This window comes from Massilibacteroides vaginae (assembly GCF_900178525.1).
In the GTDB taxonomy this organism is placed as follows: Bacteria; Bacteroidota; Bacteroidia; order Bacteroidales; family Tannerellaceae; genus Massilibacteroides; species Massilibacteroides vaginae.
The window spans coordinates 5,001-120,343 of sequence record NZ_FXDJ01000008.1; the positions used below are offsets into that span (position 1 = coordinate 5,001).

Here is a 115,343-nt window from a genome sequence, read left to right on the forward strand (position 1 = left end):
GAAGGAATCACAGTGCACCCTCGTCCGGACGAACGACATATTCGTTATGCGGATGTTTACAGTTTAAAACCGGTTGTTAAAACTGAATTTAACATAGAGGGCTATCCATCTCCAAGTTTTATAGATTTAGTGACGAAAGTAAAACCGACACAAGTTACGCTGGTTCCTGATGGTCCTGACGCGATCACCTCGAATGCAGGGTGGGATGTGATTACACATTTTCAGGAGTTGTCCGAATTGGTTGAACTGTTTACAAGCAAAGGAATACGTTCCTCGATTTTTGTCGGAACTGATTTAGAAAACATTGAGGCTGCGGTTAAAACAGGAACAGACCGGATTGAACTCTACACCGAACCCTATGCAACAATGTACGCAAGTAATAAAGAGCAAGCCGTTGCTCCATTTATTAAAGCTGCTGAATTTGCCAGGAAACAAGGACTCGAGGTTAATGCAGGCCATGATCTAAGTCTTGAGAACCTGGCGTGGTTTAAGCGTAATATACCTTTTTTGGAAGAAGTTTCGATTGGGCACGCATTAATTTGTGATGCTCTTTATTTTGGATTGAAAGAAACAATATCCCTTTATAAGGCATGTTTGAAATAGAATAAATAATAACCGAATAATACAAAAACAAATGAGTATTTTGCTTTCTCTACAAGCTGCTGCACAAGCAACAGAAACAATGCCGGACTTAACGGCCGAAATCATGCCAACCGAGGCGCAGATTAATGTGATTGACCTTGCTTTTAAAGGAGGGTGGATTATGGCTGTATTGCTTGTCTTATCGATTATAGCAGGCTATTTTATTATTCAGCGATCAATTATTATCAGACGTGCGGGAAAGGTAGATACTACATTTATGAATCGCATAAAAGATTATGTACACGATGGCAAGATCGAATCTGCGATAAAATTATGTCAGACAACGAATACCCCTTCTGCCCGTATGATCGAAAAAGGGCTATCCCGTTTAGGGCGTCCGATGAATGACGTACAGGTTGCTATTGAAAACGTGGGTAATCTGGAAGTAGCCAAACTTGAAAAGAGTTTTCCGATGATCGCTACCATTTCCGCAGGTGCACCGATGATCGGTTTCCTGGGTACCGTAACCGGGATGATCCGTTCATTCTTTGACATGGCAAACGCAGGCAGCAATGTCGATATTATGGTGTTGTCCGGAGGTATATATGAAGCTTTGGTTAGTACTGTAGGAGGATTAGTGGTTGGTATTATTACTTTGTTTGCTTACAACTATTTGGTTTCTCAGGTAGACGAAGTGGTAAATAAAATGGAAGCCAGCACAATGGAATTTATGGACTTGCTGAATGAACCGGCAAACTAATAAAACAAAAGATGGGATTAAAACGAAGATCAAAAGCGGATTCATCCTTTAGTATGGCGTCTATGACGGATATCATCTTTTTATTGCTGATATTCTTCATGCTTTCGTCTACTGTGGTGATTCCAAATGCAATCAAGGTAACACTTCCTCAATCGAAGAAACAGACCTCGGCTAAGCCGATTACGCGTCTGACCATTGATGCTAACTTAAATTATTATGTAGCAGCGGGAAAAGACAGGGAAAAGCAAGTAACCTTTGACGAGATTACTCCTTTCCTTCAAAACAGCTACGTGCAAGAACCGGAAATGTTTGTAATGCTATATGCGGATGAATCAGTTCCATATAAAGAAATTGTGAAAATTCTGAACGTCGCGAATGAGAATAAATTCAAGATAGCACTTGCCACTCGTCCGCAACAGAGGAGATAGCGCTTATGAAGTTTAATAAAGATAACATATACAGTATTGCCGGTACGATTGCTTTTCATCTGGTGATTCTTATTATTCTTTGGTTTTCTGTGTTAAAATCCGTTATGCCGGATTTTGATGGAGGGGTATTGGTGAATTTCGGGAATATGGAGGCAGCTGCCGGTACATTTGAACCGAAATACAGTGGGAGTGATCTTCCACAGCAACAAACACCACCACCACCGGTAAGTCAGCCGGAGGCAAAAACGGAAGATCTGCTTACACAGGATATGGACGAAACTGTCTCGGTTGATGCGGAAAAGAAAAAAGCATTAGAAGAGAAAGCGCGAAAAGAATTAGCTGAAAAAGAACGCCTACAACGTGAAGAGGCCGAACGTAAACGAGTGGAAGAGGAACGAAAGAAAAAAGAACAAGCCATAAGTAACAGGGTGGCCGGTGCTTTCGGAATCGGACATGCCGACGGAGGAAGCCAGGGTAATGCTGCTTCAGGAGAAGGTAATCAGGGGAGTCCGTTTGGAAACTCGGATCAAGGGGAAAATGAAGGCGTTGGCGGATACGGCTCGTTTAATTTGAATGGACGTTCTATTGGAGCCGGAGGTTTACCTCGTCCGGCCTATACGATACAGGAAGAAGGACGTATTGTTGTTAACATTACCGTAGATCCGAAAGGGAATGTGGTATTTGCTGATATTGGTCGTGGAACTAATATTGACAATTCATCCATGCGTAACAGTGCTCTTGAGGCTGCTAAACGAGCAAAATTTAATAGTATACCCGGAGCAAACAATCAAAGTGGAACAATCACTTACAGATACTCATTAAAATAAAATCGTATGAAAAAAGCATTCGTATTTCTCGCAACAGGCTTTGAAGAAACAGAAGCCATTGGAACTGTGGACGTATTGCGCCGCGGAGGTATTGAAGCCGTTACGGTTTCTATAACAGGGGATAAAAAAGTGAGTGGAGCTCATGGAATTGATGTAGTTGCTGATGTGTTGTTTGCAGATGCAGACTTTTCTGATGCAGACGCGTTGGTGTTGCCGGGAGGTATGCCGGGTAGCAGTAACCTGAATGCTTTCGAGCCACTTAAAGAACTTTTGTTAGATCAATATAGAAAAGAAAAAACAGTAGCGGCTATATGCGCGGCTCCTCTTGTTTTAGGGGGATTGGGCTTACTTAAAAACAGAAAAGCAACTTGCTATCCGAGTTTTGAGCCTAAACTGATCGGTGCAACAGTAGTAAACGAAAACTCCGTTACCGATGGTCACGTAATCACCGGTAAAGGTCCCGGTTTAGTCTTTGATTTTGCTTTGGCAATTGTAACGGCTCTTAAAGGAGAAGCCGTTGCCGAAGAGGTTTCGGCCGGATTATTGTTATAATTAGAAGTTTATAAAAAAAAGATAGGGGGCGGTCAATACTTTTGATCGCCCCCTTTGTTGTATATAGTGAGGGATTAAAGTACTTTTGTAATTCATTAAATGTAATAGAAATGGAAAAAATAACAAGACAAAAACGGGTTGCTGCCGTACATGATATTTCAGGGTTCGGTAAATGTTCACTAACTGTAGCCCTTCCTATACTTTCGGCTGCCGGAATTGAAGCGGCAGCTTTGCCTACAGCCGTATTATCAACCCATACAGGTGGTATTAGCGGTTTTACTTACCGTGATCTGACCGCAGATATTCGTCCTTTTACGGAACACTGGAATTCGCTGGGTTTGCACTTTGATGCTCTTTACAGTGGTTTCTTAGGTTCATTCGAGCAGTTAGACCTTGTTGGCGAGTTTTTCGATACATTTAAAACAGATGATAACATCATTCTGGTTGATCCGGTAATGGCGGATAACGGTGAATTGTATAAGATCTTTACACCCGAATTTGCTGCCGGAATGGCTAAGCTATGCGAAAAAGCAGATATTCTTGTACCAAATATAACAGAAGCTTCGTTTTTATTAGGGGAAGCTTATCAGGAAGGTCCCTATACAAAAACGTTTATTGAGGATCTTTTGAAGAAACTAACCCGATTAGGAGCTGATAAAATAGTTCTTACCGGTGTGTTCTTTGATGAAAATGAACTTGGTGCAGCCACTTATGATAAAACAACCGGAACTATTGATTACCTGTTGGCTCCACGTATTCCCGGTTATTTTCATGGAACGGGAGATGTGTTTGGCAGTGCTTTACTCTCAGGATTGCTGAATGGCTTTAGCCTGTCGGAATCTGCCGGAATTGCCGTGAGATATACAACCGAAAGTATCCGAAGAACCTTCGAGGCGAAAACCGATATTAGATTTGGCGTTGACTTTGAGCGGAGTATTCCTAATTTTCTTAAAGACTTAAAACTACTATAATGGCTGTGAAAATTGCAGTATCCGGAATAGGAGCGGTCGGTGGATACTATGGTGGATTGTTGGCACATCAGTATCAGAATTCACCGGAAGTGGAGGTGTATTTTATCTCACGGGGAGAAAATATGAAAGTGATCCAAAACAAAGGATTGGAAATCAGCATGCCTGATAGTTCTTTTGTGGTACGTCCTAAATTAATTACAGACCAACCCGAAGATATCGGGGAAGTGGATTTCCTGCTTTGCTGCACTAAAAGCTATGATTTGAAAGATAACTTATTGCATCTGGCTCCGGTTATTGGCAAAAAAACGGTTGTGATTCCTTTCCTGAATGGTGCCAATATTACTGAACAGATAAAAACGCTATTGCCTGACCAAGAAATTTGGCAAGGCTGTGTATATATCGGCGCACGGCTTCTTGAACCCGGGGTTGTTAGTAAATATTCGGTTAAAGAAAGACTGTTTTTCGGAAGTGAGCAAGGAAGCAAAGTAAAACAGGAACAATTGCTTACTATTCTTGTGAAAGCCGGAATTAATGCCTTTAATCCACAGGACATAACTACACGCATCTGGAAGAAGTTTTTTATGATTTCTACCGCCGCAACCATTACTTCGTATTACAACAAACCTATCGACGAAGTGGTTAGGGATTACTATGATAGCTTTAAGGCGCTTTGTACAGAGTTGAAGCAGGTGGCTTCGGCAAAAGGTGTTCTGCTGGATGATGATATAATTGAAACAACGCTGGAAACCCAAAAGATGATGCCTCCCGGATCGATCACCTCCATGCACCACGATTTCAAACAAGGGAAAAATACCGAGTTGGAAAATCTCACCGGCTTTGTGGTAAACGAAGCACGAAAACTAAACATTGCCACTCCCTTTTACGATAAAATGTATGCCGCTTTATCTCATTAAATATTTCGCAAAAAAGAGGAGCTTTTTTTCAACATCCTTTATCTTTTAAAACATATCCTTTATTTTTCCAAAAATAACCTTTATGTTTGGAAAAATAAAGGATGTTTTTATATGGTTGATTTTTAAGGGATTACAAACGTGTTTTTTGCAGACGTTGAAAAGGCTTTTAATACCAGTCTTTTTTGCGGAGGAAGAGCCAGGTAATCAGGGCGGTAACGATCATAATCGCCCAGGCAATGAGGTAACCATAGCGCCAGCTAAGTTCAGGCATGTTTTTAAAGTTCATTCCCCAGATACCGGCCAGAAAGGTAAGGGGGATGAAGAGGGTGGAAACAATCGTAAGTCGTTTCATTATGGCATTCATACGAAGGTCGTTGTTCGAAATATATAAGTCGACCAACGACGAGATAATCTCACGGCAACCTTCTATGGTTTGGTTTACATAAAGCAATTGATCTGCAATATCTGTAAAGGCCGGGAGTGAATCGGGGTTTATTAGGATTTTGTCGGATTTGCTTAACTTACCAAGTTGTTCGCGTAGCGGCTGACTGTTTTTCCGGATCACCATATATTCACGTCTGCGTTGTTGAATCAGCGAACCTACACTGCGCTGATCGGTCGAAATATTCAATAAGGTATCTTCAATATCTTCAAGCAATTCCTCAACGCGCAAAGAGGCTTCAACAAGACTTGCCACAACGGCATTGAGCAGAAAAGCAAGCAGCAAACTACTGTCTTTCGCTCGCAAACTAAGCACATCGTCCTGAATGGCTTTCATAACCGGGGCAAACAGATCGTGGTTGTTCTCAACCAAAGTTACAATCGTATTTCCTGCCAACAAGATAGCAATATGTTCTGTATGAATCTGGTTGGATTCGTCGTAATGGCAGGTGTTTAAGATAATAAAAACCTTGTCTTTATATTCCTCAACTTTAACGATGTGTTGTGATGTCAGGATATCTTTGGCATCAAGAGCATCCAGTCCGAAATCCGTAGCAATGTTTGTTATTAATTCAGCATCAGCCAGTCCGCTCACTTGCAGCCAGTTTACCTTGTTACTGTCGGGAAGCTTGTGAAAATGTAAGTGATCGGTTTTGATCTCATGCGTTTGTACTCCGGCTGCATTATAGTTGATAAGACGGATACTTGTTGGCGTGGTGTTATCGCCCGTATAAACGTATTGTTCCGATAGATGGCGGTTGGCCGAACGTTTACGCTTTCCTGTATTTTCTTTTCTTTTCATGCCGGATATTATTATAGAATTACTCAAACTCCACAACTGTAATGCCTGAACCACCCAACTGTACGTGCTCGTCACGAAAATGCTCTACTCCCGGAGTGCTTCTCAGGTATTCACGTATAAGTTGACGTAATGCACCTGTGCCCGTACCGTGAAGAATTCGAACACGTGTCGAACCTACCAGAATGGCATCGTCGATAAAGTAAGTAACAGCCTGCAACGCTTCGTCTCCACGCATACCTCTCACATCGATTTCCTGCTTAAAGTTAAGCTTTTTATCATGCATATCATCTCTTGTTTGCGCGCTAACGAAGGTGCTTTTCTTTATTTCTTGCTTTAGTTGATTTTTGCTTACTTTCTCCAGCCTGTCTAATTTAACGGTACTCTTGATCATGCCAAATGCAACCGTAGCTTGCACTCCCTGCAACTCCATTACCGTTCCGGCAGAAGTCTGCCCTTTAAGGCGTACAGCATCGCCTACTTCAATCACATCACGATTAAAAACGGGTTGTTTTACGGGTTGCTTAGCTGTTTTTTTCTCTTTACGTTCTTTTAATTTAGCCATTTTCCGGGCTATCTTATCGTCCGAAACAGCCGCATCATTTATGGACGACTTAAATTCTTCCATAGATTTGCGGATCAACTTGGTTTGCTCTTTCTCGGCTTGCGCTTCCTTGATTTCCCGAATCGTATTCTCTATCTTGGCATTAGCTTCCGATATAATACGTTGCGCTTCTGCTTTTGCCTCCCGAATGATTTCCTTTTGTTGTTTGTTTACGGCTTCAAGATCGGTTTCATATCGGGCGATTGTATCTTCCAGTTTCTTCTCGCGCTGACGAATATTCTGCCTTTTGCTTTCCCAATACCGCTTGTCTCGCACAATATCTTGCAGGTACTTATCCATATCAATATAGTCAGACCCTACCTTGTTGGAAGCATCAGCAATTACATCCTCGGGCAAACCGATTTTGCGCGCGATCTCTACCGCAAATGAACTTCCCGGATTGCCGATAGACAATTTAAACAACGGTTGCATCAGGTGCCGGTCATACAACATGGCTCCGTTTACAAGCCCTTCTGTGTCTTCGGCCAGATGCTTTAGGTTCTGATAGTGAGTCGTTACTACACCATAACTTCCGCTGCGGTTAAACCGGTCAAGCAGGGCTTCGGCTATTGCTCCACCTATCTGTGGCTCGGTACCGCTACCGAATTCATCAATCAGTATAATGGATTTTTCATTACAGTTCTTTACAAAGTACTTCATATTTGTTAGGTGTGAACTGTATGTGCTTAAATCATTTTCTATACTTTGTTCGTCGCCAATATCAATAAAAATACTTTCAAAAATCCCTGTTCGCGAACTTTCATGAACCGGAACAGGCAATCCGCATTGCAGCATGTATTGGATCAATCCGACTGTTTTTAAACAAACAGACTTACCGCCCGCATTTGGTCCCGAAATTACCAGAAGGCGTTTGTTTTCCTTCAATTCGATATCTAAAGGAACAACCTCTTTGCCTTGTTTCTTGAGTGATAAATAGAGCAGGGGGTGGGTTGCGCGCGCCCAGTCAATCTGTTGCTTATTCTCAAGTACAGGTTTGATGGCATTGATTTGTTCTGCAAAGAGCGCTTTTGCATGTATAAAATCTATCTCGGCCAGGAATTCATAGGAACACAGAATTTCCGGAACCAGTGGACGCACCGTATTGGTGAATACCGTGAGAATACGAATAATTTCTCTGCGTTCTTCGCTTTCCAGTTCACGCACACGGTTATTTGCCTCTACAACAACCTCGGGTTCAATAAAAACAGTCTTTCCGGTAGCCGATTCGTCATGCACAATTCCTCTTATTTTCCGTTTGAAAGCCGGGGCAACAGGAATCATCAATCGACCATCACGCATAGTAGGAGCTACATCTTTATCGACTACACCTTCGGATTGGGCCGATCGCAGTATCGCTTGTAAACTACGGGAGATGCTGCCGGTAGTGGAGGCTATCTCTTTTCGTATGCGGGCTAAGTCGGAAGAGGCATTATCCTTAACTCGTCCGAATTTATCAAGTATTCCGTCTATCTGTGTGATTAGTTGGGGAAATGCCATAATATCGCCGGCAAGAGCGGTTAACGCCGGATAAAGGATTTCGTCTTCTTCCGGCGAACGGAAAAACCGAATAATATCGTGAATGGTTTGAAGCGAGCGTTTTATATCAAACAGTTCTTTTTCATCCAAATAGGTTCCTTCCGGACGAATTCGTTTTAATGAATAGCGTACATCATAAAAATAGTTGGCCGGAAACTCTTTATCGCCATGTAGAATACGAATAAATTCGTCTGTTTGTTCCAGCTTTTGTGTGACCTCCAAGAAGTCTGAAGAAAAAGACATGGCTGCCGTACGCTCTTCTCCCAGCGTACTTAAACATTTTTCGGAAATAATAAGACGGACCTTATCAAAGCCCGTCTTAAATTCAAAATTTTGTGGATATATCACGTTTTTTTACTCAAATAAAAAAGTTATTCAATTGTAACAGATAGCTCTGTCCGAATAGTCGGACGGATCACTATCTCTGATGCTGTTTTTCCTCTGCGTGTATTAAAAGTAAAGGCGTTTGTTCCTGAACTATTAATGTAAGGCGCATAGTAAAACAAATAAGAAAATGCCGCTATATCTTTTGCCTTTTTTACTGCGTCTGCTACCTTGGTATATTTAAATCTGTCCCAGTACATGCAGCGTGTAAAGCCATTGGCATCGGTAAAACGAGTGCTCGGATCGCGAAATTTCATAGTTGATGTAATGAAACTCTTATAAGCCGAGGTTGCTTCTTCGGCAGTTACATTTACCGAATTACCTTCGATTCTTTCGATTATATCATTTGTACGGATTCCGGCTAATGCGGCAGGAGAGTTAGGATCAACTTTCGCCACTAACTCCAATCGATTAATGTCATAACTCAATCCGGTATAGTTGTAAGTTCTTTGACTAACCCTGTATTGTACGTTGCGGGTATATTTTACGAAAGGATATTGCATACACATCAAAGGGATATGGATGCGGGCATAATCTTCAATTTTATAGTTTTCTTCTAAAAGTTCATTTGCTTCACATTCCCACAACACTCGTCCGGGAAGATAGATGTTATCAACTAATTTGAAGCCAAACTGAAGTAAAAACTCTGATTCCGACTCAGCGGATGAACCCGTGATAAACGGAACCTTAACCATTTCGCTTCTGGTGAAATCGTAACGGTAGTTTTGTTCCTTATCAACAACAATTTTGTTTACACCGCGAAAGTTCGGATTCTTGTCAAAGAAGTAATAAGTACTGATCAGGATGTCTGGTCCGTAACTGTCATAAGCAAGACCTTTCGCGGTAAGTTCTTTCTTAATGGCTTCATTGATCTGATTTTCCAATTGTTTGTTGTTTTCATCAATCTCGGCAAAGCCAAATGTGCGGAATTGTTGAAACCCTACGGAATTAGGAGTAACTGTCGTTTTAAAAGGACAGATGAACTTGCGTTCGGAAGTATTCTCAAGACTAAGCATTGAAAAGGCAGTTGCCAACTGATCTTCAGTGATAGCGTTTCTTCTTTTACATTCCTTACTAACCAGAATCGAATGATCTGTTTTAGAAAGATTCGATATGTTTAAAACGATTTCCTGTTTATCCGACGGATTTAATAATTGTTGTATTTCTTCCAACGAAAGTCCTAAAAGATCTACTCCGTCAATTTTATCAATAATATCGTGTTGTTTCAACCCGGCCAACTCTGCTGAAGAGTAGGGCGATACTTCGGTTACAACCGGAAGCCCCGCTCCCCAATTTATGTTTTTACTTACTTCAAACGAAAATCCTGAGCGACAAATGATATTCCCTCCGCTTTGAGCAAAGCCAACAAAACAAATAAAAGATAATACTGTTGCTATTAAACACTTTTTCATACCTATTTATATCTTATATCACGTGATTAAAATGTATAGACAAAGGTATAGATTATTTTTTTATCTATATAGTAGACTTGGCAGCATATTTGCTATACATCTGATGGATACTGCACACTTTAGACTTTGGAATATCAATGATTTAGATTGCCATAACAGGTCTTTAGTGCGTTAATCGTATGATAATTAAGGAACAATATATAGATTTATGATGGATATGGAGCATAATGAAACTAATAAATCCCAGGGAACAACAAATCCCGAGGGTATCGATGAAGTGACAAATTTACAGAACGAACAGACAGAACAGGTAGAAGAAACAGTTCAATCTGACATTATGACTGATGATATTGACGCCCTGAAAACAAAATATGATGAATTAAACAACTCACATCTGCGGTTGATGGCCGAGTTTGACAACTATCGTAAGCGTACATTGCGAGAAAAAGCCGATCTGATTAAGAACGGTGGTGAGTCTGCTTTAACAGCTATTCTTCCCGTGATTGATGATTTCGAAAGAGCCTTGCAAAATGTTCGTATGGCAGAAGATGTGCAAGCCGTTGCTGAAGGCGTTGAGTTGATTTATACAAAGTTCATGGCTTATCTGTCTCAGCAAGGGGTAAAGCCTATCGAGGCTACCGGATTGCAGTTTGATACCGAATTGTTTGATGCGGTAGCTACGATTCCGGCTCCGGAAGAAAAACAGAAAGGGAAAGTAATTGATTGTGTGCAGACTGGTTATACCTTATTTGATAAGGTGATTCGTCACGCCAAAGTAGTCGTAGGAGAATAATAACAGATACGAAAGATGGCTAAAAGAGATTATTATGAAGTGTTGGGTGTTGAAAAAAACGCATCAGCCGACGATATAAAGAAAGCATATAGAAAGAAAGCGATTCAGTTTCATCCGGACAAAAATCCGGGAGATAAAGAAGCCGAAGAAAAGTTTAAAGAGGCAGCTGAAGCTTATGATGTTCTAAGTGATGCCCAGAAACGTCAGCGTTATGATCAGTTTGGTCATGCCGGTGTAGGAGGTGCTTCTCAACAAGGCGGAGGCTTTGGAGGAGGTATGTCTATGGATGATATATTCTCTCAATTTGGAGATATATTCGGTGGTCATTTTGGCGGCTTCGGTGGATTCGGCGGTTTTGGCGGTTCATCCAGAGGCCAGCGTGTGAACAGAGGGTCTGATCTTCGCGTCAAAGTTAAGCTCAATCTGAAAGATGTAGCCAACGGTGTAGAGAAAAAGATAAAAGTAAAGAAAGACGTTCAATGCAAAACCTGCAACGGAAGCGGAGCTGAAGGTAGTGATGGCTTAAAAAACTGTGATACTTGTCGTGGCTCCGGTTATGTAACCAGAGTTGCCAACACAATCTTAGGACAAATGCAAACGCAATCTACCTGCCCCACCTGCCATGGTGAAGGAAAGGTAGTAGTCAATAAATGTAAAGCATGTCATGGTGAAGGTGTAGTAAAAGACGAAGAGATTATTACATTAAATATCCCGGCCGGAGTAGCAGATGGAATGCAGCTTTCAATGAGTGGCAGAGGTAATGCTGCCCGTCATGGAGGTGTAAACGGAGATCTTTTGATTCTAATAGAAGAAGAACAACATCCCGAATTGATACGTGATGAAAATGATTTACTTTACAATCTATTACTTACAGTTCCTCAGGCAGCTTTAGGTACTACGGTTGATGTTCCAACTGTTGATGGAAAAGCAAAAGTGAAAATCGATCCGGGAACACAGCCCGGTAAAGTGCTTCGTTTACGAAATAAAGGTCTACCTTCCATTAATCGCTATGGAACAGGAGATTTATTAGTAAATGTAAGTGTATACATACCCGAAAGTCTTTCTGCATCAGAGAAAGAAGTATTGACAGGAATGGATAATTCGCCAAATTTTCAACCAAATAAAAGTGTAAAAGAAAAGATATTTACCCGATTTAGGAACATGTTTGATTAAATAATGTTAATACGATGCAAATATATGCCGGATAGTAGTGTTTTATAACATAAAAGCAATATATTTGCATTGTGTTTTTCATGGTATTAGATTTAAGGTTAACAATGAAGATTGGTTGTCGTGATGACAACCTTTTTTTGTTTATATACATAGGGATGTTTGTTATCCCTACCAAAACAAAAAAGGCGTCCTTTTATAGGAGGGCGCCTTTTTTTGATATTTATTTTGTTTAATCAAGCTTTATAAAAGCCGAGGTCTTCAACGCTGAATTCGTTGATGTAGGATTCTATTTTTTTGATTTCTGCGTGTCCGTAGTTGATGTAAACTTCGGCGGAACGGCGGAAACTATCGTCTGCATTCGCATCTTGTAGCAGCAAGTAGCCGAATACGCAATGGGTAGCGCTTTCAACCAAGCGACGAGCGTGGAAATCCAGGTGTTCGCCGTCTTTTGTTTCTGTGATTGTAGCAACTAACTTTTCGTATGCGTTTGTCATCGCAATTAGTTTCTTTTTCAGGTACTCTAACTCCGGTTTGTAGGTCATTGCTTCGTATTCGCGTACTCTGTTCAGGTAAGTGCCTGTGGTGACGTGGCGAATTGCAGCTACAACTTGCAACTGGGTGGTTCCTTCGTAGATGTTGGTGATGCGGGCATCACGATACAGGCGTTCGCAGGCATAGTCTTTCATAAAACCTGAGCCACCGTGTATCTGAATGGCATCGTACGCATTCTGATTCGCATACTCCGTTGTGATACCTTTACCCATTGGGGTGAATGCATCGGCCAACTTACCGTAATATTTCATTTCGGTACGTTCTTCCGGAGTCAGTTTGCGTTCTTTTGAAATATCATCGAGTGCTTTGTACATGTCTACGAAACGTGCTGTTTCATATAGCATGGAGCGGGAAGCGTCTGCTTTCGCACGCATTAGTGCTAACATTTCGTATACGGCGGGAAATTCGATGATCGCTTTTCCGAACTGCTTGCGTTCACGGGCATAAGCCAGTCCTTCTCTGCAAGCGGCTTCACTGATACCGACTGCCTGAGCCATGATCCCCAGACGAGCACCATTCATTAGTCCCATTACATACTTGATCAAGCCTAATTTACGATCTCCGCATAATTCTGCTTTTGCGTTTTTGTAAACCAACTCACAAGTAGGAGAGCCCTTGATACCCATTTTATTTTCTATACGGCGAACGTTTACGCCTCCGTCACGCTTGTCGTAAACAAACATGGACAAACCGCGAGCGTCTTTTGTTCCTTCTTCCGAACGGGCCAATACTAAGTGAATGTCTGCATCTCCGTTTGTAATGAAGCGTTTTACACCGTTCAAATACCAGCATCCGTCTTTTTCACTGTAAGTTGCTTTCAGCATAACCGCCTGAAGGTCTGAGCCTGCATCCGGTTCGGTTAAGTCCATAGACATGGTTTCACCTGCGCAAACACGAGGGATGAAACGTTTATGTTGGTCTTCGTTTCCGAATTCATATAGTGTTTCGGCACAGTCTTGTAATCCCCAAAGGTTCTCGAAACCTGCGTCAGCACGAGCCACAAGATCAGCAGCCATAATATAAGGTACGATAGGGAAGTTTAGTCCGTTATAGCGGCGAGGCATAGCGATACCCATCAGCCCTGCTTTACGAACAGCTTCCAGATTTTGTTGCGTACCCTTCGCGTAAGTTACACGCCCATTTTCAACCGTAGGACCATCGTGGTCAACACTTTCCGCATTAGGCCAGATTATATCACCACAAATTTCACCTACGATCTCTAACACTTTATCGTAGCTATCCATCGCGTCTTCAAAATCCACCGGTGCATAGTCGAAGTTGTCTTTGTCCGCATAATTACGCTCCTTCAGCTCCACTATGCGTTTCATCAGGGGATGCTGCAAGTGGTGCTTTAAACTGGGGTTATCTAAATAAAAATTAGCCATATCTTGTTTACTTCGTATTCTGTTTGTAATATTTAATCATCTTCGGGATTACTTCTTCAACTGTACCGGTGATTACATAATCAGCGATTGTGTTGATGGGAGCAGCCGGATCGTTATTTACGGAAATAATGATCGAGCTTTCCTGCATACCCGCGATGTGTTGAATTTGCCCGGAGATACCGCAGGCAATGTAGAGTTTCGGACGTACGGTTACTCCCGTTTGTCCGATCTGACGGTCGTGCTCGCAGAATCCGGCATCCACAGCCGCGCGCGAAGCACCTACTTCACCACCGATAACAGCAGCCAGATCATGGAGTAATTTGAAGTTTTCTTTTGAACCTACACCATAGCCTCCTCCAATAATAATTGGTGAACCTTTAATGTTTGTTTTGCTTTTTTCGATGTGTCGCTCTATTACTTTTACGACAAAATCCGTGTCGTTTACAAACTTAGAAACATCGTATGTTTTTGTTTCTCCTTTATAAGCCGGATCAACAATTTCTTTCTTCATCACACCTTCACGAACCGTGGCCATTTGCGGACGACAATCCGGGTTAATAATTGTTGCTACAATATTACCTCCGAAGGCAGGACGTATTTGATAAAGCAGATTTTCGTATATTTTATTTTCTTTTCTTTCTTCGTGATTACCGATCTCAAGAGAGGTGCAATCGGCCGTCAGACCGCTACCCAAAGCAGAAGATACACGAGGCCCCAGGTCACGACCAATGCTGGTTGCTCCCATAAAGGCAATCTGAGGTTGCTCTTCCTTAAACAAGTTGACAAGCACCGATGTGTGCGGAAGAGAGGTGTAAGGAAACAAACGGGCATCATCAAAAACATGAAGTACATCTACTCCGTAAGGAAATACCTGTTTACCTACGCTTTCCAACTTATGGCCTGCGGCAACAGCTTCAAGTTTGCATCCCAACGTGTTTGCCAGAGAGCGGCCTTTGGTTAATAATTCAAGACTGACATCAGCTACAATACCGTCTTCAATTTCACAATATACAAATATGTTATTCATAATTTTTCGTACTTAATGATTAGTAGTCTCCGGTGTTTATCCGATGGTGTGATTAGCGATAAGTTCTTTCATCAACTCATCAATTGCTCCGTCTGTAGGCAGTAAAGTTTTGCTTTCTTTTGCCTGGAATATCACATTCTCAATACGTTTAACCTTCGTAGGAGAACCTGAAAGACCACATTGTTTTACGTCTGCGTTTACATCCGCTACGCTCCATTCCTGTAAATTAAGGTAGGGGCGGGTACTGAATAGTTCCAGATAATCGGCAGTGGCTTCCTGCTTTTCCGTAACCGTTTTCGCATGTTTATATTTTTGAACCAGTTTGGCATTTCTCGGGCGACAATCAGGTGCAGAACCATTTACCGTAACTACAATCGGCAGCGGTGCTTCAACTATTTCGATACCCCTTTCCAAACGTCTTTTTACCGTTACTTTACCATCTTTCACATTGAAGATGTCTTCTGCATAGGTTACCTGATTCAAACCCAGTTTTTCTGCAACCTGAGGTCCTACCTGAGCCGTATCCCCATCAATAGCCTGACGGCCGCAAAGTATAATATCATACTCCTTTATCTTACGGATGGCCATGGATAACGCATAAGAAGTAGCCAACGTGTCGGCTCCAGCAAAGGCGCGGTCGGTCAATAAAAAACCGCCGTCGGCACCACGATATAAACCTTCGCGGATGATTTCGGCGGCACGTCCCGGTCCCATGGTTAGTAAAGTTACTGTTGCGCCCGGGTGAGCGTCTTTTAGCCGGAGAGCCTGCTCCAAAGCATTCAGATCTTCCGGGTTAAAGATAGCGGGAAGTGCTGCACGGTTAACTGTACCGTCGGCTTTCATCGCGTCTTTTCCTACATTCCGAGTGTCCGGAACTTGTTTCGCTAAAACAATAATTCTTAAACTCATATAACTGTGATATTAGATTTTATCCATTTAAAATGGTGTCTATAATTCATAAACTGCAAATGTAATCAAACATTCAATAAGTCGAGTACTTTTAATGTGGAAACCTGCACATTCTACCCATTAATGAGCAGGCTTCGTTTTGTCCATATTTCTTGTTTAGAATCAGAGAGAAAGAGGAAAATCAAGCAGAAAATCAGGTTGAATTAAATTGGAGAACAAATAAATTAACAATTCAAATTTACCCCTAAAGCAGAGGCGTTTTTTTATAATACTATCTTTTTAAAAAGATATCCTTTATTTTTCAGAATATAAAGGATATTTTCGGCAAAATAACCTTTATGTTTTTCGGTGTATCTAATGAGTTGATTGTCAGCGGTGTATTGGAATCTTCAAAAACGGAAGATTTCCCCCTGTTTTTAACTTAAAAAATGAAAAACCGTTGTTGCTAACCGCCTATTCCGTTCAATGCTGAAACACCGATATTTTTCGCGTAAAAAAAGCCGTTACTGTATAGTTGCAAACAGTAACGGCTGTAAAAAAGATTTCCCTTAACTTATTTGTTTCCTATGGAACGGGCAATACCCATTTCCAGTCCTCTTAGTTCGGCTAATCCGCGTAGGCGACCGATGCAGGAATAGCCCGGATTGGTTTTTTTCTTTAAATCATCAATCATCTGATGCCCGTGATCCGGACGGATAGCGATGGATTTTCCACGCCTTTGTTGAAGTTCGAACAACGCTTTCATTACGCCGTATATATCAACATCACCTTCCAGATGGTTTGCTTCAAAGAAGTTTCCTTCTTCATCGCGCTGCGTGCTGCGTAAATGTACAAAGTCAACGCGGTCTCCGAATCGTTCCATCATACCTGCCAGATCGTTGTCGCTACGAACGCCAAACGATCCTGTGCAAAGACACAAACCGTTGCTTTCGTTCGGTATTTCCTTAATCAAATTAATGAAATCCTGTTCGGTGCTTAATATTCTTGGAAGTCCGAGGATGGGGTAGGGAGGGTCGTCCGGATGGATCACCATTCTTACACCCGCTTGGTCTGCTACCGGAGCAATTTCACGAAGGAAATAAATGAGATTGGCGCGAAGCTTCTCTTTATCAATATCTTTATATCGTTCTAATTCGGCACGAAACTGATCAATCGTAAAGCTTTCTTCAGAACCCGGTAGTCCGGCAATCATATTGCGGGTGAGGGTGTGCTTTTCTTCATCGCTCATGGCTTCAAAACGAGCTTTTGCTTTTGCTTTATCTGCCGCTGAATATTCTTGTTCGGCAGCCGGGCGTTGCAATATATAAAGATCAAATGCCATAAATGCCGCGCGCTCAAAACGCAATGCTTTAGAACCATCGGGCAAGGTATACGCCAGATCGGTACGCGTCCAGTCTAATACGGGCATGAAATTATAGGTTACAATATTGATTCCCAACGCGCCCAGATTACGAATAGATTGCTTATAGTTTTCGATATATTTCTGGAAATTTCCGGTTTGCGTTTTAATGTGTTCGTGTACGGGTACACTCTCTACCACACTCCATTTTAAACCTACAGCTTCGATCATTTCTTTTCTTTTCTCGATCTCATCCAGGGGCCATACTTCACCGTTTGGAATGTGGTGAAGTGCCGTTACAATACCGGTTGCTCCCGCCTGGCGGACATCCCATAGGCTGACAGGGTCGTTCGGACCATACCATCGCCATGTTTGCTCACATAAATACATAGTCTCCGATTTTTAAAAGTTCATATTTAGATTGAAAAGGCGTCAAATCCACCGTCAACAGGAATAACTGTACCTGTAACAAATGCAGACGCATCGCTGGCTAACCATTGCAGAGTTCCTAACAGTTCATCCGGTTTACCCAGTCTGCCAAAGGGCGTATGTGCCATTACTGTCTGACATCTTGGTGATGGTGTTCCGTCGGGATTAGTCATCAAAGCGCGGTTTTGTTCCGTAAGGAAGAAACCCGGAGCCATGGCATTAACCCGTAAGCCTTCGCCGAATTTAAGTGCCAGCTCACCAGCCATATATTGCGTAAAATTGCTCACTGCCGCTTTCGCACAACCATATCCTACTACTCTTGTTAACGGTCTCAGTGCTGATTCGGACGATATATTGATGATACTTCCTTTCTTTTGCTTAACCATTACTTCAGAGAATACAACGGTAGGCAGAACTGTGCCAAACAAGTTCAGATCTACTACCGAGCGGAAAGCGTCGATATCCAGATCGAATATTGTTTTATCGGGAGGAATTGTTGCTCCTGCCTGATTACCTCCGGCTAAGTTTACCAACACATCTATCCGTCCATAAGCTTTTAAGATGTCGGTTTTGTTTGCTTCTAAAATCTCTTTTTTAAGTACGTCTGTTAATAGGAATAATGCTTTTCCTCCTTCGCCTGTGATTTCTTCCACCAAGGCTTTACCTTTATTCGGATCGCGGTCAAGAATTACCACAATAGCCCCTTCTTTGGCCAGATGCTTAGTCATGCAGGCACCTAAGATTCCACATCCGCCGGTTAACAAGATTACTTTTTCTTCTACACTAAATAGTTGATTCATGATATTAAATATAATTATTATAGTATTGTATATTTTCTTTCATCAAAATATCAATAGGCATATAGTTAATCGGTTCGTTCTTTTCTTTTAATACCAAATGACGGAAAAGCGCTTTAATACAATTAACGCCTTGCACTTCCGGTCGTTGAGCGATGAGGTGTGTAATACGCCCGTCTTTCAGGTATTGTATGTTGCCTTCAATGGCATCATAGCCAACTAATTTGAAATCTTCCCTCGCGTCATTATCACTCAAATAATTTCCTATCATGTAGGCTTTGGAATTAAATATAATGCCTTTGTTTATTTGCGGATGATTGTGCAAGAACTCATGAATGAGCTCTTTGTTTTTATCGTCATCACCGGCTTGAATAGCAAGTGAATAGATTCGTCCTTTGTAATCTTTCTCGGAGAGGTATTTACGGAAGCCTTCTTCGCGAATCTGCCCTTGTGTACTTGCCTGATTCCCTTTGCGTGAGACTTTGAAAATAACAAGATCTTCGTCATTTCTTATCTGATTAAAAATAAGTCTGCCGGCAATATACCCCGAATCAAACGACGGTGTACCATAGTAAGAAATTGCTTGTGTGTTTTCGATGTAGGCATCAATAAGCACATAGGGTACTTCTTTTTTATCCAGCATTTTTGTAAGGCTCAGAACGCTTTCCTTAAATAAGGTGGCGATCACCACACCCTGACAGTCCGTGTTCTCTATCTGCGGAATGAGCTGGTCAAAACTATCCTTATCATACTGGTCAAAATATAAACGCTTTACCTTTACATTGTAACTGAATAAGTCATTTTCAGCAGCTTCAATACCCACACATAGCTGATCCCAATAACTACCGGCATGAACAATGGGGGTAACAGTGATCAGATGATATTGTTTTTTTAGCGCGAGCGAACGTGCGATCAGGTTCGGATGATAGTCAATTTCTTTAAGTACTTTCTCTACTTTTTCCCTGGCTTCGATAGAAACTTTTCCGCGTTTATGTAAGATGCGATCTACTGTTCCTGTCGAAACTCCTGATAGCTCCGCTATATCCTTTATTCTGTAATTCTTATTCATATTGCGTTTATGATTTTCTCTATGTGTTCGAGCACAAAAACAAATATATAGTAAATTAATCAGTAGTCAACTATTTGAAGAGAAATATTTAACAACTCAATACGCTAAAATACAATCAGAAGGAGAGAAGACCAAGAAAACTTTATTTCTTTTTTAATGGAAGACGCGGAAACAGTTTTCTTAAACGCACAATATATGTTTCCAGATGAGCTGCTGCTACAACGAAAGTTACTGCTAGGATAATAAGTATTATCCCTGCAATAAGTCTTGGCGTAAGTACTTCTCCAAAAATTGCGATACCGAAAAAGATAGCTGTTACAGGCTCCAAAGCACCGAGAATAGCTGTAGGAGTTGAACCAATACTATTAATGGCGCTGGTTGTGCACAGAAATGATATAACCGTGGGAAATATGGCGAGCGCCAGCAGATTAGCCCATAAATACCAATATTGAGGAACAATAAGGCTTTGGCCGAAATCAGTACGTACAAGGAAAAGCGACAGCCCGAAAAGTAAAACGTAGAATGTAATTTTTAACGTTGCTATCTGCCTAAGGATCGATTTGTTGATTAGCACCATGTAAAGTGCGTAGGAAGTTGCCGATACCAACACCAAAAGGCAACCCCAAATGCTAAGCGTTGAGCCGTCGCTACCTTTATATAATAGTCCTATCCCTAATATAACCAACAAGAGGCATAGCATGGTTTGCCAAGTCATTTTCTCTTTAAAGCCGATCATCATGATCAGTGCCACCATAAGGGGATAAACAAATAACAAAGTAGAGGCAATGCTTACATCCATATAGTTATAGCTTTGGAATAACGTAAGCGAAGATACGGCAACTAAGAGGCCGGTAGCAATAAGTAGCAATAACTCCCGCTTTTTAAGTTTGAAATTACGCCCTCTTTCCTTATGCATGATGCCCAGAATTGGTATAGCAAGCATATAACGAAAGAACAATACAGAGTCCGGATCCATACCGGCCTGATATAGGGGGAGTGCAAACAATGGATTCATTCCATAAGTAGCTGCTGCGATAACCGCCAAGATATAACCTTTAACCTTTGTATTCATTTATGAAAATTTCGGCAAAAGTAAAAAAACAAATAATCCGGAAACTCAAGAGCCCCCGGATTATTTGTTTTTTTATTCAAATTATATTATTGTTCCTCTATAACTTCGTTTTGAATGTTGACCGGCGAGTTAAGCACGCGATATACGATCAGGTACATGGTATAAATAACCGGAACGGCAACAAATATACCTACGCCTAATAGAAGCATTCCAATAATTGAAATCAGAATCATGACAAGGGATAACAGAAATAAAGGTAATTCCTGTCCTTTTGTTATTTCCCAACTGCGTTTTAGCGATTCAATAGCGCCACAATCTTCATCAACGATAAATGCTGAATAAAATTGAAGACGAATGCCTAAATATATACCGGGAATGATCAGTAATATTATTCCAATTGTAACAATGATCGAATAGACTATGGAGGAGGCAATGTATTTTAATAGCTTACGACTTTCTTGTCCGTAAGCGGAAAACTGAGGTTCTTCCCCATCAAGTGCCTGAAAAAGATTTCTTAAATAGCCCAGACCGAACAATCCTCCAATGATTAAGGAGAAAACAGCCGAAACGATATTGAATGTTAATGATCTTCCGGAAAGTATGGTCAATGTAAAAGAGATAATTGAATAGCCGATAATCAGTCCGACTAATACCCAAATGTTTGCTTTAACAACTTTCCATGCTTTAGAAAAAGTTTCGCTAATAGTGAAAGTGGGATTCATAAATTACTAATTTTTTATGTTATAACACAAACATACAATATTTCTAAACAAATACGTATTAAAATGTGATCTTTCTCAGATATACAATTGAAATAAATAGACTTGTTTTGTGTGTTGATACGTCTTGGTGTACCTTAATTATCTGAGGATGTAAAAAAAACAGGAGCTGACTTCGAAAAGCCGGCTCCTGCTAAAACTATTTACGTACTTAAAATTAAAGTACGTTGATTTCTTTCAATACTGCATTCGTAGCGCGAACTGCATCCGCGCTCTTTGCGAACAATTCTTTTTCAGCGCTGTTCAGCTCCAGATCAACGATGCTTTCGATACCGTTTTTACCAACGATAACTGGAACACCGATACAGATGTCTGACTGACCATATTCACCGTCCAAAGCAACCGAACATGGGATAAGTTTCTTTTGGTTGTGAATAATTGCTTCAGTAACATAAGCTCCTGCTGCTCCCGGTGCATACCATGCAGAAGTACCTAAAAGACCTGTCAATGTAGCACCACCAACCATTGTTGCTTTTACTACTTCTTCAATCTTTTCAGCGCTTAACAAGCTTGTTACAGGCACACCTTTGTATGTTGCCAAACGAGCCAAAGGAATCATTGTGGTGTCACCGTGTCCACCAATTACCAAACCTTCTACTTCGTTAGCGTTGCAGCCTAAAGCCTGAGATAAATAATATTTGAAACGAGAGCTGTCTAATGCACCACCCATACCGATAATACGGTTCTTTGGTAAACCTAAAGATTTAAGTGCAAGATAAGTCATTGTATCCATTGGGTTAGAAATAACAACAAGGATAGCGTTTGGCGAATATTTCAATGCGTTTTCAGCTACTGTTTTAACAATGCCTGCGTTCACACCGATTAATTCTTCGCGAGTCATACCCGGCTTACGAGGAATACCTGAGGTGATAACAATTACATCAGAATCTGCTGTTTTTGCATAGTCGTTTGTACAACCTACAAGTGTAGAGTCAAAACCAAGCAATTGAGCAGTCTGCATCATATCCATAGCTTTACCTTCGGATACGCCTTCCTTAACGTCAAGCATTACTACTTCATCAGCCACTTCATTAAACGCAAGAACATTTGCGCATGTAGCACCCACATTACCGGCGCCAACAACTGTTACTTTAGACATAATAATTTGAATTTTTATATGTTATTTACTAATACAACTTCTATAATTAATCATGACAAAGGTACAATCCTATCATGTAATAAAGAAATTTTTCCGTATATAAAAAGAGTCTATATCGATGCTAAATTAGTTAAACTTTCTTTTCTCTAACTATTCAACAAACAAGACCAGCCCTTTCAGGTACTCTCCTTCGGGATGGTAGATGTTGACCGGATGATCTGCCGGTTGCGTTAACTGATGTAGAATCCGTACGTTACGACCTGATTGGGCAGCTGCACTGAATACGGCCAGCCGAAAGTTTTCCTTGCTTACAACCTGCGAACAGGAGAAGGTGAATAAGATTCCTCCCGGTTTGATTTTCTCAAAGGCGATAGCGTTTAATTTGCGGTATCCCTGTAATGCATTACGCAAAACATTCCTGTGTTTGGCAAAGGCCGGTGGATCCAGAATGATCAAGTCGTAATTCTCACCCATTTTATCTAAGTACTTGAAGGCATCTTCGGCATAAGCTTCATGCCGTGTGTCTTCCGGAAAATTCAGTTCGATATTTTGTTTCGTCTGCGAAATAGCCTTGGCGGAACTGTCAACCGAATGAACTAATTTTGCATTTCCACGCATAGCGTAGAAGGAAAATCCGCCGGTATAGCAGAACATATTCAGTACCGAGCGTCCTGTAGCGTAAAATTCCAATAGAGAACGGTTTTCCCGTTGGTCAACAAAGAAGCCTGTCTTTTGCCCTTTTACCCAATCTACATTGAACTTAAGTCCGTATTCCAACGCTGTTTCAATGTTTGTTCCTCCATATAAATAACCATCTTCATTATTCAGATTCGCTTTAAACGGGAGTGTAGCATCAGACTTATAATAAATATTGTCGATCTCTGTGATAATAGAATGGATAGCATCGGCAACCTGATTGCGCGAATGATGCATTCCAACGGAATGAGCCTGTATAACCGCCGTGTTTGCATATACATCTACGATCAATCCCGGCAGGCTGTCTCCTTCTCCGTGTATCAGGCGATAGGTATTGTTGTTGTCTCCACCGGTCAATTTCAACGTGCGCCTTAGCTCGTAAGCGATGCGAATACGTTCTTCCCAGAAATCCTTGTCGATGTTAATTTGTTTGAAAGAAAGTATTCTCACAGCAATACTTCCAATCTGATAGTGACCTACGGCCAGAAAGCTTCCATTTGCTCCATATACATTTACCAGATCGCCCTCCTCCGGTTCTCCTTCTATTTTCTGAATTGCACCGGAAAACACCCAGGGATGAAACCGTAATAGGGATTCCTCCTTCTTTGGTTTTAGAAATACTCTGTAATTGCTCATTTATCCTTGTTTCAAATGGTTATATATTTTCAGGCAAGCCCACGCATCTAATGCCGCGTATTTTTGCTGAGATTCGGTCAGTGTGTCGGCTTCCCAATTTGTTAGCCGCTGTCCTTTAGATATTTTCTTGTCAAATAATATCGCATATATCTTTTGCAGACTAGCCTCTTTAATGTCATATTTCCCTACGAAATTTTGCAGATCAACGAAGTTAGCAGGTTCAATATCCGTGCGCTTTCTCATGGCACCGAAGTCATCCCTTAACGAAAGTCCGATCTTCAAAGTCGTGTCGCTCATTAGAAATTCATTCAACATAGGGGGGATGCCTACCTTATTTAATCGAATAAGAAAGCATACTTCTTCTGTTGCTAACTGCATCAGGGCTACCTTGTAATTTTGTCCTTTTTTAAAGCTCGGACGTGTTTCCGTGTCAAATCCAACCCGTTTAAAATTCAGCAAATATTTTACAGCCTTAGCTACGTCTTCTTCCGTATCTATTACAATAATACGGCTTGTGTATTCTTCGACAGGTAGTGCGGATATCTGATCTTTGGTAATAGTTTGCATGTACTGCATTATTCTTCTTCCTCTTCATTTTCGTCTGAGTCAAAGCTTGCTTCGAATCTTACCGTATGCAAAGCTTTCAATGCGTTTAACAATGATTGTCCCCAGAATTCTATAAAATTAATACGGCATACAGCAATTGCTTCCTGCATTATTTCTTCATTTCCCAGCCTGAAAAGAGCAACAAAGTCGCCCGTTTCCTGATAAACATCTGCCAGATTCTCGGAAATAAAAGCTGCGATTGGCGCATCGCTATATTTCATGTCGGGATGAAAAGTTTCCAGATAAGTATCGTATTTACCTAAAAGACCCGAAATCATTTCTCTAACCGATTCATACATGCCTTCTGTAACGGTCGGTTCCAGATCTACATCATCGTCTTGCTCTACATCGGGTAATAACGTGGCTTTCAAATACAATAAAGGTAACAGCTTCGTGGCTTTGTCTACAAAATCCAAAAACGTTATGTCTTTAGTGTTTTCAATGAAAGTACAGTATTCTAAAGCTACTGTAACAAACTCCAGCGTGTTACGTTCATATATCGGATTGTTCTCTTTCATACCAATTGAAATGTGTACTGTTTTCAATTGGCAAAAGTAGCAATATATTGCGATTTATCGAAAAGAAGTACTTATTATTAGTAAGTATAAAACTCTCCTGTAAAAGGATGCTTTTTGTTTTATATACTATATTTCTCTTTTTCCATATATATAGAAAAAGCTTTCTACAGATATGGTAAAGTTTTTCTACATATATGGAAAATATGTTCGATATATGTGGAGAAAGGAAAATGTACTTTGTAAATGAAAATAAATACCGAACGTTTTCATACTATATCCTTTACTCCGTGTTTCCTTTTCTCCACATAGTAGGCAAACCCTGTGCCAAAAAGGTAACTCGTTGATAATATTGGATATAAGAAAAATTGATAATGTTCGATAACGAACAGTCTGTTCACTTTCAGAAAATACATTTATCTTTACATCCCAATAACTTAATTAAGTAGTATGTCAATTATTACAGATTTTGATCTTCATATTGAGCAAGCCCGTGAGCGTATTCGGGAAGCTGTTCAAAAAACCCCATTACAATACAACAAACGTATTTCTACACGGTATGACGCGAATGTTTATTTGAAAAGAGAAGATTTGCAAGTTGTTCGTTCCTACAAATTGCGTGGAGCGTATAATATGATAAAGAGTATGGAGCCGGACCTGCTGGCAAAAGGAGTGGTTTGCGCAAGCGCCGGCAATCATGCGCAGGGATTTGCATTCAGTTGCAGTGCCATGGAAATCAGAGGTGTGATTTTTATGCCTCAAACAACACCCAAACAGAAAATCAAACAAACAAAAATGTTTGGAAAAGAGTACGTGGAAGTGATTCTTAAAGGAGATACTTTCGACGATTGTGCCGAAGCTGCGAAGCAATACACAAAGGAACATCAAATGACGTTTATTCCGCCGTTTGATCATCCCCGTATTATTGAAGGGCAGGGAACCATCGCTATTGAGATATTGGAAGAACTTAAAAACGTGGATTATCTTTTTATCCCTGTTGGCGGCGGCGGACTATGTGCCGGTGTGGGTGCTTATATGAAAGAACATTCACCGAACACAAAGATAATCGCGGTTGAACCGGCTGGTGCTGCTTCTATGAAGGCTGCTTTTGAAGCCGGTGCTCCGGTTACGTTAAAAAAAATCGACAAATTTGTAGATGGAGCGGCTGTGAAACGGGCGGGTGATATTACCTATTCCATTTGTAAAGAAGTTGTAGATGATATCTGCCTGATACCCGAAGGTGAGGTGTGTTCTGCTATTCTGCGTATATATAATGAAGATGCTATTGTGATAGAGCCTGCCGGTGCTTTGGCCGCGGCGGCAATTAAGCATTATGCCGGAGAAATTAAGGGTAAAAACGTGGTTTCGATTATCAGCGGTAGTAATAACGATATCGATCGTATGCAGGAAATCAAAGAACGTTCTCTTTTGTTTGAAGGATTGAAGCATTATTTTATAATTCGTTTTACACAGCGCCCAAGTGCGTTGAAAGACTTTGTGAATAAGGTGTTAGGTCCGCATGATGATATTGTGCGTTTTGAATACATGAAGAAAAACGAGAAGGAAAGCGGCCCCGCCCTTGTTGGAATAGAACTGAACTGTCGGGAAGATTATGATGCGCTGATCGCTCGTATGTATGAATACGAATATGACTTTACGGTGTTAAATAAAGATAGCGATTTGTTCGGTTATTTGGTCTAAATGACCATGTGTATGTGTGTTTTTTATATCTTCGCATTTATAACTTGATGAGATTTATTCCGTGTTGGGTTATCACAAATATAATTAAGAAAAAGATGAAGAAAGTAATTTTGTTTGCCGGTTCTGCTATCCTATTAGCAGCTTGCAGTGAAAAGCCGGGTTATCAGATATCCGGAACAGTGGCTGACGCTGAACTAAATGGTCAGTATGTTTATCTTTATCCGTATGGAGACCGTGAAGCTGCTCCGCTGGATAGTGCTCTTGTAACTAACGGAGCTTTCTCTTTAAAAGGAGAGCAGGCAAGCCCGGCTCTTCGCACACTTCGCTTTAGTACCGACGTGGTTGAACCGGTACGTGCCTCTGCCGGTTTAAATTCTCCTTTTTCGGCAACATTCACGTTGGAAAATGCCAAAATCAATGCGGTTTTAGATTCTGTGTCGGCAGTAACCGGTACGTTGGAAAATGACGCTTTTACCGCTTTCCAGAAAGAATTAATTGTCATTAACGAGGAAATGCAACAAATCTATGCGGAAGCGAAGAGTGAAGATCAGGCTGTTGCAGAAGCGGCGGAAGCTAAATATGAAAAAGCATCTGAAAAATTGTCGGCCAAAGCAAAAGCCTATCTTTCATCGAATGCAAATAAATTGTTAGCAGGAAAAACAATCGTTGATTTTCGTTACAACCTGAACGAAGCAGACCAAGCTGAGCTGATTGCCAAAGCGGATTCTGTATTTAAAAGCGCTCCGGGTGTTGATAAATTAATTGCCCACCTTGATGTGCTTAAGAAAGTAGCGGTAGGTCAAAAAATGACCGACTTTGAGATGGCCGATGTAAAAGGAGAGGTTAAGAAATTGTCTGATTTTATTGGAAAGAACAACTATGTTTTGGTTGATTTCTGGGCATCATGGTGCCCTCCGTGTAGAAAAGAAATGCCAAACTTAGTGGCTTTACATAAAAAATACAAGGCTAAAGGATTCGATATCGTAGGTGTATCTTTAGACAGCGATAAAGCAGCCTGGGAAAAAGGAATCAAGGATTTGGGAATCACCTGGCCTCAATTGTCCGACCTGAAAGGCTGGCAGAATGAAGGTGCGGCATTGTATGGTGTAAACTCAATACCTCATGTGTTACTGATCGATAAAGAAGGAACGATTATCGCGAAACAATTACATGGCGATAAACTAAATCAAAAATTAGAAGAATTATTTAAATAATCAGGTCATGAATAAGAAGTTAATCACGCGTATCTTACTTGCACTTATTGTACTTACAATTGTTGCGACAGTAATACTTTATTTTGTTTATCAGAACGAAAAACCTATGATGGCATTCTATCTGGCTTGCAGTGGGGGACTATTCGTGATTAACTTTTCGATCACCTTGTTTTTTATCCGTAAGAATTTTAAATAACTTCTAACACCAAACTAAATATATTATAATGAAGAAAAAGCATTTTATCGTTGCGGCGGCTTTAGCTGTTTTTTCAGTGGCGGAAACAATGGCTTGTACCAGTTTCCTGATCGGGAAAAAAGCATCTGCCGATGGGTCGGTTATGATTAGTTACGCGGCAGATTCGCATGGTTTGTATGGAGAGTTATACCGTTGGCCGGCGGCAGTATGGCCTAAAGGGAGTATGCTCGAAATCCGTGAATGGGATACCAATAAACCGTTGGGCCGGATTCCACAAGTAGAACGTACCTATTCTGTTGTAGGGAATATGAACGAACATCAGGTAGCAATTACGGAAAGTACATTCGGTGGTCGTCCGGAATTGGTGGATACAACCGGCATTATGGACTACGGAAGCCTGATCTATATTGCGCTGCAACGCTCAAAAACAGCTCGTGAGGCAATAGATGTAATTACCGGACTGGTAGCTGAGCATGGCTACTATAGTAGTGGTGAATCATTCTCTATCGCAGATAAAAATGAGGTATGGATGATGGAGTTGATCGGTAAGGGCGTAGGTAATAAAGGAGCTGTTTGGGTAGCTATCCGTATTCCGGATGATTGCATTGCAGCACATGCCAACCAATCACGCATCCAACAAATTCCGTTTGATGATAAAGAAAACTGTTTGTATTCTCCCGATGTAGTTTCTTTTGCGCGTGAAAAGGGATATTTTAAAGGAAAAGATAAAGATTTCAGTTTTCAGAATGCATATTGCCCATACGACTTTAGCGGTTTGCGTGGTTGCGAAGCTCGTGTATGGTCTTTCTTCCGCAAATATGATAAAACAATGGATAAATATACCGACTTTATCAAAGGCGACGCAAGCAAAGAACCAATGCCTCTTTACATTAAGCCGGATAGAAAACTGTCTGTACAGGACGTGCAAAACGGAATGCGTGATCATTACGAAGGCACAGATCTGGATATGACAAATGACGATGGCGCAGGACCATATAAAGTTCCTTATCGCTGGAGACCGATGAACTTTACCATAGACGGAAAGACCTACGTAAATGAACGTGCTATTGCTACACAACAATCAGGTTTTGTGATTGTTCCGCAAATGCGTAACTGGTTGCCCGATCCGGTTGGGGGTGTACTTTGGTTTGCGGTTGACGATGCGGATATGGCCGTGTTTACACCTGTGTATTGTTCAGTGCAAGCTGCTCCTGAATGTTACCGTGTAGGTAATGGTGATATGATGAACTTCTCCTGGACTTCCGCTTTCTGGATTCATAACTGGGTGGCTAATATGGCATACCACAAATATAGCTTTATGATTGAAGATATCCGTAAAGTACAACAGGAATTAGAGAACGGTTATCAGGATGTTTTGCCGGCAATCGACAAAGCAGCTACCGAACTCTATGCAAAAGACCCGGCAGAAGCTGCAAAATTCCTGACCTGGTTTAGTTCTACCAATTCGGATGAGGCTACGGCACGTTGGAAAAAATTAGGCGAGTATTTGATTGTAAAATATATTGATGGAAATGTAAAGAAGGAAGAAAACGGACGTTTCAAACAAAACGGATATGGATTATCCGCTTATCCTGATTTCCCCGGATATGACGAAACTTACTACCGCAGCATTGTGAAAAGTGCCGGCGATCGTTTACGTGTAACTGAATAATTAGTTTATTTTAAACCGTTTTTATTAAGGTAAAAGTTATGAAAAGAGTGATTATGTTATTGTTGCTTACAGTAATTACAACTGTAGGCTATGCGCAGAAGGGAAAGACTTCTGCCGGTTTTACATTAGGCCATGCTTTTGATACTGAAAATGTAATAGCAGGGATTGATCTTCAGTATAATGTGACAGATGAGGTGCGTTTGGCTCCAAGTTTATCTCACTTTATAAAGAATAATGGATTGAACGCATGGGCGATAGATATAAATGCACATTATGTGTTTACACTGAGTGATGTGTTTGGGTTCTATCCCTTAGGCGGAGTCGGACTTACATTTTGGGATTATAAGTGGCGCCATTCCAGCATGAACCGATTTGGTTTGAATGTTGGTTTAGGAGGCGAGATTTACGCGACAAAAGAAATAACCGTCGGATTAGAAATGAAGTATAATATCATGTCTGACTTAGATCAGGCGATAGCTGGTATCCGCATCGGATACACTTTCTGATAAGAGGAGTTGTTTTTTTAATAATAGAAGAGGGGTTGAGCTGTTGAGGTTCAGCCCCTTTTTGTTATGATTTTGTCCGCTCTTTATAATACGCGTAACGTTTCATAATTTGCGAAACATAATTTGCTGTTTCCGATCCACGAAGATAACCGTGCTTACAGATAGAATCATTATAGTAGGAAGGTTCGCTTTTCAGTCTGATGTATTCGGCTACATTATTGTCCCAGATATATGGGTTTTTGCCGTACTTAACCGCCAGCTTTTGCGCATCATAGATATGTCCGATACCCGCATTATAAGCTGCTAAGGTGAATTTTATCTTCTCCTGTGGTTCGGTAATCTTTTGAAAACCTTTTCGGAATTCGGCTAAACAGCGTACTGCCGTATGGATAGAAATATCCGAATCTTGTAATTCGTGCGGACTTACCCCAAAGCCTCTTGCCGTTCCCGGCATAATTCCCATTAATCCTTGAGCACCCGCCCACGAAACTACTCTTGTGTTGAATCTTGATTCCTGATAAGCGATTGATGCCAGCAATTGCCAGTCCCAACCGAGTGTAGGTGCATGCTTTTTAAATGAAGAGTCGTAGGGCGAAATATGTCCGTTCTTAATATCAGGTATTTCACTTAATTCCGGAATTTTACTAAGCTCAAAATAACGTTTTACGGTAGCCCTGAAAACTCGTTTGCCGGTATTGTTGGATGACCATTCATTGATTGCTGCTGCCAGATCAGGACTTTTCTTATTGACAATCCAGGAAGACCGTTGTGTGAAGCTGATATTCAGATTAACATTGATGTTCCAATGGTAGGTTTTATTCAGACGAGCTAAATTATCATCACTAACCGTATAGCTGATCTCCCCTTTTGAAACCTGTTCAATCAGGTCTTCGGTTGTGACTGAGTCTTCGTGTACTTCCAGAATTCGCAGACCTCCGCCTAATTCTTCATTTAGGTTATGCAGACGTTCGGCGTATTTTGTGTTTGCTTTTACGTGTATGTCTTTGCCAATCAGTTCGGTAACGTTGCCTATTATTGTATCTCCTTTGTTGGAACGTTGTACTAAAACCTGGCTGGTTAGCTCTTCATAACCACAAAAAAGAACATCCTTTTTCAGTTCGTTATTAACAAAGATGGGATAGGCAGCAACGTCCGCTTCACCCGTTTTAATCATTTCTATTAATTCGGGTACGCTTTCGGCAACGAGGATTTTAAGATTCAGATCATTCGAATATGCGAAATCTTTGATCAGGTCGTACTCATAACCCATTTCTTCCATTTTATATTGGAAATAGGAAGTCGAGCCATATAAAGTTACCGCCTTTATCTCACCGGCTTCTTTAATCTGAACCAAATCCTGTATTGTAACCTCAGACTTCTTCGGACTGAAACAACCCGTCAGCAGACTGAAAGAGAAAAAGTATATAAGCCCTTTTCTTAACATAGGTAGAGCATTTCTTTATTTCTTTTCCAATAAGACTACGTTTTCCACATGATGCGTATGGGGGAACATATCGACAGGTCTTACCTTCTTTACGTCGTATTTCACGCTTAGTAGGCTCAGGTCTCTTGCTTGTGTGGCAGGGTTGCAGCTCACATAAACAATCCGTTTAGGTTCCGCGTTGAGAATTGTATTGATTACATCGTCGTGCATTCCGGCACGTGGAGGGTCTGTTATAATAACATCAGGTTGTCCGTTTTCTTTGATGAAACTGTCAACCAGAATATCTTTCATGTCTCCGGCGTAAAAGGAAGTATTTGTAATTCCGTTCAGTTCGGAATTTACTTTCGCGTCTTCTATTGCTTCGGGAACGTATTCGATTCCTACTACTTTCTTTGCCTGACGGGATACGAAATTCGCGATCGTTCCTGTACCGGTATATAAGTCATACACTACCTCGTTTCCGGTTAGTCCGGCAAATTCACGGGTTATTTTATACAGGTTGTAAGCTTGTTCGCTGTTCGTTTGATAAAAAGATTTGGCCCCGACTTTAAATTTCAGACCTTCCATCTCTTCAATCATGTGATCCTTACCGGCGAAAACACATATTTCCTGATCGGTAATCGTGTCGTTGCATTTCTCGTTTATTACGTATAATAACGAAGTGATCTCCGGAAACTGCTCCTGCAAATGACGAAGCAGACTTTCGCGTTTTTCCTTGTCTTCATAATAAAATACGGCAACAACCATCAGATCACCCGTAGAAGACGAGCGTATCATCAATGTACGTACAAAACCTTCCTGATTGCGGAGGTCGAAAAACGGATATCCTTCGTGAGACAGGCAATATGCTTTGACAGCCAACCTGATTTTATTTGAAATGTCGCTTTGTAGCCAGCATTTATTAATATCGAGCACCTTATCAAACATACCCGGAATATGAAAGCCTGCCGCATCCATGCAGTCAAACTTAGCTCCGGATTTAACCTCCTCGTCTGTCAGCCATTTCTTGTTTGAAAAAGTGAATTCGAGTTTATTACGATAAAACACCGTCCGTTCAGATCCTAAAATAGGCAGGATTTCTTCCATTTCTATTTTTCCGATACGGGTTAAGTTATCGATAACTTGCTGATGCTTGTACTTTAATTGTTCATCGTAGGGAAGATGTTGCCATTTGCAGCCACCACAAACGCCAAAATGTTCACAGAATGGCTCTGCGCGTTGTGGGGAATAAGTGTGAAAATAGACAGCGCGCCCTTCGGCATAACTGTTTTTCTTTCTTGTCAACTGGATATCAACCACGTCTCCGGGAGCCACATAAGGTATAAATACCACATAATCGTTTACTTTCGCTATTGCTTTACCTTCAGAGCCAACACCGGTAATCATTACCTTCTCTAAGAGTGGTAATTGCTTCTTTCTCTTTGCCAATTTCTTTACATTTAATTTTTCGCCACACAAATGTACATATTTACTTGATAACTCAATATTAGATGGTTGTAAAACACATATTTTCGCTATTATTCCTTATTACTAATAAACATTAAATAGTATATATTTGTACAAAATGTAAAGTCGAGATTGCAAAACAAATCTAATAATAACTAGCTGGATTATGGAAAAGAAAAGAGTGTACACCTTTGGTAATGGAAAGGCCGAAGGAAAAGCGGATATGAAAAACCTGCTTGGTGGTAAGGGAGCAAACCTTGCTGAAATGAACTTAATTGGCGTTCCGGTTCCTCCGGGATTTACAATTACTACTGAAGTTTGCGCTGAATATTATGACTTAGGACAGGATAAGGTAGTTGAATTATTGACAAAAGAAGTCGAAAAGGCCGTCGCAAATATCGAAGGATTGATGAACTCCAAATTCGGAGATATAGAAAATCCACTATTGCTTTCCGTTCGTTCGGGAGCGCGAGCGTCTATGCCGGGTATGATGGATACCATCCTTAATCTTGGTTTGAATGATGAAGTAGTGGAAGGATTGGTTCGCAAAACCGGAAACGCGCGTTTTGCGTGGGATTCTTATCGTCGTTTCGTTCAGATGTACGGTGATGTGGTTTTGGGTATGAAGCCAACTAATAAAGAAGATATTGATCCGTTTGAAGCAATTATTGAAGAAGTAAAAGAAGAAAAAGGAGTAGCATTAGACAATCAATTAACTGTAGACGATCTGAAAGATCTGGTTAAAAGGTTTAAAGCAGCCGTTAAAAACCAAACAGGAAAAGATTTCCCGACCTGTGCGTACGAACAACTTTGGGGAGCCGTTTGCGCTGTATTTAATTCATGGATGAACGAACGCGCGATCCTTTACCGTAAAATGGAAGGAATTCCCGCTGAGTGGGGAACAGCCGTTACGGTACAGGCAATGGTGTTTGGTAATATGGGTGATACTTCTGCTACCGGAGTTTGTTTCTCGAGAGACGCGGGTAACGGTGAAGACCTGTTTAATGGCGAATACCTGATCAATGCTCAGGGAGAAGACGTAGTGGCCGGAATTCGTACACCTATGCAGATCACAAAAATAGGTTCTCAGCGTTGGGCGGAGCTTGCCGGTGTTTCTGAAGAAAAACGCGCCGGTGAATTTGCTTCTTTAGAAGAAGCTATGCCCGAAATATATAAAGAATTAGACGCTATCCAAACAAAGCTTGAAAATCACTACCGTGATATGCAGGATATGGAATTTACCGTACAAGACGGTAAACTTTGGTTCCTTCAGACCCGTAATGGTAAACGTACCGGTTTTGCGATGGTGAAAATAGCCATGGATTTACTGAAACAAGGGATGATTGATGAGAAAACAGCCTTGAATCGGGTAGAACCTAATAAGTTGGACGAGCTTTTACATCCTGTATTCGATAAAAAAGCCCTGGCTAAAGCAAACGTGTTAGTGAAGGGATTGCCTGCCTCTCCGGGAGCAGCTACCGGACAGATCGTTTTCTTTGCCGATGACGCGACAGTTTGGGCAGACGAAGGTAGAAAAGTAATTTTGGTGCGTATCGAAACATCTCCTGAAGATTTAGCCGGAATGGCCGTGGCAGAAGGGATTTTGACTGCTCGCGGAGGTATGACTTCTCATGCCGCTGTAGTTGCCCGTGGTATGGGTAAATGCTGTGTGTCCGGAGCCGGTGCATTAAACATTGATTATAAGAAAAGAACGATTGAAGTTAATGGTAAACTATTAAAAGAGGGCGATTATCTTTCAATTAACGGAACAACCGGTGAGGTTTATGAAGGTAAGATAGAAACAATCGCGGCAGAAGTTTCCGGTGATTTTGACGATCTGATGAAACTGGCTGATAAATACACCAAACTACAGGTTAGAACAAACGCGGACACGCCACACGATGCTCAGATTGCGCGTGATTTTGGTGCTGTTGGTATTGGCCTTTGCCGTACGGAACACATGTTTTTTGAAGGCGAAAAGATCAAAGCCATGCGTGAAATGATCCTTGCGGAAAATGCAGAAGGTCGTAAAAAAGCATTAGCTAAGATTCTTCCTTATCAACAAGAAGACTTTAAAGGTATCTTTAAAGCGATGAATGGCTTCCCGGTAACGGTACGTTTATTGGATCCTCCTTTGCATGAGTTTGTGCCGCATGATCTGAAAGGTCAGGAAGATATGGCTAAAACGATGGGGGTATCTGTCGAAATAATCAGGCAGCGTGTTCATTCATTAAGTGAGCAGAACCCCATGTTAGGACATCGTGGTTGTCGTTTGGGAAATACTTATCCGGAAATCACGGAAATGCAAACCCGCGCGATATTGGGTGCTGCTCTTGAATTGAAAAAAGAAGGAATAATAGCCAAACCCGAAATCATGGTGCCGCTTACCGGTATTCTTTATGAATTTAAAGAACAGGAAGGCGTGATAAGGAGTGCTGCTGAAAAACTATTTGCAGAAAAAGGAGACCGCATCGACTTTAGTGTAGGTACGATGATCGAAATTCCTCGTGCCGCGTTAACGGCTGATCGTATTGCCTCTTCTGCCGAATTTTTCTCATTCGGAACGAATGACCTGACGCAGCTTACATTCGGCTATTCACGTGATGATATCGCTTCTTTCTTACCTGTATACCTGGAGAAAAAGATTTTGAAAGTAGATCCGTTCCAGGTGTTGGATCAAAAAGGGGTAGGGCAGTTGGTTCGTATGGCCACTGAAAAAGGACGCTCAATCCGTCCGGATCTGAAATGTGGTATTTGCGGCGAGCATGGTGGCGAACCATCTTCCGTGAAGTTCTGTCACCGTGTTGGATTGAATTATGTTTCATGTTCTCCGTTCCGTGTACCTATCGCTCGTTTAGCAGCAGCGCAGGCGGCGATAGAGGAATAATAATGGATAAAAAAGTGAAAAAGGGCGTTCGTAATGAATGCCCTTTTTTTGTGGAAAAAACGGGAAAATCAGACTAAAAAAACCTGTTTCAAAAGTATTTGAAAATCAATGCTTTATAAATGGGAAAAACATAAAGGTTATTTTTTGAAAAATAAAGGATATCTTTTCAAAAATAAAGGATATCTTTTTTTTTATAAAGGATGCGAAAAAATGAAGGTGGTTTCTGTTAGATTTAATCGGTTGAATATTGTAATATTGTATTACCTATTTTTGGGGGATTATATCTTATTGAAAACAAACTTAAAAATCTAATATACCATGCGAAGACGAAACTTTTTTAGGGCCGTTGCGGCCGGAGGGTTGACCACTGCTTTTGCGCCGGTTCTGAAAGCGGCTGCTCCCGAAAAACCTGCCGGGAAAGCCAACGAGAAACCGGAAACGAATATTGCTGATGCTATGGCGGCGCCTCGTACCGAAAATTCAATGCCCGGGTTGTATCCGGGGCGTGTTGTTCGTGCCAATCATCCTTCATGCGTGATCGACGGCTTGCCTTCGGAGAACGCGGCTTATGAAATGTTGAAGTCGGCTATGCTGGGACTAACCGGTGAGCAGTCTTTGGGAAAGGCATGGCTGCAATTTGTAACCCCTCAGGATGTAATCGGACTGAAGGTAAATCCGGTGGCAGGTAAATTACTGACAACTTCTCACGCGGTGACAAAAGCGATTATCCGGCAATTGGAAGAGTCCGGAATACCACGAAAGAATATAGTGATTTGGGACAGACGTGAAATGCAACTGCATGAAACCGGTTATACAGAAGAAAACTATCCGGGTATCCGAATTACAGGAACGGAATGTCAGGATGCCGAAGGGGGCTTTTACGCGGAAAACGGGAAATTATATAGTGACGAAAGAATTGATAAATCCTGCTTTTTTTATGCCAATGTGGAAGGCGAATACGATGCCTACACAATGCCTTTTATGGTAAATGGGGGCGTTAATTCATACTTTACGAAAATCTGTACCGAACAGGTTACAAAAATTATTAATGTGCCCATCCTGAAAAATGCCGGAGCGGCAGTAACACTTTGTATGAAAAATCTGGCTTTTGGTGCGATTTCCAACACAAGCCGTTTGCATCAAAGCCTTTGGCACGAAACCTGTGCTTATGTTTGTGCTTTCCCTCCGTTGCGAGATAAGGTGGTGTTGAACATTGTTGATGGGCTTCGTGGATGTTTTGATGGTGGCCCGGCCGCTAATCCGCAGTTTATCTGTAACTACAACATGATGTTGGTAGGCTCTGATCCCGTAGCGGTAGATAGGATTGGACATGATATCGTGATCAATAAAAGAATAGCTGAGGGTGTACAGAAAGAAGATAAACCTGTTTCGCTTCGCTTTATGCAAATAGCCGAAGAGTTGAAGCTGGGTGTTTCGGATATTAATAAAATTGACTTGAAAACTATTGAAATAGAATAGTATGAATCGTTTGGTGTATTTGCTTATTTTATTCCTTACCCAATCTGCACTCCTTTTTGCCGGACAAATTGAGGTGAAGCGTGAACGGGTGTTTACCGGAACCGGCTTGTACGGATTTATGAATGGTGGCGCGGATTTGTTTTTGGAATACGGCGTTCGGAAGTTAACAACCCGTGATATTCTTTATGCCGGAGAAGAATATACGTTGGATATTTATGAAATGCCAACGCCCGAGGATGCCTATGGTATCTATTCTGTTCACACTTTTAAATGCGACCAGGCGGATACCGACGGAGGTATCAACTGTCTTTCCACTTATCAGTTGCAAAGTGTGGTTGGGAATTGTTATGTGTCGTTAGTTTTCACTTCGGGTTCTGAAAAAGCAAGATCGCAAGCGGATGTAGTGTTGAAGCATTATACCTCTGCTCTAAAGAGGGCTGATATTCTTTTTCCGGAACAACTTACCATTTCTCCTCCTTATTCCGGTGTGCTGAAGTTTATGCGGGGAACTATCGCGCTTTCAGCGGCTCAGTTGTCTTTGTCGAACCTGCTGAAAGACTGTGCCTATACGGGTGTCTGGCTTTATCCTTCGGCGAACGACGACGAAAAACTGGCGTTTATCTCCTTTGAAACAAAAGAAGACGCGCTGTCCTTGTTTGAAAAAGCAGGGGAAGAGGCTGTTTTAAATAGCGGTGAAAATTGGATTTTGCTCAAAAACAGCGATTTAGATAGCGAAGAAGAAAACTACGGTCCGTTCGGTTTTTAATGCGCGATGGATTGAGCAAGTTCTGTTCCCTGCCGGATACGATCGGCAAGGCCAATACCTCCTTTGATGTTACCGGACAGATAAAGCCCCGGATATTGCTGCTGTATGGTTTCAATCGCCTCAAAACGTTCGCCACTGTTTATCTCGTATTGCGGTATGGCACGAGGATGGTGGAAAATATGAATTAGATCCGGTTTCGTTCCGGTTGGAAATTTCAGCATGTCGTGTAGTTCACGCATAACGAGTGCTTCCAATTCTTCATTTGTCAATCGCGTTAATTCAGCGTGCTGCACACCACCGATAAAGAAGGAGAACAATGCGCCTTTTTCTGGGGCGCGATCAGTAAAACAAGCGGAGGGAAAGAGGATGCCTAATACATCTTTCTTTTCTCGGGTAGGCACCAATCCCCCAAAGGCGTTGAACTTGAGTTTGCCGGTGTCTTTAATGCCTACCGCAATTTGCACGATAGGCGCATACCGCAGGTTGCAAAGTTTAGTCATTTCTTTTTCAGCAACGAAGGGTAGTAATTCCGGCAGACTGTATCCGCCTACTGCCGTGATGATTTTCGCAGCTTGTATTGTTTCTTTTCCGCTGTTTGTCGAGAAGGAAACATGCCATTTATCAGCCTCCGGGTTTATACGAATATCGGAAGCAGACAGCACAATGTTCTCTTCGCCAATATGTTTTCCTAAAGCTTTTGGCAATGATTCCATACCCCCCGTGGCCGAAAATACTTGTTTGGTGGCCAGGCGATCACGTGCGGATTTAGGTTGTCGGGCTTTTGCCACGGTACCACGGATAAATCCCCCGTATTGTTGCTCAAGATTATAAAGCTTGGGTAAAGCATACCGGGTGATCAGTTTAGTAGGATCGCCGGCGTACACACCGGACAGGAACGGATCAACGGCATAGTCTAAATAAGATTGCCCCAAACGGCGCACGGCCAATTCGGCAACGGATTCGTCCGGATTCTGACCTTTAGCGCGAAAGGGTTCGCCCAGAATCCGGAATTTATCGGTGAAAGAAAACAGGGGAGTAGCTAAGGCAGAAAAAAGTCCGGACGGCAACTCTCTGAAGTGATCTCCTTTCCATATATATCTGCGTTTGGCTTCTTCACGGGCTGTTGCTAACATACAATCGGGAGCTAATTCCGAAAATAACTCAGCAACTTCAGGATATGAAATAACGCCGGTATTCGGTCCGCTTTCATAAATAAACCCCTCTTTTTGGAAAGTGCGTATTTGTCCACCGATGCGGTCGGATCGTTCTATAAGCAAAACATTAAAACCTCTTTGTTTCAGATAATATCCGGCCGTTAATCCGGTAATTCCGGCGCCAATAATAATAACATCTTTTTGTGTTGTATCCATCCCGATAAACTTTAATCCTTACAAAAATACAAAATCGGTGGTGGAATAACCTGTTTTGCAGAAGAAAAAACGATTCTCCGGATAAACAGATAATTAGTATCTTTGTCGTTGCTAAATAAAAAGTAGCTAAATGATTATAGAGATTATCGCGGTATCAATACTTGCGTTTCTTTTAAATATACCTTTAGGACGGTGGCGAGTACAGTATAGAAAACTGTCATTGCCCTGGTGGCTGATCGTACATGCGTCTATCCCTGTGATTATTGCAGTTCGTATATGGTTAGAAACTCCCCGTGCATTTATCCCGTTATTCGTCGCTATGGCGGTGTTCGGACAATTTGTCGGAGCACGTTTTGTAAGGAAGAAGATTAATTCATGCGATTAACCGGAGGTTAGTACCGGTTAAAATCTTTAGGTTTAAATGCGAATCCAAACCGAAGTCTGCTTTTGTACATATTATATTCCAATAAGTTTTCGCCGTATCCATTGTAATATTGCATGATTGCGTAAACCGGCTTTTTTCGCAGCACGCGGTAGTTCAGTTCGAATTTAGAGTTTACGCCGGGTCTGGATCGATAAGTAGGTGTAAACATCATGGACAAATTAACCCTTTTATTGTTCGTGCTGAAATTAGACGCAACGGTAAATAACCCCATATAACGTACGATGTCTTGCGAGTAACGCCCGTCTACAATCGGTATCCATCCTTTGGCATGAAGTTCCCAATTTCTGGTCATTTGAATAGTTGCGGCCACAGATAGCTTGTTCCAGCTTCTGGATTGAATACTGTCAAAACCATTAGATTCATGCTCTAACATAACATAGCCCTGCCCAACATATTTACCGTCTTTGAATAAGTATTTGTTTAATCCGAATCCCGGATTGATGCTCATATCATGCAGCGGAAAAGAAGGTTCGAATACATTCAGGAAACATGACATGGTAAATTGAAAGAAAAAATGGGAATTCCACAGCATCTTACTGTCCGACAGACGCTGCATTACACTTAGCTGAAATGTAGCATCCGAATTTGTACTTGTTGGTTTAGAACCTACTGTAGTACCGATCAACCCTAAATTATCTTTAAATGCAGTAAAGGACGGTTGTTTATCTAATTCTGCCCTGATACTGCTTACGTCTTTTGTTTCATAAGGAATCTCAGGTAAGATATTTTGAGCATTTATAGTATTGCAAACTGATAAAAAAAAGAATGTACCCAAACAAGCCGGGATAAGTTTTAACCTTAACATCATAATGTTACACATAATATTAAGGCGGCAAAGTTATAAATTATTTTATAGTTTCTTAAGTCAACGCCTTTGTATAGCTTCGTTTGAATAAAGTTTATTCGGTCAATAAATATTAAAAAATGTTCTTTTTGTCTACATGAATCGTGAACTGAAGCGTTTTACACACTATTGTTGTTTGTCTTGTTGGCTGGAAATTCAACATAAATTTTAAAATGTTCGTATTATATTTTTTTAATTTAACACTGAATTCTATAGAAAATCATACATTTGTAGTTAGTTCTATATGATCAATGTGTATGGATAATTTTACAGGATTAGTTTTAGAAGGAGGGGGCATGCGATGTGCCTTTACTGCAGGAATACTTGATTTTTTCATGGATAATCAGATTTGGTTTCCTTATACAATCGGCGTGTCTGCCGGAGCAAGCAATGGTATTTCCTATATTTCACGACAGAGAGGGCGTTCGCGTTATTCATACGTGGATTTGATGAAAGAATATAAATATGTAGGTGCCATGCCGATCTTACGTGGGAAAGGGGTAATTGATATGGATTTTTTGTTTAATGTTTATCCTCAGAAATATTATCCGTTTGATTATGATAAATTTTTCGATACAAAAGAGCGGTTTGTAGTTGTGACGAGTAACTGTCTGACCGGTCAGGCAGAATATTATGAGGAAAAATCAGATCCGGATCGTTTGCTTGCCATTGTGCGGGCTTCATGTTCGCTTCCGGTAATGTGTCCCATCGCTTATGTAGACGGAACCCCAATGGTGGATGGCGGAGTTTGTGATTCAATCCCTTTACAAAAGTCTATTTCAGACGGAAACCGTAAAAACCTGGTTGTTCTTACGAGAAATAAGGGTTATCGGAAAAAAGATAAAGACTTTTTTCTTCCGGGTTTTATCTATCGAAAATTTCCTGAATTAAGACAACAATTAAAACTTCGCTATAAAAGATACAACGAGCAGCTTGACTATGTAGAAGCATTGGAGGCGAAAGGAGATATTCTTGTAATCCGCCCAACTCGAAAACTGGAAGTTACCCGTACCGAAAAGAGCATAAATAAACTATCTTCTCTTTATGCGGAAGGATACGAGTGTGCTAAATCTACATTTCTTAGAGAAGGTTTTCTTAAGGCTTTATAAAGATTTGGCTGTCTTTGTCGGATCGAGGGATAAGTTGCAAACATCTTTCCAACGCCCATCAAATCGCGCCTTGCTTAACGCATTGTCACGTACTTGCGAACCGGGATGTCCTTTTGCCAGATCGGCGGAATGCGCTGCTATTTTATGAGCGATCAATCTTTCTTTTATTGCATCTTTATCTGTGGATACTGTTTGATCCGAAATTAAAGATACACCCTGCCATGCTATTTGAGCTGCTCCGATAGCTGAAGCGATGTATTCTTGTCCCGGAGCAATGTCTGTACTTACCGGGCCCGCAGTGAAAAACGGTGTTTGTTGGCAGATGTATTGTTGCTCTTTTACGCTTTCTTTAATTTTATTAAGTGGGGTATGTCCCGGACCTTCTACGATAACCTGAATAAAATACTTCTCCTTCGCTTTTTCGGCAAGTTCGCCTAATATGCGTAATTCAGAAAACTGGGCAGCATCACTTGCGTCATAAATTGAAGCGGGGCGTAACGCACTACCTAATATTAGCGTGATATCATATTGTTTTAACACCTCGCATATATTGGAAAAATGCGTATAAAGAAAGTTCTCCTTATTATTTGTTTTCATCCAATTCCGGAGGAATATTCCGGCCGGCTCGGCGATTCCTGTTAAGCGTACCTCGGTTTGTTTCAGGTGTTTCTTTAATAAACCGGCATGAATAACGAAGCAATCCACGCCTTGTTCTGCTTGATTAATTAAAACATCACGGAATGTCTCCCATTTTAATTTTTCAGGATCATCGCATTGCTTGAGCGCATCAAAAAGAGGAGTTGTACAGTATGGAACCGGGCTATTGCGTAATATGAGCTCTCGTGTATTAGTTAAATGGGCGTCGTCGTCATTTTCAATAAGTAGATCAGCTCCCCATTTGCAACGCCAGACAATTTTTTCTACCTCGTTTTCCGGCAGAAATACTTCTCTGCCATAACTAATCCGTGAAGCTACTTTCACCAGAAAAGTCTTACCGATAATCATTGGCTCAGCTTCCGGGTGATTGATGTTGGATGGGATGACGGCACGTCCCGCAGCAATTTCCTTGCGTACAAAGTCCGGCGTAATGTGAGACTTTAAGCCAAGCTCTTCAACTTGTTGATTTTCGCGGATAGCTACATACTCCATTTCAGGTGTTATAACCCTACGTTTGGCATAATATAACTGAGTAATGTTTTTACCCTTCTTCGCAATAAAAGCATTGTTGATTTTTATCTGGTCTTTTTTTCTGTTATTCCAGTCGTCTTTTATTCTGAGAATACCAAGTTGAGGAATAGTGTCCATTTTAGGGTCTGAAAAAGGACCGGTTGTATCATAAAGTATTACGGGATTATTCTTCTTTACATTTTTAACCCCATTAATATCCGTCACAATTGTATCGGAAAGAGTAACCCTTCGTACTCCGACATGAATTTTGTTTTTTTCACCCGGGATATATTCTTTTTCAGATGCAGGAAAACTAATTCGTATATTTTTTTTACCAGCCATAATTTCTAACCGTACCTAAAATGGCAATTAAATTAAATAAAAAAAACGTTGGGAAGTTTTATTTCCAACGTTTTTTTGTGACCGCGACAGGATTCAAACCTGTAACCGGCTGATCCGTAGTCAGCTACTCTATTCAGTTGAGCTACGCGGCCATTCTAAAAAGTTTAAACATTACTATGAATTGAAGTGACCGCGACAGGATTCAAACCTGTAACCGGCTGATCCGTAGTCAGCTACTCTATTCAGTTGAGCTACGCGGCCATTCAAAAATTGTTTAAACATGTCAAAGAGCAAATGTGACCGCGACAGGATTCAAACCTGTAACCGGCTGATCCGTAGTCAGCTACTCTATTCAGTTGAGCTACGCGGCCATTACTCTTAATGCGAGTGCAAAGGTAGTATTTTCTTCTTTCCTCCCAAAAGTTTAGGGCATCTTTTTCTTATTAATCCAGCATCTTAGGGTTAAATAGCAGATAACCAATGTTCAATCCGAAATTGAAGTTGCGTTTGGGATAGCTATATCCGTTTGCATAGAGGCTGACTGAAGCAAAAGGAAGCTGAAGAACAAAGGCTGCTTCTCCCATATAATTGAATGATTTCAGAAATTCGCCATAATAAGGTGTATAAACGTTTCTGGTTTCGACAACGGATGTTTCTTTTTTTATCTCATAGATAGGGGCAAAGGCATAAAGGTCTGTTCGGAAATGTAACAATTTACTTAATTTAATGACGGGAGAAATTCCGGCAGCCAAGTATTGATTTGCCCGGAATGCCTCATTAAAAATAATGACACTATGTGGTGTAGGCGTAAATGCCGGTGCTTGCAGTATGCTGGAGGTGTAGTTGTTCATTAGGTTCTTACTTGAGATAACTACTTCTGTCATTAAGCCGAGATTAAAGCGATCGCTCAATGTTTTGTAACTCTGCAAATGCCCTTTAATCATCAGCCAACTATGTGTACGTGTTTTATAGGTGTCTCTGTAAGAATGGGGAGCCGGATGAAATTTTTCAACTCCGGTTACGTATTGCGAATTAATGAAAAGCTTTGTTCCCGTTATAGGATATTGTTTGGCATCGAGCGAATTCTTTTCGATATTTAATGATGAACTAAATAAGTCGTACGTGCTGCGATCGGTCGAAGAATTGGGAAATGAAATGTTTGAACTTTGATAGTACAGATCACTTGCCCGTCCATAGGTGAAGCCTACCTCTGCCTTTGCGGAGTTAAGAAAAGGAAATCCCAACTTTAACTTGGCGTAAATCTCTTTCTGCTTTATAATAGCAGGCACCACATCTTCGTAAAACAAAGATTGACTTTCCGAGTATTTTCTAAAAGAATAAGCTGCCTGCAAATTAACATACATCGGAATGCGGGTTTGCAGATAAACTCTTCCGTTAAACAGCCAGCCGCTAAACGAATTACCCATTTGAAAATTCGCGTTAAGATCTGTAGCGTAAATATCTATAGATTGATAGCCAATTCCGGCAAATAACTGATTGGCCTGATGAGACGATACATTCCCTCCGAATGAAACAGTCACTTCATCTTTGATGACGATATCCAGATAGAGGTCAAACTTCTTTTCTTTTCTATTATAAACCGCATGGGGGGTTATTTCTTTAATTTTAGACGCGGTCAACATCTTAAAATAGGCCCGACGGAATTCCTCCATCGTAAATTCGTTGTTGATGTCTCTATGCAACTGAGCTTCTATGTACTTCTTCTGTAGCTCTGACACCCCGGTAATGTAAATATTTTTAAAGATAAGCGGGGGCAGATTTTCCCTGTATTGTTTTCTGCGTTCATTTACTTCTTCAAGAGGTACTTCGCGTGTTACTCTTTGTTTAATGGAGTCTATCTTTGTAAGTGTCTCTTTGTAGCCGATATCCATTAATTCTTTTGCTTTAGGGAAATCTAAAAGAGAAACCGTAGAAAGATCGAATTTGATCATCATTCCTTCTTCTTCGGCAATCTCGTATGCCGTCTTCTGCTTGAAAAAAAAAAATATTTGATTATACAGATTGTGAGAGGGTCGGCAATCTCGTATGCCGTCTTCTGCTTGAAAAAAAAAAATATTTGATTATACAGATTGTGAGAGGGCTTGATGTTGCTTCCGGCAACTGCTGATCCGAATATAAAATCCGGTTGGAAAGCCTCACGCATCGGCTGCACGGGGAAGTTATCGTATATACCTCCGTCAAACAATGGAACGCCATCTTTCCAGATTGGTTTGAAAACTAAAGGAAACGTCATGGATGCCCTTACAGCATCTCCTAAATCGCCATTCTTGAAAATAATAGGCTTTTTATTGTAAATATCAGACCCGACACAACGGAAAGGGACAAACAAGTTATCGAAATTCCATCCGGCTTTTGCTGTTGCCTGGGCAAACAAAGAAATAAAAGCCTGATTCATCTGGATGGGGTTTATTAAACTACCCGGAAGAATATTTGTGCGTACCTGAATGGAATCAGTGAAATCGATAGAAAAGTGGAGGAATTCAGGCGTAGGGTCCGGTTTTTTAAAGTAATAAATATAATCATCTTGTACCATGCCGGTTTGCCAGTAGGCGAACTCTTCGGAGAGTAATAAGGTCAGCATTTCTTCCGGAGTATATCCCATCGCATAGAGACTACCGATAATCGAGCCTATTGAGGTGCCCGTAACATAGTCTATCGGAATATTGTTTTCTTCCAAAGCTTTGATTACACCAATATGAGCTGCTCCTTTTGCGCCACCTCCACTTAATACTAAACCTACCTTTTGGGCATTCATGTTTGTAGGAGCAACCAATAATAAAATCAATAAAACAAAGGAGTATCTGATCATAATTTCTATATTACTTTCCAAAAATAAAGAATATTCCGCTAATTGAAACAGAAAAGGCCACCTGAAATTAGGCGGCCTTGTTCTAATGTTCGTTTCGAACGCACTATCTTAACCGATCAACTGAACACTACGCTTGATAAATTTGCTGAGGGCTTCTCCTTTCAGCATACCGTTACTCAACAAAGCAAGGTCTATTAATTGGTTGATTAGCTTGTTGCTCGGAGCGTAAGACGCTAATATAGTGTTGTATTGACTGTCTAACTCCTCAATTTTACGGTCGGTAGCTTCCAGGTCTTCTTTTTCCTGTGTCGTAATTTCTTCTTGTTTTTTCTTTCCTTGCGTGTCACGCAGGTCGGCCTGGCGGGTTTTCCAGCCCTTCAAATCATTTGCAATTGGAGACAACTGTTCGTTGCAGGCTTGTTCGGTTTCGGTCAGTACCTTCTTAACCAATACATGATCCGTGTTTAGAACTAAACTGTAACTGTCCGGCATTTCGCCATAGAATGACATGCCGGGTTGCATGGCAGACATTTCACGCATTCGGCGCATATACTCACTTTGTGTCAACATTACCGGATTCGCGTTTTCGCCCAAAGCCTCAAATGTTACCATAAATTCAGCTTTATCCAGCTTAGGCATAGATGTTTTAAATACTTCAGTCAACGCCTTTTGTTGTTCGTCTGTTAACGATACTTTCCCGCTATCTTCTTTTCGGATGATGTTTTCAATGGTGTCGCTATCTACACGTACGAAACGCGTTTTTTCGAATTTCTGTTCCATCTGGCCAATCACATGCGTGTCTAACTGACCATCCATCATCAACACATTGTAGCCTTTATCTTTGGCTGCCTGAATATAGCTGTATTGATCGTCTTTACTGTTTGTGTACAGATAAACCAGACTACCTTCTTTATCTGTTTGTTCAGATTTTACAAGTGTTTTGTATTCCTCAAAAGTGTAATACTTATTGTCTACATCTTTTAGTAAAGCGAATTTCGCACCACGATCATAGAACTTTTCATCACTTAACATACCGTACTGGATGAATAGTTTCAGGCTATCCCATTTATCTTCAAACTGCGTGCGGTCCGACTTGAATATTTCTTCCAAACGATCGGCTACTTTCTTGGTAATATGTCCTGATATTTTTTTTACATTCTGATCGCTTTGCAGATAAGAACGGGAAACGTTCAGCGGAATATCCGGCGAATCGAGCACCCCGTGCAATAAGGTAAGAAACTCGGGAACAATGCCTTCTACCGAATCTGTAACAAATACCTGATTGCTGTATAGTTGAATCTTGTTTTTGTTCAGGTCGATATTGCTCTTGATTCTGGGGAAATATAAAATACCAGTCAGATTGAACGGATAATCCACATTCAAATGAATCCAGAACAAAGGCTCTTCGCTCATCGGATAAAGATCCTGATAGAACTTCTTATAGTCTTCGTCTTTTAGTTCGGATGGTTTGCGTATCCAAGCAGGTTTCGTATCATTAATGATGTCGTCTGCCTCTGTATCTACGTATTTACCGTCTTTCCATTCCTGTTTTTTCCCGAAAGCTATTTCTACCGGAAGGAAACGACAATATTTTTTCAGCAGACCGCTGATTTTATCTTTATTCAGAAAATCCTTGTTTTCATCGTCTATGTAAAGAATAATATCCGTACCTCTGTCTGCTTTTTCTGTTTCTTCCAATTCATATTCCGGTGTTCCGTCACAGCTCCATTTTACCGCTGTTGCTCCTTCTTTATGAGATTTTGTTACGATCTCCACCTTTTTGGAAACCATGAATGAAGAGTAAAAGCCTAAACCGAAATGTCCTATAATAGCGGCCGCATTATTTTTGTATTTTTCTACAAACTCTTCTGCGCCTGAAAATGCAATTTGATTGATGTACTTATCAATCTCTTCAGCGGTCATACCAATACCACGGTCGGAAATTGTAATTGTATTTTCATCCAGCTTAACACGAACCGTCAGATCACCCAGCTCTCCTTTGAATTCACCTACTGATGAAAGTGTTTTTAGTTTTTGTGTTGCGTCAACAGCGTTTGAAACTAACTCACGTAAGAATATTTCGTGATCACTATACAAGAACTTTTTGATAATAGGGAAGATGTTTTCCGAAGTAACACCTATGTTTCCTTGTTTTGCCATAATAAAAACGTGCTATATTTATATTGAATATTATTATTTGTATACTGCCCAACTAAAAGCAAAAAAAATGCCAGACATGACTGCCTGACATTTTGACTTGTTTTACCGACAACCTTAAGATTGCTCTGTGGCTACCTTGGTTACTTCGGTTGTTATCTTCTGGTTTTCCTTATCAAATCCAACCACAATTGTATCTCCCTCGCTAACAGAGGCCCGGATGATCATTTCTGCCATTTCGTCCTCCAGGTATTTCTGGATAGCTCTTTTCAGCGGACGCGCGCCAAACTGTACATCATAGCCTTTTGAAGCGACAAAGTCTTTCGCGTCATCCGTAAGTTGAAGCGTATACCCCAATTGAGACACACGTTTATATAAACCGGCCAATTCAATGTCGATAATCTTATGAATCGCTTCTTTGTCAAGCTGATCAAACATGATTATATCGTCGATACGATTCAGGAACTCAGGTGCAAAAGCCTTGTTGAGTGCTTTTTGGATAACACTGCGCGAGAAATCCTTATCTACTTCATCGCCGGTTTGTGCGCTGAATCCTACACCACGTCCAAAGTCTTTCAACTGACGCGTACCGATGTTGGATGTCAGGATCAGAATCGTGTTCTTAAAATCGATTCGTCTGCCAAGACTGTCAGTCAGGCGTCCTTCGTCGAGCACCTGCAATAACAGGTTGAACACATCGGGATGCGCTTTTTCTATTTCGTCAAGCAGCACAACCGAATACGGTTTTCTGCGTACCTTTTCGGTCAACTGACCACCTTCTTCATAGCCCACATATCCCGGAGGTGCTCCGATAAGGCGTGATACCGCGAATTTTTCAAGGTATTCGCTCATGTCGATACGAATCAGGGAGTCGGCAGAATCAAACAGATATTCGGCCAGTTTCTTTGCTAAGTGTGTTTTACCCACACCGGTAGGGCCGAGAAACATGAACGTTCCGATCGGTTTATTCGGGTCTTTCAATCCCACGCGGTTTCTCTGAATCGCTTTAACGATCTTTTGAACCGCCTCGTCTTGACCTACAACTTTCTTTTTCAGAATCTCTGCCATTTCAAGCAGTTTCAGATTTTCCGCTTTTGCGATACGCTGTACCGGTACGCCGGACATCATAGCTACTACTTCGGCTACTTTCTCTTCATCCACTGTTTCGCGATGTTCCTGCAATTCGCGTTCCCATTTAGCCTTTGCTGCCTCAAGTTGAAGCAAGAACTGACGTTCCTTGTCGCGGAAACTGGCTGCAAGTTCAAAGTTTTGCGATTTAACCGCGGCAATTTTCTCCTGCTTGGTTTCCTCTATCTTTCCTTCCAGTTCTTCCATGCTCTTAGGAACCGTGATGTTAGATATATGTACGCGCGAACCGGCTTCGTCCAACGCGTCTATCGCCTTGTCCGGAAAGTTTCGGTCACTGATATATCGCTCCGTCAACTTTACACAAGCTTGCAAAGCATCATCAGTATAAATCACATTATGATGTTCTTCATATCTTTCTTTGATGTTCTGAAGGATCTGCAATGTTTCTTCGGCCGTAGTAGGATCTACAATTACTTTTTGGAAACGACGCTCCAAAGCACCATCCTTTTCGATATTCTTACGATATTCGTCTAATGTAGTTGCCCCGATACACTGTATTTCACCCCGGGCAAGTGCCGGTTTCAGCATATTGGCCGCATCCATTGAACCGGAGGCCGATCCCGCGCCCACGATTGTGTGAATCTCGTCAATAAACAAGATAATATGCGGGTTCTTTGACAATTCATTCAGGATTGCTTTGATCCGCTCTTCAAACTGTCCTCTGTATTTTGTGCCGGCAACTATTGACGCCATATCAAGACTGACAACACGTTTGTCGAACAAAATACGGGATACTTTGCGTTGCACAATGCGCAGTGCCAATCCTTCTACAATGGCGGATTTACCTACGCCCGGTTCGCCGATCAGCACCGGATTGTTCTTCTTGCGTCGACTTAAAATCTGGGCAAGCCGTTCGATTTCTTTCTCACGACCAACAATAGGATCGAGCCTGTTTTCGGAAGCAGCCCGCGTCATGTCTGTACCGAAATTGTCAAGCACAGGTGTGTCATTCGGAGATTTTGATTGTGCAGAAGAAGCTGATGAAGACTGTGATTGAGATGATTCTTTACGAGAAGAGAAACTGTCGTCCTCATCATCGTCGTCGTCATCGGTATAACCATCACTTATTTCGTCTATTTCGATATCTTCCTCATCGTCGTGCTCCAAGCGACCAATAGCCGTTCCTGTTGCCAGGTTGTTAAATAAATCACGATAGAAAACGCCGTATTCGTTTAATATACGGGCAGCTACATTGAACTGTTCCTTCAGAATCGCGAGAAGCAAATGCTCCGTGTCTGTATGATCACTCTTAAACATGCGAGACTCCAGCATACTCATTCTAAGTACACGTTCGGACGTCTTACTGATTGCGATCTCGTTCTGGATGGGTGTGTCTGTATCTATTGTGTTTTTAATTTCCTCTTCGATCTGTCTTTTTATAGCGGATATATTTATATTCAATTCCTGTAACGCTTCAATAGCTCTTCCTGTTCCATCTCGCAGGATGCCCAACATGAGATGTTCTGGTCCAATATAGCTGTTTTGAAGCCTGGTGGCTTCCTCTTTGCTATACTCTATCACATCGATCACCCTTTTGGTGTAATTATTCTTCATAGCGTTTATTATTATATATGTAATACATTGCAAATTTAGTAAACTAACACTTAGTAGTATCAAAATCTGTGCCATTAATGTTTCAATGGCTCATAAATAGAATTTATATAATTAAAATTACTTCGTTTTAACGACAATTCCTATACTTTATAATGAATAAAAGATTCGAATGTTTTTATATAAATAAAGGATATTTTCTTTTTACCACAGTTGTCGAACACTTTTTCTATATCTGTAGAAAAGTTTTACCACAGTTGTCAAACTGTTTTTCTATATATATGGAAAAAGAGAAATATAGTATGTTTTAGAAAAATAATACTGTTGTTTGCAAAAAGAGAAGGTTTGTTTTAATACGTTTTCCAGGCTGTCGCGAATTTTCTGTTTCGTTTTTTAGCCCGTTCACTCGGCAAGAAGGTATAGCGTAGTATGTCTTCCAACGAAAAAGATGCCCCCAAGCCTCCCAGTGCTCCACCTTTGGATTGCCCGTCTTTAACTATCGGATTGAGATCTCCTGTATGTGCCGTTATGTAAATGCCTTTTGTGCCGATCGGGATTTGTTTCATGCTGATGTAATCTTTAGGAGGGGCCACATATACGAAGCTTTTCCTAGAGATACTGTCCGGCAGTTCGAGCATCATCAACAGGGCAGGAGGGAGTTCGGAAATATCAATAACCAGATATTCTTCATCTTCCGGGCGGATGTCGGTAAATTCTTTGGTAATTTGTAGCGGCAAGTTGTGTTCAAGAAGTTTTGCGTTTGGCTTTTCCGCTTCAATCAAACGGCCTTCTTCGATTGCTTTTTTTGTCTCCGGGTTTAATTCAAGCTTAATTTTACCGGATTTTATGCCTTCAATCCATACCGAGTCTTCTTTCGTCCATTGCGCATGCATATTCATGGTCAAAAGAATAAGGGAAAGTAATGACGTTACTTTGCGTAGAACCATCTTAATTCTGATTTACGATGAATCTCAAAATTAACCTTATGTTGCTAATTTAAAACCTTAAAGTTACTAATAAAGCTAAATGTTAAATATTTTTGGGGAAAATCAAGAGACTTTTGCTGTTGTAGAAAGAGATTTCTTATTGATGCGCGGAAATCCAAATAAGATAGCCAACACTCCCCCAATAGCAAGCAGATAAGGGTAATATAAATAAGGCATAATTTCCAAAGGCGAAACCGACCCTAATCCTGAAGCAATAAGCAGTTGCGCTCCATAGGGAATGAATCCTTGTACCGCGCATGAAAAAATATCAATAACACTGGCGCTGCGGCGTGGATCTACATGAAATTTTGTGGCTATTTCTTTTGCTATCGGACCTGAAATTATCAACGCAATAGAATTGTTTGCCGTACAGAAATTGGCGAAAGCCGTAAATGCCGCCAGACTGGCTTCGGCACTTTTAGGTCCATGTATGCGCGAGGTGAGTTTCATAATCAACCAATCGATACCCCCATTGAACCGGATCATTTCCAACATACCTCCGGCCAGGATGGTAACAATGATGAGTTCGCCCATTCCGGTGATTCCATTTCCCATGGATGTAGTCCAACCCCATATACCGATATGTCCGGTCATTAATCCGATAACTCCTGAAAGAATAATTCCAATGATTAATACGAGCACCACATTTACACCGCTGATGGCAATAACCAATACGGCTAAATAAGGAATTACATTAAGCCATTCAATTGCCCCCGGTTGATATGTTTCGGCAACTTCGTTGCCAAGCAGTACATAAAGAAACAGCGTTAATAGGGCCAAAGGGATGACAATTTTAAAATTAAGTTTAAACTTGTCGGACATATCACAGCCTTGCGTACGGGTAACAATAACCGTTGTGTCGGAAATAAAAGAGAGGTTATCGCCAAACATAGCGCCTCCAACAACGGATGCAAGCATTAACTCCGGAGGGATGCCTGTTTTCGCGGCTATTCCAACCACTACGGGAGCTAATGCCACGATGGTGCCGACAGATGTTCCTATAGCTACGGAGATAACACAACCGGCAACAAATATTCCGGCAACAAGCAAATTGCCCGGAAGAATTGATAAGGTAAGGTTTACGGCAGCATCGATTGCTCCGGAAGCTTTGGTTGTTTCGGCAAAAGCACCTGCCAGTACAAAGATGATTACCATCAACATGATGTTACTGTGGCCTGCTCCTCTGCAAAATTGCTCTACCCGATGACTTAATTTTCCTCCTTTAGAAAGGGCAACCGCAACGATAGACGCAATGATGAAAGCTACCGATATCGGCATCTTGTAGAAATCTCCTGCAACTATAGACACGATGAGATAGGAAATCAAAAAAACACCTAACGGCAATAAGGCCCACGGGTTAGGGGCTATGTTTGATTTAAAATTGGGCGAAGTCATTTGTTCTTATTCTTAGAAAGAGAAGCGTAGCGCCACACGTATACCTCCTTTTTTAATCTCAGGATTACTCAGGTAATTGAGTCGGCGATAGTAATCTATACGCAATATCTTAAATATGTTTTCCAAACCAAAACTAACTTCCATATAAGGTTGTTTACCCATCGGCTGAGAGCCATCAGGGAAAAGGAAGAGATTGTCTCTGAAAACAGGATTGTTTTTATTCGTCAGGTTTCCATACACGCCATTAAACGAAATAACTTCCCTTAAACGAAACCAATTAATACCCGGAATCCGATTAAGTATCCACCCTTTCAAATAATAGGTCATGCTTAAGGATACATATTCGTCAACTAAAAATTCCATGGGATTCATCAGGTGGAAAGCTTCCGGCTGAATTGTGATAGACTGGTTGGTGTTTGGCATGATGAGAAGAGGAAAAGGAACCTCATCCCAGATTTTACCGGCTTTTACCTGTGCGTCTATATGTCCGAATGAAGACAGCCAAATACGCTTTTCGGCACTTGCTTCGGTGTGATTGTATTGGTATTCTCCTCCCAGACTTTTAAATCCGAGCTGATGGGAAACCTTGAGTATCGGCGCGTCTTTAGAGAGGTTAAATACCGATTCTTTACCTGCGCGTCCGGCATAAGCTCTTTCTCCCGGAGCAAAACGCACTTGCAATCCGACCTCTGAAGTAGTTATGTCGTCAATCCGGAGGTATCGCCCTTTCTCGTCTCGCTGAATATATTGGAGCGTACCGGTAGGTTCCGTATTTTGATTTTTATACCAGGATTTGATTGTCAAACCGTTCAGCCATTCTTTCTCATACTGGAAAACAGACTTACGGATGTAATTCATTTTTGTAATAGGAGCACCCACTTTTAATGCTACGAAAATATTATCCTTGGAGGTGAAAAGGAAATCCTGTCCGGGCGTGTATAAATCGTACTCCTGTGTCAAAGAGAGATTGTTTACCGGATTTTCTCCCGGATGATATTTTTTCTCATTAAAACTATAGGTAATTGTTCCGTTGTATTTGAATTTCCGGTCATTCATACCATAGGCAAGATAGCCGCTTGCAAATAGGTGAGGATTCAGATTGGCCGTAGTCATACCTCCTATACGAACACGAAATCCTTCCAGTTTATTCGATCCCAACAAGGTGTTCATTGGTCCGAAATCAAATCTGCTGGTAGTCCTGTCTCTGTCTGTCGGCACGTAGCCGGATATTAATATTTCCGCAGTCTTAATCAAAACATTAAAAGCCGGCACCTTTCGCAGTTCCGCTAATAAGTCATCCAATGCGCTTTCTTTCTCTTTTAAAGGTATATGGCGGTTGTTTACCCAGAAACTGTCAGGTCTTGCTTCTGCCATTCGTTCGAAATGCAAAGGCCCCAGTTGTTTAAATATCGAATCGGAATTGGCTATATCAAATTTATATTTATCATAGGTTCGCAATTGATGCGCGTAAAACTGTTGCGATCCCTTTACAATATAAAAATTGATGTAGGTGTTTTCATTGTCTACTACCCATGTGCTATCCGGCATTCGTTTAAACTCCTGTTCAATACGTAACTGATCAACGAAGTTCAAATTTATTTTTTGTGGCACATTCAATAAAAACTTTTTCAGCGAATAATTTCCGTCTAAGGTAATATAAAGTCTTCCCGTAAACCCATAGCTTTGACTGTTTACCGGAACAAAAGCCAGGTCTACGCATTGATCGCCCCCTACATCGAGTGTGTCCATAATGAAATACTGATAGTAACTCACCGCCAAAGCAGAGGATAGAGGACTTACAAAACGGTTCAATAAAATATTGATATTGTTGTCGAAAATATTAATGCTCTGGAATATTTCTTCCAGGTTTGATGTTATACCTCCTTCGTCAATACTTTCATCAATGCCCTGAAGGCGTTTCCCTTTCACTATGGTTTTAGTTGCTTTGGGCTGTTTGCGATAATAAATATCAGACAAGGTTTCTCTGACTGATACGGTTAAAATCGGTTTGCCGTTAAACTCGGAAGTGTCGATGTAGTTCTTGATGAACTTTAGTTTCCGCATTATGGCATTTTTCTCAAAATCAGGATTGAAATTATCAAAGGCAATGCTCAGTTTCTCGTAAGTTTCTGTTTGATACTCGTCTTTGGATTCTATTCGATTTTCATCCTTACGTTCGATTACTTTCTTGATTAGTTCTACAGCAGGGTTGTCTTTGCGGGAATATCGTTCACGTTTTCCCTTTACAACCACTTCGCCGATCTGGTAGGAGGATGAAGACATCAATATTTCTAATCCATCGTTCTTTCTTCCCGCATTCAGGTTGATGGTTTTTGTATCATAGCCCAACGAACTAACAGAAAGTTTAGTAAATCCGCTGGTGTTCTGCAAAGAAAACTTTCCGAAATCATCCGTCATCGCTCCGATCGTAGAGTTCTCGAAAATAACTGATACGTAAGATAAAGGTTCTCCTGTAATTGAATCCTTTACAATTCCTGTTGCAGAGGTAATGCTTTGAGCATAAGCAAAAGACGTTGCTGTTGCGAGAATAAAAAACAGGATATATATATGACGAATAATTTTAATCATCTAAAATTGAACTTTTTCAATTATCAAATTTAATTTTGCAAAGGTACTATTATTCCTAATAACCCTTATTAATTAAGTATTTAATAATATTTAATCTATTTTTAAGAGCCTGTAATAATTAAAAGAACAAAGGGTTGGTTGCTAATGTTTTTGCAACCAACCCTTTTTATGATTTCTCAGTGATTAAGATCAATAGGCATCACTAATGCAAATAGCTTTCAACTGTTTGTCGAATGTCGCTTTATCTAAAGATGTGCTGACATGTATTTTTACAGGTTCACCCGGTAAAAGATCGAAGTAGTTGTCGGAAAAGAAATTGTCTATTCCTTCTATGCTAAGAAATACACCACGGGCAAACACATCGCTTTCAAGCGTTACTTCATATCCGTCAGCTACCGCCACCGATTGTAATTTGATGTTTGCTTTGGGGAAATCTACATCTTTATACCGTGTAAGGAAATAGTTGTTTGTTACTGTTTCACCATTTGCCGGCGTAAAACGAACATTGGCTACAACCTCATTTGCGTTTTTACCGCCCAGTAGATTCTCAATTGGGTTACTTAATTGAATTTTACTGGTGTTGGCAGGAAGTGTTACGTTTGCTTTTTTAGTTGAGATAATAGTCCCCTTCAAATCCATTACACGCAGTTCCAGACTACCTTTGATCGCTTTCAGGTTGTCGGAAACAACATAAATATTGAGTTTTCCATTCTCCGCGATGGGCGAAACCAGGATATTTTCAAAAGCTTTTTTTGCAAAATAATGTTGAGCTTTCCAACGTCCATAGTAATCACGACTTGACCAGGAAGCCACAGGCCAGCAATCATTGTGTTGCCAATAAAGTGTTCCCATACAATAAGGCATATCACGGCGATGAGCTTCTATAGCTGTTTTGATCGCATCTCCCTGTAATAGTTGTCCCATATAAAGGAAATTAGGAAAGTCTTTAGGTTTACGGTATTCGTTCAATAAATACCATTCGATAAGTCCGTTCGCGTGACTGCCTCCACGCTGATGAGCCATCATTACTTCCGAGAAAATGTCATGATCGCGTTTTTCCGGTGCATATTTTAATACAGACTGATACTCCGGAAATGATTGGAAACCATATTCAGAGAAGAAGCGCGCGCGTATTTTATTGTAATTGGCGATAGAGTCTTTCGCATGCCATACGCCCCAGTAATGCGCATCACCATTCGGATTCCAGTTTTCTTTTCCTGATTCACACTTTGCGTCAGGATCACCACCGTAAGGAGAAGATGGCCAGTAGAAAGCCGTAGGATCGTATGTTGCAACAGCTTCTTCTAATACACCATGGAAAACGTCTTTATAGTCTTTGCGCATTTCTTCAAGAACGCCTAATTTCTCATACTTTGGCATCCATCCCCAATTAAACCAGGCTGTGTGACTTTCATTATTACCACACCAGATAGCCAGACTTGCGTGATTGCGCAGACGGATGATATTGTCTTTTGCTTCCTCGCGGATATTCTCCAGCATTTCAGGATTCATAGGATAAGTGCTGCAAGCAAACATAAAATCTTGCCATACAAGGATGCCGTATTTATCACATAATTCAAAGAACATGTCATCTTCATAAATACCACCTCCCCAGATACGAAGCATATTCATATTGGCGTTAACGGCATCAAGAATAGTCTTTTCGTAGTTTTTAAACGTCAGGCGTGGTAAGAAATTATCTTGCGGGATATAATTGGCTCCTTTAGCAAAGACTTTCACACCGTTTAGCCGGAAATAGAATGTATGTCCGAATTCATCTTTTTCGTTGATCACTTTTAATTCTCGGATACCTAAGTCTTCCGTACGACTATCTGCTGCTTCTCCATTAAATGAAACGGCTGTAGTAAAGGCATAAAGATGAGGTTCACCTAAACCATTGCTCCACCAAAGTTTCGGGTTGTTTACAACGATATTCGTTTCAACCAAATTCACGCCTTTTGAGAGTGTCGCTTTCTTTGTCCAGTTGTTTTTTATTCCGGCGGCACTGATTGTTACTAATGCTTCTCCGCCTTTATCTGCCCAAACTTCCGCGCGAACTTTAATGTTAGCACGTTTAGCGGAAACTTGTTCCTGAATATAATGAACATTGCTTATACGAGCATTATTCCAGCCTTCCAGAAATACCGGACGCCAAACGCCACTGGTTACCAATCGAGGTCCCCAGTCCCAGCCGTAGTGATATCCTGCTTTACGGGCAAAAACGCTTACTTTCTTGTCAAACACACCGCCATTCTGTGATTGATCGTTTCCTGCCTCATTTTCGTAAGATAACGCATCAAATTTAGGTATATCTACTTTGATTGGTGAGTGGAAGTAGATGCGCAGTTCATTGCCCTCTTTTTTAAGAAGACTTTTTACATCGACTCTCCATTCGCGGAACATATTATTTGCTTTCAGAATACAAGAGTCGTTCAGATAAACATCTGCATAGGTGTCTAAGCCTTTGAAGTAAAGTTCGATATTGTCTTTGGCAAACACTTCGGGAGACACGTTTAATGCGGTCTTGTAAATCCAATCTTCCTTATCAACCCATTGAACACCTCTTTCGTTCAATCTGAAAAAAGGATCCTCGATGATTTTATTGTCTATCAGGTCGGTGTGTACAACGCCGGGAACCTTAGCCGGATACCAATTATTACCTCTTTCCTGTTTAAAAGTCCAGCCTGTGTTGATGTTTTGTTTAACAACCTCATCAGCCCGAACTGTAGAACTGATCAGAATAGCAATTACTGCTAAAATCGTTAATTTAATATTTCTTACATTCATATCTATTAAAAATTTGTCATTAGTGGTATGTTAAAGTGATTGTTTGTTTTCGTTATTTAACGGGTCCTTGCCTTCAGATGTATAAAGGGCATCTATTCTATTGGCATACGTTTTTTCTACTTTTCCGCGTACAACCTTCATTGTACTGTTTACCATTCCGTTCTGTTCGGTAAATGCTTCCGGAAGCACAGCAAAAGTAGCCGGCAACCATCGTTCAGGAAACATACCGTATAGTTCACCGCCTTTTTTGAACTTATTGATGTCTCTTGATATAATTCTGATCGCTTCTTCTTTTCCGGTTTCAGACGCGAGGTCTGCTACTTCTTTTTTCAGATATTCCTTATTTGGAACAAGCAATGCGATTGTATACGGATTCTGGTTGTTGTACAGGATCAATTGTTCAATAGAAGGAGAGTGGCTAACCAATGCTTCTTCGATTCCTTCCGGACTATATTTTTCTCCGTCACTTCCAATCAATAAACTTTTGAAACGACCCAAAACATATAACAAACCGTTTTTACCCATATATCCCATATCGCCGGTATAAAGCCATCCGTCTTTTATTGTCTCTGCGGTTGATGCTTCATTTTTCCAATAGCCGGCCATAACATTCTCTCCACGAATCACGATTTCTCCTTTTTCGCCGAGAGGTAATTCTTTGCCGTCATTATCGCATATTTTCAGATTAAGCGGCTGTACTAATATACCACTGCTACCGAATCTGTGTCGCTTAGGAACATTAGTTGAAATAACCGGTGTGGCTTCACTAAGTCCATACCCTTGATACATGGGGAGGCCAATGGCATAGTAAAACTTCTGTAACTCTTTATCAAGCAAAGCACCGCCGCCAATAAAGAACTTTAGTTCACCACCAAAGTTTTCACGAACTTTAGAGAAAATTATCTTATCAAAAAGAGCAACGACCGGTTTTAAAATAAAACGCCAGCCACGCCCCCTGTCATCTCCTCCTTCTCCATTGTAAGTGTATGCGATTTCCAGTCCGGTGTTAAATAATTTCTTAACCGTATCTCCTTTAGCCTGTATTCCTTGTTCAATATTCTTTTTGAAACTTTTTGCTAATGCAGGTACGCTTAATATAAGGTGAGGTTTTATCTCCTTAATGTTTATAGGGATGTTTTTAAGCGTTTCCATTCCGGAACGTCCAACTTGTACTGTGGCTACAGATGCTCCCTGAGACATAAAGATATAGAAGCCTACTACATGAGCGAAGCAATGGTCTAAAGGAAGTATAACCAGTGTACGCCAGGTATCATCAATGTTTACACAAGTAAGCGATTGTTCTACATTGGCTGTGTAGTTGCGATGAGTTAGAATCACTCCTTTGGGATCAGCTGTTGTGCCGGATGTGTAGGTAATTGTAGCATAGTCATCGTTTGTTAGTGATTTTCCGATCGTCAGGAATTCATCTACTGTATGTTCTTTCAGCCATACTTTGCCGGATTCAATAACCTTAGCCAAAGAAATTTCCTTTTCACTGTATTGAGGTTGTTCATCCAATATAATTACTTTCTGAACCAAAGGAAGTTTATCCAGAATCGCACGTATCTTTTTAAGCTGATTTCCCGAAACAATGATGAACTTAACATCTGCATGTTGTAAACGGAATAATAAATCATTGGCCTCTTCCAACTTTATTGATAAAGGAACATTGGTTGCTCCTGCATAGAACATGGCCAGTTCACTTATGATCCAAGCGTTTCTACCCTCACTTAGTAAAGCGATATTATCTCCTTTCTTTACTCCCAGGGCCATAAGACCTGCTCCAAGCGTGTATACTTGCTCTTTTACTTCAGTATAAGAAGTAGGCTCGAATTTATCTTTTGTCTTTTCCCACAAAAAAGTGTGGTTCGGATACTGTTTTACAGACCCTTCGAAAAGGTCAACAATTGTCTTTTTCATGCGTAACAATTATTAATTAAGTTCAATTTTATCTATTTCTTCCATGATTCCACAAGCAGCTTCTACAGTCGGTACTTCTTTAACAATAATACTGCGCTTGCCGTTTTGTTCCCTCAGATTACATCCTCTTGGGTTCCATTGTATGTAACGGATCAACTTATCAAACGCTTCACTCTGATAGTAGGTACTCTCCGGTTTGGAGACAAGAAACAGACTCATCTGTTCTTTCTTTAAAATAACTTTCTCCATGCCCAGTTTCTTTGCTAAACGTCTTAAGCGAACGATGCGGATCAATTCTTTTCCTTCCTTGGGAATGCGTCCGAACCGGTCTTTCAATCGTTCGGAAAAGTTTTGAATATCACGTTCTTCCTGCATATTATCTAATTCGCGGTATAAAGATATACGTTCTGAATCATTTGGTATATATGTTGGAGGAAACATTAACTCTAAATCACTTTCAATATAAGTTTCACGTACATATTCACTACCGGTAGTGCGCTTCCCATCTGCCTGTGCTTCGTATAAACCGGAAAACTCTTCGGTTTTTAATTCATCTACGGCTTCTTCCAGAATTTTTTGGTAAGTTTCATAACCAAGATCGGCAATGAAACCACTTTGTTCAGCTCCTAATAAATTTCCTGCTCCGCGGATATCTAAATCCTGCATGGAGATATGAATACCGCTACCTAATTCAGCGAAATTTTCAATTGCTTGCAAACGTCGTCTGGCTTCTTGCGTAAGTGACGATAAAGGCGGTGAAAGCAGATAACAAAATGCTTTACGGTTACTTCTCCCAACACGACCACGCAATTGATGAAGATCGGAAAGACCAAAATGCTGAGCGTTGTTAATAATAATTGTGTTTGCATTGGGGATATCGATTCCACTTTCTATAATGCTGGTAGCGATCAAAACATCGTATTCGTAATTCACGAAGTCGAGTAGAATCTGTTCCAGCTTTTCGGGATCCATTTGTCCGTGACCAACGCAAACGCGGGCATCCGGAACTTCCCGTTGTATGAGGGTTGCTATCTCGCCTATGTTCTGTATGCGGTTGTTGATGAAGAATACTTGTCCGTTACGGCTCATTTCGAAGTTGATCGCCTCGCGAATAATATCCGGATTGAAACGTTCCACTTCGGTTTGTACCGGATAGCGGTTGGGGGGAGGCGTGGTAATGTTGCTCAAATCGCGGGCACCCATCAGCGAAAACTGCAAGGTGCGGGGGATAGGAGTGGCAGTCATCGTTAGCGTATCTACGTTGCTTTTTAGTTGTCTTAGTTTCTCTTTGACAGATACGCCGAACTTCTGTTCTTCATCGACAATGAATAAGCCGAGATCCTTAAATGCGACATCTTTACCCACCAAGCGATGTGTGCCGATGAGAATGTCTATTTCGCCGGCTTTAAGAGATGCTAATGTTTTCTTGATGGTGGCGGCAGACTTTGCCCTACTGATGTAATCAACTTTGCAAGGGAAATCCTTCAGTCGCTCTTTGAATGTTTGGTAGTGCTGAAACGCCAATACCGTAGTCGGCACTAACACTGCCACCTGCTTGTTGTCGCTAACCGCCTTGAATGCTGCTCGGATAGCAACTTCTGTTTTGCCGAACCCTACATCACCACAGATCAATCGATCCATCGGCCGACTGTTTTCCATGTCGGCTTTCACGTCCGCAGTTGCTTTTTCCTGATCGGGCGTGTCTTCATAGATAAAGCTTGCTTCCAGTTCGTGTTGCATGAAACTGTCCGGCGAAAATGAAAATCCCGTATCCTGCATACGTTTAGAATAGAGAATAATTAAGTCGCGTGCAATATCTTTAACCTTGTTCTTTGTTTTTTCTTTCACCCGTTCCCAGGCTCCGGTTCCCAATTTGTTTAATTTGGGAGCTTCTCCGCTTTCCTTTCCCTTGTACTTGGAAAGTTTGTGTAGCGAGTGTATACTTACAAATATAATATCATTATTGAGGTATACGAGCTTGATAACCTCCTGAATATTACCATTCACTTCGGTGCGCACCAAACCTCCGAACTGCCCCACACCATGATCTATATGAACCACATAATCGCCAATGGAGAATTGATTTAGTTCTTTTAGTGAAAGCGATATTTTACCACTCCTTGCTTTATCACTTTTCAGATTGAACTTATGAAAACGATCAAACAACTGATGGTCGGTAAAGAAACAAGCCTTCAATGTGGTGTCTGTAAAACCGGCGTGTATGGTTTTATTTACCGGAATAAATGAGATATGATCACCCCGGTCTTCAAAGATCGTTTTAATACGGGTAGTTTGTTTTTCCGCATCACTGAGAATATAGATCTGATAACCTTTCTCAATATAATTGGTAAAAGAAGCACTGACTAAGTCGAAGTTCTTATGAAAGATCGGTTGCGCTTCAGACAAGAATGTGATTGTGGCGTCGGCCATACCGGTAGGACGTGTGCCAAAATGAATGCGTTTGAAATCAAGCGCGCCACGTAAAAAAGTTGCTCCGTCACTTAGTCGGGATTGCATCTGCTGCTTGTCGGAAAAAGAATCTTCGTCTCCCTGAACCGGCTCATCATTATAAAGACTGTCGATTCGCTCCTTACACCATTCCATATCGTAAAATCCGATGATTGTGTCTTTAGGAAGAGAGTCGAGCAGTGACGTGTTGCCTCCACCGCTTTTTCCCATCTGAGGGATGATGGAGATAGCCTCCAGCTTTTCTTTTGATAACTGAGTTTCTACATCAAACGTGCGGATCGTTTCTACCTCAGGGCCGAAAAAATCTATACGGTACGGGTATTCATTCGAGTAGGAAAAAATATCCACAATACTACCTCTTACGGCATATTGTCCGGGTTCGTAAACATAATCTACCTGTTCAAAACCATACTCATCGAGCACGTCGGATACAAAAATGCTATCTAACTGTTCATTCACATTGATTCGGAGCGTATTTTCCTTTAGCGTTTCTTTGGAAATGACTTTTTCCGCTAAAGCGTCCGGATAGGTAACAATAATGAACGATGCCTTATCATTCTGCAATACACTCAATACTTCCGTACGCAGAATCTCATTGGCCGGATCGGTATGTCCATACTTGATAGACCGACGATAGGCAGACGGGAAAAAGTAGATATTCTCGGCTGCCGTAAGCTGCATCAGATCATGATAAAAATACCCGGCTTCTTCTTGGTCGTTTAGTACGAGGACATAACTTCCCCTTCTTTTTTGAAAAAGAGAAGCTATTGTCATTGCTGCCCCGGACCCGTTCAGACCTTTCAGGAAAATATTCCGATTTGTTTTATCTTTAAACAGACTGCTTAACGCGGCTATTTCCGGATGGGCGGCATATAATTTTAGTAAGTTATTTACCTCCACGTGAATTAAAAGTTTGCACAAAGGTAATTTTTTTCGAACAATTACCGTCCTTGGTTGTAAACACAAAATACAAGAGGCAACTCCTTGCGAAGCTGCCTCTTGATCATGATTTATTATAACGACACGCTAATCAGGCGAATTCTTTCTTTAATTGCTTTACCCAGTCAGCTATACGCGCTGAGGTTTTATCCGATTGATTTTCCTGATCGAGTGCTAAGCCTAAAAACTTGCCATCTCGTAGCGCGCGTGAACCTTCAAAGGTATAACCTTCAGTTGAAGTAAGCCCTACAACCTGAGCACCGGCCGATTCGAAAAAATCAGCCAATAAACCGATGCCATCCACAAAATTTTCAGGATAACCCTCCTGATCTCCTAAGCCGAAGATCGCTACTTTCTTTCCCTTCAGTTTTAAGCTGTCCAGTTCGGGCAATAACTCGTCCCAGTAGGAGGGGAGTTCGCCGTCAAACCAGGTTGATGCACCGACTATAAGATTGTCGTAGCGTTCAAACTCATTCTTTCCGGCTTCTTCGACCGAAACGATGTCGGCCTTGTCTTCACCGAAAGCTTCTTGTATTTCTTTTCCGATTAATGCTGTCTTTTTAGTACTGACGCCGTAAAATAATCCGGTTTTTTTCATGATTAAAAAAATATTTGTAGGAGTTAGAAGTTGGGAGTCAGGAGTTGGTTTACTCGTTTTCTGTTCTAACTTCCAACTACCAACTTCTAACTCCCGTAAATTAATATGCTAAAAGTTTCTTCGCAGCTTCGTAGATTAAAGCTGTGTTAGGCAAAATTGCTCGTTCCAAAATAGGATTAAACCCTACCGGTGTAAAGGTGGATCCTACCCGTTGAATAGGAGCATCAAGATAGCGGAACATTTCATCAGCAATCGTAGCTGCTACCTCAGCACCAAATCCGGAGAAGACCTTGTCTTCATGTACAATCAAAACTTTACTTGTCTTTTTTACAGATTCGAAAATAGTTTCTTTGTCTAATGGAATGAGAGAACGCAGATCGACAACTTCCACATTTCCTTTACCTTCTTTGGCTAACTGCTCAGCCGCCTGAAGACTTAAATGTGTGGTGTTGCCATAAGTAACCAGCGTTAGGTCGTTGCCCGCACGGCGGATTCTCGCTTTACCGAATGGCACTTCAAAATCGTCCGGAACAACAGTCGATGATTCAACAGCATTGTATAATGCCTTGGGTTCCATAAATACTGTAAGTCCTTCCGAGCGTAAACAGGTACGCAACAAGCCTGCCGCATCATCCGCGAAAGACGGATAAACAATGCGTGCTCCGGGCATGGTGGTTAATGCACCTTCAATATTTTGAGAGTGATAAAGTCCACCGCCAATATATCCTCCGGAAGCCAGACGAAGCGTGATGTTGGGAGAGAACTGTCCGTTACTTCTCCAGTAATCGTGCGTTGTTTCCACATACTGATTCATTGCCGGCCAGAAATAGTCGGCAAATTCAGCCCCTTCAATAACAACTCTGATCTTTGAATTAAAGCGGCTCATGCCATTGGCTGTACCCACAATATAATCTTCGGCGATCGGTGCGTTGTAAATACGATCCGGTCCGAACTCCTGTTGCATCCCTTTAGAAACATTGAATACCCCGCCTTTATCGCGGTTGGCAACGTCCTGACCAAACAGGAATGTATCCGGATTTCGGCGGAATTCAGCTTTCAGTGTTTCGTTGATCGCCGTTACAATATTCTTTTTCTCACCTTCCTGATTATGCGTTCCGTCTACATATACTTTTGGTATATAAGGAGCAGGGATCACAAAATCATGAATGCTCTTTGGATCAGGATCCGGTGCTGAAATCGCCTTACGATTGGCTACACTTAGCTCTTTCTTGGCTGCCTCTTCAATTTCCTTAAGTTCTTTCTCCGTAAAACGTTTGTAACGTAATAACATACGGCGGAACTTAACCAATGGATCTGCTGCTTTTACGTAAGATAACTCATCCTCATCTCGATAAAGCGTATGCTTGTCCGAGTTGGAATGCGATCCGATTCGCACACAGTTTGCCTGAATAATCACCGGATTGCTTGTCTTGATGGCGTACTCACGAGCTTCCGTCATGGCGTTCATCGAATCAAACACATCCTTACCGTTGCAATGAATGATCTTCAGATTTTTCATTCCAACAAAGTTGTCTGCTACCTTACGATTAGCTGTCTGGTCTTTCTTGGGAACGGAAATGCCATAACCATTATCCTGTATAACAAAGATAACAGGCAGTTTCTCATTACTTGCCCCGTTGATCGCTTCATAAACATACCCTTCAGACACAGAAGACTCTCCGTGAGAGGTGAACACCACACCTTTGTGTTTGTAATAAACCATTGCGCGGGCTACGCCTACAGCATGCGTGTCATGACTGGCCACAGCCGAAGACACGTTTTCGATATGCAAGTTCGGATTTGCGAAGTGATTAGACATGTGGCGTCCTCCACTGGAGAGATCAGTTGCTTTGGAAATACCGTTTAATATGATCTCTTCTGCAGTGATTCCGGCAGAAAGTACCGTGAGCATATCGCGGTAGTAAGGAAACATAAAGTCTTTTCCACGTTCAAACACCTGACCAACGGCCAACTGAATACCATCATGCCCCGCGTAGGGAGCATGATATGACCAGCCGAGAGATTGCAAAAGATAAGCCGGAGCCTTCTCGTCAATCGCGCGTCCAAGTGTCATCAGGTGGAACCACTTCTTTAAAGTTTCTTTATCTGTCGTTTTAATATCGTACTTCTTCATAACGCTTTAATTTGTTTTTTTAATCATTCCAGTTTTCCAGATAATCAGCAACACGGCGCACAAACTCACCACCCAGAGAACCGTCTATCACACGATGGTCAAATGAAAGCGACAGATACATTTTATGACGTATCGCGATTACATCTCCTTCCGGTGTTTCGATTACGGCCGGTTTCTTTTCGATCGCTCCGACACCAAGGATCGCTACCTCAGGCTGATTGATAATCGGTGTGCTTATAATACTTTTGAATGAACCGTAGTTGGTGATTGTAAACGTACCTCCCTGGATATCGTCCGGCATCAGCTTGTTCTTGCGTGCCTTATTGGCTACGGTACTGATCGATGCGGCCAGTCCGCTGATGCTTAACTTGTCCGCGTCTTTGATCACAGGAACTATCAGGTTGCCATTATCTAACGACACGGCAATACCAATATTAATACGCTTCTTTTGAATGATCGTATATCCGTCAACAGAAGAATTGATTCTTGGGAAATCTTTCAGCGCTTTGGCGGTTGCTTCCGTGATAGGAGACATGAATGTGAGGCTGACTCCTTCACGCTGTTTGAAAGCGTCTTTGTTCTTTTCTCTCCAGCGCACCAGCTTTGTTACGTCTACTTCGACTACCGTGGTTACGTGCGGAGAAATTTTCTTGGATTCAGACATCCGGTCTGATATAATACGGCGTACTGGATCCATAGCGATTACCTCGTCTTCGGCTCCGGCAACAACAGGTACCGACGGAGTAGCCGGGCTTGATGGCTGTGGAACAGGAGCAGGAGCAGGGGTAGCTGCCGCTTGTGGAGCAGGTGCTGCTTTCGGAGCTGGTTGAGGTGCGGAAACGCCTTTTTTCTTTCTCTCGATATACGCTTCGATGTCACGTTTGCTTAAACGTCCCAGATAACCGGTTCCCTGTAATGAATCCAGTTCATCTTTACCAATACCGGCCTCCTGTGCTTTACTTAATACAACGGGAGAATACCAGCGATTGTCGCTGCCTTTGGCGTTTTTCACCGGTTCGGTTGCAGCAGACGGTGTTGTGCTTTCAGTTGGTTGTCCGGTTGCAGGCTGTGCATCATTGGCGGGCGCTGTACTTGTTGAATCCTCCTCGTTCTCTCCATCTTCTCCATCAAGTTGAATCAATGCCACCACGACTCCTACCGCTACGGTATCACCTTCGTTGGCCAATATCTTCACTACTTTTCCGGCTACGGGAGACGGGATTTCAGCACTTACTTTTGCTGTGTTAACTTCAAATAGTACGTCATCTTCATTAATGGTATCACCTACTTTGACAGACCATGAAATGATCGTGCCTTCCGTGATACTTTCGCCCAGTTTGGGCATTTTTATTTCAAATGTTGCCATAAAATGTAAATTAAGAATGTAAACCCATCCGGGTGTATAAAGTTCGTTTATTCTTCGGGTTTCACCCATTGAACAAGAGGAAGATATATAAAGTTTTCAACGCTTTACATTTTTAAGAATTCACCATCATAAATCCAGCTTTCTGTAGCATATTTTATGTTTTTCAGCTGTCTGATACTGTGAATATCATCTTCCGTAAAAGTATATATGTTGTTTTCGGTTTCTTTCGCTGTGTAATAGTTAAGAATATACTCCTTCACTTCATCCAGCTTAAAAGCCGGTGGAAGATGTTGAGACAGATTCGTTACCGGACTTTTCACAGACTTGACAGAGACCTTTCGTTTTGCTTTTAGTCTGTTTTGTACAGGCTGACTTTCTAAAGACGTGATTAAGTGTTGCAGATCGGTTGAAAATAAAAGCGTAGCATGAAACAATACGCGATCTTTGTGGATACTTTGTGCACTTCCCGATATTTTGAGTCCGCCGATATTTATTCCTCTTCGGCTATCGGCCGAGGCATGAATACCTAACGAGGCAAGCATATCAATTATCCGTTGCACATAGTCGTCAAAATTAACGGACGCGTTTGTTTCAATAAAAGTAAGGTTCAGATTTCCGAGATCATGGTAAACAGCACCGCCACCGGAAAAGCGGCGGGCTATTTTTATTTGATTCTCGTTTACAAACCCTGTGTTTACTTCGTCAAAAATATCCTGGTGTTTGCCGATTACAACAGCCGGTTCGTTCTGCCAGAGCATAAACACATTCTCACGCGAATTTTTCAGAAAAAACTCTTCCGCGGCAAGATTAAAATAAACGTCCGTAATTCTATTATCTATACAAAGCATTTGTGTGTATTAAGAAAACAGTGTTTCATGAATAATCTCCGCTACCGTAGGATGCGGATATACATGTTTTCTGAACGCTTCAACGGTCGAACCATTATCAATTGCAACAGCAGCCAGAACGATAAGCTCCGACGCGGGATTGCCTAATAAATGACAGCCGATAATCCGATCTTCCGAGTCGACGATAATTTTACATAAACCTGAACCCGTTTCGTTTTCCGCTACAAACCGTCCGGAATATGCCATAGGTAGTTTCAATACACGATGAGGTGTTCCCTCAGCATGCAGTTCCTCTTCGGTTTTACCTACTCCCGCTATTTCAGGATTGGTATAAACCACACCCGGAATTGCTTTATAACTCATCGGGTCGTTTTCTCCAAGAATATGGCTGATCGCAACCTCACCTTCACGAATGGCTGTATGCGCTAATAACGAAAAACCGGTGATGTCTCCTGCCGCGTAAACACGAGGATGACTGGTTTGCATATATTCGTTTACCTTTACGCCGTTTCGGAGCAGTTCCACTTGCAAGGTATCCAAACCAATGTTCTGAATATTCGCTCGACGACCTACACTAACCAATACCCGATCGGCTTCAATCGTCTCCGTTTTGCCGTCTTTCTCAACCTGAACCCCTTTGTCGCTAACGCCAACTACTTTTGTTCCCAATAAGAACTTAACGCCCCTTTTGGCATAATCCGCGCGTAGCATAGCCGATGTTTCTTTATCCATTGCCCCAAGAATTTCCGGCATCATTTCAATCACATGCACTTTTACTCCCATGCTATTAAAGAAAGAGGCAAATTCAATACCAATCACACCGCCACCGATAATGGCTAATGATTCCGGCAACTCTTTTGAGTCGAGCGCCTCTTTGGAAGTCCAATAAGGTACATCAGCTAACCCCGGAATAGGAGGGATAACAGTTTCAGAGCCCGTACAGGCCAACACGTACTTTACACTATACACCTGACCTTCACATGTGATATGAATAACGTCGTGTTCCTCGCCTGTGATAACAGCCGTGCCCTGAACGATCTCCACACCACTAAAACTTAGTTTTGCGCGTACACCTGCGGTTAGTTTTCGTACAACCTTATTCTTACGGTTGATTATTTTACCTAAATCAAAAGAAGGATCACCCCCTGCAATAATTCCATACTTGTCTGCAGCTTTGATATTGTCTAATGTTTTTGCCGAATATAAAAGGGTTTTCGTAGGGATACAGCCCTCGTTTAGACAAACGCCTCCAACTGCATTGCGTTCAAAAAGAACGGTTTTAAGACCACCCAAAGCAGCTTTTTCAGCAGCATTGTAACCCGCAGGACCACCTCCTATAATTGCCAAATCGTATTCCATGGTTATATCATTATTTATGTATAAAAACTTATTAACTTATTATGTAACAAACAAACGGAAAATAAGTTATACTATTCAACATTATTTATAATTTATCTTTCTATAGATACTTTTGATAAAGCAATATAAAGATTATAAGTATAAAAATATCCTTTAAATTCCTTTTTCCATATATATAGAAAAACTTTACCACAGCTGTCGAAAAACTTTACCACAGATATAGAAAGCTTTTTCCACAGTTGTAGAAAAAGAAAAACAAAGGATATATTCTTAAAAAGAATCTATAGAAAGATCTTTTTATAGGATAGAATTTAGGAACAAATGTTGAAAAAGTCTGTCGAAGAATCTTATGCCGTTTCAGGTCGCCTTATCAGAGCCCTTCATTTAGCTTATTCCATTCCGGCATTGGATTCAAATTGTTTGCGATGAGTTACGATTCTTTTCATATTTGTCTGCGCCCATTCGGTTAGTTGAATAATGAAAGGCACTAACGAAAGTCCAACTTCAGTAAGTCTGTATTCTACTTTTGGCGGTACGACGGGATAAATCTTTCGCGAGATCAGACCGTCGGCTTCCAGCATTCGCAATGTTCCGGACAATACTCGCGATGAAACATCGGGAATCTGTCGACAAAGTTCGTTGAAACGAATGACTTTGTTTTCATTTAAAATCAATATAACGAGAAAAGCCCATTTGTTTCCGAAGCGTGAAATGACGTTACGAACCGGACAAATCTCGATAATCGAACTTTTTTCTTCTTTTTTCTTCATATCGAATAGGAAATCTATGCTCGAACAGCTGGTTGTTTACTATCAAACACAAAGTTAGTAAAGTATTGTGGTGGTATAATAAATTCTGCATGTGATTTTTTTTCTTGTTTTTTTGAGTTTGTAAGCCCCTGTCTTTCTGTAAAACCGAGCAAAAGGTTACTATGTGACATAAATGTAACTTCTTGACAGTAATATTTATAGGCTGTAACTTTACATCAAAATCAAGAAAAAGTGTTTAAATTTAAACTGGCTCTAAGATTAATAGTTGGCAAAAGTTCTTTATTAATAATCAAAAAAGTACAATTAAAAAGATGATTGGTATGAAACAGATCGAAAAAATTGTGGTTGCAGAAAATTTCAGCGCAATCAATGTTGGCAAATTAAACGAATTGGGTGAGTATGTATTGGAACTTGGTCCCGAAATAAAAATACCCGGCAAAGTATTTGGCGGTGCGGCGTTGCAGGCAACGGGTGGAGAGTTTTCGTTCCAATTGTTTGCTCCCGGAACAGAAACGGGATTTCTCCATACACATAAAACTCACGAAGAACTTTATTTCTTCCTTTCCGGGCGGGGTGAGTTTCAGGTGGACGGACAAGTGTTTCCCATCAGTGAAGGAAGTGTTGTTTGTGTAGCACCCTCCGGCAAACGCACAGTACGCAACAATGGTACGGAGCCACTTGTAATGCTTTGCGTGCAGTACAAGGGTGAAACATTCACTGCTGAAGATGCTGCTGATGGTATTATTCTAAACGACAAGGTTGAATGGTGATGTGTTGTTTGTGTTTTGGAGGAATTTCAGCATAAAGCTTAATTTGATAGTAATCAGATGGGATGAGATCCTTCGATAAACTCAGGATGACAATGGATAGGACAGGGTTTTACGGGAGATACTACTTGAAGCGTAGCGGAGTTGTGGAGATTTCCCGTAAAACCGTTGCCTGATTTTTTTTTTCTATAGAAGAGGTGTTTACAAAATGCAAAAGTGACAAAATGTGCAGGAGGAATATATTAGTCTATTTGTCTGTGATGTAGCTCTATATATAATGTCTTTCAAGAGTATCAAGAAATGAATGACGTGTCAAGAAATACGGCAAGCAGTGAATTGAAAGAATTAGAGAATGGATTTTCCATACTAATAAACAAGGGGAAAGGAGCAGGAAGCTTCTATGAGTTGATTGCACAATAATTGCACAAATTGCACGACGATTGCATAATAATTGCATCCGGTTCACAGACAAATTTGAATAAGCAAGCAAAGCCAACAAGAACAAATGGGGTAAATGTATAGAGTCGCGGAAATGTCGGTTAAATGTCGGATGTGATAACCACAAGCAACCTATGATTTACACACAATATCAGCATCATATATTTGTCATAAAACTTAACGAATTGATATTCATATATCATTAACTTTGGAGAAGTAAATTTAATGTATGTTATATATGGAATATCGTATTGAAAAAGACACAATGGGTGAGGTGAATGTGCCTGTGGAAAAATATTGGGGGGCACAAACGGAAAGATCTCGTAATAATTTCAAAATAGGTCCGGAGGCATCCATGCCGAAAGAAATTATTTATGCGTTTGCTTATCTGAAAAAGGCTGCGGCTTATGCGAATGCTGATTTAGGCGTTTTGTCTGCAGAAAAAAGAGATTTGATCGCTGCTGTTTGTGATGAAATAATTGACAGAAAGTTAGATGATCAGTTTCCTTTGGTTATTTGGCAGACCGGTTCCGGAACGCAGTCGAATATGAATGTGAATGAAGTCATATCAAACAGAGCGTTGATTTTGAGTGGCGGCAAACTGGGGGAGAAGAGTCCCGTTCACCCGAATGACGATGTAAATAAGTCTCAATCGTCAAACGATACCTATCCAACAGCTTTGCATATCGCGGCTTATAAAATGATAGTGGAACATACGATTCCTTGTGTGGAGAAACTACATACTGCTCTTCTTGAAAAGGTTGAAGCCTTTAAGGATATCGTTAAAATAGGACGAACACACTTGCAAGATGCAACCCCTCTTACCTTGGGACAGGAGTTTTCCGGTTATGCGGCACAGATTGGATATGCGTTGAAGGCTATACGTAAAACATTGGACCATCTTTCGGAACTGGCTTTAGGAGGAACAGCAGTAGGTACGGGCTTGAATGCACCTAAAGGGTATGATGTGAAAGTTGCGGAATATATATCGGGATTTACGAGTCATCCCTTTGTTACGGCTCCGAATAAGTTTGAAGCGCTGGCGTCAAACGATGCAATTGTAGGAACGCATGGGGCTTTGAATCAACTGGCCGTTGCTCTTTTTAAAATAGCACAGGATATACGCTTGTTGGGATCGGGACCGAGATCAGGTATCGGAGAATTGCAATTGCCGGAAAACGAACCGGGGTCGTCGATTATGCCCGGAAAGGTAAATCCTACGCAAAACGAAGCATTGACAATGGTTTGCGCGCAGGTATTCGGTAATAATGCAACGATTAGCTTTGCCGGAGCCAATGGGAATTACGAACTCAATGTTTTTAAGCCGGTGTTGGCTGCTAATTTTCTTCAATCCGCGCAACTTCTGGGTGATGCCGCTGTTTCATTTACCGATCATTGCGTAAGCGGCATCGAGCCAAATCTGAACCGGATAAACGAATTGGTAAACAATTCTTTAATGCTTGTAACGGCGCTAAACCCACATATCGGTTATGAAAAGTCCGCAATAATAGCAAAAGCGGCTCATAAAAACGGTACCACGCTTCGGGAGGAAGCTATAAAGTCCGGATTCCTCACAGCCGATGAATTTGATGCCTGGGTAAAGCCTGAAAACATGGTGCATGGACTATAATAAATAATGAGTACTGCCGCCCGGAAGAGCGGCAGTACGTTATCTTATGTGTACAAATTATTCAGCTAATCGTTTTTTATTACCTTTGTATAATATTTTATCTGTGAATTGGGGTAGAGGTTCTGAATAAGCAGTATTGAAAGAAAAGAAAGAAAGCTAAAAAGGGTTTATTTTCTTTTAGAATACGCGGAAAAACTTTACCTTAGTGCACTTTTTTGGGGGTTGGATATTGATAGTAATTAATAAAAAACTAAATGGTTGATCAAGACAGGATTATAAAGATTAACATCGAGGAGGAAATGAAATCGGCCTACATTGATTATTCAATGTCGGTAATCGTTTCTCGTGCTCTTCCCGATGTAAGGGATGGTTTTAAGCCGGTTCATCGCCGCGTGTTGTTCGGAATGAATGAGTTGGGAAATACATCCGATAAACCTTATAAAAAATCCGCGAGAATTGTTGGTGAAGTTTTAGGTAAATATCACCCACACGGTGACTCTTCCGTATATTTCGCGATGGTACGAATGGCTCAGGTATGGTCTTTACGTTATCCATTAGTTGACGGACAGGGAAACTTTGGGTCTGTCGATGGAGACAGTCCCGCGGCTATGCGTTATACCGAGGCCCGGTTAAGTAAACTGGCCGAAGAAATGCTGCGTGATATTGATAAAGATACAGTTGATTTCCAGCTAAACTTTGACGATACATTAAAAGAACCTACCGTTCTGCCAACACGTATTCCTAATTTATTAGTAAACGGTGCTTCGGGTATTGCGGTTGGGATGGCAACGAATATGCCACCTCATAACATGAGTGAGGTTCTTGATGCTTCGATGGCTTATATTGATAGTCGTGGAGAAATTACGATAGAAGAATTAATGGAGCATGTAAAAGCTCCGGACTTTCCTACCGGTGCTACCATTTATGGTTATGCGGGAGTGAAAGAAGCTTTTGAAACAGGTCGCGGACGTGTTATTCTTCGTGGTAAAGCGGAAATCGAACATGAAGATCATCACGAGAAGATCATCATAACGGAAATTCCTTACCTTGTTAATAAGGCGGAACTAATCAAGTATATCGCGGAATTAGTAAACGATAAACGTATTGACGGTATTTCGAACGTTAACGATGAGTCTGACCGTAATGGTATGCGCATCGTTGTGGATGTAAAAAGAGATGCTAACTCAGGTGTAGTACTGAATAAACTATACAAGCTGACAGCTTTGCAATCTTCATTCAGTGTGAATAATATCGCGTTGGTGAATGGCAGACCCCGTCAGTTGAACCTGAGGGATATGATCAAAGCGTTTATTGATCACAGACAAGAAGTGGTGCTTCGCAGAACACGTTTCGAACTTAAAAAAGCGGAAGAGCGTGCGCATATCTTACAAGGGCTGATTATTGCTTCTGATAATATTGATAAGGTAATCGCGATTATCAGAGCTTCAAAAAATCCGCAGGAAGCAATCGAAACATTGATGGAGACATTTGCTTTGTCGGATATTCAGGCCCGGGCTATCGTAGAAATGCGTTTGCGTCAGCTTACAGGTCTGGAGCAAAGCAAACTTCGCGCGGAATTTGAAGAAATAGAAAAGTTAATCGCTTATCTTAATGAAATTCTGGCAAACGAAGATGTTTGTATGCAGGTTGTTAAAGATGAATTACAGGAAGTTAAAGATAAATACGGCGATGAGCGTAGAACTGATATTGTTTACGCTTCTGAAGAACTGAATCCGGAAGACTTCTATGCGGATGATGAGATGATCATCACCATTTCGCATATGGGATATATTAAACGTACACCATTAAGTGAATTCCGCGCGCAAGGTCGTGGAGGTGTAGGAGCGAAAGGCTCGGTAACCCGGGATGAAGACTTTGTGGAATATATCTATCCGGCGTCAATGCATGCCACACTGCTGATCTTTACAGCGAAAGGCAGATGTTATTGGCTGAAAGTTTATGAAATTCCGGAAGGGGCGAAGAATGCGAAGGGTAGAGCGATACAGAATCTACTAAATATTGAACCGGGTGATAAGGTAAATGCCTTTATCCGTGTGAAGCGATTAACTACCGATAAAGAATTTATAAACTCACATTATCTATTATTCTGCACACGCAAGGGAGTTATCAAAAAGACTTTGCTTGAGGCTTATTCGAGACCTCGCCAGAATGGTGTGAACGCTATTACACTTCGTGAAGACGATGGACTGATCGGAGTATGTATGACAAATGGAGATAACGAAGTGCTTATTGCCAGCAAAAACGGACGTGCTATTCGTTTCCATGAATCTGAAGTGCGTGAAATGGGACGTATTGCTGCGGGAGTACGTGGAATGAGACTGGCTGATGATTCTATAGATGAAGCGGTAGGCATGGTCTGTATTAAGAAAAAAGAGAACGAAGCTCCGGATACAATTCTTGTTGTCTCTGAATTAGGTTATGGTAAGCGTACTGCATTGGATGATGAGAACGGAGAACCAATCTATCGTATCACGAGTCGTGGAGGAAAAGGGGTTAAAACATTGAATGTTACAGAAAAAACCGGTAAATTAGTTGCCTTTAAGAATGTAACAGATGAGAATGACCTGATGATTATCAACAAGTCTGGTATTGCTATACGCGTAAGTGTTTCAAACCTGAGTGTGATTGGACGTGCAACTCAAGGTGTTCGATTGATTAATCTTGAGAAGCGTAATGACGAGATAGCTTCTGTTTGTAAAGTTTTATCGGAACCGGAATCAGAAGAAATTCCGGAAAATGAAAATGAAGTGAATGGAACTTCCGAAACAAATAGTATTTCTGAAACTGAACAATAAAATAAATAATAGAAGATTATTAATTTCAAATTTATAGTTGTAATGAAACGAGTATTACTTACAGTTGCTCTCTGTGTAGCAGCAACAGCAGCTTTCGCCCAGAAAAAAGCCGTGAACGAAGCGCAAAGCCTTGCAAAAGGAAACAAAGATTTTGCAGAGGCCAGAACTCTTGTAAAGGGTGCTTTAGAGAACGAAGAGACTAAAAATGATCCTAAGACCTGGTTTGTTGCAGGTTTTGTTGAAGATCAACAATTTAGTGCTGAAAGAACAAAACAGATATTAGGTACTGCTCCTAATGAACCTGTAATGTACGAAGCATTAGGTGCTATTTTGCCTTTCTTTAAGAAAGCGTATGAGTTAGATCAACTTCCTGATGCAAAAGGAAAAGTGAAGCCAAAGCATGTAAAAGATATCAAAAGTATCTTGAGTGCTAATCATGTGTATTACATCAATGGCGGTGCATATTATTTCGACCAGAGAGACTATGCTAAAGCTTCTAACTTCTTTGAACAATATCTTGAGATCTCAGATCTACCTATGTTTAAGGGAGAAAAAGTAGCAGAAAGAGATTCAAACTTCATGACTGTTCAGTTTTATGCTGCAGTTGCCGCTACTCAATTAGGCGATTCAGAAAAAGCTATTCAAGCGTTAGAGCGTGCTAAAAATACAGACTTCAGACAGAATGATGTATATCAGTACCTTTGCTACGAATACGAACAGCTAAAAGACAGCGTGAACTTTGAAAAAACGTTGGAAGAAGGATTGACTAAATTCCCTGAAGAAAAATATTACCTGTTAAACCTGATTAATACTTACATTTATTCAAATAGAAACGATAAGGCTATTGAATTTTTGAACACAGCCATAGCAAAAGAACCTAACAACGCTCAATTATATGACGTGATGGGTCGTGTATATGAAACAGGTTTTAAAGATTTTACAAAGGCGGAAGAAGCATTTACAAAAGCATGTGAACTTGATCCGGAAAACACAGATATCTTATCAAATCTGGGACGTGTTTATTATAATCAAGGTGTAAATAAACAAGGAGAAGCCAACTTGATCAATGACAATAAATTGTATCAGGAAGAACTTGCTAAAGCGAAAGAATTCTTTAGAAAAGCGTTACCTCATTTTGAGAAAGCACATCAGTTGAAACCGGAAGATACGGAATACATGACTGCTTTACGCGGCATTTACTATAATCTGGATATGGGTAAGGAATTTGAAGAAATTGAAGCGAAATTAAATAATTAAGTAATATCACATATACATATAAAAGCCTTTGTAGAGAGTTCTGCAAAGGCTTTTTCTCTAAAAAAAATGAGTTGTGAGAAAAAAAATAACAATATCATGCAGCATATTACGTTTATATTGCATCTTAATGATTAGAACCGTAATTTGAGTTTTTATGAAAGCATTGATAATCTCTTTTTTCTGTATCATTTTAGGATATTCTTTTTTATTTGATAATAAGGAAGATGTAAATCCATCTCCGGTTATGAATAAGTCTGAAATTAAGGATGTGGATATTGACGTGGCACGTAAGGTTTATTATCTCAATACGCATGACTATTTTGCTCAAAAAAGATTTTCTATCCATTCAATAGATTCTATCTACTTTTCTGATCGTTTTTTCTAACCTCCGCACTATTATTATATTCTCTTTTTTTGATTAAGTTTGTATGCTTTAATAGTATTCGCTTGTTATAGCGTAAATGGTAAACCACAAATATTAAAAAGCTATGAATCTTATGAGAAAATCTATTCCTGTTATTCTTTTACTTCTCTTTGTTGCAAGTTGTGGGATGAGGGATCTTCCCCTTATTGATTCTATCCGTTTTAACCAACTTGGTTTTTATCCCCTTGAAGAAAAGATCGCTGTTTATACCGATCAAACCCCTGCGCATGAATTTCTGGTAAGAGATGTTGAAAGCGGTAAAGTTATTTATTCGTCTGTCGTTTCCGCGCCCCGAAGTTCCGTGTTTTCAGATAAACACACTTATGTGCTGGATTTTTCTTCTGTTGAATCATCCGGCAAATATCGACTGGAATTACCCGGGATAGGGCGATCTGATGAATTTGAAATAAATTCGTCTGTCCTTTCTGAGGTGGCAAAAGCTGGTGTTAAGGCGTTTTATTTTCATCGTGCATCTACTCCGATAGAGGAGCAATATGCCGGGAAATGGAATAGAGAAGCTGCACACATTGACGATAAAATTCTTGTGCATTCTTCTGCTGCTTCTTCGTCAAGACCGGAAGGTGCTGTTATTTCTTCGTCGAAAGGTTGGTATGACGCAGGTGATTACAATAAATACATAGTTAATTCCGGCTTTACTGTTGCAATTCTGCTTTCTTTGTATGAGGACTATTCTGAACAGCTAAACGGGTTGAATATGAATATCCCCGAAAGTAAAAACTCAACTCCGGACTTGTTGGATGAAATACATTGGAATTTAGATTGGATGCTAACAATGCAGGACCCAAAGGACGGAGGTGTCTATCACAAACTGACTAATCCTGTGTTTGAAGGTTTTATTACCCCTATAGAATGCAAACAGCAACGTTATGTTGTTGCTAAATCCGTTACGGCAACTTTAGATTTCGCAGCATCTATGGCACAGGCATCACGTATCTTTCAGGCATTTAATAACGATTATCCGGGCTTTGCGGATAAAGCGTTGGCTGCTTCCGAAAAGGCTTTTGCATGGGCGTTGAATCATTCTGAATCGTTCTACAGGCAAGGAGAGTTTAATAAGATATTTAAACCGGAAATAAAAACAGGAGAATATGGTGACAGATCAGTTGAAGACGAGTTTTTCTGGGCTTCGACTGAATTATATATTACAACTCGCAAGTCTGAATACCTTGATTTAGCTAAAAAATACATACCGGAAGCATTTAAACTACCGGATTGGAGTAATGTTGCTTCGTTGGGTACTTTTTCTTTGCTTCGTTGTTTGCAACCTGATACTTCAGCCGAAATACAAATGCTTTTAAATCAACAGCAAGAACAGTTGCTTAGTTATGCTGCTGCTTCAATAGAAGGAGCAGACCAGTCTCCATATCATGCTCCCTACGGCAGATTTGCAACGGATTTCTTTTGGGGTTGTAATTCGGACGCCGCATCTTCTCAGGGAATGACCTTTTTGTATGCATGGAAACTGACCGGTGACAGGAATTACCTCTCGAACGCTTTGAGAAATATGGACTACATCTTGGGGAAAAACGCAACCGGATACTGCTATGTAACCGGGTTTGGCTCTAAAAGCCCAATGCATCCCCATCATCGTTTATCTGCGAGTGATGAGATAGCGGAACCTTTACCCGGATTTCTTATTGGTGGCCCAAATCCGGGGAAACAGGATGGTTGTACGTACCCATCAAGCATACCTGATGAATGCTATATTGATATTGTGGAATCTTATGCTTCTAATGAAATCGCGATAAACTGGCAGGCTTTGTTTTCTTATTTTTCGTCTGCTCTACATTATAATTTAGAGTAAGCGGGGATTTCTTCCAGAAAACTATAATCACCCTTATCATAATTTATTTTACAGCAAAAATGTTGTAAGCCGTTACTTACAATCAGATATTTTGCTTTTAGCACCATGTTGTAACGTACGATTTGGTCAAACACGTTCATCGTGATATCGATAGACGGAGCTTTGTATTCAATGATAACTAACGGTACTAATAATCTGTCATACACCACAGTGTCACATCGTTTTTGTGTGTTGTTGAGTTTTATTCCTATTTCGTTGGCGATAAGATTTTCCGGATATTGCTTTTCTGTAAGTAAGAAATTGATAAAATGTTGCCTTACCCATTCTTCGGGAGTGATAATCACATATTTTCTGCGTAACCGGTCGAATATAACAGGCTTACCATTTTGAACAGATACTTTAACTTCAAACTTCGGTAGATTTAATGCGATCATTTACTTATATTTGTCCTTAGATAATCATATTCAAAGGTAGTGATAAATGAAGACAAAGCAAGAAATCGTAGAGAATTGGCTTCCTCGTTATACGGAACGTAAACTGGAAGAGTTTGATAAATATATTTTACTTACGAATTTCACAAGATATGTAGAATTATTTGCCGACCATTTTAATGTACCTATCCTCGGATCTAAAAGTTCGATGCCTAATGCTTCAGCAGAAGGTATCACGATCATTAATTTTGGTATGGGAAGTGCTAATGCGGCTACGATTATGGATCTTCTCTCCGCGATTATGCCTAAGGCGGTTTTGTTTTTAGGGAAATGTGGAGGACTAAAGAAAGCGAATAGCCTGGGAGATTACTTGCTTCCTATTGCTGCGATACGTGGTGAAGGCACATCGAATGCCTACCTGCCGCCCGAAGTTCCTTCTTTGCCTGCGTTCTCTATGTTGCGTGCGATATCTTCTGCTATCCGCGATGCAGGGAAAGATTATTGGACAGGAACTGTATATACAACAAACCGGCGCGTTTGGGAATACGATAGTTCATTTAAAGAATACTTACGTAATACCCATGCTACGGGTATTGATATGGAAACCGCTACTTTGCTGACAGCCGGTTTTGCGAACGAGATACCTACCGGAGCTTTGCTTATGATTTCGGATAAGCCGATGATTGAAAGCGGAGTTAAAACAGAGGAAAGTGATCGGGAGGTAACGAAAATGTTTGTGACCGAACATGTAACACTTGGTATTAACGCACTGCACCAGATCATTGACAGAAAGAAAACGATCCGTCATATCAGGTTTAGTTGGTGATTGATTTGGCATGGCTAAAAAAGAACATACTTTTGAAGGAATTGTATCGGATATAAGAGCGCGAAATTTCAGTCCGGTCTATATCCTGATGGGAGACGAACCCTTTTTTATGGATCAGATTACAGAATTGTTGCTGAATTCTGTAGTAGGGGAGTCTGAACGTGACTTTAACCAGATCATTATGTATGGGGCTGATTCGGATGCGATAAGCATAATCAATGCAGCCAAACGATTTCCTATGATGTCGGAATACCAATTGGTTGTGGTGCGTGAAGCGCAGATGATCCGTGATATAGAGGTGTTATCCAACTACGTGAAGAATCCGCTGAAATCGACTGTCCTCGTTCTTAACTACAAATATAAAACGCTCGACCGGAGAAAATCGTTGGCAAGTACGGCCGAGAAGGTTGGGGTTGTTTTCAACTCTCAGAAAGTTCCTGATTATAAAATGCCGGGATTTATCACCGCACTTCTACAGCAAAGGAAAGTGGATATCGATCAGAAAGCATCTCAAATGCTGTCTGACTACATCGGTAATGATCTGGGACGTTTAGTCAAAGAACTTGATAAATTAGCAATCATCCTTTCCGAAAAAGGCTCCAACCGGATTACGCCTGAATTAATAGAGCAAAACATAGGGATAAGCAAAGAATATAATAGTTTTGAGTTAGTCAAGGCTTTGGCTATAAAAGATGTATTAAAAGCGAACCGGATTATACAGTATTTTGAAAAAAATCCGAAAAACAATCCGATTCAGATGACTTTGCCTGTTTTATTCAATTATTTCACGAACCTGTTGATCTGTTTTTATTCCAAAGACAGAACCGAGAATGGCTTAATGGCGGCTCTTGGTCTGCGCAGTGCTTTCTTTGTAAAGGATTATGTTTTTGGTGTGCGCAATTACTCTGCGATGAAAGTTTTTAGAACTATCGGCGCCATACGGGATACAGACGCCCGCTCTAAAGGAATAGGTAATAGTTCTGCCACTGATGCGGAATTGTTGAAGGAATTAATATATTCGATATTACATTAATCGGTTTTAGTTAGTTGGTCTCAATGAAAAAATTAATCTCTCTCCCCCCGAATCTTGTTGAAACAATATATGATGTATTTAATTTAGACCGATCGGAATGGTTTGCTTATTCTGATCCGGTTGACAAACAATTGGGTTCCGGTGGAGGTACTTCCTGGTTGTTGAGTGCCTGTAAAGAGTCGGAAGAGCCGGATAGTTCAATGGAGGATTGGCTCAAAAAAGATAAAAGAATTATTCTTCATGCCGGCGGACAAAGTCGCAGGCTTCCTTCTTATGCTACCAGCGGTAAAGTATTAACGCCTATACCTGTGTTTCGCTGGGAGCGGGGGCAGAAACTAAATCAAAGTTTATTGTCGTTGCAGATTCCACTCTATGAGAAAATAATGGAAAAGGCTCCGGAAAAGTTACGCACTTTAATAGCCAGTGGCGATGTATATATACGTACAAATGAAACGCTTCAACCCATTCCTGATGCGGATGTGGTTTGTTACGGACTTTGGGTGGAGGCTTCCTTGGCAAAGAATCATGGCGTATTTGTCTCTCATCGGGATAAACCGGATGTGTTGGATTGTATGTTGCAGAAACCGACTGTTGAAGAACTGGGTAAATTGAACCAGACACATTTCTTTTTGATGGATATCGGCATCTGGCTGTTAAGTGATCGTGCGATGGAAGTGCTCATGAAGCGTTCACGCGTTTCCGAAGGCTTTACGAAATATGATCTGTATGGTGAGTTCGGACTTGCTTTAGGTGAGCATCCACGGATAGAAGATGAAGAAGTTAATCAATTAAAGGTGGCTATTCTTCCTTTATCCGGAGGTGAGTTTTATCATTACGGAACAAGCAGGGAATTGATTTCATCTACTTTGGCTGTACAGAACCGTGTGCGCGATCAGCGGGCAATAATGCACCGGAAGGTGAAGCCTCACCCCGCCATGTTTGTACAGAATGCCGTAGTCGATATTAAACTCACAGCCAACAATTCCGAGTTGTGGATAGAAAATAGTCATATCGGTGCGAACTGGGTGTTGAATCACAAACATATTCTGACCGGGATTCCCCGAAACAACTGGTCGTTAACATTGCCTGTTGGTGTATGTGTTGATATCACGCCTTACGGACAAACAAAATATGCCGTCAGGCCTTATGGCTTTGAAGATGCTTTTCGCGGCGCTTCCGATAATCCGGACACAACATTTATCGGACAATCTGTTCTCCAGTGGATTACCGAACGAAAATTTGTTGTTACTGCCTTTGATGATATACAGGATGCTTGTTTGTTTCCCTTGCTTGAAAGAGCAGAAGAGATGGAACTTGTGCTCCGCTGGATGCTGAATGAGCCTGAGTTGAAAGAAGGAGAGGAGCTTTGGCTTGAGGCGGAAAAAGTGTCGGCTAATCAGATCCTTATGTCGGCCAATCTGGAGCGATTAGTAAAGCAACGCACGGAGTATTGTTCGCATAATTGGCCCATATTAGCCGGCAATCATGAAAAAAGCGTTTTCTATCAATTGGATTTGAAAGACGCGGCACATTCTTTTGTGCAGAATAAATTAAATCTTCCTGCCGCTTTGCCCGAAGACGCGCCTTTGATAAAGCAAGTTCATGACAATATGTTTCGCGCTGAAGTGTTGCGTTTGCAGGGGTGCGAATTTGAACAAGAGGAAAAAACTGCATTTACGTTGTTGCAAGAAGGATTAGTCGGACTCTTAAGAAATAAGAAACAACAACCCACGCTGAGTGTCTATCATGACCAGATCGTTTGGTCGCGAAGTCCGGTACGCATAGACCTTGCCGGAGGATGGACGGACACTCCGCCGTATTGTTTATATGTAGGTGGCAATGTGGTGAATGTGGCTATCGAATTGAATGGGCAGCCCCCTTTACAGGTTTATATTAAGCCCTCTAAAGAATATAAAATCATTCTGCGATCTATAGACTTAGGCGCGATGGACGTTGTTTCAACCTGGGATGAATTAAGAAATTTCCATACAATAGGCTCTCCTTTTTCTATTCCTAAAGCGGCATTGGCGTTAGCTGGTTTTCTGCCGGAATTTTCGGAAGAAAAGCACAGTTCATTGTCCGATCAGTTGAAAGCCTTTGGGGCGGGAATAGAAATAACACTTTTATCTGCCATTCCGGCCGGTTCCGGATTGGGAACAAGCTCCATTTTGGCTGCAACCGTATTAGGGGCTCTTTCGGATTTCTGCGGATTAACCTGGGATAAGAACGAGATAGGAAACCGTACGCTTATTCTGGAACAACTGTTGACTACCGGAGGTGGCTGGCAGGATCAGTACGGAGGGATACTTCATGGACTAAAGCTATTACAAACAGATGAAGGATTTGATCAGACACCAGCTGTGCGTTGGTTGCCCGAATACTTGTTTACAGATGCAGAATACAATTCTTGCCATTTACTGTACTATACAGGAATAACAAGAACCGCTAAAAATATTTTGTCGGAGATCGTGCGAGGAATGTTCTTGAATAGCGCTCAGCATCTTAGCCTGTTAACCGAGATGAAAGCGCACGCTCTGGATATGTATGATGCAATTCAGCATGGCGATTTTTCATTATACGGAAGTCTGATTAAAAAAACATGGGAATTGAATAAGGCCTTGGATAGCGGAACGAATCCTCCGGCAATCGAATATATGATATCGCAGATTACCGATTATGTACAAGGCTATAAACTTCCGGGTGCAGGTGGGGGAGGTTATCTTTATATGGTAGCCAAAGACCCGGCCGCCGCTGTAAAAATTAAACAAATACTTCAGGAGTCCAAAGGTTCGGACAACGCGCGTTTTGTCGATATGAACCTTTCCCGGACAGGATTACAAATCAGTCGTTCGTAGTTTTTTAGATCCTAAAAAACACGTTTTTGTAAGCCTTGAATTTCAACCGCTGTAGAGGTCGAAAAACATAAAGGTTATTTTTCGAAAAATAACCTTTATATTTTAAAAAATAACCTTTATGTTTTCAAAGATAAAGGTTATGAAAAAACTTGATCTGATTTCGTGGGTGAAATCATATTGAGTTGTTGATAAATTGGTGTAACTTAGCGGCTATATTTGATAAGAGAAAAATAAAGTAGGTAAAGTATGGGAATTTTCAGCTTTTTCAGCAGGGAAAAGAAAGAAACATTAGATAAAGGGTTGTCTAAAACAAAGGAAAGTGTTTTTTCAAAACTCACCCGGGCAATTGCAGGTAAAAGTAAGGTCGACGATGATGTTTTGGATGAGCTGGAAGAGGTGTTGATCACTTCCGACGTTGGTGTGGAAACCACGTTAAAGATCATCTCGCGTATAGAAAACCGGGCCGAGAAAGATAAATATGTAAACACCCAGGAGCTTACAGCTATTTTACGTGAAGAAATAGCCGCTTTGCTTACCGAAAACAATACTGAAGACGCTGACGGTTTTGTTGTTCCGCAAGAAAAGAAACCTTATGTAATTATGGTAGTAGGGGTAAACGGTGTAGGAAAAACTACGACTATCGGAAAACTGGCTTATCAGTTCAAGAAAGCCGGACATCGTGTTTATCTCGGCGCGGCCGATACATTTCGCGCGGCGGCTGTAGAACAGTTGGTTATCTGGGGTGAACGAGTTGATGTTCCGGTTGTTAAGCAGAAAATGGGAGCCGATCCCGCTTCGGTGGCTTTTGATACATTAAGTTCGGCCGTTGCCAATAAAGCGGATGTAGTTATAATCGATACCGCAGGCCGTTTGCACAATAAGATTAACCTGATGAACGAGTTAACCAAGATTAAAAATGTGATGAAGAAGGTTGTACCCGACGCGCCACACGAAGTGTTACTTGTGTTAGACGGTTCAACAGGGCAAAACGCATTTGAACAAGCGAAGCAGTTTACTGCTGCTACCGAAGTAAATGCGCTGGCTGTTACTAAATTAGACGGAACAGCCAAGGGAGGTGTAGTAATTGGTATTTCCGATCAATTCCATATTCCCGTGAAGTATATCGGGCTGGGAGAAGGCATGGAAGATCTGCAGGCTTTCAATAAAAAAGAATTTGTAAATTCTTTATTTGGTGAGTAATCAATAAACATGAGAAAAAATAAAGTAGACATAATTACACTGGGTTGTTCAAAAAATCTGGTGGATTCCGAGCAACTTATGCGCCAATTTGTAGCTAATGGGTATACCGTAGCGCATGATGCGGATAAGATAAACGGAGAAATTGTAGTGGTGAACACCTGCGGATTTATTGGTGACGCCCAGGAAGAATCTATTAATATGATTCTGGAATTAGGAGAGGCTAAGAAAAAGGGTAGGATAGGAGAGCTTTATGTGATGGGCTGCTTGTCTGAACGTTTTCTAACCGAAATGAAAAAAGAATTGCCCGAAGTGGATCGTTTTTATGGTAAGTTCAACTGGAAAGAACTGATCACCGATATGGGGAAATCATATAAAAAAGAATTAGCGTCAGACCGTGTGCTGACAACGCCTTCTCATTATGGTTACCTGAAGATAGCGGAAGGGTGCGATCGCACTTGCTCTTATTGCTCCATTCCTATTATAACGGGACGGTATCAGTCTCGTCCGATGGAAGAAATTGAGGATGAAGTAAAGAGGCTTGTTTCACAGGGAGTGAAGGAGTTTCAGGTGATAGCCCAAGACTTGACTTATTATGGCTTAGATGTTTATAAACGAATGGCTTTGCCGGAACTGCTGGAGCGGATCTCTGATATACAAGGTGTAAAATGGATACGTCTGCATTATGCCTATCCGGCACGCTTCCCGTATGATTTGTTGCGCGTAATGCGAGAACGGGAGAATATATGTAACTACCTTGATATCGCGTTGCAACACATCAGCGACCCGATGCTTAAATTAATGCGCCGCAACATAACCAAGGCGGAAACCTATGAATTATTGCAACGTATGCGTACGGAAGTTCCCGGCATTCACTTGCGCACCACATTGATGGTAGGGCATCCCGGAGAAACTGAACAGGACTTTGACGAATTAGTAGAGTTTACACGTAAAATACGTTTCGAACGAATGGGTGCATTTGCTTACAGTCACGAAACGGGCACGTACGCGCATAAAAAATATTCGGATGATATTCCTCAGGAAGTTAAGCAAGAGCGTCTGGACTATCTGATGCGTGTGCAGGAAGGTATTGCCGCGGAAATCAATGAAGCAAAAGTAGGACAGGTGCTTGAGGTGGTGATAGATCGTGAAGACGACGACTTCTATATTGGTCGTACACAGTTCGATTCTCCCGAGGTAGACCCTGAAGTATTGATTAATAAAAGCAAGCCACTGTCGGTGGGTGAGTTTTATAAAGTACAGATTGAACGTGCGGAGGCATTTGATCTATATGGAAAACCGGTTTGATGACCGGTTTTTCGTTTTTCGTTTTTAGATTTGTATATCTCTGAAAAAATCACTAATATCGCATGATAATTTAAACGAGTAATATTGTGAATAACAAAGAGTTGATAACCAAACTGTCGGACAGGATCAATTGCACTACACAGGAAACTTCAGATATGTTGTCTGCGCTATCTGATGTTATCGGCTCAAAACTCGTTAGCAATGATAGTATTTACCTACAGTCGTTTGGTTTGTTTGAAGTAAAAAAACGAGCCGAACGTATTTCCGTAAATCCGGTTAATGGTAAAAGATACTTGGTTCCTCCTAAATTAGTTCCTGTGTTTAAGCCGGGAACTACACTGAAAAACAGACTGAAAGATCTTGATGTAGAATGAACGAACGGTTAAATATATCAGATTTAGCCGCTTTGCTTGCGGAGTATACAGGAAAAGATAAGAAAATTTCCGAGGCTTTTCTACGGGAATTGATTGTGGTGATTTCTGACGCTTTGCTGGAAGACCGAATTGTAAAAGTGAAGGGTTTAGGTACCTTTAAAGTTATACCGGTTGAAGAAAGGGAAAGTGTTCATGTAAATACCGGCGAACGATTCATTATCCCTGCACACTCGAAGTTTACATTCACTCCGGATAAGGAGTTAAAAGAACAGGTAAACAAGCCATTCTCCTCTTTTGAAACAACCGAATTGAATGACGGTGTAACGTTTCCCGACGAAAAGGAAGAAGAGCCGAAAGAAGAATTGAAAGAGGAGGTAGTGAGTGATTCTAAACAGCAAGTAATTGATGTGCAGAATACGGAAAAAGTACAGGAGTCGGAACCTGAACCTGAACCTGAACCTGAACCTGAACCTGAACCGGCGTTAACAACAGAGCCAGAAACGGAAACGGGAACGGAAACTGAATCTGCACCGATAGAGGAGGAGGCAGTAGAAGAGAAGGCAGTTACCCCTGATGCAGATGCGGTAAAACCCGTACAGGCTGAGCCTGAAGAAGCGCAAATACCCCCTAAGCCTAAAAAGCAAAATGGAACATTGGTGTTTCTCGGTTTGTTTTTGGTGGCTTGTGTTATCGGTGGTGTTTTCTATTTTAATCTTATGCCCAAAAAAGCAAATAGTATAAAAGATATTAAACAAGAAAAGCTGGCTGAAGCAGAACCTGAGTCTGTTTCCTCCGAAGAACCTTCGGAATTAGTAGCTGATTCGACTTTGACTACAACAGTGAATAGCGTTGATACGATTAAAACAGAACCGAAGAAACCGGTGATTGTAAAGATTGTTCCCGATAGCCGATTAACCCTTATAGCTTTGGAGTATTATGGTCATAAAGCCTTCTGGGTGTATATTTATGAGCATAATAAAGCAATTGTAAATAATCCGAATAGCATTCAGATGGGAACCGAACTGGTTGTGCCGGATCCCGCGTTGTACGGAATTGACGCGAAAAATCCGGAATCTGTTGCCAAGGCAAAAGCAAAACAGGCAGAGATTAATTCCATGTTTAATTAAATTGTTTTTTGAAAAATAATAAAAAACAGTGGGATGTAAGTTAGTATTATTTAACGGCTAAAGTTAAGAATACGAATTTAACATTTCTAATTTTGTGCATTCATATTTAGTTGTGATAGAAAAAACAAAATATATAATAAAATAATAGTTGAATCTTATGAATCAGACAGTCGATATTCGTGAATTGAATGAGCGAATAGAAAGTAAAAGTTCTTTTGTGAACATGATTACCGTAGGGATGGATCAGGTAATTGTTGGACAAAAACATTTAGTTGAATCGTTATTGATTGGTCTGCTTTCTGACGGACACATCTTGTTGGAAGGGGTTCCGGGGTTAGCAAAGACACTTGCTATCAAAACACTATCCTCGTTAATTGACGCGCATTACAACCGAATTCAGTTTACACCGGACTTGTTGCCAGCCGACGTTTTGGGTACTATGATCTACAGCCAGAAAAAAGAAGAGTTTCAGGTTAAGCAAGGACCAATTTTCGCGAACTTTGTATTAGCGGATGAAATCAACCGTGCTCCGGCCAAAGTACAAAGTGCTTTGTTGGAGGCCATGCAGGAACGTCAGGTTACAATTAGTGAGAAGACCTATAAGTTGCCCGAACCGTTTTTGGTTATGGCTACACAAAACCCCATTGAGCAGGAAGGTACTTATCCGTTGCCGGAAGCGCAGGTAGACCGTTTTATGCTTAAGGTGGTGATCAACTATCCGAAAAAAGAAGAGGAAAAACTAATTATTCGTCAGAATATCGGAGGAGACAGACCTGCCATCAAACCGATTTTGACGAAAGAGGAAATAATGGAAGCCCGCAAGGTGGTTCGTGAAGTTTATTTGGATGAAAAAATCGAACGCTACATTGTTGATATCGTATTTGCTACCCGTTTCCCTCAGGAACATGGGTTGTCTAACCTGACAGGCATGATTGCTTTTGGTGCTTCTCCCCGTGCTTCTATAAATTTGGCTCTGGCAGCCCGTGCTTATGCGTTTATTAAACGTAGAGGTTACGTAATTCCGGAAGATATACGTGCCGTATGTTATGACGTGATGCGTCATCGTATTGGTTTGAGTTATGAAGCGGAAGCGAATAATTTAACTTCTGAAGAAGTAATTAGTGAAATATTGAATAAAGTAGAGGTACCTTGATGAATAGCAGTGTAGCTCCTTACCTGCTAACGATCGAAATAAGATAATTTGATTATGGAAACAAGTGAGCTGTTAAAGAAGGTACGACAGATCGAAATAAAAACGCGTGGTCTTTCCCGTAATATTTTCGCGGGGCAATATCATTCTGCTTTTAAAGGGCGCGGAATGGCATTTAGCGAGGTGCGCGAATATCAGTTCGGTGATGATATCCGGGATATAGACTGGAACGTGACGGCACGATACAACAAGCCTTATATTAAGGTTTTTGAAGAGGAACGTGAACTAACCGTGATGTTGCTGATCGACGTTTCCGGAAGCCGTGATTTTGGATCGGTTAATGTAATGAAGAAAGAGATCATTACTGAAATTGCTGCCACACTGGCTTTTTCTGCGATACAGAATAATGATAAAATCGGCGTGATCTTCTTTTCGGATAGGATAGAAAAATTTATACCTCCACAGAAAGGAAAGAAGCACATTCTGTATGTGATACGCGAATTGATCGATTTTAAACCGGAGCAATCCGGTACAGATATTTCTCATGTGTTGAAATATTTAACAAACGCGATAAAAAAGCGGTGTTCGGCATTTCTGATATCCGACTTTATTGATAAAGGTAATTTCAAGGATGCTTTGACAATCGCGAATCGTAAACATGATATGGTAGCCATTCAGGTGTATGACCGAAGAGAGGCTGAGCTACCTGCAGTGGGGCTGATGAAGATTAAAGACGCGGAAACCGGTGTGGAACGATGGATCGACAGTTCGTCAAAACGTGTTCGCGAGGCTTACGATCAATGGTGGCAAAAACGCCAGCGTGAGATGCTCGATTCGTTTAAGAAAAGTCGTGTTGATTCCGTTACCATACGTACCGAAGATGATTATGTGAGGGAGTTGATTTCCCTGTTTGAAAAACGTAATTAAGTATGATAAGATTTAGAAAATATAGCTGTTTATTATTTGTTCTTATTCAGGCTTTCTTTTGCAGCCAGCTTTTTGCGCAAAAGACGTTGATCGATGTGTCGGCTGATTCAACGGCTATACTTATTGGCGAACAAACCGTATTGCATTTGTCTATAACGACAGATAACGGACGTGAGGTATTACCGCTTATCCCTCGGGATACATTAATGCGTGGAGTGGAGGTGTTGATGTTATCTCTGCCCGATACCACGCACATTGATAATGATCGTATTGTTATCAAGCAAGATATTCTGGTAACATCGTTTGACTCCGCTCTTTATCTGTTGCCTCCCTTGAAAGTGATAGATGGTCCGGATACAATAGCTTCGAATCAGATTGCGTTAAAAGTCTCCACTATTCCTGTGAATACGGATAATCCGGAGGAGTTTTATGATATTAAGTTGGTTTGGAAACCTCCTTTTGTGCTGGCAGACTATTATGCGCTGATTTATGGTATATTATTTCTTTTGTTCCTGATTTGTGTGATCGGTTATGTAATTCAACGTCTGCGAAACAGGAAGCCTTTAATACCTCAGAAAGCACCGGAACCCTTATTGCCTCCGCATGAACAGGCCGTGAAAGACCTGGATGAACTGAAGTTGCAGAAATTATGGCAACAAGGGCGCAATAAAGAGTATTATACGCTGCTTACGGATATTCTTCGTAAGTATATACTGGATCGTTTTTATATTAACGCGCAGGAAATGACTTCAGGAGAGATTTTGGCAAGCCTATATAAAACTTCAGATGTAGAATCTGTTTATTCGAATTTAAAACAGGTGCTTCAGTTGTCTGATTTGGTGAAATTTGCTAAACTGCATCCTCTTCCTGAAGAAAATGATCTGAGCTTGATGAATGCTTACTTATTTGTTAATCAGACAAAGATCGTTGAAGTGATTTCTCCTGAAAAAGAAGAATCAAAGAAAGAAGATGAAGGAGGTTTAACTGTAAATGATGATGTGAAATGATATTTGCTAATCCTATATATTTATATCTGCTGCTTCTGTTGATTCCTTTGATAGGTTGGTACATCTGGAAGTCGCGTAAAACGCAAGCCAGCTTGCAGGTGTCTTCGTCTCAGGCATTCGATGCACCTGCGGCCAGATCGTATAAAGTTTATCTACGGCATGTGCCCTTTATCTTACGGGTAGCGGCATTAGCGTTTCTTATTATTGTGCTTGCCAGACCGCAATCAACAGATAACTGGCAGAATACGTCTACGGAAGGTATTGATATACTGCTAACGATAGACGTATCGACAAGTATGTTGGCCGAAGATTTGAAGCCTAATCGTCTGGAGGCGGCAAAAGATGTAGCTGCGTCTTTCATAAGCGGTCGTCCGAATGATAATATCGGTTTGGTGATCTTTGCCGGCGAAAGCTTTACGCAATGTCCGTTGACGACTGATCATACTGTTTTACTCAACTTATTTAAAGATATTCAGTGTGGTATAATTGATGACGGTACAGCTATTGGCTTAGGACTGGCTAATGCCGTGAGCCGCATAAAGGACAGTCAGGCTAAATCCAAGGTGATTATTTTATTAACTGACGGTTCTAATAATATGGGAGAGATAGCTCCCGTAACAGCTGCCGAAATTGCCAAAACGTTTGGTATACGTGTATATACCGTTGGTGTTGGCACGGAAGGGGAAGCTCCTTATCCATTCCCTACAGCATTCGGGATACAATACCAGAATGTTAGAGTAGATATTGATGAGCCTACACTGAAACAAATTGCATCGACAACGGGCGGACAGTATTTTCGGGCAACAGATAATTCAAGCTTAAAAGAAATCTATTCAGAAATTGATAAGATGGAGAAAACTAAAATACAAGTTCAGGAATTCAGCAAGAAGCAAGAAGAATATAAAAACTGGGCGTTGATTGTTCTTGCTTTGTTGATGCTTGAAGTGTTGTTGAGAAGAACTATATTAAGGAATATACCATAAAAATAGAAGAGCTTATGTTTCGTTTTGCAAATCCCGAGTTTTTATACTTGTTGTTTACGCTTCCGGCTATCCTTATTTTTTATGTGTATTCTGTGATAGCCAAGAGGAAAGCGATTAAAAAATACGGTAATCCGGAACTCTTAAAGGAGTTGATGCCGGAAGTTTCTTCAAGTAGACAGAACCTGAAGTTCTGGTTGTTGTTTAGTGCAATAGGAATGATGATTTTTGTTGCTGCCGGTCCGCAGTTCGGATCCAAACTGGAAACAGTAAAGCGGCACGGGGTAGAGATAATGGTCTGTCTGGACGTTTCAAACTCCATGTTGGCAGAAGATGTAGCACCTAACCGTTTGGAAAAATCCAAGCAGATGCTTTCTCGTCTGACCGAAGGGTTTACCAACGATAAAGTCGGACTTATTGTTTTTGCCGGTGATGCCTTTACGCAATTACCGATTACGTCCGATTATATTTCGGCTAAGATGTTTTTGTCATCTATAACTCCGGAAATGGTTTCAACACAAGGAACAGCGATTGGTAAGGCCATTAATCTGGCAGTTCGCTCGTTTACCCCAAGTGAAGCTTCGGATAAAACAATTATACTGATTACCGATGGCGAAAACCATGAAGATGATGCTATAGGAGCGGCTAAAAAAGCTACGGAAAAGAATATTCATGTAAATATCGTAGGTATGGGGCAACCTAAAGGAGCACCCATTCCCATCGGAGGTGGTAATAACTTTATGAAAGACCGTGAAGGAAATGTTGTGATCTCAAAACTTAATGAACAGATGTGTCAGGAGATCGCTGCTGCCGGAAATGGTTTGTATGTGCGTGCGGATAATACGAACTCCGCGTTGCGAGCTTTGCAGAATGAGATTGAAAAATTGAACAAATCAGAGCTTGAGAGTAAAGTTTATTCTGAATATGACGAACAATTTCAGATTTTGGCATGGTTTGTGTTAGCTTTGTTAGTTGCTGAATGCTTAATCATGGATCGGAGAAACAGAATCTTTAGAAAGGTAAAGTTATTCTCTTAATAATGTAAAGATGATGAAAACAGTAAATACATTAATATTATTCTTGTTGGTTTTCCTTTTTGTTCCTGCTGTGGTTAGTGCTCAGAAAGCAGAAAGGAAGAACCTTCGTGATGGTAATAAATTATATACAAAAGAAAAGTTTACAGAGTCTGAGATAGCTTATCGGAAAAGTCTTGAAGTTAATCCACGCTCGATAGAGGGTACCTATAATTTGGGTAATGCGCTATATAAGCAGCAAAAATTTCCGGAAGCGGCAGAGCAGTATCAATTGCTGGCCGGTCAGACTGAATATTTATTGGCAGATCAAAAGAATGTACCTCGTTTAGCTGAAGTATTTCATAATTTGGGTAATATCGGTATGCAGAACAAAGAATACGATAAGAGTGTAGAGGCATATAAAATGTCTTTACGTTTGAATCCTAAAGATGATGAAACACGATATAACCTGGCGTTGGCTCAGAAACTTTTGCAAGATCAACAAAACCAGGAACAAGATGGCCAGGATGATCAGAATGAAGAAAATAAGGATAATCAGGACAATAAAGAAGATCAGCAAAATCAGGATCAGCAACAACAACAGCAGCCTGAAGATAAGAAAGAAGATAAAACGCAAGAACAGCCTCAGCAGAATGAACAAATGAGTCAGGATAATGCTCAGCAAATTCTGGATGCCTTCCTGCAAGATGAAAAAGATACACAGGAAAAGGTAAAGAAAGCGCAAATGCAACAGCAAGAACGCCGGAAAACCGAGAAAGAATGGTAAACGTGATTAATAACGATATAAACAAACAGAGATAATGAGGAAATTAATTTTCTTATTCATTTTATTTATCACCGTAGGGAATGCATTAAAAGCTCAAGATGTCAGCTTTAGAGCCTCTGCGCCTGAAGCTGTTGTGGTAGGACAACAATTTCGGTTGAGCTTTACTGTTAATGCCGAAGGAAAAGATTTCAGGGCACAGGAAATGCCCGACTTTGAAGTGTTAATGGGACCTACTCAATCAAAGTCCTACAATACATCTTGGGTTAACGGGAAAACCTCGAGCGAAACAACTATTACTTACACCTATGTTCTCCTGGCAAAGAAGGAAGGGACATTTACTATTCCTCCGGCAACGATCAAGGTAAAGAATTCAAACTATACATCAAACGGGGTGTCGGTTAAAGTTCTGCCTCCCGATCAGACCGATAAAGCAGAAGCTTCAGCAGGTAGTTCCGCTGCTTCCGGAATATCTAATACGGACTATTTTATCCGGATGGAAGTGTCAAAACGTAATGTGTATGAACAGGAAGGTTTTTTAGTGACATTTAAATTATATGCTTCGCAAATATGTCAGCTAACGCGGCAGAAATTTCCCGAGTTTGAAGGATTTCTGGCTCAGGAAATAGATTTGCCGGATAAACAATGGGTTCAGGATCATTACAACGGACGTAACTATTGGACAGTGACTTTAAGGCAGACAGTGCTTTATCCGCAACGTTCGGGCAAGATTACAATCGATGCGGGAACCTTTGACGCAGGTATTCGCGTACGTATACAAAGACAAGGTGGCGGCTCTATATTTGACGATTTCTTTGATAGTGGCTATCAAAACGTGAGCAAAGAGTTGAAAACATCTCCTGTAACAATTGATGTAAAGGCATTACCATCAGGAAAGCCTGCTTCTTTTTCCGGTGCAGTAGGCAACTTTACGATGAATTCCGAAATAAGTTCAAATCAGGTAAAAGCAAACGAGGCGGTTACTGTTAAAGTCAAAATAGAAGGTAACGGTAATCTCCGTGTGTTGAAAAATCCGGATGTGAAATTTCCGAATGATTTTGAAGTTTATGACCCTAAAGTTGAAAATAATATCCGTACCACTACATCGGGTGTATCAGGCAGCAAAGTAATTGAATATATGGCTATTCCTCGTTTTGCAGGCGATTTTGAAATACCGGCAATTCAATTCTCTTATTTTGATACAAAAACAGGAGCTTATAAGACGCTTTCTTCCCAACCATTTAAACTACAAGTGGAAAAAGGGGCGGAAGGTGAAGGTACTGGAGCTCCGGTCGTTTCTAACTTTACAAACAGAGAGAGCGTTAAGTTTTTAGGTAATGATATTCGCTATCTTAAAGTAAAAGGAGTCCGTTTCGTTCCGGTTGAAGAGATATTCTTTGGAACATTCGTCTATATACTATGCTATCTGATTCCTGCAATATTATTTATTGTATTCTTCATTATTTACCGTAAACAAGTGAAAGAAAACTCTGACTTGGCATTGGTACGTACAAAGAAAGCCAACAAGATGGCTGTACGCCGACTAAAAAGTGCCGGTGTATTCCTTAAGGAGAATAAGAAAGAGGAATTTTATGAAGAAGTGCTTCGTGCGCTGTGGGGTTATTTGAGTGATAAATTAAACATCCCTCGGGCAGAATTAGCAAAAGATAATGTTGAAAACGAGTTGACGAAGTATGGTGTATCAGAAGAGCTTATCAAAGAATTTTTGGATATTCTGAATACTTGTGAGTTTGCTCGATATGCTCCCGCACAAACTTCGGACGCGATGGATAAATTGTATGAGCAAACGGTAGAAGCCATTGGTAAAATGGAAAATACGATAAAAAGATAAGAGGAGATCGATGGTTATGAAAAATATATTATTGTTATTATCCCTATTATTATTCTCTGTAACATCATCATTTGCGCAAGAGAATGTTATAAAGGAAGCAGAAACTGCTTATACGCAAGAAGACTTTTCGAAGGCTATTGAGCTTTATGAAGGTATTCTGAAAACCTATGGAGCATCTGCTGAAATCTATTATAATTTAGGAAATGCTTATTTTAAAGCCGGAGAGGTAGCTCCTTCAATTTTGAATTACGAACGAGCTTTATTGATCGACCCGGCTGATGGGGATATACGTTTTAACCTAAACATAGCGAAACAGAAAACGGTTGACCGCATAGAACCTATTGGCCAATTCTTTTTAGTAAAATGGTTTGAAGGTGTACAGAATATCCTGAGTGTAAACTCCTGGGGAGCGATTGGTATTGTTTGCTTTATTGCTTTAATCGGCTGTTTGTTTTTGTTTTTCTTCTCGAAATGGATCCGTTTGAAAAAGATAGGCTTTTATGTCGGATTACTGATGCTGTTTGTTGTGATTCTGTCAAATGTTTTTGCTTCAAAACAAAAACATAACTTGCTGAACAGAAATAGCGCGATCGTTTTTTCTTCAACAGTGACTGTAAAAAGTTCTCCGGATATGAGTGGGACCGACCTCTTTGTTGTGCATGAAGGAACAAAGGTATTTGTTAGAAGTACACTTGGAGAATGGGCGGAAATAGAATTAGAAGACGGGCATGTAGGATGGATGCCAAGTAAGGATATAGAAAAAATATAAAATGCTTGAACAACTTTTACATTACGAACGCGATGCTTTCTTTTTCCTTAATGGAAGCGATTCTGTTTATCTTGACCATTTTATGTGGTTGTTTTCAGGTAAAGTTGTATGGTTTCCACTTGCCCTTTTAATTCTATTTGTTTTATGCTATAAAAAAAATTGGAAAGAGGTATTATTCGTATTACTTGCTATTGTATTGGTTATAACATTATGCGATCAGTTTGCTTCCCATTTCTGCAAACCCTTTTTTGCACGTTATCGCCCTACTTCTCATCCTAATTTTATGGAAGACGTGGCTACTGTCTTTGGCTACAGAAGTGGTAAATACGGGTTCATATCCAGTCATGCCGCGAATGCATTTGGGTTTGCAACGTTTACCACCCTGCTTTTCAGGCATAAACTTTATGGTTTTACTATTTTCCTTTGGTCTATCGTTACTGCCTATACGCGGATCTATTTAGGTGTTCATTTTATTTCTGATGTTGCTTTTGGGGCGTTAGCCGGTGTTTTCTTTGGGTATATGGTTTATTATCTATATCTGTATGCCAGAAAGAAGATTCTTGGTGATGAAATCACTATTCCTGAACGGATCTATAGCAATGAGAGTAAAAATTTGATATCCTACGCCATTTACATTAATATTATTTTGATGTTGATATTAAACACCAAATTGGTCAACCTTATCCGATCGTAAACTACTGCTCTATACATGCCGTAAAGCATGTTTATTACAAATCTATTTCATTCACAATAATTTGTTTCTCTTGTTTATATTGGCTAAGTTAGTGGCATGTTAATAATTCATATATAAACTTCAAAATAGATAGACCATGACAAAAACAATCACTTTTAATGAGCTGCGTCGCTTGAAAGACAGTCTTCCTGATGGAAGTACTCACCGTATAGCAGACGAATTAGGCGTAACAGTTGAAACTGTTAGAAACTATTTTGGTGGACAGAACTATAAATCTGGCATGAGTTGTGGTATCCACATTGAACCGGGACCTGATGGTGGAATTGTTGTTTTGGACGACACTTCTATTTACGACCGGGCGTTGGAAATATTAGCGGAAAGTGAAGTGGTGTCTGTGACACCGGAATCTTAGCAGAAAAGAAAATGTTTAAATGAAATCCCTTAGTCGTCAAAAACTTAGGGATTTTTTTGTTTAACGTCTAAATGAAATTATTATGGAAAGTAAATTAATAACATTAGCAATTCATACCTTCGAAAGGGCACAGATACTGAAAACTATTCTTGAATCAGAAGGTATTGAGGTATACATTCACAATGTAAATCAGATTCAGCCTGTTGTTTCAGCAGGAGTTAGAGTGCGCATAAAAGAAAGTGACCTTCCTCATGCACTACGTGTAATTGAAGATGTGAAATGGTTTGAAGAACCGGAAAAAGAACCGGAAGAAAAGGATAAGGTAATATTGATTCCGGTTGACTTTTCAGACTATTCGTTAACGGCTTGTGAGATAGGGATCAATCATGCTGAACGAATGGGGGCGGAAGTTGTTTTGTTTCATGCCTATTTCAGCCCGTTTTTTCCATCGGCGATACCAATGACCGACTCGATTATTTATCAAGCAGGTGAAAATGAAGCGATGATAAATACGAGGAAGAAGGTTGAAGACGATATGAAAATACTCATGGCAGAATTAGATAAGAAAATAAAAGAAGCCGAACTGCCGGACGTAAAAATTACGGCTCTTCTTAGAGAAGGTATACCGGAAGAAGAAATCATTACTTATGCCAAGGAAATACGTCCGATTCTAATTGTAATGGGTACAAGAGGTAAGAGCCAAAAGGAAGCCGATCTTATAGGCAGTGTATCAGGCGAAGTGATAGAGATTTCAAAAGTTCCTGTTTTGGTTATACCCGAAAAAGTTCCTTTTAACGCCATAAACAACGTGAAGAATATCGCTTTTGCTACGTCTTTTAATCAGGAAGACTTGGTGATGTTTGATCGTTTCATGGAAATAATAAAAGGTTACGATTTAAATATCCATCTGTTTAATATATCGACCAGTAGAAATGAATGGAATGAAATACGCCTTACCGGTGTGCGTGAATACTTTAAGAAACAGTATCCCGAAGCATCAATTACGCATACGGTATTAGATGACGGTGATTTGTTACTTGCGGTAGAGCGTTTCGTTCGCGAAAAAAACATTGATATTATCGCGTTGAGCACATATCGACGGAATTTGCTGGCACGAATATTCAATCCGAGTATAGCCCGAAAGATGCTTTTCCATACAGACACGCCTTTGTTGGTTATGCACAGGTAAATCAGGTATTATAGAAAATGTTAATGTTTTTTTGTAATAGGTCGAGAACTATATTGAATAGATTGTTGTTTAATATATACAAAGCCAGAAATAAAATATGTAAATCTTTTATTTCACAGTAACAGGGATGTTATTAGTACTTTGTTAGTAGTATTTGTTTTTTCATATAAGTAGAGTTTGTTATTTGTTTGGTCCGTATGTAACTGTGAAGTTTTATACGGACTATTTTTTTTGTTAAATGGGAAATCCGCTGAGCCCCATTTTCCTTGTTTTTATAGCTAAAATAGGATTGTTTTTTGTGTTTTTTAAAGCGTTGATAATCAGTAGGCTATATCCGTCAAAAAACATAAAGGTTATTTCTTGAAAAATAAAGGTTATTTTCAAAAAAATAAAGGATATATTTTTTTAAATATAGTATTGTGAAAAAACGCGCTGTTTTTATGCTGAATTTTCTTACTCTGATTTGAAGTCGGAATTAACACAAAAATCACTACCAACCGAATAATAGTTGATCTGTTTTTTATTGACCTGAATTTGCACTTTTCCGTGTTTCGTATTTACTATAGGAATGTTTCTATTTATTTGACTATATTTATCCCCGGAATTTATTACAGATAATAATGGCTATTAAACGATTCGGTGTTTCACTTGAAGACTCTTTGCTGGAAGAGTTGGATACGTATGTGGATGAGAATGGGTTTGCAAACCGTTCTCAAGCAATCCGTTTTTTGATTGAGAAGAATGTAGCTGAAAGAAAATGGCAATGTAATCATGTGGTTGCCGGAACAATCGTAATCATGTATGAGCAGGAAAAGAAAGAAATAACAGCACGTATTTCTGCAATAGAAGGTATGTTTCAACAAGTTGTCCTTTCCTCTACAAACCACTATCTTGCCGGAAATCATTGCTTGCATATAACGGCTGTAATGGGCGAGGCGCATGTGTTGACGGAATTGGCCGACAAGTTAACTACTATCAAAGGTATTCGTCATGGAAAATTGGTTATGGGACGTGCCGATTGATATTTTTTTATCTATATAGTAACACGATTGTGCGAGAAGGTGTTACCTTTGGGGCTGGAAAGGAAGATATTTTATAAAGCTAATTATATGAAAAATGCGCTTGTTTTAAGTTTAGGACTATTGGTGTGTAGCCCTCTTTACGCAGATGAAACACAAAAGGTGGATAGCTTGATTAATTTGAAAGAGGTTGTTGTCTCTGCAAACAAAATCATTGTAAATAAAAACAGTGTTCCGCTAACTATCAGTGTTATAGGGCGTGATGAAATTGAGGCGAGCAGTGAATCTGCTTTGCTGCCCGTACTCTCGCAACGTGTACCGGGACTGTTCGTTACCCAAAAGGGAATTACCGGATTTGGTGTTTCAAAAGATGGTGCGGGAACAGTCAATGTGCGCGGAGTGGGGCAAGGCAATAAAGTGTTGATGCTTTTTGATGGACAGCCTCAGTGGGCAGGCATATTCGGTCATTCACTTCCGGATACGTACGTGGCTTCTGATGTTGATCGGGTGGAAGTGATCCGTGGACCGGGTTCGTTACTTTACGGATCGAACGCGATGGGAGGGGTTGTAAACATTATTACCCGTAAGCACCATCAGGAAGGGCGTCGCACGCAGGCCCGGGTGATGTATGGCTCGTACAATACACAGAAATACATGATCAATAATGGCTATAATTCCGGACGATTCAGCAGCTTTATTTCACTAAACCATGACAGAACAGACGGACATCGTGATAATGCTGAATTCCGGATTACCAATGGATTCGCTAAACTGGGTTATGAACTAAGCGACCAATTTAAGGCTACAGGAGATATTAGTCTGGCGAAATATAAAAATCAGAATCCGGGAGCTATTACAGCACCTCTGCTTGATAATGATATGGATATTCTTCGCGGAACAACTTCGCTGGCAGTAGAGAATAATTTCGGAAAGATAAGTGGTGCCATTCGTGCTTTTTATAACTGGGGAGACCATGAAATAAACGACGGTTATGCTGTAGGAGGTAATCCTCGTACATTTTTATTTAACTCCAATGACCACAACTATGGGGTGTTACTTTATCAATCATTTCATCTTTTGCCGGGCAACAGCTTTACACTTGGACTTGATTATAAAAACTGGGGTGGAAAAGCATGGAACGACAGTATTAACGGCAATCGTGAAGACATAGTTAATAAGAAAATAGATGAAACTGCCGGTTATTTAATCATGCAACAAGAACTTCTAAATATTTTTACACTCAACGCGGGGGTAAGATATGAATACAACAGTGTTTTCGGTGGCGAATGGGTGCCTCAGGCAGGAGTTGTGGCTCGTCCGTTTGCTGGGAATACCATCCGCGCTTCGCTATCAAAAGGATTCCGCAGTCCAAATATTCGCGAAATGTATATGTATCCTATACAAAACGCTAAACTTAAACCGGAATCTATGTTCAATTACGAGGTTGCTGTTTCGCAAAGCTTCCTCAACGGACGTCTTTTCGCTGAATTAACAGGATTTTATATTGATGGAAAAGATATGATAGAAAGGCGTGAGATAGATAACATACCATTAAACCGTAATGTGGGTGAATTCACAAACAAAGGAATAGAAGCCGAGCTACGTTTTCAGGTGCTGAACAACCTGAGCATAGACGCGAACTATAGTTATCTGGATACAAACAAACCCCTATTGGCTGCTCCAAAGAACCAGTTTTTTGCCGGAATCACGTATGCACCCGGACGTTTTAATTTTCATTTGAATACGCAATCCATTTCCGGACTATATACAAATGCTGAAAAAAACACTGATAAAGAAAGCTATACGTTGCTGAACGCAAGAGCAGCATACCGCTTTGGAACAAGAGATAAAGGAGCAAACATATTTGTTAAAGGAGAAAACCTAACAGCAGCTCGCTACGAAATCAATCAAGGTTTCCCAATGCCAAAAGCAATCTTTATGGGAGGAGTAGAAGTGACGTTTTAATTAGTTTAAGATGAAAATATATACAGTATAAGGCATTATATGACTTTCTTTTTATAAAAAGTAAGCCGAATTTCCTCTTTTGGGGAAATTCGGCTTACTTGTTATATTAGGTAAAGATCAGATATTAATTAATCTTACTCCTGATTTTTGTCAGGTATTCTTTCATGCTTGCTGTGTCTTTGTTTTTGATGATTTCCTGCAATACGCTTAACTCTTCCTGTATGCGTTCTATTTGATGGGGCGTACGGGGGTTGAAGAGGATTTCAGTAAGTAGGTAATCGTCTTCGGAAAGCAGTCCGCGAGCTATTTTCATGTGGCGTTTAAAGGTTGTTCCCGGTGCATCCTGATGCTTCATGATGGCTGCAAAAACCATCGTTGATGCAAAAGGAATTCCTAAAGAATAAGCTACTACGCGGTCGTGCTCGTCAAAGGTGTATTCGAAAATGTTCAGGTGGAGTTTCGCATACAGGTCACGGAAAAATACTTTGCCTAAGTGGTCGCTTTCGGAGATGATGATCGTGTTTTCTTTCTCCAGATTACCCATTCTTGCAAATGTAGGACCAAACATCGGGTGCGTGGAAACATAAGGAAATCCGCATGTTTTATAGAATTCCTGTAAGTTTGTTTTAACAGAAGCAATGTCTGATATAATACAATAGGGTTGCAGATAGGGGAGAACTGCCTTGAAGGCTTCAATCGTGTAGTTGAGCGTAACACAATTGATTACCAACTCGGGTGCAAAGTCTTTTATCTGCTCCGGTTTTTCCAGACGAAGGGCGTTGTAAATAAAACGCATCCGTTTCGGGTCACTTTCTAATACGGCCACTTCATGGTCGAAGCTGAGTAGGTCGGTGAAGAAAGATCCCATCTTTCCAGCACCAAGAATTAGTATTTTCATCCCTGTTGGTTCATTATAATCATCTGCTGACGAACAGATTCTTCGTGTATTTCTTTCAGTATCTCTTTTACAAACTCGGTGTTCAGTTCCATACTCTGTCCCATGTTTGCTCGTTTTTCAAGTATTTCGCTGTAGCGTGGAGATTGTAGGATTGGCATGTTGTGTTCTTTCTTATAAACACCTATTTCACGTGATATACGCATACGTTTAGCCAAAAGTTCGAGTAATTGTTCGTCAATAGAATCTATCTGATTACGAAGTTGAGAAAGATTTTCTGTTGTTTGCGTTTCGTTGCGAATTACCAGAAGGTTTAATACATAGTCGAGCACATCCGGGGTAATTTGTTGAGAGGCATCACTCAGGGCACAGTCCGGATTACAATGTGATTCAACGATTAGTCCATCAAAACTCAGGTCCATCGCTTGTTGACAAAGCGGAGCAATCAGTTCGCGCTTACCACCAATGTGACTTGGGTCACAGAATATCTCCAGTTCCGGCATACGACGACGAAGTTCGATTGGGATATGCCATAAAGGGAGGTTGCGGTATATTTTTTTATCGTATGAACTGAATCCACGATGAATTACACCAATACGACGGATTCCTGCGCCATATATACGCTCTATTGCTCCAATCCAAAGTTCAAGATCAGGATTAACCGGATTTTTGATCAATACGGGAATATCCACGCCTTTTAAAGCGTCGGCAATTTCCTGAACAGCAAATGGATTAACCGTTGTACGAGCACCGATCCAAAGTACGTCGATGCCGGCTTTCAACGCTTCTTCCACATGCGCCTTTGTTGCTACTTCAGTAGAAACATACATGCCGGTTTCTTCTTTTACCTTTTTCAACCACTGCAATCCTTCGGCTCCAACACCTTCAAACCCTCCGGGTTTTGTACGAGGTTTCCAGATTCCTGCACGGAATAATTTTACGCCTCTTGCTGCCAGTCCACGAGCTGTTTCCAATACTTGCTCTTCTGTTTCGGCGCTGCATGGCCCTGCAATAACAATCGGGCGTTTAGTATCTATTCCCGGTAATGCGATTGATTCTAACTTCATTTCCATTTTATTGATTGTTTATTATATTCTTAATTCTATTTAATGCTTCCTTTAATTGTTCTTCCTTTGAGCAGAGAGAAATACGTACGTACCTTTCACCCTGACTTCCGAAAATGAAGCCCGGAGTGATGAATACGTTTGCTTCGTATAGCACCTTGTCTGCGATTGCTTCACTACTCGCAATGCTTTCCGGAATACGTCCCCAAAGGAACAGTCCGGTTTGTTTTTCGTCGTACACACAACCTAATTCATGCATTATCTGCCCTGCCAGATCACGACGGTTAGCGTATACTTTATTCATTTCATCATACCAGGACTTAGGAGCCTTTAAGGCTTCTACAGCGGCACATTGCATAGGCTTAAACTGTCCGGAGTCGATGTTGCTCTTTACCTTTAATATCCATTGCACAAATTGAGCATTTGATGCAAGCATAGCCATACGCCACCCCGGCATATTATGCGATTTACTCATTGAATTCAGTTCAATACAAATATCTTTAGCTCCCTCCACACTAAGAATACTGAGCGGATTGTCATTGAGAATAAAGCTGTATGGATTGTCATTACATATCACAATATTATGTCGGCGACCGAAATCAACCAGTTTTTCATACAGCTCCATGCTTGCGTTAGCTCCGGTAGGCATGTTTGGATAATTTGTCCACATTAGCTTTACACCGGTGAGATCAGTTTGTTCAAGTGCTTCAAAATCAGGTTGCCAATTCAGCTCCTCTTTCAGGTCATAACTAATGATACGAGCACCTGCCAGATTGCTTACAGAACTATAAGTAGGATAACCCGGATTAGGAACTAACACACCATCTCCTGGATTAAGGAAAGCCAATGAAATGTGCAGTATCCCTTCCTTTGATCCGATAAGCGGTTGTATTTCTGTGCGGGAATTTAATTCTACATGGTACCATTCCTTGTACCATTTTGCAAATCCTTCGCGTAGCTCCGGAATACCTATGTATGGCTGATAACCATGTGTATCTGCTTTTCGTGCTTCCGAACACAATACTTCAATAGCTTCTTGTGACGGTGGCATATCCGGACTTCCCACTCCGAGGTTTATAATTTTTTTGCCGGCGGCATTCAATTCCGCTACTTCTTTTAGCTTTTTAGAGAAATAATATTCCTGCACACTGTTAACGCGCGACGCCGGAATTATATCACACACTTTGTTGTCCTTCTTCATATTCACCTAAAATTTTAAAATCTTTAGTTAAAGGTCTAATCGCATCCAACGCTTGTTTATAGCGTGTATAGTCTGTAAATGTAAGGTCAATATAAAAGAGGTATTCCCATTCGCGGCCGATAATAGGTAGGGATTGTATTTTTGAGAGATTCATATCGTAAAAGGAGAGAACAGAGAGAACTTTGGACAGGCTGCCGGAAGAGTGAGGTAGTGCAAATACGAGTGAAGATTTGTTTTTATCGACTCCTTGTAGAAGTTCGTCGGCTGTCCATCGGTCTGCTATAGCAAGGAATCGGGTGAAATTTCGTTTGTTTGTTTCTATTCCTTCGGCAAGGATATTCATTCCATATATTTCGGCAGCCATTTTACCACAGATAGCGGCATGTCCTTTCAGTTTATTTTCTGATATCCATTTCGCACTCATTGCCGTATCTGCTTTCTCTACAACTTTAGTATGTGGGAGTGTGTTTAAAAAATCCGAACACTGCATAAGGGCAATCGGGTGGGAGTTGACTTCTGTTATATCGTGAATTGTTTCCCCGGGTAATCCAACCAATGAATGAGAAATACGTAATTTGTATTCTCCTACAATGTCGAAACCACTTTCACGGATAAGTTCATGATTTTGCAGAAGGCTACCTGCAATTGTATTCTCTATTGCCATCATTCCCTGAATAGAAGGGTCTTTTTTCATAGTTGTGATCACTTCTTTAAAAGAATTACATCCGATAATCTCAACTTCTTCACCTTCGTAATAGTTTCGGGCAGCGATATCGTGATACGATCCGGCAATACCCTGAATTGCGATTCTTTTTTTCATATTCTTTTTCTGTTCTATTCCTATATAGATAAAAAAAAGTCCCGCCACATTGGGCAGGACTTTATATCTTTTATTGACTCATATTTCTTATCAACACTTTACATATAAATTCCTGCCCTCACTGCTAAAGTAAAAGTAAAAATAAGAATATGTAAAGCTAAATCGAGTCATTATTGTCTATTTTGTTTTATTTAATGCGACAAAAGTAACGCTTTTTTTTAAATATAAAACGAAATGCATTCTTTTTTATATTACAACAAAAATAAATTTTATCTATATGTTGAGTTATTGCTGTCAAAAACAGATCATACCACTTTCTGATTGGCTTTAAGCGAGAGCATTTCTTTTGGTACGGATTTCTTTATCGATTCGATTAATATTTTACCTATTGTGTGGCGTATAAAATCCTTACGTGTTATCAGAACGATCTCTCTTGTGGGCTTTGGAATGGCAAACGGGCGAACCAGCTTTTTCTGCTCATCACTTAATTGTTTAACTGCTAATTCAGGGATAAAAGTAATTCCGTTACCACTTTCAACCATACGCATAAAGGTTTCCATACTTCCAAGTCGATAAGCCGCTTGATGTAGTTTTACTTTATCCATCTGGCAAAAACGCATCAACTGATCTCTGAAGCAATGCCCTTCATCCAATAACCATAATCGTTCACCATTAATGTCGGAAGTGCGTATTAATTCATTTTTGAATACGTTTTCGTTAGGAGATACGTATCCAAAAAATTCCTCATAATATATTGTTTCACCTTGTAGTTGTTGTTCTAAGGGATGAGACGCGATTATTGCCGCATCTATGTCTCCGTTTATCAATGCTGTAATAGTTGGAGTTGTTTGCATTTCCTGCACTCGAATGTCAAGGTCGGCATGTTCCTCGGCTAATTGTTGAAAGAACCGGGGGAGTAGATAGGGTGCTATAGTAGGAAGAACAGAAAGCCTGAATGTGCCTTTTAGTGATTGCTCCTCTTCATTAACTATATCTTTAATTAAAGCCGTTTGTTGCAATACCACACGAGCCTGATCAATTACTTTCCGTCCCGATGGAGTAGGGCGAACCGGCTGTGTGTTTCGGTCAAATAATTTTATGCCTAATTCATCTTCAAGTTTTTGAATCATCATACTTAATGTCGGCTGAGTAACCCGACAATGTTCGGCAGCTTTGGCAAAATGCCTGAATTGATCTACTGCCAGAATATACTCCAATTGTTGAATGTTCATGGTTTGATATTTATCTGTTTTTTAGTTGTAAAATCTTTGGGTAATACCCCGAATTGTTTTTGAAAACATTTTGAAAAATACGAAGGGTTATTAAATCCTACTAAGTAACATATTTCATTGATTCTATACTCTTTAGTTGACAATAATTCTGCCGCCTTCTTCAATCTTACGAGATGTATCAGTTCATTCGGTGTCATATCCGTTAGAACCTTAATCTTGGAAAACAAACCTGATCTGCTGATGCATAGTTGTTCTGCAAGTGCATCAATTGAAAAATCGGTGTTTGAAATATTTTGCTCAATAATAGAATTTAATTTTGACAAAAACAACTCATCTGCTTTATTTCCTGCGATGCTGTCTAATTTCATAAACGGCATTTCCGAAAATTTCTTTTTTAGTAATTTTCTTGAATTAAGAAGATTTTCCATTTGAGCTTGAAGCAATTGGATAGAAAAAGGCTTTTCAATATAAGCGTCAGCTCCGGTTTTTATGCTTTCCACTTTTGACGTACTGTCAATTTTCGCGGTGAGCAAAATAAATGGAATATGGCTATATAGATAATTTGCTTTTGTTTCTTTACAAAATTCAATCCCATCCATGACAGGCATCATGATATCACTGATTATGATATCGAATGATTGCCTACTTAATTGATCAATGCCCTCTTTTCCGTTATGAGTGATGCAGACATTATATGTTTGATGGAATTTATTATAAAGAAAATTACAAAGATCAATATTGTCTTCAACAATCAATAAAGCAGGTTTATTCTGATCTGCGGTAAAAGGAACTTTTTGCTCTTCTTCAATTAAATAGGAGTAATCGTTTGTGTCGGTTAACGCATCATCTTTGGACGACGAATTTGTTGTAGAAGCTTGTAGCAGTGGAAGGGTTACCATAAAACTTGTTTCTCCCGGTACGCTCGATACATCAATCATACCATGATGAGCTTCCACAAGGAGTTTAACTAAAGATAAACCTAATCCGGTGCCGGGTTTATTATTGCCGGTTATTTGATAAAAGGGCTTAAAGATATTCTTTTGTTCACTTTCAGCTATACCATCTCCGTCGTCTGTGATCTTAAGGGTAAACTGTTTGTCTTTTTCAGCTATTGACATTGATATTTTCCCTTTTGCGTATTTTACGGCATTAGACAATAAATTACTGACCGTTTTAGTATAGGCTTCGGCATCAATCATGGCAACTAAATCCGCATTTTTCATAGTGAAGTCAAAGTTAATACCTTTTTTTGTTATCAACGGATGAAATCGATCATAAATACCCTTGGATACAGTATATATATTCTGGCGTGAAAAGGTAGGTGTATAGGTACTTTGTTCAGCTTTTCGGAAATCAAGTAACTGATTTACTAAAGTGAGCAGACGTTTGCTGTTTCTGTCGATAATATTCAAATCAGTTAATGTCGTATCGGCCAACTCCGTGTTTTGTTCCAAAATTTTTTCCAAAGGACCGATAATTAACGAAACCGGTGTTCTGATTTCATGCGCCACTTGTGTGAAAAAATTGATTTTGGCATTATACAACTCCTTCTCATTTTCGGCCTGAAGTTTTTTAATTCGAATCTTGTTTTTTTGTTCAGCTCTTTTACGAATGAAGTAAATCAAGTAAAAGATACTTGACGCACAAAGTAACGCATAGATACAATAAGCCCAGGTGGAACGCCAGAAAGGAGGGAGAACACGAATCGTAAGCGTAGTTTCCTCGTCATTCCAAACACCATCATTATTACTGCCTTTCACGCGGAAAATATATTTACCGGCAGGAAGATTTGTATAAGTGGCTTTGTGTTGGTTCTTTACCAGATTCCAGTCCTTATCAAAACCGTCCAACATATATTTATATTCATTCTTAGTTGGTGCACAATAGCTTAGCGCGGCATATTCTATGTTGAAAACGTTTTGCTGATGTGTCAGTGTTAGTTCTTTTGTATATCCTATTGCTTTTTTCAAGTCGCCATCAACTCCGATCTTCAACTCTTTATTGAAAATCTGAAAGTTTGTTATAACAACCGGAGGTACGTATGTATTACTGTTCAGCGTTTGCGGACATAAGATATTAAACCCGTGGGTAGTTCCCAGATACATTTTGTTATCCGAACTCAATAGGCTGCCTTTTATTGTAAAATGATCATTTTGAAAACCATCATTGGTGGTAAATATTTTTGTGTGTTTTGTTTCCGGTGAGAAATAAACAAAACCATTGGAAGTACTCAACCATAATGCGTTCTCATAGCTTATAATGTTACATATTGTCGTACTTGAAATGGTTAATGGCTCACGCACAAAACAATTATTTTCTTTATCATAATAACATAAGCCATTATCCGTACCAATCCACAGCCGTTCATTCCGGTCGATACAAAAACAGAAAACTATGTTATGAGGAATAGATGAGTTGTCTTGTTTATTCAACGTATAATGTTGCCATTCTTCTGTATGCGGATTATATCGATATGCACCACCTCCCCAAGTAGCGAACCATAGCATATCATCTTTTTCTTGTATTATATCTAATGTAGTAGTGCCCGTAGATCGTACATGATTGAAATCATCCGTTTCTCTGTTGTAGGTGTTGATTCCCTGCATAGTGCCGATCCAGATATCTCCTTTGTTATCTTTAAAAATGGAATAAACACTGTTTCCACCAATCGAGCGTTTGTTTTTGCCTTCCGGAAGATAGTGTTTGAACTGTTCTGTCGCGATGTCCATCACATTTAATCCTCCGCCGTAAGTTCCTATCCATAACTTTCCCTCATCAACCATCAGCGCGTGTACATTATGATAAGAAAGACTGTTTTTGCCGGATACCGGGCGATAGTTCTTAAAACTTCGTGTTTGAGTATTGAAATAACTGAGCCCTCCATCATCCGATCCGATCCAGATATTACCCGATGGATCTTCACAAAAATTACTTATTATATTTCCGCAAACAGAGTTCTTATAAACTGAATGTGTAAAGCTCTCTATGTAGCCTTTGTTAGGTGCGGCGTAGTTCAGTCCTTTATAGTAACCACCTATCCATAAACCACCTTCCCTGTCTTTATAAATCGGATAAATAAACTTGTCCGACAACCCATCCGCATCTAATTCTGAAGAAGTTATCAATGTATATTCTTCGGACGCCGTATTGAATTCCAACAATCCATCGTCCGACCCGATTAAAAGAACATCAGACTTATAGTGTGAAATTGAATGAATATGTGAAATGCCTTTCTCTTTTTTGGGAGAAAGATACGTTTTAACATTTCCGGACTTCGTGTTTAGTTGATACAAACCGTCTTCCCAACTGCCCAACCATAAGTTTCCTTGCGGATATTCATTTATTGCGTAGATAAAAGAGGAGGGGGTAGGCGTAAACGAATAAGGCAAAAATTGCCTTTTCTGCTTATCAAACAAATATAACGGATCGGCCAGTGTTCTTGCCGATGCCCATATATTGTCTTCGCTGTCGATAAATAAACTGTAAATGAAGTTTGATTTTGCCTCAATATCCGGAACGGAAGGTATTAGTTTAAACTGCATTAATTCATCTTGCTGTTGATCATAAAAGAAAACTCCCTGACCTTCTGTCGAGATCCAGATGTTCTCCTGCTTATCTTCGATTAGGTGTGAAATACCGGTGGTAATCGAAACTCCTTCTTTTGTGGATTTAGCAAAGAATGAAAAGCTTTCCTGTTCAGGCGAATATATGTAAACTCCACAATCAGTACCCATCCAAAAGTAATTACGACTGTCTTCAAATATGCTGTTAATGTAATTGGAGCCTATCGAAGTGGAATCATCCGCAATGTATTTGAATGTTTTAAAATCAATACCATCAAATCTGGACACACCATTCTCCGTGCCAATCCAGATGAATCCTTGATGATCTTGTGTAATACATTGTATAGAATTTGAAGGCAACCCATTAGAAGTACTGAAATGTTTAAACTTGTATTGAGCGGAAAAAGCAGTTGAACCATGTGTTATTCCTACTACAAGGATAAACAAATACACGCTGATTCTTAACTTGTTGTAACTGATTTGTGGATTCATAGATAGAACTAATAAACACAAATATATTAATAATATAGATTTTATTTATCATCTTTTGGTGTAAAAAGTTCATTTATTAATTCATGTCCTTATGTAGTCTGCGATTACAATAGTATATATTGAGGTTTCAAAACAATTATAAAACAAATATATTTTGTACTTTTGGTCTTGATTGAATTAACATCTATTATTTGAAAATATATGTCAGATAGCATTGTGATCATTCCCACATATAATGAAAAAGAAAATGTGGAAAGTATTATTCGAACTGTATTCGGTCTTGAAAAAGTTTTTAATATCCTGATTATCGATGACGGATCTCCTGACGGAACAGCCGATATCGTAAAAACGTTGCAGAAGGAATTTCCGGATCGCTTATTTATTATTGAGAGAAAAGGAAAGTTAGGACTTGGTACTGCATATATTTGTGGTTTTAAGTGGGCGTTGGAACAAGGGTATGAATATGTTTTTGAAATGGATGCCGACTTCAGTCATAACCCGAACGATCTGCCCAAACTGTATGCCGCTTGTGCCGAGCAAGGGGGTGATGTAGCCGTAGGTTCACGTTATTGCAACGGAGTAAACGTAGTTAACTGGCCGTTAGGGCGAGTGCTTATGTCTTATTACGCATCTACATACGTTCGCTTTGTTACAGGCATGAAAGTACGCGACACAACTGCTGGGTTTAAATGTTATCGCCGCCAGGTACTTGAAACGATTGATCTTGACCGGATTCACTTTAAAGGATATGCCTTTCAAATAGAAATGAAATTTACAGCGCATAAATGCGGATTCAAGATTGTAGAAGTACCCATCATTTTTATTAACAGAGTTTTAGGAACATCAAAAATGAATTCGTCCATCTTTGGAGAAGCTTTATTTGGCGTTCTTCAACTGAAATGGTGGAGTTTTTTCCGCAAATACCCCCAGAAGCAACAATAAACACTTAGTATGAGCAAAATACTGATTAAGAACGCATATATAATTAATGAAGGACGCACTTTTAACGGATATGTCCTTACGGATGATGCTTTCATCTTATCTGTCGGAGAAACAGGAGATTCGCTTCTGCCTTCGTTAGAAATTGAAGCCGATACAATTGTTGACGCAAAAGGTAAATGGCTGTTGCCCGGAGCAATTGATGATCAGGTTCATTTCCGTGAACCGGGACTTACCCATAAAGGAGATATAGCCAGTGAAAGCAAAGCGGCAGTGGCCGGCGGCATAACCACCTTTATGGATATGCCTAATACGAAACCTCAAACAACCGCCATCGCTGAACTGGAATGGAAATTAAAACGCGGCTCAGAATCATCTGTAGCAAACTATTCTTTCTTTTTTGGAGGAACAAACGATAATATCGATGAGATCAAAAAATTGGATAAATCGCGAATACCCGGTTTAAAACTGTTTCTGGGCTCTTCGACCGGCAATATGTTGGTAGACAATAAAGAAACCCTTGAACGGATTTTTGCGGAAGCCAATATGTTGATTGCCATACACGCGGAAAAAGAAGACATCATAAAACAGAATATAGCTTACTATACCTCCCGGTTCGGGGAAAACCTGGACATTTCCTTTCACAGTAAAATTCGAAGCGAGGAAGCTTGCTATGCCTCTTCATCAGAAGCAGTGGAACTGGCAACCCGTTTAGGATCCCGACTACATATTCTACATCTATCTACGGCTAAGGAATTAGGGTTGTTGTCAAACGAGATACCCTTAAGTGAAAAGAAAATAACCGGAGAAGTTTGTGTGCACCATTTGTGGTTTCATGATGAAGATTATGCACACTACGGAAATCGTATAAAATGGAATCCTTCAGTTAAAACATTAAAAGACCGTGAAGCTCTTCGTGAAGCCGTAAACACGAATGTAATAGATATTGTTGCGACAGACCATGCTCCACATTTATTATCAGAAAAAGAAGGCAGTTGTCTGAAGGCGGCTTCAGGAGGACCATTGGTTCAACATTCTTTATTAGCTATGCTCGAACTGGCTTCGGCAGGATGTTTCACAAAAGAGAAAGTAGTAGAGAAAATGTCGCATATTCCGGCAGATTTGTTTCACATAGATCGGAGAGGATATATCCGTCCGGGTTATTATGCCGATATGGTATTAATCGATCCATCAAAAGAAACACAGGTGACCAAAGAATCCCTTCTGTATAAATGCGGTTGGTCTCCCTTTGAAGGATATACATTTAAGCATGCTATTATCCAAACTTATGTTAATGGCACGTTGGTATATGATGGTAAAAATGTTGATGATTCATCAATAGGAATGGAAATACGCTACATCTAAAAACAGGTACCACCAAAGGCTAAATGTTAAAAAAAGGAAGAAGCTGCTAATAAATGGCGATAATTATAAAAATGTGTTGTAAAATATCTTTTTTTATTTGTAGGGTCTAATTTATTCCAGCATCTTTGTCTACAGATAACCTAAACAATCTTTTTGCCTTAAAGACTAATACCTATTAAGAA

At 40.5% G+C, this 115,343-nt stretch carries 88 protein-coding genes and 3 tRNA genes (1 of these 91 only partly in view); 47 read left to right on the top strand and 44 right to left on the bottom strand.

The features are described 5' to 3' along the window. From B9Y81_RS05520 to B9Y81_RS05550, 7 genes are all read left to right on the top strand, one after another. Positions 1-603 carry the 3' portion of a pyridoxine 5'-phosphate synthase gene (locus B9Y81_RS05520; protein ID WP_085536017.1) on the top strand. Its footprint begins 111 nt before the window's first position, so only the last 603 of its 714 coding nucleotides appear in the window; its start codon lies off the left edge, out of view; the stop codon is at positions 601-603. 31 nt (positions 604-634) lie between these two features. Beyond that, positions 635-1,342 carry a MotA/TolQ/ExbB proton channel family protein gene (locus B9Y81_RS05525; RefSeq protein ID WP_085536018.1) on the top strand — a complete coding sequence of 236 codons (708 nt, stop codon included), beginning with the start codon at positions 635-637 and terminating at the stop codon, positions 1,340-1,342. Positions 1,343-1,353: 11 nt separating this feature from the next. Continuing rightward, complete coding sequence (locus tag B9Y81_RS05530; RefSeq protein WP_085536019.1) at positions 1,354-1,770, top strand: ExbD/TolR family protein; 417 nt, start codon at positions 1,354-1,356, stop codon at positions 1,768-1,770. 5 nt (positions 1,771-1,775) lie between these two features. Continuing rightward, on the top strand, positions 1,776-2,597 hold the full coding sequence (locus tag B9Y81_RS05535; RefSeq protein WP_085536020.1) for an energy transducer TonB: 822 nt from the start codon (positions 1,776-1,778) through the stop codon (positions 2,595-2,597). A 6-nt stretch (positions 2,598-2,603) separates the two neighbouring features. Beyond that, positions 2,604-3,149, top strand: coding sequence for a DJ-1 family glyoxalase III (locus B9Y81_RS05540; RefSeq protein ID WP_085536021.1), 546 nt, complete (start codon positions 2,604-2,606; stop codon positions 3,147-3,149). Positions 3,150-3,259: 110 nt separating this feature from the next. Beyond that, entirely contained in the window at positions 3,260-4,120 is an 861-nt protein-coding gene (locus B9Y81_RS05545) for a pyridoxamine kinase (protein ID WP_085536022.1), read from the top strand. Continuing rightward, positions 4,117-5,034 (top strand): ketopantoate reductase family protein, encoded by a 918-nt coding sequence (locus B9Y81_RS05550; protein ID WP_394335432.1) that lies wholly within the window; start codon positions 4,117-4,119, stop codon positions 5,032-5,034. Before B9Y81_RS05545 ends, B9Y81_RS05550 begins: the two co-directional genes overlap by 4 nt. A gap of 166 nt (positions 5,035-5,200) precedes the next feature. On the opposite strand, the gene corA is transcribed toward B9Y81_RS05550, so the two are convergent. Genes corA through B9Y81_RS05565 form a run of 3 tightly spaced genes read right to left on the bottom strand, consistent with a single transcriptional unit; the run spans position 5,201 to position 10,210 of the window. Then, a complete protein-coding gene (gene corA / locus B9Y81_RS05555) occupies positions 5,201-6,277 on the bottom strand; it encodes a magnesium/cobalt transporter CorA (RefSeq protein WP_085536024.1) in 1,077 nt (358 codons plus the stop codon). Between the two features lie 19 nt (positions 6,278-6,296). Beyond that, positions 6,297-8,762 carry an endonuclease MutS2 gene (locus B9Y81_RS05560; RefSeq protein WP_085536025.1) on the bottom strand — a complete coding sequence of 822 codons (2,466 nt, stop codon included), beginning with the start codon at positions 8,760-8,762 and terminating at the stop codon, positions 6,297-6,299. A gap of 23 nt (positions 8,763-8,785) precedes the next feature. Beyond that, positions 8,786-10,210: a PDZ domain-containing protein gene (locus B9Y81_RS05565; RefSeq protein WP_085536026.1), complete on the bottom strand. Its 1,425-nt coding sequence runs from the start codon at positions 10,208-10,210 to the stop codon at positions 8,786-8,788. Positions 10,211-10,418: 208 nt separating this feature from the next. Between B9Y81_RS05565 and B9Y81_RS05570 the strand changes: the two genes are divergently transcribed. Together B9Y81_RS05570 and dnaJ are read left to right on the top strand one after the other, a co-directional pair. Then, positions 10,419-11,003, top strand: a complete 585-nt coding sequence (locus B9Y81_RS05570; RefSeq protein WP_394335429.1) for a nucleotide exchange factor GrpE — start codon at positions 10,419-10,421, stop codon at positions 11,001-11,003. Between the two features lie 15 nt (positions 11,004-11,018). After that, positions 11,019-12,176: a molecular chaperone DnaJ gene (dnaJ, locus tag B9Y81_RS05575; RefSeq protein ID WP_085536027.1), complete on the top strand. Its 1,158-nt coding sequence runs from the start codon at positions 11,019-11,021 to the stop codon at positions 12,174-12,176. A 233-nt stretch (positions 12,177-12,409) separates the two neighbouring features. On the opposite strand, the gene B9Y81_RS05580 is transcribed toward dnaJ, so the two are convergent. The 12 genes from B9Y81_RS05580 to B9Y81_RS05635 form a co-directional block, all read right to left on the bottom strand. After that, the gene (locus tag B9Y81_RS05580) at positions 12,410-14,113 is read right to left on the bottom strand and encodes an acyl-CoA dehydrogenase family protein (RefSeq protein ID WP_085536028.1); all 1,704 of its coding nucleotides are present in this window, start codon (positions 14,111-14,113) and stop codon (positions 12,410-12,412) included. A gap of 7 nt (positions 14,114-14,120) precedes the next feature. Further along, on the bottom strand, positions 14,121-15,140 hold the full coding sequence (locus B9Y81_RS05585; protein WP_085536029.1) for an electron transfer flavoprotein subunit alpha/FixB family protein: 1,020 nt from the start codon (positions 15,138-15,140) through the stop codon (positions 14,121-14,123). 36 nt (positions 15,141-15,176) lie between these two features. Beyond that, positions 15,177-16,049 carry an electron transfer flavoprotein subunit beta/FixA family protein gene (locus B9Y81_RS05590; protein WP_085536030.1) on the bottom strand — a complete coding sequence of 291 codons (873 nt, stop codon included), beginning with the start codon at positions 16,047-16,049 and terminating at the stop codon, positions 15,177-15,179. 553 nt (positions 16,050-16,602) lie between these two features. Beyond that, positions 16,603-17,778 (bottom strand): mannonate dehydratase, encoded by a 1,176-nt coding sequence (gene uxuA / locus B9Y81_RS05595; RefSeq protein WP_085536031.1) that lies wholly within the window; start codon positions 17,776-17,778, stop codon positions 16,603-16,605. A gap of 26 nt (positions 17,779-17,804) precedes the next feature. Continuing rightward, on the bottom strand, positions 17,805-18,617 hold the full coding sequence (locus B9Y81_RS05600; RefSeq protein WP_085536032.1) for an SDR family oxidoreductase: 813 nt from the start codon (positions 18,615-18,617) through the stop codon (positions 17,805-17,807). 4 nt (positions 18,618-18,621) lie between these two features. Next, positions 18,622-19,683: a LacI family DNA-binding transcriptional regulator gene (locus B9Y81_RS05605; protein WP_085536033.1), complete on the bottom strand. Its 1,062-nt coding sequence runs from the start codon at positions 19,681-19,683 to the stop codon at positions 18,622-18,624. A gap of 142 nt (positions 19,684-19,825) precedes the next feature. After that, entirely contained in the window at positions 19,826-20,755 is a 930-nt protein-coding gene (locus B9Y81_RS05610) for a DMT family transporter (RefSeq protein WP_085536034.1), read from the bottom strand. 86 nt (positions 20,756-20,841) lie between these two features. Beyond that, entirely contained in the window at positions 20,842-21,477 is a 636-nt protein-coding gene (locus B9Y81_RS05615) for a DUF7847 domain-containing protein (RefSeq protein ID WP_085536035.1), read from the bottom strand. A 214-nt stretch (positions 21,478-21,691) separates the two neighbouring features. Continuing rightward, on the bottom strand, positions 21,692-22,633 hold the full coding sequence (locus B9Y81_RS05620) for a malate dehydrogenase (protein ID WP_085536036.1): 942 nt from the start codon (positions 22,631-22,633) through the stop codon (positions 21,692-21,694). A 150-nt stretch (positions 22,634-22,783) separates the two neighbouring features. Further along, positions 22,784-23,965: a class I SAM-dependent rRNA methyltransferase gene (locus tag B9Y81_RS05625; protein ID WP_085536037.1), complete on the bottom strand. Its 1,182-nt coding sequence runs from the start codon at positions 23,963-23,965 to the stop codon at positions 22,784-22,786. Then, a complete protein-coding gene (locus B9Y81_RS05630; RefSeq protein ID WP_085536038.1) occupies positions 23,966-24,541 on the bottom strand; it encodes a 3'-5' exonuclease in 576 nt (191 codons plus the stop codon). Further along, complete coding sequence (locus tag B9Y81_RS05635; RefSeq protein WP_085536039.1) at positions 24,541-25,089, bottom strand: DUF5063 domain-containing protein; 549 nt, start codon at positions 25,087-25,089, stop codon at positions 24,541-24,543. The genes B9Y81_RS05630 and B9Y81_RS05635 overlap by 1 nt, the downstream gene beginning before the upstream one ends. 447 nt (positions 25,090-25,536) lie before the next feature. Here B9Y81_RS05635 and ilvA point away from each other — a divergent pair, with 447 nt between their 5' ends. The 5 genes from ilvA to B9Y81_RS05660 all read left to right on the top strand — a co-directional run bounded on the left by ilvA (position 25,537) and on the right by B9Y81_RS05660 (position 30,375). Next, positions 25,537-26,787, top strand: coding sequence for a threonine ammonia-lyase IlvA (ilvA, locus tag B9Y81_RS05640; protein WP_085536040.1), 1,251 nt, complete (start codon positions 25,537-25,539; stop codon positions 26,785-26,787). 95 nt (positions 26,788-26,882) lie between these two features. Further along, a complete protein-coding gene (locus tag B9Y81_RS05645) occupies positions 26,883-28,001 on the top strand; it encodes a TlpA disulfide reductase family protein (protein ID WP_085536041.1) in 1,119 nt (372 codons plus the stop codon). Between the two features lie 7 nt (positions 28,002-28,008). Further along, complete coding sequence (locus tag B9Y81_RS05650) at positions 28,009-28,197, top strand: hypothetical protein (RefSeq protein ID WP_085536042.1); 189 nt, start codon at positions 28,009-28,011, stop codon at positions 28,195-28,197. 28 nt (positions 28,198-28,225) lie between these two features. Further along, positions 28,226-29,869, top strand: a complete 1,644-nt coding sequence (locus tag B9Y81_RS05655; protein ID WP_085536043.1) for a dipeptidase — start codon at positions 28,226-28,228, stop codon at positions 29,867-29,869. Between the two features lie 38 nt (positions 29,870-29,907). Continuing rightward, the gene (locus B9Y81_RS05660) at positions 29,908-30,375 is read left to right on the top strand and encodes an outer membrane beta-barrel protein (RefSeq protein ID WP_085536044.1); all 468 of its coding nucleotides are present in this window, start codon (positions 29,908-29,910) and stop codon (positions 30,373-30,375) included. Between the two features lie 64 nt (positions 30,376-30,439). Here B9Y81_RS05660 and B9Y81_RS05665 read toward each other — a convergent pair whose 3' ends face one another. Both B9Y81_RS05665 and rlmD read right to left on the bottom strand, forming a co-directional pair. After that, positions 30,440-31,819 (bottom strand): MltF family protein, encoded by a 1,380-nt coding sequence (locus B9Y81_RS05665; protein ID WP_085536045.1) that lies wholly within the window; start codon positions 31,817-31,819, stop codon positions 30,440-30,442. 15 nt (positions 31,820-31,834) lie between these two features. Continuing rightward, a complete protein-coding gene (rlmD, locus tag B9Y81_RS05670; protein WP_085536046.1) occupies positions 31,835-33,247 on the bottom strand; it encodes a 23S rRNA (uracil(1939)-C(5))-methyltransferase RlmD in 1,413 nt (470 codons plus the stop codon). 184 nt (positions 33,248-33,431) lie between these two features. Between rlmD and ppdK the strand changes: the two genes are divergently transcribed. The 3 genes from ppdK (at position 33,432) to B9Y81_RS05690 (ending at position 38,397) form a co-directional block, all read left to right on the top strand. Next, positions 33,432-36,152, top strand: coding sequence for a pyruvate, phosphate dikinase (ppdK, locus tag B9Y81_RS05675; protein WP_085536047.1), 2,721 nt, complete (start codon positions 33,432-33,434; stop codon positions 36,150-36,152). Between the two features lie 318 nt (positions 36,153-36,470). After that, positions 36,471-37,631, top strand: a complete 1,161-nt coding sequence (locus B9Y81_RS05685; protein ID WP_085536049.1) for a DUF362 domain-containing protein — start codon at positions 36,471-36,473, stop codon at positions 37,629-37,631. Position 37,632: 1 nt separating this feature from the next. Beyond that, a complete protein-coding gene (locus B9Y81_RS05690; RefSeq protein ID WP_085536050.1) occupies positions 37,633-38,397 on the top strand; it encodes a DUF6599 family protein in 765 nt (254 codons plus the stop codon). Here B9Y81_RS05690 and hemG read toward each other — a convergent pair. Further along, positions 38,394-39,767, bottom strand: a complete 1,374-nt coding sequence (gene hemG / locus B9Y81_RS05695; RefSeq protein WP_085536051.1) for a protoporphyrinogen oxidase — start codon at positions 39,765-39,767, stop codon at positions 38,394-38,396. The genes B9Y81_RS05690 and hemG overlap by 4 nt on opposite strands. 130 nt (positions 39,768-39,897) lie before the next feature. Here hemG and B9Y81_RS05700 point away from each other — a divergent pair, with 130 nt between their 5' ends. Then, positions 39,898-40,152 carry a hypothetical protein gene (locus B9Y81_RS05700; RefSeq protein WP_085536052.1) on the top strand — a complete coding sequence of 85 codons (255 nt, stop codon included), beginning with the start codon at positions 39,898-39,900 and terminating at the stop codon, positions 40,150-40,152. Between the two features lie 7 nt (positions 40,153-40,159). Here the strand turns inward: B9Y81_RS05700 and B9Y81_RS05705 are convergent, their stop codons facing one another. Beyond that, positions 40,160-41,020 carry a phospholipase A gene (locus B9Y81_RS05705; protein ID WP_176221458.1) on the bottom strand — a complete coding sequence of 287 codons (861 nt, stop codon included), beginning with the start codon at positions 41,018-41,020 and terminating at the stop codon, positions 40,160-40,162. A 287-nt stretch (positions 41,021-41,307) separates the two neighbouring features. On the opposite strand from B9Y81_RS05705, the gene B9Y81_RS05710 reads away from it, so the two are divergent. Continuing rightward, positions 41,308-42,165, top strand: a complete 858-nt coding sequence (locus B9Y81_RS05710; protein WP_085536054.1) for a patatin-like phospholipase family protein — start codon at positions 41,308-41,310, stop codon at positions 42,163-42,165. On the opposite strand, the gene B9Y81_RS05715 is transcribed toward B9Y81_RS05710, so the two are convergent. The 18 genes from B9Y81_RS05715 to B9Y81_RS05805 form a co-directional block, all read right to left on the bottom strand. Then, the gene (locus B9Y81_RS05715) at positions 42,160-43,674 is read right to left on the bottom strand and encodes a phosphomethylpyrimidine synthase ThiC (protein ID WP_085536055.1); all 1,515 of its coding nucleotides are present in this window, start codon (positions 43,672-43,674) and stop codon (positions 42,160-42,162) included. The two genes, B9Y81_RS05710 and B9Y81_RS05715, sit on opposite strands and share 6 nt — an antisense overlap. 78 nt (positions 43,675-43,752) lie before the next feature. Next, positions 43,753-43,826, bottom strand: a tRNA-Arg gene (locus tag B9Y81_RS05720). A gap of 35 nt (positions 43,827-43,861) precedes the next feature. Beyond that, positions 43,862-43,935, bottom strand: a tRNA-Arg gene (locus B9Y81_RS05725). A 36-nt stretch (positions 43,936-43,971) separates the two neighbouring features. Further along, positions 43,972-44,045 (bottom strand) — tRNA-Arg (locus B9Y81_RS05730). A gap of 2,567 nt (positions 44,046-46,612) precedes the next feature. Beyond that, positions 46,613-48,664: a molecular chaperone HtpG gene (htpG, locus tag B9Y81_RS05740; protein ID WP_085536056.1), complete on the bottom strand. Its 2,052-nt coding sequence runs from the start codon at positions 48,662-48,664 to the stop codon at positions 46,613-46,615. A gap of 114 nt (positions 48,665-48,778) precedes the next feature. After that, positions 48,779-51,364 (bottom strand): ATP-dependent Clp protease ATP-binding subunit, encoded by a 2,586-nt coding sequence (locus tag B9Y81_RS05745; protein ID WP_085536057.1) that lies wholly within the window; start codon positions 51,362-51,364, stop codon positions 48,779-48,781. Positions 51,365-51,711: 347 nt separating this feature from the next. Further along, positions 51,712-52,308: a hypothetical protein gene (locus B9Y81_RS05750; RefSeq protein WP_085536058.1), complete on the bottom strand. Its 597-nt coding sequence runs from the start codon at positions 52,306-52,308 to the stop codon at positions 51,712-51,714. 102 nt (positions 52,309-52,410) lie between these two features. Next, positions 52,411-53,742 carry a Na+/H+ antiporter NhaC family protein gene (locus B9Y81_RS05755; protein WP_085536059.1) on the bottom strand — a complete coding sequence of 444 codons (1,332 nt, stop codon included), beginning with the start codon at positions 53,740-53,742 and terminating at the stop codon, positions 52,411-52,413. Between the two features lie 12 nt (positions 53,743-53,754). Beyond that, positions 53,755-56,331 carry a DUF5686 and carboxypeptidase-like regulatory domain-containing protein gene (locus B9Y81_RS05760; protein ID WP_085536060.1) on the bottom strand — a complete coding sequence of 859 codons (2,577 nt, stop codon included), beginning with the start codon at positions 56,329-56,331 and terminating at the stop codon, positions 53,755-53,757. A 189-nt stretch (positions 56,332-56,520) separates the two neighbouring features. Further along, positions 56,521-59,118, bottom strand: a complete 2,598-nt coding sequence (locus tag B9Y81_RS05765) for a beta-mannosidase (protein ID WP_085536061.1) — start codon at positions 59,116-59,118, stop codon at positions 56,521-56,523. A 30-nt stretch (positions 59,119-59,148) separates the two neighbouring features. Further along, a complete protein-coding gene (locus B9Y81_RS05770; RefSeq protein WP_085536062.1) occupies positions 59,149-61,038 on the bottom strand; it encodes an AMP-dependent synthetase/ligase in 1,890 nt (629 codons plus the stop codon). Between the two features lie 12 nt (positions 61,039-61,050). Then, positions 61,051-64,407: a transcription-repair coupling factor gene (gene mfd / locus B9Y81_RS05775; RefSeq protein WP_085536063.1), complete on the bottom strand. Its 3,357-nt coding sequence runs from the start codon at positions 64,405-64,407 to the stop codon at positions 61,051-61,053. A gap of 130 nt (positions 64,408-64,537) precedes the next feature. Continuing rightward, positions 64,538-65,044: a flavodoxin gene (locus tag B9Y81_RS05780; RefSeq protein ID WP_085536064.1), complete on the bottom strand. Its 507-nt coding sequence runs from the start codon at positions 65,042-65,044 to the stop codon at positions 64,538-64,540. A 100-nt stretch (positions 65,045-65,144) separates the two neighbouring features. Then, on the bottom strand, positions 65,145-67,178 hold the full coding sequence (locus tag B9Y81_RS05785; RefSeq protein ID WP_085536065.1) for an alpha-ketoacid dehydrogenase subunit alpha/beta: 2,034 nt from the start codon (positions 67,176-67,178) through the stop codon (positions 65,145-65,147). 19 nt (positions 67,179-67,197) lie between these two features. Further along, positions 67,198-68,544: a dihydrolipoamide acetyltransferase family protein gene (locus tag B9Y81_RS05790; RefSeq protein ID WP_085536533.1), complete on the bottom strand. Its 1,347-nt coding sequence runs from the start codon at positions 68,542-68,544 to the stop codon at positions 67,198-67,200. Positions 68,545-68,648: 104 nt separating this feature from the next. Further along, on the bottom strand, positions 68,649-69,392 hold the full coding sequence (locus B9Y81_RS05795; protein ID WP_085536066.1) for a lipoate--protein ligase family protein: 744 nt from the start codon (positions 69,390-69,392) through the stop codon (positions 68,649-68,651). A gap of 9 nt (positions 69,393-69,401) precedes the next feature. Continuing rightward, positions 69,402-70,751, bottom strand: a complete 1,350-nt coding sequence (gene lpdA / locus B9Y81_RS05800; RefSeq protein WP_085536067.1) for a dihydrolipoyl dehydrogenase — start codon at positions 70,749-70,751, stop codon at positions 69,402-69,404. A 389-nt stretch (positions 70,752-71,140) separates the two neighbouring features. Then, positions 71,141-71,521, bottom strand: coding sequence for a winged helix-turn-helix transcriptional regulator (locus tag B9Y81_RS05805; RefSeq protein WP_085536068.1), 381 nt, complete (start codon positions 71,519-71,521; stop codon positions 71,141-71,143). A 320-nt stretch (positions 71,522-71,841) separates the two neighbouring features. On the opposite strand from B9Y81_RS05805, the gene B9Y81_RS05810 reads away from it, so the two are divergent. From B9Y81_RS05810 to B9Y81_RS05835, 6 genes are all read left to right on the top strand, one after another. After that, complete coding sequence (locus B9Y81_RS05810) at positions 71,842-72,291, top strand: cupin domain-containing protein (protein ID WP_085536534.1); 450 nt, start codon at positions 71,842-71,844, stop codon at positions 72,289-72,291. Between the two features lie 673 nt (positions 72,292-72,964). After that, positions 72,965-74,356, top strand: a complete 1,392-nt coding sequence (gene fumC, locus B9Y81_RS05815) for a class II fumarate hydratase (RefSeq protein WP_085536069.1) — start codon at positions 72,965-72,967, stop codon at positions 74,354-74,356. A gap of 254 nt (positions 74,357-74,610) precedes the next feature. Beyond that, positions 74,611-77,172, top strand: a complete 2,562-nt coding sequence (gene gyrA, locus B9Y81_RS05820) for a DNA gyrase subunit A (protein ID WP_085536070.1) — start codon at positions 74,611-74,613, stop codon at positions 77,170-77,172. A 42-nt stretch (positions 77,173-77,214) separates the two neighbouring features. Then, complete coding sequence (locus B9Y81_RS05825; RefSeq protein ID WP_085536071.1) at positions 77,215-78,429, top strand: tetratricopeptide repeat protein; 1,215 nt, start codon at positions 77,215-77,217, stop codon at positions 78,427-78,429. A 154-nt stretch (positions 78,430-78,583) separates the two neighbouring features. Next, entirely contained in the window at positions 78,584-78,814 is a 231-nt protein-coding gene (locus B9Y81_RS05830; RefSeq protein WP_085536072.1) for a hypothetical protein, read from the top strand. Positions 78,815-78,926: 112 nt separating this feature from the next. Continuing rightward, complete coding sequence (locus tag B9Y81_RS05835; RefSeq protein ID WP_245832408.1) at positions 78,927-80,678, top strand: glycoside hydrolase family 9 protein; 1,752 nt, start codon at positions 78,927-78,929, stop codon at positions 80,676-80,678. Here B9Y81_RS05835 and B9Y81_RS05840 read toward each other — a convergent pair. After that, on the bottom strand, positions 80,663-81,112 hold the full coding sequence (locus B9Y81_RS05840) for a type I restriction enzyme HsdR N-terminal domain-containing protein (RefSeq protein WP_085536074.1): 450 nt from the start codon (positions 81,110-81,112) through the stop codon (positions 80,663-80,665). The genes B9Y81_RS05835 and B9Y81_RS05840 overlap by 16 nt on opposite strands. Before the next feature lie 46 nt (positions 81,113-81,158). Here B9Y81_RS05840 and B9Y81_RS05845 point away from each other — a divergent pair, with 46 nt between their 5' ends. From B9Y81_RS05845 to B9Y81_RS05940, 20 genes are all read left to right on the top strand, one after another. Continuing rightward, a complete protein-coding gene (locus tag B9Y81_RS05845; RefSeq protein ID WP_085536075.1) occupies positions 81,159-81,935 on the top strand; it encodes an AMP nucleosidase in 777 nt (258 codons plus the stop codon). Between the two features lie 10 nt (positions 81,936-81,945). Continuing rightward, on the top strand, positions 81,946-82,968 hold the full coding sequence (gene holA, locus B9Y81_RS05850) for a DNA polymerase III subunit delta (protein WP_085536076.1): 1,023 nt from the start codon (positions 81,946-81,948) through the stop codon (positions 82,966-82,968). Between the two features lie 23 nt (positions 82,969-82,991). Then, a complete protein-coding gene (locus B9Y81_RS05855; protein WP_085536077.1) occupies positions 82,992-85,823 on the top strand; it encodes a bifunctional fucokinase/fucose-1-phosphate guanylyltransferase in 2,832 nt (943 codons plus the stop codon). A gap of 246 nt (positions 85,824-86,069) precedes the next feature. Further along, positions 86,070-87,023, top strand: coding sequence for a signal recognition particle-docking protein FtsY (gene ftsY, locus B9Y81_RS05860; protein WP_085536078.1), 954 nt, complete (start codon positions 86,070-86,072; stop codon positions 87,021-87,023). Between the two features lie 9 nt (positions 87,024-87,032). Further along, positions 87,033-88,328, top strand: a complete 1,296-nt coding sequence (gene rimO, locus B9Y81_RS05865; protein WP_085536079.1) for a 30S ribosomal protein S12 methylthiotransferase RimO — start codon at positions 87,033-87,035, stop codon at positions 88,326-88,328. An 86-nt stretch (positions 88,329-88,414) separates the two neighbouring features. After that, on the top strand, positions 88,415-88,702 hold the full coding sequence (locus B9Y81_RS05870) for an HU family DNA-binding protein (RefSeq protein WP_085536080.1): 288 nt from the start codon (positions 88,415-88,417) through the stop codon (positions 88,700-88,702). Beyond that, positions 88,699-89,829, top strand: coding sequence for an HU family DNA-binding protein (locus B9Y81_RS05875; protein ID WP_085536081.1), 1,131 nt, complete (start codon positions 88,699-88,701; stop codon positions 89,827-89,829). Before B9Y81_RS05870 ends, B9Y81_RS05875 begins: the two co-directional genes overlap by 4 nt. Positions 89,830-89,986: 157 nt before the next feature. Beyond that, a complete protein-coding gene (locus B9Y81_RS05880) occupies positions 89,987-90,982 on the top strand; it encodes an AAA family ATPase (RefSeq protein WP_085536082.1) in 996 nt (331 codons plus the stop codon). A 54-nt stretch (positions 90,983-91,036) separates the two neighbouring features. Continuing rightward, positions 91,037-91,906, top strand: coding sequence for a DUF58 domain-containing protein (locus tag B9Y81_RS05885; protein ID WP_085536083.1), 870 nt, complete (start codon positions 91,037-91,039; stop codon positions 91,904-91,906). A 5-nt stretch (positions 91,907-91,911) separates the two neighbouring features. Continuing rightward, a complete protein-coding gene (locus B9Y81_RS05890; RefSeq protein WP_085536535.1) occupies positions 91,912-92,913 on the top strand; it encodes a hypothetical protein in 1,002 nt (333 codons plus the stop codon). After that, positions 92,910-93,896, top strand: coding sequence for a vWA domain-containing protein (locus tag B9Y81_RS05895; protein ID WP_085536084.1), 987 nt, complete (start codon positions 92,910-92,912; stop codon positions 93,894-93,896). Before B9Y81_RS05890 ends, B9Y81_RS05895 begins: the two co-directional genes overlap by 4 nt. 14 nt (positions 93,897-93,910) lie before the next feature. Further along, complete coding sequence (locus B9Y81_RS05900; protein WP_085536085.1) at positions 93,911-94,930, top strand: vWA domain-containing protein; 1,020 nt, start codon at positions 93,911-93,913, stop codon at positions 94,928-94,930. A gap of 13 nt (positions 94,931-94,943) precedes the next feature. Beyond that, positions 94,944-95,693: a tetratricopeptide repeat protein gene (locus B9Y81_RS05905; RefSeq protein WP_085536536.1), complete on the top strand. Its 750-nt coding sequence runs from the start codon at positions 94,944-94,946 to the stop codon at positions 95,691-95,693. Positions 95,694-95,727: 34 nt separating this feature from the next. Then, entirely contained in the window at positions 95,728-97,542 is a 1,815-nt protein-coding gene (locus tag B9Y81_RS05910) for a BatD family protein (RefSeq protein WP_085536086.1), read from the top strand. 16 nt (positions 97,543-97,558) lie between these two features. After that, positions 97,559-98,311, top strand: a complete 753-nt coding sequence (locus tag B9Y81_RS05915; protein WP_085536537.1) for a tetratricopeptide repeat protein — start codon at positions 97,559-97,561, stop codon at positions 98,309-98,311. Between the two features lies 1 nt (position 98,312). After that, positions 98,313-99,005 carry a phosphatase PAP2 family protein gene (locus B9Y81_RS05920; protein WP_085536087.1) on the top strand — a complete coding sequence of 231 codons (693 nt, stop codon included), beginning with the start codon at positions 98,313-98,315 and terminating at the stop codon, positions 99,003-99,005. 136 nt (positions 99,006-99,141) lie between these two features. Then, on the top strand, positions 99,142-99,417 hold the full coding sequence (locus B9Y81_RS05925; RefSeq protein WP_085536088.1) for a DNA-binding protein: 276 nt from the start codon (positions 99,142-99,144) through the stop codon (positions 99,415-99,417). A gap of 82 nt (positions 99,418-99,499) precedes the next feature. After that, on the top strand, positions 99,500-100,606 hold the full coding sequence (locus B9Y81_RS05930) for a universal stress protein (RefSeq protein WP_085536089.1): 1,107 nt from the start codon (positions 99,500-99,502) through the stop codon (positions 100,604-100,606). A gap of 620 nt (positions 100,607-101,226) precedes the next feature. After that, entirely contained in the window at positions 101,227-101,628 is a 402-nt protein-coding gene (locus tag B9Y81_RS05935; protein WP_085536090.1) for a CopG family ribbon-helix-helix protein, read from the top strand. An 87-nt stretch (positions 101,629-101,715) separates the two neighbouring features. Further along, on the top strand, positions 101,716-103,590 hold the full coding sequence (locus B9Y81_RS05940) for a TonB-dependent receptor plug domain-containing protein (RefSeq protein WP_085536091.1): 1,875 nt from the start codon (positions 101,716-101,718) through the stop codon (positions 103,588-103,590). Positions 103,591-103,714: 124 nt separating this feature from the next. Here B9Y81_RS05940 and B9Y81_RS05945 read toward each other — a convergent pair whose 3' ends face one another. From B9Y81_RS05945 to B9Y81_RS05970, 6 genes are all read right to left on the bottom strand, one after another. Then, entirely contained in the window at positions 103,715-104,488 is a 774-nt protein-coding gene (locus B9Y81_RS05945) for a prephenate dehydrogenase (protein WP_085536092.1), read from the bottom strand. Beyond that, a complete protein-coding gene (locus B9Y81_RS05950; protein ID WP_095996261.1) occupies positions 104,485-105,552 on the bottom strand; it encodes a bifunctional 3-deoxy-7-phosphoheptulonate synthase/chorismate mutase type II in 1,068 nt (355 codons plus the stop codon). The genes B9Y81_RS05945 and B9Y81_RS05950 overlap by 4 nt, the downstream gene beginning before the upstream one ends. A 7-nt stretch (positions 105,553-105,559) precedes the next feature. Continuing rightward, entirely contained in the window at positions 105,560-106,750 is a 1,191-nt protein-coding gene (locus B9Y81_RS05955; RefSeq protein WP_085536094.1) for a pyridoxal phosphate-dependent aminotransferase, read from the bottom strand. Continuing rightward, positions 106,725-107,570: a prephenate dehydratase gene (locus B9Y81_RS05960; RefSeq protein WP_085536538.1), complete on the bottom strand. Its 846-nt coding sequence runs from the start codon at positions 107,568-107,570 to the stop codon at positions 106,725-106,727. The genes B9Y81_RS05955 and B9Y81_RS05960 overlap by 26 nt, the downstream gene beginning before the upstream one ends. Positions 107,571-107,875: 305 nt before the next feature. Further along, a complete protein-coding gene (locus B9Y81_RS05965; protein WP_085536095.1) occupies positions 107,876-108,802 on the bottom strand; it encodes a hydrogen peroxide-inducible genes activator in 927 nt (308 codons plus the stop codon). Then, positions 108,799-112,857 carry a hybrid sensor histidine kinase/response regulator transcription factor gene (locus B9Y81_RS05970; RefSeq protein ID WP_085536096.1) on the bottom strand — a complete coding sequence of 1,353 codons (4,059 nt, stop codon included), beginning with the start codon at positions 112,855-112,857 and terminating at the stop codon, positions 108,799-108,801. The genes B9Y81_RS05965 and B9Y81_RS05970 overlap by 4 nt, the downstream gene beginning before the upstream one ends. Before the next feature lie 201 nt (positions 112,858-113,058). On the opposite strand from B9Y81_RS05970, the gene B9Y81_RS05975 reads away from it, so the two are divergent. Both B9Y81_RS05975 and B9Y81_RS05980 read left to right on the top strand, forming a co-directional pair. Continuing rightward, positions 113,059-113,799: a polyprenol monophosphomannose synthase gene (locus B9Y81_RS05975; RefSeq protein WP_085536097.1), complete on the top strand. Its 741-nt coding sequence runs from the start codon at positions 113,059-113,061 to the stop codon at positions 113,797-113,799. Between the two features lie 9 nt (positions 113,800-113,808). Next, entirely contained in the window at positions 113,809-115,161 is a 1,353-nt protein-coding gene (locus tag B9Y81_RS05980) for a dihydroorotase (RefSeq protein ID WP_085536098.1), read from the top strand. The last annotated feature ends 182 nt before the right edge of the window (positions 115,162-115,343 follow it).

Excerpts from the sequence above, each read along its gene's own strand:
- B9Y81_RS05525 (WP_085536018.1), top strand. The coding sequence starts at position 635 with ATGAGTATTTTGCTTTCTCTACAAGCTGCTGCACAAGCAACAGAAACA.
- B9Y81_RS05530 (WP_085536019.1), top strand. The coding sequence starts at position 1,354 with ATGGGATTAAAACGAAGATCAAAAGCGGATTCATCCTTTAGTATGGCG.
- B9Y81_RS05535 (WP_085536020.1), top strand. The coding sequence starts at position 1,776 with ATGAAGTTTAATAAAGATAACATATACAGTATTGCCGGTACGATTGCT.
- B9Y81_RS05540 (WP_085536021.1), top strand. The coding sequence starts at position 2,604 with ATGAAAAAAGCATTCGTATTTCTCGCAACAGGCTTTGAAGAAACAGAA.
- B9Y81_RS05545 (WP_085536022.1), top strand. The coding sequence starts at position 3,260 with ATGGAAAAAATAACAAGACAAAAACGGGTTGCTGCCGTACATGATATT.
- corA (WP_085536024.1), bottom strand. The coding sequence starts at position 6,277 with ATGAAAAGAAAAGAAAATACAGGAAAGCGTAAACGTTCGGCCAACCGC.
- B9Y81_RS05565 (WP_085536026.1), bottom strand. The coding sequence starts at position 10,210 with ATGAAAAAGTGTTTAATAGCAACAGTATTATCTTTTATTTGTTTTGTT.
- B9Y81_RS05570 (WP_394335429.1), top strand. The coding sequence starts at position 10,419 with ATGATGGATATGGAGCATAATGAAACTAATAAATCCCAGGGAACAACA.
- dnaJ (WP_085536027.1), top strand. The coding sequence starts at position 11,019 with ATGGCTAAAAGAGATTATTATGAAGTGTTGGGTGTTGAAAAAAACGCA.
- B9Y81_RS05580 (WP_085536028.1), bottom strand. The coding sequence starts at position 14,113 with ATGGCTAATTTTTATTTAGATAACCCCAGTTTAAAGCACCACTTGCAG.
- B9Y81_RS05585 (WP_085536029.1), bottom strand. The coding sequence starts at position 15,140 with ATGAATAACATATTTGTATATTGTGAAATTGAAGACGGTATTGTAGCT.
- B9Y81_RS05590 (WP_085536030.1), bottom strand. The coding sequence starts at position 16,049 with ATGAGTTTAAGAATTATTGTTTTAGCGAAACAAGTTCCGGACACTCGG.
- uxuA (WP_085536031.1), bottom strand. The coding sequence starts at position 17,778 with ATGTATTTATGTGAGCAAACATGGCGATGGTATGGTCCGAACGACCCT.
- B9Y81_RS05600 (WP_085536032.1), bottom strand. The coding sequence starts at position 18,617 with ATGAATCAACTATTTAGTGTAGAAGAAAAAGTAATCTTGTTAACCGGC.
- B9Y81_RS05605 (WP_085536033.1), bottom strand. The coding sequence starts at position 19,683 with ATGAATAAGAATTACAGAATAAAGGATATAGCGGAGCTATCAGGAGTT.
- B9Y81_RS05610 (WP_085536034.1), bottom strand. The coding sequence starts at position 20,755 with ATGAATACAAAGGTTAAAGGTTATATCTTGGCGGTTATCGCAGCAGCT.
- B9Y81_RS05615 (WP_085536035.1), bottom strand. The coding sequence starts at position 21,477 with ATGAATCCCACTTTCACTATTAGCGAAACTTTTTCTAAAGCATGGAAA.
- B9Y81_RS05620 (WP_085536036.1), bottom strand. The coding sequence starts at position 22,633 with ATGTCTAAAGTAACAGTTGTTGGCGCCGGTAATGTGGGTGCTACATGC.
- B9Y81_RS05625 (WP_085536037.1), bottom strand. The coding sequence starts at position 23,965 with ATGAGCAATTACAGAGTATTTCTAAAACCAAAGAAGGAGGAATCCCTA.
- B9Y81_RS05630 (WP_085536038.1), bottom strand. The coding sequence starts at position 24,541 with ATGCAGTACATGCAAACTATTACCAAAGATCAGATATCCGCACTACCT.
- B9Y81_RS05635 (WP_085536039.1), bottom strand. The coding sequence starts at position 25,089 with ATGAAAGAGAACAATCCGATATATGAACGTAACACGCTGGAGTTTGTT.
- ilvA (WP_085536040.1), top strand. The coding sequence starts at position 25,537 with ATGTCAATTATTACAGATTTTGATCTTCATATTGAGCAAGCCCGTGAG.
- B9Y81_RS05645 (WP_085536041.1), top strand. The coding sequence starts at position 26,883 with ATGAAGAAAGTAATTTTGTTTGCCGGTTCTGCTATCCTATTAGCAGCT.
- B9Y81_RS05650 (WP_085536042.1), top strand. The coding sequence starts at position 28,009 with ATGAATAAGAAGTTAATCACGCGTATCTTACTTGCACTTATTGTACTT.
- B9Y81_RS05655 (WP_085536043.1), top strand. The coding sequence starts at position 28,226 with ATGAAGAAAAAGCATTTTATCGTTGCGGCGGCTTTAGCTGTTTTTTCA.
- B9Y81_RS05660 (WP_085536044.1), top strand. The coding sequence starts at position 29,908 with ATGAAAAGAGTGATTATGTTATTGTTGCTTACAGTAATTACAACTGTA.
- B9Y81_RS05665 (WP_085536045.1), bottom strand. The coding sequence starts at position 31,819 with ATGTTAAGAAAAGGGCTTATATACTTTTTCTCTTTCAGTCTGCTGACG.
- ppdK (WP_085536047.1), top strand. The coding sequence starts at position 33,432 with ATGGAAAAGAAAAGAGTGTACACCTTTGGTAATGGAAAGGCCGAAGGA.
- B9Y81_RS05685 (WP_085536049.1), top strand. The coding sequence starts at position 36,471 with ATGCGAAGACGAAACTTTTTTAGGGCCGTTGCGGCCGGAGGGTTGACC.
- B9Y81_RS05690 (WP_085536050.1), top strand. The coding sequence starts at position 37,633 with ATGAATCGTTTGGTGTATTTGCTTATTTTATTCCTTACCCAATCTGCA.
- hemG (WP_085536051.1), bottom strand. The coding sequence starts at position 39,767 with ATGGATACAACACAAAAAGATGTTATTATTATTGGCGCCGGAATTACC.
- B9Y81_RS05700 (WP_085536052.1), top strand. The coding sequence starts at position 39,898 with ATGATTATAGAGATTATCGCGGTATCAATACTTGCGTTTCTTTTAAAT.
- B9Y81_RS05705 (WP_176221458.1), bottom strand. The coding sequence starts at position 41,020 with ATGATGTTAAGGTTAAAACTTATCCCGGCTTGTTTGGGTACATTCTTT.
- B9Y81_RS05710 (WP_085536054.1), top strand. The coding sequence starts at position 41,308 with ATGTGTATGGATAATTTTACAGGATTAGTTTTAGAAGGAGGGGGCATG.
- B9Y81_RS05715 (WP_085536055.1), bottom strand. The coding sequence starts at position 43,674 with ATGGCTGGTAAAAAAAATATACGAATTAGTTTTCCTGCATCTGAAAAA.
- htpG (WP_085536056.1), bottom strand. The coding sequence starts at position 48,664 with ATGGCAAAACAAGGAAACATAGGTGTTACTTCGGAAAACATCTTCCCT.
- B9Y81_RS05745 (WP_085536057.1), bottom strand. The coding sequence starts at position 51,364 with ATGAAGAATAATTACACCAAAAGGGTGATCGATGTGATAGAGTATAGC.
- B9Y81_RS05750 (WP_085536058.1), bottom strand. The coding sequence starts at position 52,308 with ATGGTTCTACGCAAAGTAACGTCATTACTTTCCCTTATTCTTTTGACC.
- B9Y81_RS05755 (WP_085536059.1), bottom strand. The coding sequence starts at position 53,742 with ATGACTTCGCCCAATTTTAAATCAAACATAGCCCCTAACCCGTGGGCC.
- B9Y81_RS05760 (WP_085536060.1), bottom strand. The coding sequence starts at position 56,331 with ATGATTAAAATTATTCGTCATATATATATCCTGTTTTTTATTCTCGCA.
- B9Y81_RS05765 (WP_085536061.1), bottom strand. The coding sequence starts at position 59,118 with ATGAATGTAAGAAATATTAAATTAACGATTTTAGCAGTAATTGCTATT.
- B9Y81_RS05770 (WP_085536062.1), bottom strand. The coding sequence starts at position 61,038 with ATGAAAAAGACAATTGTTGACCTTTTCGAAGGGTCTGTAAAACAGTAT.
- B9Y81_RS05780 (WP_085536064.1), bottom strand. The coding sequence starts at position 65,044 with ATGAAAAAAACCGGATTATTTTACGGCGTCAGTACTAAAAAGACAGCA.
- B9Y81_RS05785 (WP_085536065.1), bottom strand. The coding sequence starts at position 67,178 with ATGAAGAAGTACGATATTAAAACGACAGATAAAGAAACTTTAAAGAAG.
- B9Y81_RS05790 (WP_085536533.1), bottom strand. The coding sequence starts at position 68,544 with ATGGCAACATTTGAAATAAAAATGCCCAAACTGGGCGAAAGTATCACG.
- B9Y81_RS05795 (WP_085536066.1), bottom strand. The coding sequence starts at position 69,392 with ATGCTTTGTATAGATAATAGAATTACGGACGTTTATTTTAATCTTGCC.
- lpdA (WP_085536067.1), bottom strand. The coding sequence starts at position 70,751 with ATGGAATACGATTTGGCAATTATAGGAGGTGGTCCTGCGGGTTACAAT.
- B9Y81_RS05805 (WP_085536068.1), bottom strand. The coding sequence starts at position 71,521 with ATGAAGAAAAAAGAAGAAAAAAGTTCGATTATCGAGATTTGTCCGGTT.
- B9Y81_RS05810 (WP_085536534.1), top strand. The coding sequence starts at position 71,842 with ATGAAACAGATCGAAAAAATTGTGGTTGCAGAAAATTTCAGCGCAATC.
- fumC (WP_085536069.1), top strand. The coding sequence starts at position 72,965 with ATGGAATATCGTATTGAAAAAGACACAATGGGTGAGGTGAATGTGCCT.
- gyrA (WP_085536070.1), top strand. The coding sequence starts at position 74,611 with ATGGTTGATCAAGACAGGATTATAAAGATTAACATCGAGGAGGAAATG.
- B9Y81_RS05825 (WP_085536071.1), top strand. The coding sequence starts at position 77,215 with ATGAAACGAGTATTACTTACAGTTGCTCTCTGTGTAGCAGCAACAGCA.
- B9Y81_RS05830 (WP_085536072.1), top strand. The coding sequence starts at position 78,584 with ATGAAAGCATTGATAATCTCTTTTTTCTGTATCATTTTAGGATATTCT.
- B9Y81_RS05835 (WP_245832408.1), top strand. The coding sequence starts at position 78,927 with ATGAGAAAATCTATTCCTGTTATTCTTTTACTTCTCTTTGTTGCAAGT.
- B9Y81_RS05840 (WP_085536074.1), bottom strand. The coding sequence starts at position 81,112 with ATGATCGCATTAAATCTACCGAAGTTTGAAGTTAAAGTATCTGTTCAA.
- B9Y81_RS05845 (WP_085536075.1), top strand. The coding sequence starts at position 81,159 with ATGAAGACAAAGCAAGAAATCGTAGAGAATTGGCTTCCTCGTTATACG.
- holA (WP_085536076.1), top strand. The coding sequence starts at position 81,946 with ATGGCTAAAAAAGAACATACTTTTGAAGGAATTGTATCGGATATAAGA.
- B9Y81_RS05855 (WP_085536077.1), top strand. The coding sequence starts at position 82,992 with ATGAAAAAATTAATCTCTCTCCCCCCGAATCTTGTTGAAACAATATAT.
- ftsY (WP_085536078.1), top strand. The coding sequence starts at position 86,070 with ATGGGAATTTTCAGCTTTTTCAGCAGGGAAAAGAAAGAAACATTAGAT.
- rimO (WP_085536079.1), top strand. The coding sequence starts at position 87,033 with ATGAGAAAAAATAAAGTAGACATAATTACACTGGGTTGTTCAAAAAAT.
- B9Y81_RS05875 (WP_085536081.1), top strand. The coding sequence starts at position 88,699 with ATGAACGAACGGTTAAATATATCAGATTTAGCCGCTTTGCTTGCGGAG.
- B9Y81_RS05880 (WP_085536082.1), top strand. The coding sequence starts at position 89,987 with ATGAATCAGACAGTCGATATTCGTGAATTGAATGAGCGAATAGAAAGT.
- B9Y81_RS05885 (WP_085536083.1), top strand. The coding sequence starts at position 91,037 with ATGGAAACAAGTGAGCTGTTAAAGAAGGTACGACAGATCGAAATAAAA.
- B9Y81_RS05895 (WP_085536084.1), top strand. The coding sequence starts at position 92,910 with ATGATATTTGCTAATCCTATATATTTATATCTGCTGCTTCTGTTGATT.
- B9Y81_RS05900 (WP_085536085.1), top strand. The coding sequence starts at position 93,911 with ATGTTTCGTTTTGCAAATCCCGAGTTTTTATACTTGTTGTTTACGCTT.
- B9Y81_RS05905 (WP_085536536.1), top strand. The coding sequence starts at position 94,944 with ATGAAAACAGTAAATACATTAATATTATTCTTGTTGGTTTTCCTTTTT.
- B9Y81_RS05910 (WP_085536086.1), top strand. The coding sequence starts at position 95,728 with ATGAGGAAATTAATTTTCTTATTCATTTTATTTATCACCGTAGGGAAT.
- B9Y81_RS05915 (WP_085536537.1), top strand. The coding sequence starts at position 97,559 with ATGAAAAATATATTATTGTTATTATCCCTATTATTATTCTCTGTAACA.
- B9Y81_RS05920 (WP_085536087.1), top strand. The coding sequence starts at position 98,313 with ATGCTTGAACAACTTTTACATTACGAACGCGATGCTTTCTTTTTCCTT.
- B9Y81_RS05925 (WP_085536088.1), top strand. The coding sequence starts at position 99,142 with ATGACAAAAACAATCACTTTTAATGAGCTGCGTCGCTTGAAAGACAGT.
- B9Y81_RS05930 (WP_085536089.1), top strand. The coding sequence starts at position 99,500 with ATGGAAAGTAAATTAATAACATTAGCAATTCATACCTTCGAAAGGGCA.
- B9Y81_RS05935 (WP_085536090.1), top strand. The coding sequence starts at position 101,227 with ATGGCTATTAAACGATTCGGTGTTTCACTTGAAGACTCTTTGCTGGAA.
- B9Y81_RS05940 (WP_085536091.1), top strand. The coding sequence starts at position 101,716 with ATGAAAAATGCGCTTGTTTTAAGTTTAGGACTATTGGTGTGTAGCCCT.
- B9Y81_RS05945 (WP_085536092.1), bottom strand. The coding sequence starts at position 104,488 with ATGAAAATACTAATTCTTGGTGCTGGAAAGATGGGATCTTTCTTCACC.
- B9Y81_RS05950 (WP_095996261.1), bottom strand. The coding sequence starts at position 105,552 with ATGAAGTTAGAATCAATCGCATTACCGGGAATAGATACTAAACGCCCG.
- B9Y81_RS05955 (WP_085536094.1), bottom strand. The coding sequence starts at position 106,750 with ATGAAGAAGGACAACAAAGTGTGTGATATAATTCCGGCGTCGCGCGTT.
- B9Y81_RS05960 (WP_085536538.1), bottom strand. The coding sequence starts at position 107,570 with ATGAAAAAAAGAATCGCAATTCAGGGTATTGCCGGATCGTATCACGAT.
- B9Y81_RS05965 (WP_085536095.1), bottom strand. The coding sequence starts at position 108,802 with ATGAACATTCAACAATTGGAGTATATTCTGGCAGTAGATCAATTCAGG.
- B9Y81_RS05970 (WP_085536096.1), bottom strand. The coding sequence starts at position 112,857 with ATGAATCCACAAATCAGTTACAACAAGTTAAGAATCAGCGTGTATTTG.
- B9Y81_RS05975 (WP_085536097.1), top strand. The coding sequence starts at position 113,059 with ATGTCAGATAGCATTGTGATCATTCCCACATATAATGAAAAAGAAAAT.
- B9Y81_RS05980 (WP_085536098.1), top strand. The coding sequence starts at position 113,809 with ATGAGCAAAATACTGATTAAGAACGCATATATAATTAATGAAGGACGC.